Genomic DNA, 114176 nt, shown 5'->3' on the forward strand with positions numbered 1-114176 from the left:
GCCGGACAGGCGCTCGGCGAGCTGCTCGTAATCGCGCGCGTTGCGGGTCAGGCCGGGAATGCACAGCAACGGCGGGCGGTCTGCACGGCCCGGATAGTCGCGATAATGCAGCCGCAGCCCGTCGCCGGACCACCAATAGCCATCGGTATAACTGGGCAGGTTGCGCGCGGTCGCCATCGCCCCCCATATCGCCGCATGGTCGATTTCCCGCAAGCGCCCGCGTACACCCCCGATCCGGCGGTGCTGAAACTGGGCGATTCATTCTACGATCCCGTCGATGCCGCCGACTTTCCGCAGACGATCCTGCGCTTCCGCAACGATCGTGCGGCGGCGGAGGTGGGGCTGGACGTGCTCTCCGACGATCAGTGGCTGCGCCACTTCGGGCGGTTCGTGCCGCTGCCCCGGAACCTGCCCCGTCCGCTGGCGATGCGGTACCATGGCCACCAGTTCCGGGTGTATAATCCCGAGCTTGGCGACGGACGCGGGTTTACCTTTGCGCAGATGCGGCGGGCGGCGGACGGCGACCTGATGGAGCTGGGCACCAAGGGTTCGGGCCAGACGCCGTGGAGCCGGTTCGGTGACGGGCGGCTGACGCTGAAGGGTGGCGTGCGCGAGGTGCTGGCAACCGAGATGCTGCAGGCGCTGGGCGTGAACACGTCGCGCAGCTTTTCGCTGATCGAGACTGGCGAGGCGCTGCAGCGCAATGACGAGCCCTCCCCCACCCGCGCCGCCGTGCTGGTGCGGATGAGCCATGGCCAGATCCGCATCGGGACGTTCCAGCGGCTGGCCTATCATGGCGATACCGAGGGGATGCGGCGGCTGGTCGATTGGTGCCTCGCTGAATTGTTCGGGGTGACGCCGTTCGAGGACCCGGTCGCGCAATTCCTGGAGCTGGTGGTCGCGCGCACGGCGGCGCTGGCGGGCGAGTATATGGTCGCGGGGTTCGTGCATGGCGTGCTCAACACCGACAATATCAACGTGACCGGCGAGAGCTTCGACTATGGGCCGTGGCGGTTTGCGGCGAATTTCGACCCCGGCTTTACCGCCGCCTATTTCGACCATGCCGGGCTTTATGCCTTTGGTCGCCAGCCCGATGCGATCCTGTGGAATGTCGCGCAGCTGGCGGTGTCGCTGCGCATCATCAGCGAGGCGCCGCCGCTGATCGAGCGGCTGGAGAAGTTCGAGCATTATTACCGGATGTTCCATGAACTGCCGCTGCGGCGGCGGTTGGGCATCGTCGCGCCGCAGGGGGTGGATGCGGCCGAGCTGGGCTGGACGCTGAACGGGGCGATCGAAGCGGCGTTGATGGCGACCGGGCATGGCATCGACCGGTTCTACTTCGATGCCTATGGCGGCACGCTGCCCGACAGCTATGGCGCGGAGTGGGATGCGGTGCGCGCGGCGCTGTCGCCCTATGCCCCGGTTCCGGAGGGGCGCAGCCACCCCTATTTTGCGGGCGCGCCCTGTTCGATGCTGATCGATGAGGTCGAGGAAATCTGGGCTGCGATCGATCGCGACGATGATTGGGGGCCGTTCCACGCCAAGGTCGCGGCGATCCGCGCGATGGGCGAAGCGCTGGATGCGGGCGAACGTCACGGGTGAGGTGGCATCGCGCATAATAGCTGCTAGAGACTAGGCCATCTTCAGGGCCACACACAGAAAGACCAATGCCCGGAATGGAAATCATTTCGACCGAACCTGCCACCGGCGCCGTGCTGTGGCGGCGTGCAAGCGGCGATGTCGACGGAGAGGTTGCCAAGGCCCGCGCGAGCTGGGCCGAGTGGGCCGCGCGGCCGCTCGCCTACCGGATCGAGGCGCTGCGCCGCTTTGCCAATGTCGTGCGGCAAAAGAGCGATGCGTTCACCGACCTGATCGCGCGCGAGACCGGCAAGCCGTTATGGGAAGCGCGGACCGAGGTCGAGACGGTGATCGCCAAGGTCGATATCTCGATCGCCGCCTTTTCCGAGCGCACCGGACAACGGCGGATCGACGCGGCGATGAACACGCGGCTGGCGCTGCGGCACAAGCCGCATGGCGTGCTGGCGGTGCTGGGGCCGTATAACTTCCCGGCGCATCTGCCCAATGGGCATATCGTCCCGGCGCTGCTCGCGGGCAATGCGGTGGTGTTCAAGCCATCGGAGAAGACCCCGGCGACCGGCGCGTTTCTGGTCGAATGCTTCCATGCGGCAGGCGTGCCGGAGGGGTGCATCCGCCTGCTGATCGGCGGGCCGGACGAAGGCAAGGCGTTGGCCAGCCATGACGGGATCGACGGGCTGTTGTTCACGGGATCGGCGCGCACCGGCATTGCATTGAACCGCGCGTTCGCGTCCAAGCCCGAGAAGATTCTGGCGCTGGAGATGGGCGGCAACAACCCGATCCTCGTTTGGGATACCCCTGACATTTATTCCGCCGCTGTGCTGGTGGTGCAGTCGGCGTTCACCAGCGCGGGGCAGCGCTGCACCGCTGCGCGCCGCCTGATCGTCGACGAGAAATTGTTCGAGCCGCTGGTGGGTGAGGTCAACAAGCTGATCGGGCGGCTGATCATCGGTGAGCCGCATGCCGACCCGGCACCGTTCATGGGGCCGGTGATCGACAATGACACCGCCGATTTGCTGACCGAAAGCTTCCTCGAGCTGACCTTCTTGGGCGGCAAGCCGCTGCGGCATATGGAGCGGCCGATCGAGGGGCGTCCGTTCGTCACGCCGGCGATGATCGACATGACCGATGCGCGCGAAAAGCCCGATGTCGAGCTGTTCGGCCCGATCCTGCAGGTGATCCGGGTCAAGACGTTCGAAGAGGCGATCGCCGAGGCGAACAACACGCGCTACGGCCTGTCGGCGAGCCTGGTGAGCCAGAATCCCCAGCTGTACGACCAGTTCTGGGCAAACATCCGCGCCGGCATCGTCAACTGGAACAAGCCGACTAATGGCGCGAGTTCGTCGGCGCCGTTCGGCGGTATCGGCTGGTCGGGCAACCATCGCCCCAGCGCCTTCTACGCCGCGGATTATTGCGCCTATCCAGTGGTTTCGTCGGAATCGGAACAGGCGCGCGTGTCGATCGGGATCGGGTTGCGCGAGAGCTGACGCCTGTTTTTCCAGCGATGCGACGAAGCGCGGAACCGCCGGGCGATCCGTGGATTAAGCGCGCCGTGAAACCGCTCGTCCTTGCGTCGCCCGCCCCGCCCCGTGCCCAACGCCTTGCCCAGGAAGCCCGCAATTGCCTGACCATCGCGGTCGGGCACGACGATGTCGCGTTCGCGGCGGACCTGATCGACGAGGCGGTGAAGCTGGCCCAGCGCGCGCGCGAATTGTCCAAGGCATAGATTCGCTAGTCCATCCCCAAGCAACCCTCGGTTGTGGCTTGCCCGCCCGGCATCCATCTGGGTGGCATGGTTTCCCTGCTCGATCCCACCGCGCGTGGCCGCGTGATTCTGGTCGGCGCCGGCCCCGGCGATCCGGGCCTGCTGACCGTCCGCGCGGTCGAAGCGCTCAAGTCCGCCGATGTGCTGGTCCATGACGGGCTGGTCGATCCGCGCGTGCTCGATCTGGCTCCGCACGCGCACCGCATCTGCGTCGCCAAGAAGCGCTCCAAGCACACCGTGCCACAGGATGGCATCAACGCCCTGATCATCGCGCATGTGAAGACCGGTGCGATCGTCGTGCGGCTCAAGGGCGGCGACCCGTTCATCTTTGGCCGTGGCGGCGAAGAGGTCGAGGCGGTGCGCGCCGCGGGCCTGCCGGTCGAGGTCATTCCGGGCGTCAGCGCGGCGCTGGGCGGCGCGGCCGAAGCGATGCTGCCGCTGACCCATCGCGACTGGTCGAGCGCGGTCAGCTTTGTTGCGGGCCAGTGCAAGGGATTGAAGGATCAGGACTGGTCGGGTCTGGCGGGCAAGGGCCGCACGCTCGTCATCTATATGGGCGTCGCCACCTGCCCCGACATTGCCGAGAAATTGATGGGCGATGGCGTGGCGCCGGACATGCCGGTCGCGGTGCTCGAGCGCGCGACGCTGCCAGGCAGCCGCGCGATCCGGACATTGCTCGCTGACCTCGGCCCGATGGTCGAGCGTGAGCAGGTGCAAAGCCCGGCGATCATCGTCGTCGGCGAAGTGGTCGCGCTGTCGGATGCGCAGGACAAGCTCGCCAGCTGGGCGAAAGCGGCGGAGGCGCTAGCATGAAATTACTGACCGGAAACGACCTTGCCAGTGGCGATGTCACCTGGTGGACCGGCAGCGGCTGGTCGCGCCATGTCGAGGATGCGGCGGACGTGGCCGATCAGGGCGAGGCGATCGCGCAGGCCGAGGAAGGCGCGCGCCGCGTCAACGGCCCCTATGTCATTGACGCGACCGCGACGCCCGAGGGACCGCGCCCCGCGCATATCAAGGACCGCATCCGCGCGCTCGGGCCGACCGTGCGCCCGGACCTGACGCTCAAACCCGCCGATCCCAATGCCGGCAGCTGGGTGATCTGACATGTACAAATATGACGAATATGACCACTCGATCGTCGCAGCGCGCGTCGAGGAGTTTCGCGATCAGGTGAATCGCCGCCTTGCGGGACAGATTACCGAGGACCAGTTCAAGCCGCTCCGGCTGATGAACGGCCTGTATCTGCAGCTGCACGCGTACATGCTGCGCGTCGCGGTGCCCTATGGCACGATGGACAGCCGCCAGATGCGGATGCTCGCGCACATCGCGCGCAAGTACGACCGCGATTACGGCCATTTCACCACGCGCCAGAACATCCAGTATAACTGGATCAAGCTGGAGGACGCGCCCGACATTCTTGCCGAGTTGGCGACGGTCGAGATGCATGCGATCCAGACCAGCGGCAATTGCATCCGCAACATCAGCAGCGACCAATGGGCCGGCGCGGCGGCGGACGAGCTGACCGATCCGCGTCCCTGGGCCGAATTGCTGCGCCAGTGGAGTACCTTCCACCCCGAGTTCAGCTATCTGCCGCGCAAGTTCAAGATCGCGGTGATCGCGGCGGATGAGGATCGCGCGGCGATGCGGCTGCACGATATCGGCATCCAGATCGTCGAGCGCGACGGCGTGCATGGCGCGGCGGTTTATGTCGGCGGGGGCATGGGGCGCACCCCGATGATCGCGCCGCTGATCAAGGACTTCGTGCCGCTCGAAGACCTGCTGAGCTACATCGAGGCGTGCCTGCGCGTGTACAATCGCTATGGCCGGCGCGACAATATGTACAAGGCGCGGATCAAGATCCTGGTCCATGAGATCGGCGCCGGCAGCTATCGCGCGCAGGTCGAGGACGAGTTCGTCGCGGTCAAGAAGCTGGGCATCGATCCGCCCAAGGCCGAGTTCGACCGGATCGCCGCGCACTTCGCCGATCCGGCGTTCGAGAGCGGGCTGTCCGACGATCTCGATCGCAGCGATCCCGACTTTGCGGTGTGGCTCGACCAGAATGTCGCCGCGCACAAGGCGCCGGGCTATGCCATCGTCAACATCAGCCTGAAGCCGGTCGGCGGGATTCCCGGCGACGCCACATCGGCGCAGATCGACACGATGGCGGACCTGGCCGAACGCTACAGCTTCGATGAGCTGCGCGTCACCCATGCGCAGAACATCGTGCTGCCGCATGTGCGCAAGGCGGACCTCTATGCGGTTTGGCAGGCGCTGGTGGCGGCTGAGCTGGCCGACGCCAATCTCGACCTGATCAGCGACATCATCGCCTGCCCCGGTCTGGATTATTGCAGCCTCGCCAATGCGCGGTCGATTCCCGTCGCGCAGAAGATCGCGACGCGCTTTTCCGATTTGGGGCGGCAGCGCGAGCTTGGCGAATTGAAGCTGAAGATCAGCGGCTGCATCAACGCCTGCGGCCACCATCATGCCGGGCATATCGGCATCCTGGGCGTCGACAAGAAAGGCGTCGAAAACTACCAGCTCTCGCTCGGTGGATCGGGGGCGGAGGACGTGTCGCTCGGCCAGATTACCGGCCCGGGCTTCAGCGAGGATGGCATTGTCGACGCGGTCGAACGCGCGACCGATGTCTATCTGCGCGAACGTGCGGAGGGCGAACGCTTCCTCGACACCTATCGCCGCATCGGCATGGCCCCGTTCAAGGAGGCGATCTATGGTTGAGTTGCGCTATCGCGACGACGCTCCGCATGACGAGCCTGCAGTGACGCTCGATGCGTTTCTGGGTCAGTCCAACGCGACCGCGGTCCGGCTCGAATCGAGCGAAGATGCGCGCGCGTTGATCCCGCATCTCGATCGCCTGTCGCTGGTCGAAGTGAGCTTTCCCAAGTTCCGCGACGGGCGCGGCTATTCGGCGGGCCGCATCCTGCGCGAGGCGGGCTATACCGGCGAACTGCGCGCGCAGGGCGATGTGCTGGTCGATCAGATCCCGCTGATGCGCCGCTGCGGCTTTGACAGCTTTGCGCCTGAAGCGCCGGTTGACGAAGCGGTGCTCGCCGCGAGCCTCGCGCGCTATGACGCGGTGTATCAGAGTGCGGCGGACGGGGCGGTGCCCGTCTGGAAGCGGCGGCATGGGTAGCGTGACCGCCCGCAAGATCGACCGGATCGACGTGAGTGAGCCAGACTTGGGGCGGTTCGGCGAGCGCGACGCGATCCGGCTGAACAACCTGTTCCGCGGTGTATCGACGGAGGAGATGCTGCGCACGGTGCTGGCCGAGTCGATGGTCGGCGATGTCGCGCTGGTGTCCTCGTTCGGCGCCGAGAGCGCGGCGTTGCTGCATCTGGTCGCGTCGATCGATCCGGCGGTGCCGGTGCTGTTCCTCGATACCGGCAAGCATTTTCCCGAGACGCTCGCCTATCGCGATACGCTGGTCGAGCGGCTGGGGCTGACGAACCTGCGCGTGCTGACTCCCGACCCTGAACTGCTCGAGAAAAAGGACGGGAGCGGGCTGCGCTGGTCCTATGACCCCGATGGCTGCTGCGAGATCCGCAAGGTGCTACCGCTCGACGCGGCGATGGCCGGGTTCGACGCGAGCATCACCGGGCGCAAGGCGTTTCAGGCATCGACCCGCAACGCGCTGCCGCGGTTCGAGGTGGATGCGGCGGGCAAGCTGAAGGTCAATCCGCTCGCTGATTGGACCAAGGCGGATATCGAGGCGTATTTCGCGACCCACGACCTGCCTCGCCATCCGCTGGAGGCGCAGGGCTATCTGTCGATCGGCTGCGCGCCGTGCACCAGCAAGGTGAAGCCGGGCGAAGATCCACGTTCGGGTCGCTGGGTCGGCTGGGAAAAGACCGAATGCGGGATTCATACGCCGGTCGACGACGGCGACCCAGACCTCCCGGTGTTCTGACCGTTCAGGCGAACAGCGGCGCGACCAGCAGGATCATCACCAGGCTGACGCCCATCGCGATTGCGGCCTGCCCCAGCCCCGCAAAGATCGAGCGTTTGAGGTGCTCGGCGAACCAGCGCGCCTGCACGACGAAGTAGATCAGCAGCGTCGCCGCGATGATGGCGAGGCCGAGCGGCACCGCCCATGCGACGCGATGCACCGTGGTGAGCAGCGTTCCAATCCCGATCAGCAGCGCGAACGGGGCCGCCGCATAGCATTGCGCGTAGAAAGCGGGGCGGAGCGAGTCGCGGGTCAGCCGCTTGTGCTGGGCGCGGACCAGCCGCACCGCGAACATCAGCGGAAAGACGCTGAACGTGACAAGGCGCAGGATGACGAGGCTGGTGTCGTCCTTGACCAGCGCGGAGAGGCCGTGATTGCTGCGCACCAGCACGCTGTCGCCGACAAAGGCGAGCTCGATCGCGTGCGACAGCAGCAGCGAGACGAGCAGAAACAGCGGCGGCGTCAGCGTGTCGGTATATTGCTCCCCGGCGCTCTGGTGCAGTTCGCGGTCGGAATAATCCATCATCACCAGCGGCCGCCGCAGCACCCGCCACAGGGTGAGCGGATAGAAGACCAGCCACGACATCACCTCGTAAAGCAGGTCGTCCAGCGACTTGAGCAGGCTCATCAAATGCATCGCGGGCGCACCTTTCGTCAGGGCCGAAATACCGATAGCCTCAGCATGCGCCCGATTGGCGCGACTCGACAAGGTTGAAGCACTCGCCCTTCTGATTGCAGGAGAATTTCGATGCGACGCTCCACATTTTTCGCCACCGCCGCCCTGACCATGACCATCGGTCTGAGCGCCGCCGCCTATGCGCAGAACACCCCCTATGACCTGCGCGACATGGTCGGCGCGCGGGCCGGGCAGGCCGAAGGAGAGTTGCAGCGCCGCGGCTATACCTTTGTCCGCGCCGAAACCGGACGCGACCGCAAATGGGCGTTTTGGTGGAATGCCGATCGCCGGCTGTGCGTGTCGATCGCCACGGTCGATGGGCGGTACGACTCGATCGTCACTGCGCCCGCACCCGATTGTCGCCAGCAGGCAGGCGGCGGCGGGCGGCGCGACCGGCCCGGCGGCGACGATCGCCCCGGCCGCCCCGATTGGGATGACCGGCCCGGTCGCCCCGATCGGCCCGGCGCGGGCGGTCCCGGTGGCCCCGGCGGCTGGCCCGGCGGTCGTCCGATCTCGCTCGGCCTGGTCTGTTTCGGCGAGGGGCAGAAGCCCGCGCTCGCCAATCGCTGGGGCTGGCAGTGGAATTGGGACAGCGGCCGCTATGACTTTGGCAACCGCACCGAACTGACCCGGCAGCAATTCGATGCGTCGGTGATGATCCAGATCTGGGATGGCGGCGGGCGCATCCGCCTGCCCCGATCGCTGATCCCGCCGATCCATTCGGGCGGCACCAACCGCGACGGGTGGTGGGACCTGAACGATGTCTACACCGATCGCCGCACCGTCCGCGCGACCTATCGCCTCAACGGCCTGAACAAGCCGCGGGTGACGATCGACCGGATGAGCGGGCGGATCAACATCCAGGGCCTGTCGAGCTACCGCTTCCGCGGCGATTGCGACACGATCGACGGTGCGCGGCACCAGCGATTTTAATCGGCCGGGAGCCGGGCCTTACTCGTAAGGCTCGGCCACCATGTCGCCGGCATAGTCGGTGAACTTGGTGTAGCTCGGCTCGAACTTGAGCAGTGTCTTGCCGGTCGCGCCGTGGCGCTGTTTGGCGATGATCAGTTCGGCGAGGCCATAGACGCGCTCCATGTCGAGCGCCCATTTGGCGTGATCCTCGAACGTCTTGGGATCGTCGCCTTCGCGCGGGCGCTTGGGTTCGCGGGCGGCGACGTAATAATCCTCGCGGAACACGAACCACACCATGTCGGCGTCCTGCTCGATCGATCCCGATTCGCGCAGATCCGACAGCATCGGGCGCTTGTCCTCGCGGCTTTCGACCGCGCGGCTCAGCTGGGACAGGGCGATCACGGGGACGTTGATGTCCTTCGCCAGCGTCTTGAGGCCGCGGCTGATTTCCGAAATTTCCTGCACGCGGTTGCCGTCGCGGTTGTTGCCGCTGCCGGTCAGCAGCTGGAGATAGTCGATGATGACGAGGCCAAGCTCGCCATCATGCTTGGACTGGAGCCGGCGCACGCGGCTGTGCAGCGCGCTAATCGTCAGGCCGGCGGTGTCGTCGATATAGAGCGGCAGCTGTTCGAGGTCCGCCGCCGCCTGCGCCAGCTGGCCGAACTCGGCCTTGCTGATATTGCCCATGCGCAGCGATTCGGACGGAATCTTGGACTGCTCGGACAGGATGCGCAGCGCGAGCTGATCCGCCGACATTTCGAGGCTGAAGAACGCGACCTTCGCCCCGATCGATTCCTTGGCGCTGATGCCGAGGCGGATATCGTCCATCAGGCGGCGCGCGGCGTTGTAGGCGATGTTGGTGGCGAGCGAGGTCTTGCCCATGCCGGGACGGCCGGCAAGGATGATGAGATCGCTGTGGTGCAGACCACCGATCCGGCCATTGACCGAATCGAAGCCGGTGGTGACGCCCGCGACGCCGCCGCCCGCGCTTTGCGCGCGCTTGGCGTTTTCCAGCGCGACCTTGGTCGCTTCGTTAAAGGATTTGACCGTGTTGGCGGTGCCGCCGTCGGCCGCTACCTTGAACAATGCCTCTTCGGCGCGGTCGATCTGTTCGCGCGGATTGACGTCCTCGCTGGTGTCGAGCGCCTTTTCGACCATCGTGCGGCCGACCGTCACCAGCTCACGCAGCAAAGCGAGATCGTAGATCTGGCGCGCGAATTGCCGCGCACCGATCAGGCCCGCGCCCGATCCGGTGAGCTGGGCGAGATAGGCCGGGCCGCCCAGCTGGGCCATCCCCTCGTCCTTTTCGAACAAGGGCTTGAGCGTCACCGGGGTCGCCAGCATGTCCTGCTTGCGCAGCGTCTTGATCGCCTTGAAGATGCGACCGTGGACCGGCTCAAAGAAATGCTGGTCCTGCAGCACTTCGACGATGTCGTCGGCAAGGCGGTTGTCGATCATCATCGCGCCGAGCAACGCGGCCTCCGCCTCCGGATTCTGGGGCAGGCGCGGGGCGGCATCCGCCGGGGCGGGAGGAATCGAAGCGAGTGTGGCCATGTCCCCCTTTCCCATCCCCGCCGCCTTGGCTCAACCCGCAACAGCCTGTTTAACCTGTGGACGAAAGGCTGCCCTGCCCCCTAGATGCGGCGCATGGCCGACCCGCGGATCATCGATGTCACGCTGGACGAGCGCACGATTCTGTGGCGCTCGGCGGATATCGAGCAGGAGCGGCGGATCGCGATCTTCGATTTGATCGAGGAAAACAGCTTCGCGCCGCAGCGCGCCTATCCCGATGGCTATGCCGGGCCGTATCGCGTCGCGCTGTCGGTGCCGGAGGGGCGGTTGCAGCTCGACATCAAGCGCGCGGATGACAGCGCGCTGGAGACGCTGATCCTGAGCCTCGCTGCGTTCCGCCGGCCGATCCGCGATTATTTCGCGATCTGCGACAGCTATTTTCAGGCGATCCGCAGCGCGACGCCGACGCAGATCGAGACGATCGACATGGCGCGGCGGGGCATTCACGACGACGCCGCGCGGCTGTTGATGGAGCGGCTCGACGGCAAGATCGCGGTCGATCACCCGACTGCCCGGCGGCTGTTCACCCTTATTTGCGTGCTGCACATCAAGGCATGAAGGCATTTCGCATCTGGGCCGGGATTGTCCTCGCGCTGGCGCTGGTCGGCGTGTGCGCGTGGATGTGGGCGATCGCCTGGGCGCCGGCGCGCAGCGACTATGCGCAGCAGGGCATCGACGTTTCGGACGAGGCGGGGAAGATCGACTGGTTCACTGCGCGCAGCAGCAGCCTCGACTTCGCCTATGCCCGCGCGACGGTGGGCGCCGATGTGCGCGATGCGCTGTTCGCGGAGAATTGGGCAGGCATTTATGAGGCGGGCGTGCGGCGCGGGGCGCTGCATGCCTATTCGCTGTGCCAGCTGGCGAGCGATCAGGCCGGCAATTTCACCGCGACCGTGCCGCGCGACGCCGATGCGTTGCCGGTGGCGATCGAGCTCGGCTTTCGCGACGATTGCCCCGCCCGGCCCGAGCGTGACGTGGTGCTGGGCGAGGTGCGCCAGCTCGCCGCGACGATCGAGACGCATAGTGGCAAGCCGGTTATCCTGCGCGTCACCCCGGAGTTCGAGGCACACTATCAGATCAGCGGCGCGATCGACCGGCCGCTGTGGAGCACCGGCATGTTCTTTCCGCCCGCCTATTCCGCCCGCCCGTGGCGGCTGTGGCAGGCCAGCACCATCCGCCGCATCGAAGGGGCCGAGCGCCCCGTGAACTGGAACGTGATCGCCCCATGACCGAGACCGAAGCCCCCCGCCTGATCGCCGCCGCGCGTGAGGCCGCGCGCAACGCCCATGCGCCCTATTCGAACTTCGCGGTCGGCGCGGCGTTGCTGATGACCGATGGCAGCATCGTTACCGGCTGCAATTTCGAGAATGCGAGCTATGGCTTGTCGCTCTGCGCGGAGACCGTTGCGACCGCGCGCGCCAATGCCGAGGGTCGGCTGCGTGAGGTGGTTGCGGTGGGGATCATCGGGGGGATGATGACCGACGGCGTGGCGCATGGCAGCGACCCGATCCGCCCGTGCGGGCGGTGCCGGCAGGTGCTGAATGAAGCGGCGCAGCTGGGCGGGCGCGATCTGGCCGTGTATTGTGCCGGCGCCGAGGGCGAGGCGTATGAGACGCATCGGTTGAGCGATCTGTTGCCGCATGCGTTTGGGCCGGGGGATCTGGGGATCGGGTGAATGTCGATGCTAACCGCACTGATCGCGCAGGCTGCGCTAGCACTACCGATGCTGCCCCCCGTCCCGTGGGGAAGCGATGTCGCGACGACACAGGCCGCGCTGGGGGCGGACGCTCGGGTCGTCGCGCCCGATCGCGACCAGCAAGTGTGGAATCAGGACAAGCGGCTCGTCGTCCCAGCGACCGTCGAAGGCATAGCCGGCGAGTCGCAGGCGTTCTTCACCGCCAAAGGCGAGCTGTCGCTGAGCAAGTTCAGGGTGGGCGACGGGGCGAAGGACTGCCCCGCCTTGCTGACGGCGATGGAACGCGCGCTCGGGCCGGGCGTCAACGAAGAGGAACCTGAAGCGCGCGGGATTCGGCTTTCGCAAGCTGACCTGGCAGCGGCAGGACGAGGACCGCGTGGTTCTCTACATGTCTGTCCAAGTCCGCGGCAGTGACAAATCGACTTGTCACGTGATCGCGCAACCCTATGGCGATGGTGTTCCGGGCGTCCGCAAAGGGCGGAGTCTGGCCGAGCAGCGGCGCGCAAGGACCAAGCAATGATCCTCTCCGACATCTGGATTCGCGAACAGGCCCTCAACCACGGCATGATCGAGCCGTTTGTCGAGGCGCAGCGGCGGGAGGGGTGTATCTCGTACGGCCTGTCCTCCTATGGCTATGACGCGCGGGTGGCGGATGAGTTCAAGATCTTCACGAATATCGACAGCGCAGTGGTCGACCCGAAGGACTTCTCGTCGACGAGTTTCGTCGATCGCCAGACCGATTGCTGCATCATCCCGCCCAACAGCTTCGCGCTGGCGCGGACGGTCGAGTATTTCCGGGTGCCGCGCGACGTGCTGGTGATCTGCCTTGGCAAATCGACCTATGCGCGGTGCGGGATCATCGTGAATGTGACGCCGCTGGAGCCCGAATGGGAGGGGCATGTCACGCTGGAGTTTTCCAACACCACGCCGCTGCCCGCGAAGATTTATGCGAACGAGGGCGCGTGCCAGTTCCTGTTCCTCAAGGGGAACGAGCCGTGCGAGACGAGCTATGCCGACCGCGCGGGCAAATATATGGGCCAGCGCGGGGTTACGCTGCCGCGGCTTTAACGCCCGATCCGTTTGCTAATCCTCCCCCGCCTGGGGGAGGTGTCGCCAGAAGCGACGGAGGGGATGACTGTGTCGCCGCCGCTCCCGCCAATACCCCTGCGCCTCCCCGGTCACGCTCCGCGTGCCACCTCCCCCTTGCGGGGGAGGATCGAGAGCGTCTCAAGCCTTAACGGCCCGCCATCTGCTGCGAGTCGAGCTGGCGGATGCCGCGCTGTGCGACGATGTGCGAGGGGGCGATCTGGCCGTCGCTGACGTCCATCGCCACCGGCTTTTGCGCCAACACGCGATGATACAGCGCGCGCGCCTCGCTCACCCGACCGGTGCGGGCGTAGACGGCGGCGAGGTTCAGCATCACTTCGGGGCGCGTCGGGAAGATGCGCTGTTCAGCCAGCAGCTGCCGCTCAGCGAGGTCATGGTCGCCGGCCGCGATCGCGAGATGGGCGTTGGGCTGTTCGGTCGTCTGGGCCTGCACCGCCGGGGTCAGCGCCAGCGGCGCAGCGACGACAATCGAGGCGAGGAACTTACGCATCTGCACTCTCTCCTATATATTACATATCGATGACACAAACGTGTCACTAATGTTTCATGAGAGCAAATGCGTTGATTGCAATCGACCATCCGCGGGCCATCGCGTTGAAAAGACAACAAAAAAGGGCGGCCTAAGCCGCCCTTTGATGCTTCCACTGGTCGCCGGAGCGATCAGAAGTCGTTGCGATACTGCTCGTTGCCGACGAAGCCGAGCTTCGTGACCGCCGACCGCTTGATGATCGCCAGCACCTCGTCAACGCGCTCATAGCGCGCCAGCGGGTTGGGCTGGAAATGCAGTTCGGGTTCCGGCGTGATCTGAAGGCTGGCATCCAGATACTGGCGCAGCGTGACGTCGTTGACCTCACTACCGTTCCAATAGATGCGACCATCGGGTTCGATCGTAATCTTGTTCTTGGTCGGCTCCACCGGAGGCGGAGTCTGCGGTCCCTGATTCTGGGGAAGGTCGACCTTCACCGCGTGGGACTGGGGCGGGATGGTGACGATCAGCATGATGAGGAGAACGAGCATGACGTCGATCAACGGCGTCGTGTTCATTTCCATCATCGGCTCGCCATCTTCCTGGCCGGCGCTCATTGCCATGACGTGTACTCCTGAACCTTGGGCTTACTGGGCGGCGCCCATCTGCGGCTGCGAGATGAAGCCGACTTTGACGAAGCCCGCATTCTGCATCGTATAGACCACGCCGCCGATGCACTTGTACGGCGTATTGATATCGCCGCGGATGTGCACTTCGGGAATGTCGTCCGGCTTGAGATTCGCCTCGCCGATCGAATCGACCACCGCCTTGAGGTTGTCGCTCGCACGCTTGAGCAACTCGGTGCTGGTGATCGGCGTCATCTGCCAGAACACCTGACACGTACCGTTCTCGTCCGCGCGCACGGCGAGCAGCACGTTTTCCTTCTTGGTTTCGGTCGGTTCGAACTGCGTCTTGGGCAGCTCAAGCTCGACCGACTGAATCGCGACGGGAATCGCGATCAGGAAGATGATGAGCAGAACCAGCATGACGTCCACCAGAGGCGTCGTGTTGATGTCCGACATCGGTTTTTCTTCGGCGGAGTCGCCGCCTACACTCATCGCCATTGGCGCAATCCTATCTTTCGCATCCTGTCCATGGACCCATGTGGTCCGATGGCTGACCGTGCGGGGCGGCGCGCCGCCACCGCACGGTCGTCAGTCGAAGCTTCAGGCCTTGGCAGTGGTCGCGACCGGCGGCGCCTTCGGCGCAACCTTCGCACCCTTCACGGTCGGACGCACGCGGCCGTCCGAAGCCAGGTAGCCGAGCACGTCGTTCGAGAAGCCGCTGAGGTCTTCTGCGATCGACTTGTTGCGGCGCTGGAGCCAGTTGTAGGCGAGCACTGCAGGAACCGCGACGACGAGGCCGAGTGCGGTCATGATGAGCGCCTCACCGACCGGGCCGGCAACGGTACCGATCGACGCGTCGCCCGCTGCACCGATCTTGATCAGTGCGCGGAAGATGCCGACGACGGTACCGAACAGACCGATGAACGGTGCGGTCGAGCCAACGGTCGCGAGGAAGGCGAGACCGCCACCCAGCTGCGAGTTGATCGCGTCCTGCGAACGCTTGAGCGAGCCGTGCAGCCAGTCATGCGCTTCGATCGGATCGGTCAGTTCCTTGTACTGGTCCTGGGCGAGCAGCGCGTCGTCGACGATCTGGCGATAGGCCGAGTTCTTCTCGAGCTTCGCTGCGCCTTCACGCAGGCTGCCGGCCTGCCAGAAGGCGGCGCGGACGCGCTTGTACTGGTTCATCACCTTCTGCTGTTCGAACACCTTGGTGAACAGGATGTAGAGCGAGAAGAACAGCATGACGGTCAGGATGATCGCGGTACCCCAAGCGATCACGCCGCCTTCGTTCATCGCGTGCAGGATGTCGAAGTTCGCGGCGGGGGCCGGGGCGGCGGCGGCTCCGGCGAGGATGGTGGTGAACATGTGCGGTTCTTTCCCTTGAGATAAAGATAAAGATTGTGATGTCAGTAGCGAGGTGAGGCGCGCCGGGCGCGCCCACCCGTCAGTCTTCCAGCTGCCAGCGGAACCGCAGCGACTTGGTACCACCGGGGACGGGGTTACCCGCCGCGTCAAGCGCGGGCGAGTAGCGACCTCGGCGAGTCACAAGGCTGCAGGTTGCAGCGTCGAGCGCGGACGAACCCGACGAAGCGCTCACCCGGCAATTCTCGATCCGCCCCTGCGCGTTGATCGAGAACGTAATCCCGACCGACCCTTCGTCACCTGCGCGACGCGCGGCGGGAGGATAGTCGTCCGGAGTCACCCATGAGTTCGCGTTACCGCGTGCGGCCGCAGCCTTGCTGATCGCAGGCGGCGGTGGCGGCGGTGGCGGCGCGGGCGGAGCCGGCGGCGCGGGCGGCGTCGGCGGCTGGCTCGGCGGAATCACGTTCGACACGCTCACCGGCGGTGGCGGGGCAGGAACCTGAACGATCGGCTTCTGCACCACGACAGTGGTGGGTGGCGGCGGGACCGGAGAGTCCGGCGGCGGCGGCGGGGGAGGCACCTCCTCAGGCGGGGGCGGCGGTTCCTGGACGTCGAAGACTTCCATCTCCTCCGCCTTTTCCTTGATATACTTGTAGGCGAGCCCGGTCACGAACACGTACCCGAGAATGGCAAGGATGACCGAGACGACCACGATCGCCACGACCCGACTGCCTCCTACATCACGATCTGCGTAGGCCATTCAGCAACTAAACTCCTTCGTTCGCCGCGCCGTTGCCCGGCACCCTGGCATCATTATCGGCGTGGCTCTCCCGGTCGGGCAATCGTAAGACCGACCGGCGGCGGCGCGAGTCCTATCGCGGCCATTTGCGCGACGCAAACGCTTTGTCGGACGTAATAAACGTATAATCCGCACGTGGCAGAAATATTTCTGTATGCCAGCGGGACATCTGCGTAGAATGAATCACATGTTTCGTACCCGTATCGTCGCGCTTTGTGCCGCATTTTGTGCGGCTTCTCCGTCGCTCTTGCCGGAGGCCTCGGCCCAGCTGGTGGCCGAGTCCGAGGTCGTTCTCCCACCCTATGCGCAAGTCGCCGATCTGGTGATCGGCGCGCCCGCGATCGTCGATGCGCGCATCCGCAGCGCGACGCGAATCAAGGGGCCGGAGGCCGCGAACGCGCCCGCGGGGCATCTGCGATTCTATGTCGAGGCGGATGTTTTGGCGCTGATTCGCGCCGATGCGGCGATGGCGACGCGGGTCGGCTATGTCGTCGATGTGCCGCTCGACGCGCGTGGGCGGGCACCCAAGCTCGCCAAGCGCCGCGTACTGTTGTTCGCGCGCCCGGTCGCTGGTCAGGCGACGATGATCCAGCTTACGACGCGCGACGCCCAGCGCGACTGGAGCGCAGACCTGGACGCGCTGGTCCGCCGGATCGCGCGTGACGTGATTGCCCCCGATGCGCCGCCGGCGATCACCGGGCTTGGCAATGCATTCCATGTTCAGGGGTCGCTGCCGGGCGAGGGCGAGACGCAGGTGTTCGTGCAGACCGCGACCGGCGCGCCGATTTCGCTGTCGATCCTGCGGCGGCCAGGAGAGCAGCGCCGCTGGGCGGTCGCGCTGGGCGAGATCGTCGACGATGCCGCCGCCGCGCCGCAGCGCGATACGTTGCTATGGTATCGCCTTGCCTGCGGCCTGCCGCGCGCCCTGCCCGCGACCAGCCTGGCCGACGAGGATCCGGCGAATGTTGCGGCGGCGCGCGAGGATTATCGCTTCGTGCTCGACCAGTTGGGGCCGTGCAAGCGGTAGGCGCTGATTGAGCGGCGGCTCCGGCCGAGCGCTACTTGCGGTGCCGGACCAGCGTGATCCCGATGCGCTCATCCGCTTCGGCGATGGCGAGCTTCACGATCTCCACCTCGACGCGGCGGATGCGCGAATCGCCGGTCATCAGCGTCTCGACGATATGGTCGGCGACACCCTCGATCAGCGTGAAATGCACCCCCGGGGGCAGCGCGCCGCTCGCGGCGTGCTTGAGGTCGAGATAGGATTTCGACGCGTCGAGCGGCGTGTCCGGCCGGAACGGATCGCCGGGCAGCATATCGACGGTGATCGAGATGCGCAGCGGCTGGGGCAGATGCGTCTCTTCGGAATATACGCCGGTGAGGACTTGAACCTCTAGATCGCGAACCTGAAGCTGAAGAAGATCGTGCAACGCAAAGCCCCTCGGGGAAAATGATCGCGCGCCAATAGGCTGCGCCCCCACAAACGGCAATGGCCGTTCCGGCGGCGGCGGTCGGGCAGCGTCGTTATTCCGCTAGGCCGCACTGTGTTTCGGGGCTAAAGGCGCGCGCCCCCGGCGTCTGTGCTCCGGGGTCCCGGAGACATGATCCTGTTCGAGCTTGTGCCCTTGGGCGACGTCTATTCCGACGCGGTCGAACATCTGCTCGACCGAGTGTTCGGGGCTGATCGCCATGGCCGCACCGCCTATCGCCTGCGCGCGGGGGTGGACGCCGTGCCGGAGCTGAGCTTTGCTGCGGTCGAGCATGGTACGTTAGTCGGGAGCATCCAGTGCTGGCCAGTCGAACTGGCGGGCGATGATGGCAGCGTGACGCCGATGATTCTGGTCGGTCCGGTCGCAGTGTCGCCCGAGCGGCAGAATGTCGGCATCGGCCGTGCGCTGATGTGGAAAGCCATCGAAGGCGCAGGCGACGATGTGCTGATGCTGATCGGCGACCTCGATTATTACGCGCAGTTCGGCTTCGACGCCGCGCACACCGGCGCGTGGCGGCTGCCCGGCCCGTTCGAACGCGCGCGGTTGCTGTCGCGCGGCCCGGCGCCGAATCGCGCCGGAACCGTGGGTCCGCGCCGCTGACCCTTTACCCCGGCGGGCAAAAGCGCCTAACGGCACTCCAATGCCGATGACCCCGCCCCCCGACCTCGCCAGCCTGTCGCTCGCCGAGATCGCTCGGCTGGCGGATGAGCAGAAGCTGCCCCCCGTCGACAGCTGGAACCCGGCGCATTGCGGGCATAGCGATATGCGCATCGCGCGCGACGGGACGTGGTTCCATCAGGGATCGCCGATCAGCCGCCCGGCGATGGTGCGGCTGTTTGCGTCGATCCTGCGGCGCGAACCCGATGGCCGCCATGTGCTGGTCACCCCGGTCGAAAAGCTCGACATCGATGTCGAGGATGCCGCGTTCGTCGCGGTCGAGATGAAGGTCGAGGGTGTTGGACCCGACGCGCGAATCGCCTTCCGCCTCAACACCGGCGACCTGATACCCGCCGGGCCCGATCATGAATTGCGCTTCGTCGAGCGTGACGATGGCCCACACCCCTATCTTCAGGTCCGCCGGGGGCTGGAAGCGCTGGTCGCGCGGTCGGTCTATTACGAACTGGCCGCACTGGCGCTGGACAATGGCTCGGAGCCGCCGGGCGTCTGGAGCAACGGCGCGTTCTTTGCGATGGCGCCGGCGTGATGCTGGCGGAGCGGCTGCGTGCGGCGCTGGATGCCGAGCATGACGAGGCGCCCGAGCTGATCGTCGGCGATGTGCTCGACGAACCCGCGGCGGCGGATGGCGTGCCGATGCCCGCCGCGGTGCTGGTCGCCGTCACCAACCGCCCCCGCCCCGGCCTGATCCTGACCCAGCGCACCGACACGCTGCGCCGCCATGCCGGGCAGGTCGCCTTTCCCGGCGGGCGGATCGACGCTGGGGACGCCGATGCGACCGCCGCCGCGCTGCGCGAGGCGCACGAGGAAATCGGGCTGGAGCCGGACGCGGTCGAGCTGGTCGGGCTTGCCGATCGCTATCGCACCGTCACCGGGTTCGAGGTGCAGCCGATCGTCGCGGTGATCCCGCCCGATCTGGTGCTGACGCCGCAGCCGGGCGAGGTCGCAGCGATTTTCGAAGCGCCGCTCGACTATGTGCTCGACCCTGCCAACCAGCTGCAATCCAGCGTCGAATGGCAGGGCCGCGACCGGCATTTCTACGAGATTTTATGGCAGGATTTCCGGATCTGGGGCGCGACCGCAGCGATGCTGGTCAATTTGTCGCGGCGGCTCAAATGGACGCGTTGACCCTGCCCGACGCGCCGTGGCGGCACTGGCCCGGGCTTGACCGGCTGACCGGTGCGCTGGGGGCGGGCAATGCGCGCGTGGTAGGCGGCGCGGTGCGCGACACGCTGCTCGACATCGCGGTGTCCGACCTCGACATCGCCACCCCGCTCGACCCGCAGGAGGTGATGCGGCGGCTGGAGGGCGCGGGGATCAAGGTCATTCCGACCGGCCTTGCGCATGGCACAATCACGGCGGTCAGCAGCGGGACGGTGGTCGAGGTGACGACGCTGCGCCGCGACCTGACCACCGATGGCCGCCGCGCCACCGTCGCGTTTACCGACGACTGGAAGGAAGACGCGGCGCGGCGCGACTTCACGATCAATGCACTCTACGCCGATCCGGATACGGGCGAGATCTTCGATTATTTCGGCGGGCGCGCCGATCTGGCGGCGCGGCACGTCCGGTTTATCGGCGATCCATTGCGCCGCATTGCCGAGGATCATCTGCGCATCCTGCGCTTTTTCCGGTTCCTCGCGCGGTTCGGGGACAGCCCCGATGCGGAGTCACTCGACGCCTGCACTGCGCGCGCCAACGACCTGATGGCGCTGTCGCGTGAGCGGATTGCCGACGAGTTGCTCAAGCTGGTGGTGGCGAAGGACGCGGTGCGGGTGATCGCGCTGATGCTGGAGCGTGGCATTTTCCGCCCGGTGCTGCCCGAAATCGTGTCGGTCGAGCGGTTCGCGCGGGTCATGGAGCTGGAGGCGGAGGCAGGACTCGCCCTCGACCCGATCCGCCGCCTCGCCGCGTTGCTCCCCGCCGATGCAGCCATCGCCGAAGCGGTCGGCGCGCGGCTCAAACTGTCCAATGTCCAGCGCAAGCGGCTGGTCTGCGCGACCGAGGCCGATCTGCTGGGGTCGCCGCGCAGCGCCGCCTATCGGCTTGGCCGGGAGGAGGCGATCGATCGCCTGTTCCTGTTCGATGCCCCGGGCGCGGTGGACGCCGCGCGCGACCTGACCAGCTGGGACATTCCGCGCCTTCCGCTCAGTGGCGGCGCGCTGATCCAGCGCGGGCTGACCAAGGGCCCGGACGTGGCGCGCGCGCTGCGTGCCGTCGAGAGCCAGTGGATCGAAGAGGGGTTTCCCGATGCCGCGCGCCTCGGGGAAATCGCCGACGCGGTGGCGGATCAGGCGTTGCGTTCGAGCAGCAGCGAATAGGCCTGATCGATGCACAGCGGGCGTGAATAGAGGAAGCCCTGCCCGTAATTGCAGCCCAGAGCCGCGAGCGTCTGGGCCAGTTCGTTGGTCTCAATCCCCTCGGCCGTGGTCTTCATGCCGAGCGCCTGGGCGAGGCTGAGGATCGCGCGCACGATCGCCACCTTGTCGCGGTCGGCGAGCATGCCCGACACGAAGCTGCGGTCGATCTTGAGCACGTCGATCGGCAGCTTCTGAAGATAGGCGAGGTTGGAATAGCCGGTGCCGAAATCGTCCATCGCCAGCGTGGTGCCGAGTTCCTTGAGCGCCTGCATCGTCTGGGCGATGCGGTCGGGATCGGTGACCAGCGCGCTTTCGGTGAGTTCGAGCGTGATCTTGCTGCCATCGACGCCATTGGCCTCAAGCGCAGCCTGAACCATCGGCGCGATCTGGTCGCGCTGCAGCTGGATCGCCGAGAGGTTGACCGCAACCCGGATGCCGCAATCGCCGCCCGCTCTGGCATCCCATACAGCCATCGCACGGGCCGCTTCATGCATCGCCCAGCGACCGAGTGGGACGATCAGGCCGGATTCTTCGGCAACCGGGATGAACTCGACCGGCGATAATGCGATGCCGCTTTCGGTCGTCCACCGCGCCAGCGCCTCGAACGAGACGATCTTGCCTGAGGCGAGGTCACAGATCGGCTGAAAATTGAGGGTCAAAGCGCCATTATCAATCGCGCGGCGCAGTTCGGTCTCGATGCTAAATTCCTGACGCACCACATCGAATGCGCGGGTCTGATAGACCTCGATGCGACCCGATTTCTTGGCGCGCTTCATCGCGAACTGGGCGTGGCGGATCAGCTCTTCGGCGTCGCCGCGCGCGCCCTCGCCGATCGCGATGCCGATCGCGCAATCGACGCGAATCTCGAAGTCCGAAAGACGGAACGGGGTCGTCAAAGCGTTCTGGATGCGCTTGGCGACATGGAGCGCGTCTTGCAGCCCTTCATCGAGTTCAAGGCGGATCGCAAATTCGTCGCCCCCGGTGCGCGCGAGCACGTCATGGCCGCGCAGCGCGCCCTTGACCCGGCGCGCGACCGAAATCAGCAGCTCATCGCCGGCCAGGCCGCCCATGCACGCGTTGATTCGGCTGAACCGGTCGAGGTTGATGACGAGGATGGCGAATCGCTCGATCCCGACGCGGTCGATCTCGGCTTCCAGATCCTCGCCGAACCCGGCGCGGTTGGACAGGCCGGTCAGGCTGTCGGTCAGCATCTCGCGACGCAGGCTGCGCTGCGTCCGCAATTCCGACGTATGGTCGATCAGCGTGACGAGGCATTGGCCAAGATGCCGGTCCATGCTGCGCCGGGAGATGCGGACGCGGAAGAAGCGCGCGTCGACCGCGTCGCCCAATTCCCAGTCAAACTCGCTCTCGATCGCCTCCGAATCGAGGAAGGCGACGATGCGTGCCCCAAGATGGCGGATCACCGGCGACTGCTCCGCGGTCGTGCCGAGTCCCGAGAGCCGGAACGGGCGGTTGACCGATTCGAATACCAGCCCCCCGGCCCTGCGTTCGACCAGCGCGGCGGGGATCGGCAGCAGGTTGAGCAATTGCGCCGACTGCGCCGGGCCGAGGATACGCGGGTCCTGCCCCGTCACAAGGACGGGCGCGGGGACTGGCTTGTCCTTACGGCGGCGCGATAACAACATCACCAAAGCGGGTTAGGCGCATTTGGTTAAACGGACCTGAAGAGCCACCCCCTGAATCCGCCGGTTCGCCACCAAAAAGGGCGATTTAGAAGCGGTTATCGCGCGGGAAGCCCACCGGCGGCATCCGTCCGGCCGCCCCGCGCGCCGCGCACCACGGGGCAAGGTCCGATTCGGTGCGCGTCCGCCCCTGTTCACCGCCCATCCGCCAGCTGAGGCCATCGGCGAAGCGGAAGGTGACTGCATCGGACAGGCCGCCGTCGCGATAGCGCTGAAGCTGCACCCCCTGCCCGCGCGCCAGTTCGGCGAGTTCGGCGATCGGGAAGACCAGCATCTTGCGGTTGTCGCCGATCACCGCGACATAATCATCCTCACCGCCCAGCGGCCGCACCAGCTTGAGCACGGCGCCGCTGCGCGGGGTCACCACCTGCTTGCCCTTGCGGGTTTCGGCGATGACATCCTCGGTCTTGACCAGGAAGCCGCGCCCGTCGCTGGCCGCGACCAGCAGCTTTGGCGCGGTGCTGGCGGGGAGCAGCCCGACGATGCCGGTGCCCCCGTCCAGATCGATCAGCAGCCGCACCGGCTCGCCAAAGCCGCGTCCGCCCGGCAGCTTGTCGGCCGCCAGCGTGTAGAACCGGCCATTTTCAGCGGCGAGCAGCAGCTTGTCGGTCGTCTGGGCGTGGAAGGCGATGAACGGGCCGTCGCCTTCCTTGAACTTCGCGGTCTCTGCGCTGGCGAGTTCGGCATGACCCTTCATCGCGCGGATCCAGCCGCGCTGCGACAGGATCACGGTGATCGGCTCGCGCTCGATCATCGCTTCGAGCGGGATTTCCCGCGCGGGGGCCGCCTCGGCCACCACCGTCCGCCGCGCGCCGAGCGCGGTTTCGGGGCCGTAGCGGTCGCGCACCTTGGTCAGGTCGCGCTTCATCCGCGTGCGCTGGCGCGCCTCGCTCGACAACAGCGCCTGCAGCTCGGCCTGTTCCTTGGCGAGGGCATCGCGCTCCTTGCGCAGCTCCATTTCCTCGAGCTTGCGCAACGCGCGCAGCCGCATGTTGAGGATCGCCTCGGCCTGGCGGTCGGTCAGCCCGAACTCGGCCATCATCACCGGCTTGGGCTCATCCTCGGTGCGAATGATCGCGATCACCCGGTCGAGGTTGAGGAAGGCGATGATATAGCCTTCGAGCAGCTCCATCCGGTCGGCGATCTTCTGCAGCCGGTGTTCGCTGCGGCGGCGCAGGACGATGAACTGGTGATCGACCCAGGCCGACAGCGCTTGCCGCAGGCTCATCACGCGCGGGGTGCGCTGCGCGTCGAGGACGTTGAGGTTGAGCGGGACGCGCACCTCAAGGTCGGACAGGCGGAACAGGCTTTCGATCAGCGTGTCGGGATCGACCGTGCGCGCGCGCGGTTCGAGCACGATGCGGATCTCTGAATCCGATTCGTCGCGGACATCGGCGAGGATCGGCAGCTTCTTGTCGTTGATCAGGCCCGCAATCTGCTCGATCAGCTTGCCCTTCTGCACCCCGTAGGGGATCTCGGTGACGACGATCTGCCAGGTGCCGCGCCCCTGATCCTCAAGCCCCCATTTTGCGCGCACGCGGAACGATCCGCGCCCGGTGGCATAGGAATCGGCGATCGATGTCGGGCTGTCGACGACGATGCCGCCGGTCGGGAAATCGGGGCCGCGGACATGCTCCAGCACCTGCGCGTCGCTCGCGTTCGGCTGGTCGATCAGCATGATCGCCGCGTCGATCAGCTCGGCGGCGTTGTGCGGCGGAATGCTGGTCGCCATGCCGACCGCGATGCCGCTGGCGCCATTGGCGAGCAAATTGGGGAACAGGCCGGGGAACAGCTCCGGCTCATGATCCTCGCCATTATAAGTCGGGCGGAAATCGACCGAATCCTCGTCCAGCCCGTCCATCAGGTCGATCGCGACCTGGGTCAGCCGCGCTTCGGTGTAGCGATAGGCGGCGGCGTTATCGCCGTCGATATTGCCGAAATTTCCCTGCCCGTCGACCAGCGGGTAGCGCAGCGCGAAGGTTTGGGCGAGGCGGACCATCGCGTCATAGACCGACTGGTCACCATGCGGATGGTATTTGCCGATCACGTCGCCGACGACGCGCGCGCATTTCTTGTAGGCATCGTTGGGATTGAGCTTCAGCCCGCGCATCGCCCACAGCAGGCGGCGGTGCACCGGTTTCAGCCCGTCGCGCACGTCCGGCAGCGACCGCGCGGTGATCGTCGACATCGCATACACAAGGTAGCGTTCGGACAATGCGCTATCGAAGGGGGCGTCGACGATGTGGTCGAACGGGTCGCTAAGGTCGGTGGCCATCCCGATGGCGATAGCAACGCTGCCCGTCCGGGACAAATCAGAAACGCGCCGCGCGCCCGCTTCCCGTTTCGGCACAGGGCCACAGACTCGCCCTTCCGGCCATTAACCAATTCCCCTATCGTTTCGGCTGCAAAGCGCGGGGGGGGAGGCGAATGCGAGTCGTTGCTGGGTTGCTGGCGATATTGGCGCTGGCCGGGTGCGAGAGCGCGCCCAAAAAGGATTCGGACAAGATCAGCAGCGAGGCGGTGGCGGCGCTGACCGCGACAGGCGGGGCGTTCGACTATCGCTATGCGTACAAGGTGCCGGGCAACCATGTGAAGGCGGTGGTCGAATCGCACGCCGCCGGCTGCGACAAGCTTGGCCCGGCACGCTGCCGCATCCTGTCGCTGCGCTATCGCGTCGATGAGGCGAACCGGATTGCCGCGACGCTGACCTTCCGCATCGATCCTTCGGTCGCGCGCACGTTCGGGGAGGCCGCGACCAAGGTCGTCGTCGGCACCGGCGGCGCGCTGGTCGAGACCGAGATCGCCGGCGCCGATGCGACCGCGAGCGCGCGGTCCAATGCGCTGGTCGGGCGGCTGCGCGAACAACTCGCCAATGCGCGGGCGAGTGCCGACCCGATCCAGCAGGACCGCGCCCGGCGGTTGCAGACCGCGCTCGACGTCATCGGCGAATCGGAGGCCGATAGCGGGGAGACGATGGCGACCGCACCGGTGCTGATCACCTATGCGTCCGGCACCCCCGCCCCGGGGCTGAACGGATCGGCGGATGCGAGCTTCCGCGACGCGGGGGACAAGCTGGTCAATTCTGCTGCGGGGATCGCGCAGGTGCTGGCGTCGGTTGGTCCCTGGCTGTTGCTGATGGTGGTCGCGGTGCTGGTGCTGCGGCTGTTGATCCACGGCACCAGCGGCGCGCCCGCTCCGGCGCCGAATGCCAGCGACGACGCGTATCGCGAGCAGGACGAACCCGATCGCCCCAATGCGATCCAGCGCTGGTTCAACCGGGACGACAATCCGGGCTGAACCAGCCATGTCAGATTGTGGCGGAAATGCGGCGTTGTTTAATGCCCTCCAATGTGATGTATTATCATCAGCGCGCATGAAGCGCTGAATCACGGGAGGGATACCGATGCGCCGAACCTTGTCGCGATCACCGCTGTTGCTGGCATTGGCCATGCTCGCCGCCTGTGGGCAACCAACCCAGTCGGGCGCAGCCGAAGATCAAATGGTTACGCTCGACGCCGCTGAGCCAGCTGGAGCCAAGCCCGCAGCCGCAGCCGAACCCACAGCTGCGCCGATTGCAGTGACACTGCCCCGCATCGCCTATATCTACCGCGTCGGCTATCGCCTGCCGGGCGACGCGATCCCTGCGCTGCAACAGGCGCATGTCGCGCTGTGCGACCAGATGGGGGCGACGCGTTGCCAGCTCGGCGGCTTGAACCGCTCGGGTGGCGAGGCCGAATATGGCAATGGCACGCTGAAGCTTCGCGTCGAGAGCAAGAGCGCACGCGCGTTTCTCGATTCGCTGAACAAGGCAGCATCGGACAAGGGCGGCCGCCCTGTTGAGACGGCAATAGAGGCCGAGGACGTGTCCAAGCAGATGGTCGATGCCGAAGTGCGCATCCGCCAGCGCGAGCTGCTGGTCAGCCGCCTCACCGAAATCCTGCGTACCCGTCAGGGTAGCGTCGCCGATCTGGTCGCCGCCGAACGTGCCGTCGCCGAAGCGCAAGAGGAACTGGATCAGGGCAAGGCGTGGCTCGCCGAACTCAAGGGGCGCGTCGCCTTTTCGACGATCGAGGTGGGCTATAATGCGCAGGCTCCCGAAGCGGGCGGTTTTGGCGCGCAGCTGGGCGATACCTTCGCCGATTCGGGCAACCTGTTCCTGATCGGGCTACGCGGACTGCTCACCGTGCTGATCGTTCTGGCTCCATGGGGCCTGCTGTTCGCCCCCCTGATCTGGCTGGGATTGCGCTGGCGACGGCGGCGCAGGGCGGCGACCGCTCAGACCAGCGATTGATTGCACCCCGGGTCGGCTTCCGATATAGGCCCGCACCTACCGCCCCGGCGTCGCGCGACCGTGCCGCCGGGGCACCGCGTTTCTGAAGGACCCCGCATGGCACGCCGCCGCCAGATCTATGAGGGCAAGGCCAAGATCCTCTACGAAGGCCCCGAACCCGGTACGCTGATCCAGTATTTCAAGGATGACGCGACCGCGTTCAACGCCCAGAAAAAGGGCACGATCAGCGGCAAGGGTGTGCTCAACAACCGGATTTCCGAGCATATCTTCACGCTGCTCGGCGGGATCGGCATTCCCACCCACTTCATCCGCCGCCTCAACATGCGCGAGCAGTTGATCCGCCAGGTCGAGATCGTTCCGATCGAGGTCGTGGTGCGCAACGTCGTCGCCGGGTCGCTGGCCAAGAAGCTGGGGATCGAGGAAGGCACGCCGCTGCCGCGCACGATCATCGAATATTATTTCAAGGACGACGCGCTCGGCGATCCGCTGGTCACCGATGAGCATATCCTGTGCTTTGGCTGGGCCGCGCAGGAAGAGCTGCACGACATGGCCGACATGGCGGTGCGCGTGAACGACTTCCTGTCGGGCCTGTTCGCCGGGATCGGCATCCGCCTTGTCGACTTCAAGCTCGAATTCGGGCGGATCTTCGATGAGAACGGCTATGCCCGCATCATCCTGGCCGACGAGATCAGCCCCGATGGCTGCCGCCTGTGGGACATGGTCAGCGGCGAAAAGCTCGACAAGGACCGTTTCCGCCGCGACCTGGGCGGCGAAGTCGAAGCCTATCAGGAAGTCGCGCGCCGCCTCGGCCTGCTGCCCGAGGGCGCCGATTCGGCGGTGCTCGACCTCGAAACCCACCGCAAGAAGCGCGGGAAGTAAGTTTGGTGATCGGTCCCGCTGCGGCGGGGCCGGCCCCTACCCCTACCCCTTCGCCTTCAACCCCGCGATGATCCCGAAGATGAAGGAACAGATCAGCGCGATCTGAACCTGCCCGCTTGGGTCGCTCCACCCGAAATAGTCCCTGCCGAACGCGGCGAGCGCGACGAACAGGGTGATTGCCAGAAATGCCATCACGCCAGACTCCATGGCACAAGGTTCCGCCCCCGCGGCGGCGACTCGGCAACGCCGAGTGTCGCGCATCGGGGTAAATGGGCGATGAAATCTTGAACCCGCGTGGCGTTAGGCCCATAGGGCGCGGCAAATCCCCGGAGGAATTCCCATGAAGCTGCGCATCGTCGTCACCCTCAAGAACGGCGTGCTGGACCCGCAGGGCAAGGCGATCGAGCATGCACTCGGCTCGCTCGGCTTTTCGGGTGTAGGCGAAGTGCGCGTCGGCAAGCTGATCGAACTTGAGGTCGCCGACGACACCAGCGACGCGGACATCGATGCGATGTGCCAAAAGCTGCTCGCGAACACCGTGATCGAAAACTATCGGGTGGAAAAGCAGTGAAAACCGCCGTCATCGTCTTCCCCGGATCGAACTGCGACCGCGACCTGGCGGTGGCGATCGAAAGCGTGACCGGGTCCAAGCCGGCGATGGTCTGGCATGGTGAGAGCGAGCTACCCGACGGGCTTGGCCTGATCGCGCTGCCCGGCGGCTTTTCCTATGGCGATTATCTGCGCTGCGGCGCAATCGCGGCGCGTTCGCCCGTGGTGCGCGCGGTGGTCGATGCGGCGAATCGCGGCGTGCCGGTGATCGGCATCTGCAACGGGTTTCAGGTGCTGACCGAAACCGGCCTGCTGCCCGGTGCGCTGATGCGCAACTCGGGCCTGAACTTCGTGTGCCGCGACGTCGCGCTGACGGTTGAGAACAGCCAGTCGATCTTCACCAGCCGCTACGATGCGGGCGAGACGATCTCGATCCCGGTCGCGCACCATGACGGCAACTATTTCGCCGACGCCGACACGCTCGACCAGCTCGAGGGCGAGGGCCGCGTCGCGTTCCGCTATGCCAGCGACGTCAATGGCAGCGCGCGGCAGATCGCGGGCATCGTCAACGCGGGCGGCAATGTGCTGGGCATGATGCCGCACCCCGAACGCAAGATCGAAGCCGCACATGGCGGCAGCGACGGGCGCCGCCTGTTCGAAGGGCTGCTCGAAGCGGTGGCGTGAGGCGGTGAGCGGCGACGCCATCGTTTGCGCGACCTGTCCGGTCGCCGATCGCGCCGTCTGCTCCGCCTTGTCGCCCGACGATCGCGGGGAACTCGCCCGGATCGGGCATCACCGCCGCTATGCGCGCGGCGAGACCATCGTTGCGGCGGGGGATTCGGCCACGGTCTGCGCGACCCTCACGCGCGGTGCTGCGAAGATGTCGACCATCGACCGCGACGGGACCGAGCGGATCGTCGCGCTGGTTCACCCGGCGGGGATGCTGGGCCAGCTGTTTGCGCCGACCGCGACGCTGCACGTCACTGCACTGACCGACAGCGAGGCATGCCTGTTTCCCGCGTCGCATGTCGCCGCGCTGAGCGATGCGCGCCCGGCGCTCGCCCGCCGCCTGCTGGATGAAGTCAGCCGCGAACTGGACGCGAGCCGCGCGCTGATCGACCTGATCTCGAAGCGTCAGGCCAAGGGGCGCGTCGCGGCGCTGATCCTCGCCTTCGCCCGCGCGGCCAGTCCCGCGCCGTGTCACGATGCCGACAGCTTCGACCTGCCGCTGACGCGTGGGGAGATGGCGCAGCTGCTGGGCATTACGATCGAGACGGTGAGCCGCATGCTCACCGCGCTGGAGACGGCGGGACTGATCGCGCGGCAGGGCAGCCATGGTATCGTGATTCGCGACCGCGCCGCGCTGGACGACCTCGCCGCCGGATAAAAGAAAGGCGGGTGAACCCATCGGTCCACCCGCCTGAGGGAGGGTTGGTTGGTCAGACCGTGAAGCGGATCACGGCGACGATCAGGCCCCAGATCATCAGCATGGCCGGCATGATCATCACCTGGACCGTCGCGCCGCCTGCGCCGAGATGGCCCGATCCGGTCGGCAGCCCCTGTGCCACGAAATCGGCGAAACTGGGCGCCCGCCCCTCGCCCGGCGCGACCCGCGCCCACCAGGCAGGGACGACGAACGCTGCAGCGAGGAAGACGCCGAAGATCACGAAGGGGATTGCCAGCCCCTTCTCCCCGAACGCCGCCCACATGATGCCGAGATAGGCGAAGAAGCCTGCAAACACCCCGATGTGCAGCGCCGGGTGCAGGTCGAACACATGCGCACCGCGGGTGCGCGGCACCGCGACGGCGTTGGCGAAAACGGTCTGGTGAATGGGCATGTTCATCGTCGGTCTCCTTGTCGGGAGCGACGATGCGCGGGCTAAAGGCGTCCCGCTTTGCGCTTTGTCAAACTAGGCGCAGCCCGATCTCACGGGGTCCGCGATCCCGTGCCGAACAATTGAGTCGTGCGCGCGAGGATCAGGATCGCGGTCGGCCACAGCATCGTGTTCCACAGATCCTGCCAATTATAGTCGAGGCGCACCCGCCCCCCGGCCGCGAGGGTGTCGCGGATGTCCCATGCTTCGCCGGCCAGCGTGATCGCCAGCGCCACCGCCCATGGCTTCCAGCTGCGCAAGGGCCAGCGGAAGACCAGCGCGGCGGCGAAGAAGATGATCAGCCCGATATGGACGTGCAAACCGTCCCGGGCGAGCCCCGACCAGTCGACCAGCCACCCTTTGGTATTTCTGAAGACGTCGAGCACGTGGTCAGACCCGGGTGCGGAACGGGGTGAAGTCGGTGCCGTCGTCGAACACGTCCACGCCCTCGCGGCGCTTCAGGAAGCCGACCACGGCGTAGGTGACGGGGGTCAGCAACACCTCCCAGCTCACCTTCAGCACCCATTGCGTCACCAGCACCTTGAGCACCAGATCGTTGGTCCAGCCCACCGCGCCCCAGAAAGCGAGCGGGTAGAAGATCAGGCTGTCCACCCCCTGCCCGACAAAGGTCGAGCCGATCGTGCGCGCCCACAGATGCTTGCCCTTGGTCCAGATCTTCATCTTCGCCAGCACGAAGGAGTTGACGAACTCCCCCGCCCAGAATGCGACGACCGAGGCGAGCACGATGCGCGGCACCTGGCCGAATATCGCCTCATAGGCGGGCTGGTTGGTCCAGTCCGGCGCGGGCGGGAGCGCGACGACCACCCACGACATGAACGCCATGAACAGCGTCGCGACGAAGCCGGCCCAGATCACGCGGCGCGCGCGGGCATAGCCATAGACCTCGGTCAGCACGTCGCCGATGATGTAGGAGATCGGGAAGAACAGGATGCCCGCGCCGAACGGCCACCACACCTCCCAGAACGGAATCCAGATCTGCGCCACCTTGCCCGCCCCGAGCACGTTGGACAGCAACAGGATCGCGACGAACGCCGCCATCACATAGTCATAGTAACGGAAATGCCCGCCCGCGACCTGCGCCGCGTTGATCCGTGCCGGCCCTGCCCCGTCGCTCATCGCATTCCCCCGATTGCCCACGCGACTATGATCGCGGTTTGCGCGGCAAGCAATCCGCGCCTGTTTGAGGCGGCGCCGGCCCGCTCCCCCACCCGGCCACCCATAAATATTGTCATTGGGTGGCCGGGTGGGGGAGCGGGCCGGCACCGAAGCTGTTTCAGCTTGCTGAAACATGCGCTAACGGGGCCTTCACGCGCGCCCGTAGTTCAACTGGATAGAGCACGAGCCTTCTAAGCTTGGAGTTGCAGGTTCGAGTCCTGCCGGGCGCGCCAGCCATTCCGCGCAAAGCGGAAGGACCGGGAGGGGGACGCGATGCCGCATTTCGGCGACTATCAGCATGCCATCTATGGCGCGGGACTGCAGGGCGTGCTGCCGACGATCCCGGTCGATTTCGCTACCCTTGAACAGCGCGCCGAGGCGGCGATGGCGCCGTCGCTGTTGTCCTATGTCCAGGGCGGGTGCGGCGACGAGCAGACGCAGCGGGCCAATGCCGATGCGTTTCGCCATTGGGGCATCGTGCCGCGGATGATGGTCGATTGCTCGGTTCGCGACCTGTCGGTCGACCTGTTCGGGATGAAGCTCCCCTCTCCCCTCTTCATGGCCCCGGTCGGGGTTGCAGGGATGTGCACGCAGGACGGGCATGGCGACATCGCCGCCGCGCGCGCCGCCGCGATGACCGGGGTGCCGCTGACCGTCTCGACGCTGACCAACGATCCGCTGGAGGATGTCGCCGCCGCGATGGGCGGCACGCCGGGGATGTTTCAGCTCTACACGCCCAAGGACCCCGAACTCGCCGCCAGTCTGGTCAGTCGGGCCGAGGCGGCGGGCTATAAGGCGATTGTGGTGACGCTCGACACCTGGGTCACCGGGTGGCGGCCGCGCGACCTGAACACCGCCAATTTCCCGCAGCTGCGCGGGCATGTCCTGTCCAACTATTGGTCCGACCCGCGCTTTCAGCAGATGCTGGCCAAGCCCGTGGCAGAGGACCCGCGTGCAGCGGTGATGACCTGGGCCGCAACGTTCGGGCGCGTGCTGACCTGGGCCGACATGCCCTGGCTGCGCTCGCTGACCAAGCTGCCGATCATCCTCAAGGGCATCTGCCACCCCGACGATGCGCGCCGCGCGATCGATGAAGGGGCGGACGGCATTTATTGCTCAAACCATGGCGGGCGACAGGCCAATGGCGGGATCGCAGCGATCGACCTGTTGCCCGATGTGGTCGCGGCGGCGGGCGATGCGCCGGTGTTGTTCGATTCAGGGATCAGATCGGGCAGCGACGTCGCCAAGGCGCTGGCGCTGGGCGCAACCGCGGTCGGCGTGGGTCGCCCCTATTGCTACGGCCTTGCGCTCGGCGGAGCGGAGGGCGCGGCCCATGTCCTGCGATCGATCCTGGCCGAGGCTGATCTGCTGATGGCGGTCGATGGATTCCCGAGCATTGCGGCGTTGCGCGAGGCGGGGGCGAGGCGGCTATCCTGACGCCTTCAGGGATCACTCAAAACCCCGATTGACCAGCGTTGTCTGATAGCGCTACCAATCGACTCGTACACGGTCCGACAGCGGCCGGAACCTTGAGGAGAGATGCGCATGATCGCCCCATTGGCGCTGGTCGCCCTGCTTGCCGCCGCGCCGCAAGCCGCGCCCGCCCGGACCGACAAATTGCCGGTCGGCATCTGCATCAACATCGGCAACACGTTCGAGCCGCCGGCCGAATCCGCCTGGGGCGGCAAGCCGCTGGCCGATGACGATATGGCGATCATCGCCAAGGCCGGGTTCAAGACCGTCCGCCTGCCCGTCCGCTGGGACACGCATGCCGGCAAGGGGCCGGACTTCAAGATCGACGAAGCCTATATGAAGCGCGTCCGCAGCGCGGTCGAACAGGCGCGCGCGGCGGGGCTCAACGTCATCCTCAACAGCCATCATTTCGAGGCGATCCACAAGGATCCGCTGGGCAGCGCGCCGCAGCTGGCGGCGATGTGGCGGCAGATCGCGGCACGCTTTGCCGACATGCCGCGCGAGCATGTGTGGTTCGAGGTGGAGAATGAGCCGCACGAGAAGTTCGACAACAAGAACCTGATCGCGGTGATCACCCCGGCGCTGAAGGCGATCCGCGAGACCAACCCCGATCGCCCCGTCATCGTCGGCGGCGAGTTCTGGAGCGGGATCGACAGCCTCGCGACGCTGCCACTGCCCGAGGACCCGCATATCGTCCCGACCTTTCACTATTACGAGCCGTTCGACTTCACCCATCAGGGCGCGAGCTGGGTCAATCCGGCACCGCCGCTGGGCCGCACCTATGGCACCGCCGAGGATGCGCTGCGCCTGAAGCGCGATGTCGAGAAGATCCGCGCCTATATCGCGCGCACCGGCAAAACGCCGTTCATGGGTGAGACCGGGGCGCACACCACCACCAGCCTCGACCAGCGCGTCGCCTATCACCGCGCGGTCACCGCCGCGTTCGGCCCGATGGACATCGGCATGTGCACATGGGCGTACAGCAACACCTTCCCATTTTACGACAAGGAGAAGAAGCAATGGCTTCCGGGTCTGCGCGGCGCAATGGGGCTGCCGGAATGAAGCGCGTTCTGATCGCGGCGGCGGCGTTTGCCGCCCTGGCCCCCGCCGCCGGTGCGGCACAGGACCAGCCGACCGCCGAGCTGCAGGCGCTGGACGATGCCCTGCCCGGCACGCTGATCAACGATCCGTCGCGGATGGACTGGGCCTTTTACGGTGCCGAGCAGAAGACCAAGAATGTGCAGGACGCCACGATCCCCGGCGGCGGCGCGGCGGTGCGGGTCGAGGTGCCGCGCGCCGGTGCCAACATCTATGACAGCGGCGCGAACGTGCCGATCCGGCGCGGCATCGCGGTCGGGCGCGATGTGACGGTGGCCTTCTATGCCCGCACGGTGAAGTCCGAGGCGCCGGGCGGCAAGGGCAAGATCGGCGTGCGCTTCCAGCAGAATGCCGCGCCCTATGCCGGCTTTGGCGACACCGTGCTCGACGTGGGCAGCGAATGGGCGCTGTACGAAGTCACCGCGCGATCGGACAAGGCGCTGCCGACCGGACAGGCCGTGGTCGGCCTTCAGCTTGCCGGGGCGAAACAGGTGATCGAGATCGGCCAGGTCATCATCGTCGAAGGTGCGACCAGCATCCGCACGACCAAGCGCGTCGAGACCGCCGCCGCGCCCGATCCGGAGCTGCCGCCGCAGCTCAAGGACAAGGGCAAGATGCTCAACGATCCGGCCAATCGCGACTGGGGCTTTCACGGCGCGGGGCAGACGACCAAAGCGACCGTGACCAATGTCTATGGCCGCGTCGGCACCTTGTTCAGCATCGCGGCGGCCGGGACCGCGCCCTACGTCTCGGGCGCGAGCATCACGCTGAACGAGGAGATCAAGGACGGCGACGTGCTGCTAGTCGCGGTGCTCGCGCGGACCTTGTCGGCGGGCACGACGGATGGCCAGGGGCTGTTGTCGGTGCGCATCCAGAGGAACAGCGCGCCCTATGACGGCTTTCTCGACAAGCAAATTCAGGTCGGGCCGAACTGGCGGCTGTACCAGTTCCGCACCCAGGCCGGGATGGACATCGCCAAGGGCGCGGCGCAGCTCGCGATCCACACCGGCGGCGCGCAGCAGGAGATCGAGGTCGGGCCCGTCTATGTCATTCGCGAAGAAGCGGTGCTGACATCGTCGAGCAACTGACCCTTATTGCCGGGGCTGCGCGTGCGGCGGTTGCCCCGGCGCTGGGCGGTGCACTGACCGGATGGACCGTCGATGGCGCGCCGATGCTGCGCGCGGCATCGGCGGAGGCCATCACGGCGCGCGATCCGCTAGGTATGGCGAGCTTTCCGCTGGTGCCCTTTTCCAACCGGATCGCCGATGCGCGGTTCGACTGGGCGGGGGAGCGCTATGCGATCGCGCCGAACTTCGCGCCCGAGCCGCATGCGATCCACGGCATCGGCTGGACGTCGGCATGGGAGGTCCGCGAGGCGTGCGACGATCGCGTCGTCCTGACGCTCGACCATGCGGGCGATGCGCGCTGGCCTTTTGCCTTTGCGGCCGAGCAGGTGGTCGCGCTGACCCCCGACACACTGACCGTCACGCTCACCGCGCGCAATCTGGAGGCGTTCGACGTGCCGCTGGCGTGCGGGCATCACCCCTATTTTCCGGCAGCGGGCGCGCGACTGCGCTTTGCGGCGGAGCGGCGCTGGCCACCCGATGCGCGGATGCTGCCCGACGATCCGGTCGAGATTGCCGACCGGCAGGTCGATTTCGCGGTAGCCGAACGCGCGCTCGACTGCGCCTTTTCTGGCTGGGACGGGGTCGCGACGATCGCCTGGCCGGGGCGCGTGTTGCAAATCGAGTCCGAGGTCGATCATGCGGTGGTCTATACCCCGGGCGGCGCCCCGCATTTCTGTTTCGAGCCGGTCGCCCACCTGCCCAACGCGCTCAGCGTCGCGGTTGCGCCCGGTGCGAGCCATCGCGCGACGATGCGCCTGATCGCGCAACCTGTTAGCGTGCGCGCATGACCGCTCCGCCCGTCGCCAGCATCGTCATCATCGGCGGCGGTACCGCCGGATGGATGACTGCGGCCGCCGCCGCGCGCTTCCTGAACGACGGGCGCCGGACGATCACATTGATCGAATCCGACGCAATCGGCACCGTCGGCGTCGGCGAGGCGACGATCCCGCCGATCCGCGAGTTCAACCACCAGCTGGGCATCGACGAACGCGACTTTGTCCGTGAGACCGGCGCGACGATCAAGCTCGGCATCGAGTTCGTGAACTGGGGGCGCAAGGGCGACCGCTACCTGCACCCGTTCGGCGATCTGGGGCATGATTTTCAGGGCGTCGCGTTCCACCAATATTGGCTCAAGCACCGGATCGGCAGCCTTGAGGACTATTGGATGGCGGCGCAGGCGGCGCGGCGCGACCGCTTTGCCCACCCCGCCGCCGATCCGCGCACGCCGCTGGGTGGGCTGGCTTACGCCTATCATTTCGACGCCGGGCTCTACGCCGCATTCCTGCGCCGCCGGGCCGAAGCGGGAGGCGTGAAGCGCGTCGAGGGGAAGATCGCGTCGGTCGAGCGCGATGGCGAGAGCGGCCATGTCGCCGCAGTCGTGCTGGATGATGGCCGCCGCATCGCGGGCGATTTCTTCATCGACTGTTCGGGCTTTCGCAGCTTGTTGCTCGGCGATGCGCTGGGGGTCGGCTATCGCGACTGGTCGCACTGGCTGCCGTGCGACCGCGCGATGGCGGTGCCATGCGAGCGTGCCGATCCGCTGACCCCGCTCACGCGCTCCACCGCGCATGAATTTGGCTGGCAATGGCGCATCCCGCTCCAGCACCGCACCGGTAATGGCATCGTCTATGCCAGCGCGTTCGGCAGTGACGAGGCGGCGCGTGAGACGCTGCTGGCGAACCTTGACGCGCCCGCGACCGCCGAGCCGCGCGCTTTGTCCTTCACCGCCGGGGTGCGCGAGCGGCAATGGCAGGGCAACGTCGTCGCGCTGGGCCTGTCCGCCGGGTTTATCGAGCCGCTCGAATCGACCAGCATCCATTTGATCCAGACCGGCATCTCAAAGCTGATGTGGCTGTTCCCCGACAGCGGCATGGGGTCGGCGGGGCGCGACGAATATAACCGGCTGATGCACGAAGCGTACGAATATGTCCGCGATTTCATCGTGCTGCATTACAAGGCGACGCAGCGGCGCGACACCGCGCTTTGGCGGCATGTGGGCGAGATGACGGTCCCCGACAGCCTCGCCGCCAAGCTGGAGCTGTGGCGCGAGCGCGGGCGCATCCGCCGCTATGACCATGACCTGTTCGGCGTGCCGAGCTGGGTCGCGGTGCTGATCGGCCAGGGGATCATGCCCGAGGGGCACGACCCGCTGGTCGATTCGATGGACGATGCGCGGGTGACAGGCGCGATGCGGCATATCGCTGCGACCTATGCCGACGTGGCCGGGAAGCTCCCCGGCCATGCCGATCAGATCGCGGCGATGGTTAAATAGCGACACCAGCCGTTTGCCCTGAGCCTGTCGAAGGGCCTGTCCTGAGCTCGCCGAAGGGGATTCCCTCCGTGCTTCGACAAGCTCAGCACAAACGGAGTCAGGGACAGCTCACGACCTGATCCGCCGCTGTCCCCAGCGCGACGCGCGACAGGCTGTAGGTGACCGCCCCTTCGCTGCGCAGCACGAACGGTGCCTCGACCCGGCCCAGATTCGCGCCACCCTTGGCGAAGCATTTGAGCGGCACGCCATAGCTGACCCACGCGCCGAGCTTCGCGCCCTCGACCGCAGTTGCGCGCACGGCGGCATTGCCGATGCGGAAATGCAGCGGGCCGGCGGGCTTGGCGTCGACGCGCATCGTCGCGACCAGCATCACATCGCCATTGGTTTCACGCGTCAGGTCGAGCGGCGCCTGGGTCGCGACTGCGACATCGGCGGTGCCCGAAGCGATAGCGAAGCGGCGCGCGCCTTCCTGCACGACATGGTCGACCGCGCTCACCCGCACGCGCCCGCTTGCCGCCACTGCGGGAACGGTGGTGATGCGCGTCGAATCCGCCGGGTCGCCATAGACCAGCAATGACCAGGACGCTGGCGGAACGCCGCCCGCGAAATAGACATTGCCGGCATCCTCGTCGGGGACTTCGCTATCCTCCGACAGCGGCTTCCATGCCGCCGGACCGCCAGCAAGCGTCAAGCCATAGCCGAAGGGAAACAGCGTCGGGCCATCGGCACGCGCGGTGGCGGGCCAGGCGACGGGCAGCTTGCCGGTAAAGTCGTACGGCGCGCGCCGATCCTTGCGCTGGACCAGCAAGTCGGCGATTCCCGCCCCTTCCGATCCCGGCAACCACGCGACGACGAACGCGTCGGCGGCGTTGAGTTCGGGGTTCATGAACAGCGGGCGGCCAGTGACCATCACCGCGACCACGGGAATCCCCTGCGCCTTGAGCGCCTTCATCGTCTCATAGGGCTTGCGCAATTCAGGGCGCAGCTGGAGCGTTTTAAGGTCGCCCTGGAACTCGGCATAGGGCGTCTCGCCGAAGACGACGATCGCGACGTCGGGCTTCTTCGCGAACTTGCCGTCCGCGACAAGCTCCGCGCTGCCGCCAGTCGCCGTCACCGCGCTTTCCAGACCCTTCCAGATCGAGGTTGCGCCGGGGAATTGTTCGTTCTTCACCCCCGTGCCCTGCCAGGTCAGCGTCCAGCCGCCGGCCTGACGGCCGATATCGTCGGCGGCATCGCCCGCGACCAGCACATGCGCGCCCGCCTTGACCGGCAACAGCGAGCCGTTGTTCTTGAGCAGCACCAGCGATTTGCGCACCGCGTCGCGCGCCACCGCGCGGTGATCGGCATGGCCGAGCAGCGACCAGTCGCCGGCATATTTGCGCGTCGATGGCTTGCCCGCTTCGAACAGGCCCAGCCGCATCTTGACCCGCAGGATGCGCGCGACCGCGTCGTCGAGCCGCGCCATCGGCACTTCACCCGACTTCACCTGCGCCACCAGCGAATGCCAGAGCGGCTTCCAGCTATCGGGTGCCATATACATGTCGAGCCCGGCATTGACTGATTTGGGGCAGGACGCATTGGTGCAGCCTTCGACCTGACCATGCGCGTTCCAGTCGGAGACGAGGAAGCCGCCGAAGTTCATGCGCTTCTTCAGCACATCGGTCAGCAGCCCCTTGTGCCCGGTCATCTTGGTGCCGTTCCAGCTGGAGAAGCTGACCATCACCGTCGCGACCCCCTGCTCGATCGCGGGGATATAGGGCGCGCCGTGGATGTCGCGCAGCTCGGTCTCGCTGATCCGCGCATCGCCCTGATCGCGCCCCTCATGCGTGCCGCCATCGGCGAGGAAATGCTTGGTCGAGGCGAGGACATAGGGACCGGCGAGCAGGTTGGTGCCGCTGCCCGGCCCCTGCAGGCCGCGCACCATCCGCTCGACATAGGACGCGACCAGCTTGGGGTCCGACGAATAGCCTTCATAGGCGCGGCCCCAGCGGAAATCGCGCGGGACGGTGACGGTGGGGGCGAAGGTCCATTCCTGACCGGTCGCACGGATCTCCAGCGCGGTGGCCTGGGCGATCTTCTCGATCAGGTCGGGATCGCGCATCGCGCCGAGGCCGATATTGTGCGGGAACAGCGTCGCGCCGATGATGTTGCTGTGGCCATGGACCGCATCGGTGCCCCAGATGATCGGCACGCCGACGCGCCCGCCGCTCTTGTCGACCGACGCTTCGTAGAATTCATCGGCGAGTTGCAGCCACTTCGGCGCCAGCGCGAAATCGTCGCCATAGGGGCCGCTGCTGCCGCCGTTGAGGACCGAGCCGAGGTGATAGGTGCGCACATCCGCCGGGGTGACGCTGGCGATGTCGGCCTGGACGATCTGGCCGACCTTCTCCTCGACCGACATCTTGGCGATCAGCGCCGCGATCTTCGCTTCGACAGCGTTGTCCGTCTGCTGCGGCCAGGTTGGGCTTGGCCAGATCTCGGGGTTCACCGGGCTTTCCTGCGCCGCGAGCGGGGCAGCCAGGGCGGCGCCGAGCGCCAGAAGCATCAATCGTTTCATCTAGTCCTCTCCAGGATGCGGATCAGTTGGTCTTGGGATACGGCGCGGGCGCTGGGGTCGACGCGGTCGGGACGGATCCCGTGCGCGAACCACCAGCCAATCCACTCGCCGGGCGTGACGGGGTCCCAGTCGCGATAGGGCATCCGCCCGCGCGCCGCAAAGCCGCGACGCAGGGTGGCCAGATCGTCGGTCGGTGGGCCGCTCCAGCGCTCGGTCGCCCAGTCGATCATCCGCTGGTGCGCGATGGCGGTGCGGCGGTTAACCTCCGCCGCCTCACGCGCGCTCGGCTCGGCATGCGGCATGAATTCGATCGCGCGCAGGATATCGGCATGTGCCGCGGACAAAGCGTGGCCGTCGAAGCTCTCGGCGACCAGCGCCCCCTCGCCCAGCGCGATCCGCCGACCGGCGCGCGGCGCAGGGTGGCGGCCCGGCGGCAAGCCCCCTCCCCGCGCGAGTTTCCAGCCCCAGGGCGGCGCGCTCCATTCGACCGTATCGCCGGTGGTCGCGATCGTCTCGCCTTCAGCACCGCCGGGAGCGATCGGCTCGGCAACGACGCTCGGCAGATGCGCCGATGCGTCGATCCACTCTGGACCCGGCGCAGTGCAATCGAGCAGCAGCGCGCCGTCCTCTGCCTCGCCCCTCTCAATCCCTAGTGCAGCCGCCATTTCCGCAAGCAGCGCGCAATAGGCGGGCATGTCGAAGCGCACGCCGAACGGCTCCGCCCCGGGCGCGGTCAGCGTCGCCCAGTCGGGCGTCGCATCGGGCCGTTCGGCCAGGCTGCGCAACCATAGCTGGTGCAGCGCGACGCCCGCGACATGCGGGATCGCACCCGGCGCGCCGAGCCGCTCGCCGTCGAGCATGGTCCGATAGATCGCGACCGCGCCAGTGCGGCGGATGAACAGGCTCTGGTCGAGCCCGATCGCGCGGTGGAAGGCGTCGATCGCCAGCGTCGCGGCGCCGATGCGGTCGAGCAGCGAGTGGGGATGGCTGGGCTGCTCGACCAGTGTGATCCGCGCGGCTGGAAGCGCACGGCGAAAAGCGATGGCGGCGGACAGCGCGACCACGCCGCTGCCCAGCACCCCGACGCTGGCAGGGCCGCTCATGCCGCCCCCCATGCGCCCTGCGCGCGCAAGGCGGCCTCATGGTCGGGCATCGCATCGACCCGCTCACGGATGGTGCGGGCCATATCGTCGAGGGCGCGGGTGAGCGCGGCGGGTGAGGGATTGTCCGCGCGCGGATCGTGCCGCGCGGGGATCATCCCCTGCCCCAGATAGACGGCGACCCAGCTTGGTTCGAGGAACAGTCCCTCGCCATGTTGCTCGATCCGCCCCGCCTCACGCCACAGCTCCAGCTTGCCGGCCAGGCTATCGGGCAGATCCATCGTGCGGACATGGTTCCAGAAGTCCGAGTCGTCGCGCGTCGTCGCGTGATAATGCAGGATCAGGAAGTCGCGGACGCGGTCATATTCATAATCGACCGTGGCGTTGAACGCGGCGCGGTCGGCGGGGTCGATCTGGCGCTCCGGGAACAGCTCGATCAGCCGCATCACCGCCATTTGCGCGAGATGGATGCTGGTCGATTCAAGCGGTTCGAGAAAGCCGCTGGCCAAGCCGATGCTGACGACGTTGCCGACCCAGCTTTCACGCCGCCGCCCGGCGCGGAAGCGCAGGATGCGGGGGTCGGCGAGCGGTGTCCCCTCGACTGCGCCGAGGATCGCGTCGCACGCGGCATCTTCCGACAGGAAGCTGCTGGAGAACACATAGCCATTGCCGACACGATGCTGGAGCGGGATGCGCCAGCGCCAGCCGGCCGTCATCGCGGTCGCGCGCGTGTACGGCTCGATCGGCCCGTCAACCCGAGTAGCGGGCAGCGCGGCGGCGCGGTCGCAGGGCAGCCAGTGCGACCAATCCTCCCACGCCGCATCCATCGCGCCGCCGATCAGCAGCGCGCGGAAGCCCGAGCAGTCGATGAACAGGTCGCCGGCAACGCGCTCGCCGCTCTCCAGCATAAGTTCGGTGACGTCGCCGCTCTCACCGTCCCGCTCGACGCCGGTGACCCGCCCCTCGGTCCGGGTCACGCCGCGTGCTTGCGAATAGCCGCGCAGCATCGGCGCGAGTTTGGTCGCATCGAACTGATATGCCCAGCCATAGCTGGTCGACAGGAAATCACCGTCAGCCGGCGGAAGCGCGAAGCGATTGGCGCGCGCCGCAACGATCGGGAGCGAATAGTCCTCAAGGCTCCGCCGCGATCCTTCGTCCCGCGCACGCAACCAATAATGGTGGAACCCCACCCCGGCGAGATCGACGCCATAAGCGCCGAACGGGTGGACATAGCGGTCGCCCAGCTTGCCAAAGTCGCGGAAATCGATGCCGAGTTTGTAGGTCGCGTTGGTAGCACGCATCATCTCGGCTTCATCGATGCCTAGCCGCTGGAGAAAGGCGCGCAGGTGCGGGAGGGTCGCCTCTCCCACCCCGACGATGCCGATCTCTTCGGATTCGATCAGGCGCACATCGGCCACGCCGGGCAGGAACCGCGCGAGGGCGGATGCGGCCATCCACCCCGCGGTTCCGCCCCCGACGATGACGACGCGCACCGGATCGATCATGGGGCGCTCGCCGCGTGCGGGCCGACGACCAGCCCCATGAACAGCCCGGCATGAATGGTGGCGAGCCGCGAAGCGTCCACATCCTTGGCGATGCTGCGCCAGGCGGTGTCGCCAACCGGACGCCATTGCGCCTGCGCGATGCCATCATCGAAGCTGAGCTTGAGCTCAACCTGCGTCGCACCGTCACGCGGGACCAATGCGATCACCACGCCATTCTCGGGCTCATCCTTTGAAATCCGCCGACGCACCACGAGCTTGTCGCCTTCGAGCCCCGCGAACATCAAGTGGTTCTCGTTCGCCACCGCGAGCAGCCCCGCGCGCTCCGACGCGCTTTTGGGATCGAACGACACGCGCGTCGTCCAGCTCGCTTTCGCGTGGCGCATGCGTTTGCCGATATAGCTGGGCTGGGCGAGCGCACCTGCCGCAACTGGGCGCGCATCCAGCGTCAGCGCGCCATCGGCGATCCGCCACCATGGCGCACCCTTGGGCGAGCGCAGCATCAGCCAGTCCTGGGCGAGCTTTGGCGCATCGAACTCTTCGCGCCAGTCGCGCGCTTCGCCGGGCGAGGCGGGCAGATTCGGGCGCGCGACGCTGGCGGGCATCGGCGTGCGCGGTGGCAGGATCGAGGGCCAGCCATCCTTCCACGTCACCGGCAGCAGGAAGGTCTCGCGACCCAACAGCGTTTCCTGCCCGCGGAACGGACGGGTCGCGAGGAACACGGCCCACCAGCTGCCATCGTCCAGCTTGACCATATCGGCGTGACCGGTCGCCTGGACCGGGTTCGGGCGATCCTCGGGCAGGTCGCGCTGGGTCATGATCGGGTTGACCGGGCCGGGGGTGTACGGGCCGGTCAGGTTGCGCGAGCGATAGATGGTCTGGGCGTGCTGATCCGCCGTGCCGCCTTCGGCCGCCGAGAGATAATAATAGCCATCCACCTTATAGATATGCGGCCCCTCCGCCCAGATCGGCTTGGTCGCGGGATCGACGCCCTTGTCGACCAGCAAGTGGCGCGGCCCCTTCATCTTGTAGGCGGCGAGGTCGACTTCCTGCATCCACAATGCGCGATGGCCGTCATATTCGGGTTTCCCCGGCGGCGCGTCGTTGTTGATGATCCATGCCCGGCCATCCTCGAAATAGAGCGAGGGGTCGATTCCTCCGAAATCGAGCCAGTGCGGCCCGCTCCACGGCCCCGCCGGATCCTTTGCGGTCAGCACGAAATTGTCGCGGCACCCGACACAGGTGTTGAGGATGTAATAGGTGCCGTCATGATATTCGATCGTCGGCGCGAACACGCCGCGATCCAGCGCCAGCCCGCTGAAATCGAGCATGTCCGGGCGGTCGATCGCATTGCCGATCTGGCGCCAGTTCACCAGATCGCGGCTGTGATAGACCGGGATGCCGGGGAACCAGGCAAAGGTCGAGGTGACGAGGTAGAAATCCTGCCCCACCTTCACGATCGACGGGTCGGGACGGAAGCCCGGCAGCACCGGATTCGCGAACTGCCCGGCGGGAAGCTTGCGCACCTCTGACTCCGCCGAATAAGTGACGAAATCGAATCGCGCCGCGCTCTGCTGCGCAACAGCGGGCGCAGCAAGTGACAGCGCCAACAATGCGGCCAAACCCTTCATCTCGCTCCTCTCCTCCTTGTCTGCACGGGTTTCCCCGCGCGTGCACCGACGTTTTTTCCGCACGATGCTTGACACCTCCATAGGAGCATGATGTTAGCGCTATCAAGAGCAATGATGTCGGAGGGGTACAAGCGATGACGGTCTCGCTGGCTGGGATATTGCCGGACGATTGGCGGTCTGGCCGGTTCCTCGGGCGCATCGATCAGGGGGACGGTCCGGTGCCGGTCCTGATCGCCGATGGCGCGCTGTTCGACCTGACGCCGGGGACTGCCACCATCGCCGGTGCGATTGATCGCGAGCTGACCACGCCCGCACATGGCCGGCACATCGCCGACCTCGACGCGGCCGATCCGCGCCTGCCCGATGGCGCGACCCTGCTCGCCCCGATCGACCTGCAATGCATCAAGGCGGCGGGCGTCACCTTTGCGGTGTCGGCGATCGAGCGGGTGATCGAGGAGCGCGCACGCGGCGATGCGAGCCAGGCGGCGGCGATTCGCGGTCGACTGGAAGAACGCGTCGGCAGCGGCATCCGATCGGTCGTCCCCGGATCGGCCGAGGCGGCTGCGCTCAAGGCGGTGCTGATCGAAGATGGCATGTGGTCGCAATATCTGGAGGTCGCGATCGGCCCGGATGCCGAAGTCTTCACCAAGTCGCCGGTGCTGTCGGCGGTCGGGCATGACGCGCCGATCGGCGTGCGGTCGGATTCGAGCTGGAACAACCCCGAGCCTGAGATCGTGCTGGCGATTTCCAGCCGTGGCGAAACGGTCGGCGCGATGCTGGGCAACGATGTCAACCTGCGCGATTTCGAGGGGCGCTCGGCGCTGCTGCTGGGCAAGGCCAAGGACAATACCGCGTCCTGCGCACTCGGCCCGTTCATCCGCCTGTTCGACGGCGGCTTCACCATCGACGATGTGCGCAGCGCCGATGTCGCGCTGACGATCGAGGGCAGCGACGGCTTCCGCCTTGAGGGCGCGAGCCGGATGAGCGAGATCAGCCGCGACCCGCTCGACATCGCCGCGCAGGCGATGAGCGAGCATCATTATCCCGATGGCTTCGTCCTGTTCCTCGGCACGCTGTTCGCGCCGACGCAGGATCGCGATGTGCCGGGCGGCGGGTTTACCCACAAGGTCGGCGACCGCGTGACGATCGCATCGCCCCGCCTCGGCACGCTCGCCAACACGGTGACGACGTCGCGGGACGCGCCAAAATGGGAAATGGGCATCGCCGCGTTCGTGCGCGACCTTGCCCGCCGCGGGCTCGCCGAACGGATTTGAACTCTGACTTGCAGGACATGCACATCATGAAGCTGACCCACTTGATCAATGGCGAGCGCGTCGCGGTCGACACGCCACTGGAAAGCCGTAACCCGTCGAACACCGACGAGGTCATCGCGACCTTTGCTGCAGGCGATGCTGCGGTGGTCGACCAAGCGGTGCAGGCCGCCCGCGCCGCACAGCCGGGCTGGGCCGCGGCCTCGCCCGAAGTCCGCGCAGACCTGCTCGACAAGGTCGGCGCGATGATCATGGCGCGCGCCGCTGAACTCGGCGAATTGCTCGCGCGCGAAGAGGGCAAGACCCGCGCCGAGGGCATGGGCGAGGTGATGCGCGCCGCGCGCATCTTCCGCTATTTCGGCGGGGAGGCGCTGCGCCGCCACGGGCTGACGCTCGAATCGACGCGGCCGGGCCTTGATGTTGCGACCTATCGCGAGGCGGTGGGCGTGGTCGGCCTGATCACACCGTGGAACTTCCCGATCGCGATCCCGGCATGGAAGGCCGCGCCTGCGCTCGCCTTTGGTAATACCGTCGTGATGAAGCCCGCCAATGTCACCCCGGCGATGGCGAGCGCGCTCGCCGACATCATTCAGGAATGCGGCGCGCCTGCAGGTGTGTTCAACCTCGTGCTCGGTCAGGGCGGCGTTGGTCAGGCGATCGTCGATCACCCGCATGTCGATGCGATCAGCTTCACCGGGTCGCAGGGCGTCGGCGCCAAGGTCGGCATGGCCGCGATGACGCGGCAGGCGCGGGTGCAGCTGGAGATGGGCGGCAAGAACCCGCTCGTCGTGCTCGCCGACGCGGATCTCGACAAGGCGGTGGCGGTCGCGCTTGACGGCGGCTTCTTCCAGACCGGGCAGCGCTGCACCGCGTCGAGCCGGGTGATCGTCGAGGACGCGATCCACGACCGTTTCGTCGCCGCGCTCGCCGAGCGTGCGAATGCGCTGAAGGTCGGCCCTGCCCTTGCCACCGACACCCAGGTCGGCCCGGCGTCGAGCGAGAGCCAGTTCGAGCAGAATCTCCGCTATGTCCGCAAGGCGATCGAGGAAGGCGGCCGCGTCGCCAGCGGCGGACCCGATCCGCTCACGCTCGACACGCCCGGCTATTTCATGGCCCCGACGCTGATCGCCGACACCGATCCGGACATGACGATCAACCGCGAGGAAGTGTTCGGACCCGTCGTCTCGACCGTCCGCGCGAAGGATTACGAGCACGCGCTCGACATCGCCAATCAGGGCGAGTTCGGCCTGTCGTCGGGCATCGTCACCACCAGCCACAAATATGCGCGCGATTTCCGCAAGCGCATCCGCGCCGGGATGGTGATGGTCAACCTGCCCACTGCGGGCGTCGATTATCACGTGCCATTCGGCGGCACGCGCAAGTCCAGTTACGGCGCCCGCGAACAGGGCTTTGCCGCGGTTGAATTCTACACGACCGTCAAAACGGTCTATTCGGGGGATTGAGGTTGTTGCAGAAATCCACCGAGTCGGCCGCGCTGCGCGCCATCTATCCCAGCCTGCGTGACCGCCATGTGCTGGTCACAGGCGGCGCGTCGGGGATCGGCGAGGGGCTGGTCGAGGCATTCGCGGCGCAGGGCGCGCGGGTCAGCTTCGTCGATGTCCAGACCGAGGCGGGTGAGGCGTTGCGCGCACGCCTGACCCCGGGCGCGAGCCATGCGCCGCAGTTTTCGCATTGCGACCTGACCGATGTTTCGGCGCTGCAGCAGTGCCTCGCCAATATCCTTTCCGAGCAGGGGCCGGTCGACATCCTGCTCAACAATGCCGCGAGCGACGACCGCCACGGGATCGAGGAGGTCACGCCCGCCTATTGGGACGATCGGATGGCGGTCAATCTGCGCCATTTGTTCTTCGCCGCGCAGGCGGTGGTACCGGGGATGAAAGAGGCCGGGCATGGCGTCATCATCAATTTCGGGTCGATCAGCTGGCATCTCGGCCTGCCCGACCTGACGCTGTACCAGACCGCCAAGGCGGCGATCGAGGGGCTGACCCGCAGCCTTGCGCGTGAACTCGGCCCGCACGGCATTCGCGCCTGCACCATCGTTCCCGGCAATGTTCAGACGCCGCGGCAGGAAAAGTGGTACACGCCCGAGGGGGAGGCGGAGATCGTCGCCGCGCAGGCGCTGAACGGTCGCATCCAGCCCGCCGATATCGCCGCGATGGCGACCTTCCTCGCCTCTGACGATGCCCGGATGTGCACTGCGCATAATTACTGGGTGGATGCGGGATGGCGGTAACCGAAGCACGGGTCGCCGCGCGTGTCGGCGCCACGCTGGGCGAAGGTCCGGTGTGGGACGCGGCACGCGGCTGCCTGTGGTTCGTGGATATCAAGGGCAAGAAGCTCCACCGTTTCGACCCGACAACCGCCGCGCTGAGCAGCGCCGATGCGCCCGGCGAGATCGGCTGGGCGCTGCCCGCCGACAATGGCCGGTTGCTGTGCGGGCTGCAGAGCGGGCTGCACTGGTTCGATCCCGACACACGCGCCTTTACCTTCTGGCGCGTGGTCGAGCCGTCACTCCCCGGCAACCGCCTCAATGACGCGTGCACCGACGCGCAGGGTCGCGTGTGGTTCGGGTCGATGGACAATAGCGAATCCGCCGCCACCGGCTGGTTCTACCGGCTCGATGCCGGACAGATCGACCGGGTCGGGCCGGGACCGGTGAGCATCACCAACGGCCCGGCAGTGTCCCCGGCGGGCGACCGCATCTACTTCACCGACACGATCGGCCGCCGCATCTGGGTCGCGCCGCTGCATGACGACGGATCGCTCGGCGGCGCTCAGCCCTATCTGACCTTCACCGGCGATGAGGGCTATCCCGACGGGTCGATCACCGATGCTGAGGGCAATGTCTGGGTCGGCTTTTACGCCGGCCATGGCGCGCGCCGCTTCGATCCGACGGGACGTGAGATCGAATTTGTGCGCCTGCCGGTGGCCAATGTCACCAAGCTGGCGTTCGGCGGAGAGGGGCTGACCACGCTCTACGCCACCACTGCTGCCAAGGGGTTGAGCGCCGAGGAACGCGCCGCCCAGCCGCATGCCGGCGATCTGTTCGCGTTCGACGCGAGCGTCCCCGGCCACAAACTCGCCCGGGCGCACGTCGCGTGAGGCGGACGGCAGTGCTGCTCGCCGCCACGGCGCTTGCTCCCCTGCCCGCCGCCGCGCAGCTCGCCTTCGCCCCCGCCATCGGCGATGAGGGCGTGCTTCAGCGCGACAAGCCGATCGTGGTCGAGGGCGAAGCCGCTCCCGGCATGTCCCTGACCGTCACGCTCGGCGACACGATCGCGCAGGCCAAGGCCGACAAGGACGGCCATTGGCGCGCAACCTTCCCCGCGATGAAAGCGGGCGGCCCCTGGCGCCTGCATGCTGCGACCGGCGATGCCGCGATCGAAGCGAAGGGCGTGATGGTCGGCGATGTCTGGCTGTGTTCGGGCCAGTCGAACATGGAATTTCCGGTGCGCCGTGCGCTGGATTTCGACAATCAGATGAACAGCGCCGCCGATCCGATGCTGCGGCTGCTGACCGTGCCCAAGGCGACCTCGACGCGGCCACTGCGCAAATTTAGCGAGCCGGCCAGCTGGCAGGCATCAACGCGCGACACCGCACCTGAATTTTCCGCCGCCTGCTGGTATATGGCGCGCGAGCTGCGCAAGGCTGAACCGGGCGTCGCGATCGGTCTGATCGACGCGACCTGGGGCGGCACCGCGATCCGCGCCTGGCTCGATCCGGTCGCGACGCGCAACATCTATGGTGCGCAGGACGCGGCGCTGCTCGAAACCTATGACCGCGACCCGCTCGCCGCGAACACTGCATTTGCGCCGCGCTGGATCGACTGGTGGCGGACGCAGGACACGATCGAACCCTGGCGTACGCCCGATGCGGTCCAGTGGTCGCCGGTGCCCGGCGTGGGGCCGTGGGACAGCCTTGGTGAGGCACCACTTCAGGGGTTTATCGGCTGGGTGTGGTTCCGCCGCACGGTGACGCTGACGCCGGAACAGGCGCGCGGCGGCGCGACGGTGTCGCTGGGTATTATCGACGATGGCGATCAGGCGTTCGTCAATGGCAAGCCGGTCGGCAACAGCTTCGGCTGGTCCAACCCGCGCGATTACAAAGTGCCGGGCAGCTATTGGAAAGCCGGGGCCAACGAGGTCGTGGTCGCGGTGTGGAACAGCTATGGCACCGGCGGCTTCATGGGCCCGGCCGAACGCCTGAAGCTCAGCCTATCCGACGGGTCGAGCATCCCGCTGGGGGACCAGTGGCGCTACTGGATCTCGGCGGCCAAGGGCGCGCCGCCGCGTCCGCCATGGGACAATATTGCGGGCCTCGGCCTGATCGGCAATGCGATGGTCGCGCCGCTGGGCGGGATCGGGCTGCGCGGTGTGGCCTGGTATCAGGGCGAGAGCGATTCCGGGCAGACCGGCTATGACGTGCGGCTGCGCGGCCTGATCGACGGCTATCGGCGCCAGTCGGGCGATCCGGCGCTGCCGGTGCTGGTGGTGGGCCTCGCCGATTATGGCGCCCCGGCGAGCGCTCCGGTCGAAAGCGGCTGGGGCAAGCTGCGCGATGAGCAGCGGCGCGCAGTCGCGGCGACGCCGGGCACGGCGCTGGTTTCCGCGATCGACATCGGTTCGCGCACCGACATCCATCCCGGCGACAAGAACGAACTGGGCAAGCGCCTCGCCCGCGCGGCGCTGGGCAAGCCGGGGCCACAGGCGGTGTCGGCGCGGCGCGATGGCGGCGATGTGGTCGTGACGTTCAGCGGGATCGAAGGGGCGCTGGTGGGCTGGAGCGGCGCGCCGATCGGGTTCGAGCTGTGTGCGCAGAGCTGCCGCTTTGCTGCGGCGGTCGTCGAAGGCAGCAGCGTTCGCGTGAAGGGCGATGGCCAGCCGGTGACGCGGGTGCGCTATGCCTGGGCCGATACGCCGGTGGTCAATCTCTACGACGCGGCGAACATGACGCCGACGTCGTTCGAGCTGGTGGTGGAGTGAGGGGCTGATCTGTTTCCTCCATCGAGGATCAAGTCAGCGCCTGCCCGCTTTCTCCAACCGTCACCCTGAACTTGTTTCAGGGTCCACTCTTCCGCACGCGACTGAGTCGGTGGCGGCACGGTGGATGCTGAAACAAGTTCAGCATGACGGAATTTGAAGAATGTCCCTCACACTCAATGATTATGGCGCGGCAGCGTCTTCGACGTCTGGCGATACTCCAGCGCGAATTCCAGCACCGCGCCCTCGGCCAGCTGCCCGGTCTTTTCGCGCGCCAGCTGTTCCCACGGCGTGTTGCTCGCCGGAACCTCCGGCAGTCCGTCGCCTTTGCGCCGTTCGATCTCCTCAGCCTCGACCAGCATGTCGCAGCGGCGGGTGTTGAGGTCGATGCGGATCGTGTCCCCCGTGCGCAGCCACGCCAGCCCACCGCCCGCCGCGCTTTCGGGCGAGGCGTTGAGGATCGAGGGGCTATCCGACGTGCCGGACTGACGGCCATCGCCGAGCGTCGGCAGCCAGTTCACGCCGGCGCGGATCAGCGCGTCGGGCGGCTGCATGTTGACGACTTCCGCAGAACCCGGCCAGCCGAGCACGCCCGCCGAGCGCATCACGAGGATGCAGTCGGCGTCGATGTTCAGATCGGGATCGTTGATGCGGTGGTGATAGTCGTCCGAGCCGTCGAACACGATCGCCCGCGCCTCGAACACATTCTCCGCATCCGGTCGCGACAGATAGCGGCGGCGGAATTCGGGGGAGATGACCGAGGTCTTCATGATCGCGAAGTCGAACAGATTGCCGCTCAGCACCAGGAAACCGGCATTCTCCTGAAGCGGATCGGCGAACGGGCGGATCACCTCGCGGTCGTTGCTTTCGGTGCCGGCAAGATTCTCCGCGATCGTCCGTCCGGTGACGGTCAGGCAGTCGCCGTGCAGCTTCCCCGCCTGCAGCAATTCCCACATCGCCGCGGGCACGCCGCCCGCGCGGTGGAAGCGCTCGCCGAGATACTTGCCCGCCGGCTGCATGTTGACCAGCAGCGGGAGGTGGTAGCCGTGATCGTACCAGACCTCCGGCTCCAGCTCGAGGCCGGCGTGGCGTGCCATCGCGACGATGTGCGGCTGGGCGTTGGACGATCCGCCGCACACGGTGACGGTGGCGATGGCGTTGAGGAACGCTTCGCGCGTCAGGATCTGCGACGGGCGCAGGTCGGCGCGCACCATTTCGACGATGCGCTGGCCGGTGCGGTAAGCGATCTGCCCGCGCTCACGATAGGGCGCCGGGATCGCCGCGCAGCCGGTGAGCGACAGGCCGAGCGCTTCGGCGACCGCATTCATCGTCGATGCCGTGCCCATGGAATTGCAATGCCCGGCCGAAGGCGCGCTGCTGGTCGCGCGGCGCAGGAATTCCGCCTCGTCGATCTCGCCCGCAGCGAGCGCGCGGCGGCTGCGCCAGATCACGGTTCCGGAGCCGACCAGCTCGCCTTCATGCCAGCCATCAAGCATCGGCCCGCCGGACAGGACGATCGCGGGGATGTCGACCGTGGTTGCCGCCATCACCTGACTCGGCGTGGTCTTGTCGCAGCCGGTGGTCAGCACCACGCCATCGATCGGATAGCCGTTGAGCAGTTCGACCAGGCCAAGATAAGCGAGGTTGCGGTCGAGCGCCGCGGTCGGGCGGCGGCAATTTTCGAAGATGGGATGGACCGGAAATTCGATCGGGATGCCACCCGCATCGCGGATGCCGTCGCGCACGCGCTTGGCGAGGTCGAGATGGATGCGGTTGCACGGGCTTAGGTCGCTGCCCGATTGCGCGATGCCGATGATCGGCTTGCCCGACTGAAGCTCCTCGGGCGTCACGCCATAGTTCATGAACCGCTCGAGATAGAGCGCGGTCATGTCCCAGCGTTCGGGGTTGTCGAACCAGTCGCGCGACCGCAGCCGCACGGGTGTATCGTCAGGCATCAGGGCTCCGTTTGGGCGAGGCGCGGCGGGCCAGCGTCGGCGCAGAATCCGAATCGCGGCGGACCAGAGTGTAGGGCAAGGTTTTCTGCTCGACCTCGAGCGGCTCGCCGTTGCGGCGTGCCTTGAGGATGCGCACCGCCGCCGACACCGCCCAGGCGGTCATGCCGCGGATCGGCTGGCGGACCGTGGTCAGTTCGGGCCAGATCGTGCTCGCCATCGCGGTATCGTCGAAGCCGCAGACGGTGATGTCGTTGGGCACGTCGAGATGCAGCCGGTGCGCGACTGCGACGGTTGCTGCGGCCATGTCGTCGTTCGACGCGAAAATCGCGGTCGGGCGCGGATCGACCGAGATCAGCCGCTCCGAAGCCTGCATCCCCGAGCGATAGGTGAAGCGCCCCTGCGCGATCAGCTCTTCGCGCACCGGGATGCCGGCGGCTTCGAGCGCGGCCTTGTAGCCATTGAGGCGACGGCCGCTCGACACCTGTTCGGGGTTGCCGATGATGAAGCCAATGCGGTTGTGGCCAAGGTCGATGATGTGCCGCGTCATGTCATAGGCGGCCTGGAAATCGTCGATCAGGACGGCGGCGTGTGACCCGCTCGCCTTGCCCGGCCCGACCGCGATCGCGACGGCCCCGGCGTCGGTGATCAGGTCGAGCACGCTCTGATCGTCGCACAAGGGCGGGGGCAGGATGAAGCCCTTGATCCCGCCGTCGATCAGGTGATGGACCAGAGACTTGGCCTCCGCGACATTCTCGCAATTCTGGACGACGAGGTGGATGTCGGCGCGGCTCGCCTCCTCCAGCGCGCCCATCAGGAATTCGCTGAGGTAGGACGCAGACGGGTTGTCGAACATCAGCGCGATGCGCAGCTGCTCGCCCCCGGCCAGGCTGCGCGCGGCGCGATTGGGCGCGAAATTGAGCTTGGCGATCGCCGCCAGCACCTGCTCGCGTGTGTTCTCGCGGACATTGCCCTCGCCGTTGATCACCCGACTAACCGTCATCGGCGAACACTGCGCCTCCGTCGCGACATCGGCGATGGTGGGAGCGCCACCACGGCGGCGGGAAGAACGGGGCTTGGCAGATGCAGGTAGAGCCATGGTCATCGCCCATACGCCCCGTTCGCCCGTGGCAGCAAGCGCAGCGTGACCCGAAGTGGGAGCGCAATCATTCGCCCGGCGCCTCAGGGAAGCGCTGCGCCTGATACCAGCTCAGCGGATGCCGGGGCGCGGCATGGCCGGCGGGGAGCGCACGACCGGAGACGGCGGACCAATAGGCAAGGCTCGCGTCGCGCCACCATTGCGCTTCGTCCGCCTGAACCCGCAGGAAATCGGCGACCGCGCGATGGCGCTGCGTGTCGACATGCGGCGCGAGCGTCGCCCAGGTCGCGCCCATCCGTGCCACCGCCGCGACGCCACGGTCGTAACGGCGGGGCAGTTCCTCCCACAGGGTGTTCCCGTTCTTCAGCCGGTGGTCCCATGACACATGCCGGAACCACAGCAGCAGTTCCTCGTCCGCCAGCAGGCGCTTCGCGACATCGGGCGCATATTGGGCGAGTGCATTGCTGCCCGTCGGCGTGCGGTCAAACCCGATGCCGGCGCGATCGGCGCGGTGGTAATAGACCGGGTTCCACTCCGGCCGGGCGAGGTCGGACACCCATGGCGCGGGGCCGTAGTGATGGCCGGTGCCCATGACATGGGCGAGGCCGAGCGGGGTCATGTAATCGACCACCGCCGCACGGCTGGACATCATCATCGGCACGACTGCGTTCAGGAAAGCGGTATCACGGCTGAACGTCTGCGCCGCCCATTCGCGCGCGATCTGGTCGCTCGGCAGCTTTGGGTTCCACGCCAGTCGACCGAACGCGTACCAGTTGGCCTGATCGAAATGCGATCCGGTCCAGTTTCGGTCGCTGCCGGTGTTGGCGACCCCAGCGATGACCGTGACCGTCTCCGCTACGCTGCCGCCGCGCCCGGTATCGGCGCCGAGCGCTTCCTCGAACAGCGGGCCGAGAAAGGCGAGGTGCGAGGCGAAGCCGAGATATTCCTTGGTGATCTGCAGCTCCATCGCCAGCTGCGTTCTCGGCATCGCGCCGAACAGCGGGTGGAACGGTTCGCGTGGCTGGAAGTCGATCGGGCCGTTTTTGACCTGCACCACCACATTCTTCGCGAATTTGCCGTCGAGCGGCTGGAATTCGGTGAATGCCTGCTTCGCGCGGTCTTCCTTGTTCTCGGCGGCGTAGACGAAGGCGCGCCAGATCACGGTGCCGCGCTCGCCGATCGCTTCGGCCAGCATGTTCGCGCCATCGGCATGGCTGCGGCCATAATCCTGCGGGCCGGGCTGACCTTCGGAGTTTGCCTTGACCAGAAAGCCGCCGAAATCGGGGATCGCGGTGTAGATCTCATCCGCCTTCGCCTTCCACCATGCGCGCACGGCGGGGTCAAGCGGGTCGGCGGTCTTGAGGCCGCCAATATCGCGCGGCGCGGAGAAGCGGGCTGAGACGTACACGCGGATGCCCCAGGGGCGGAAGGTGTCGGCCAGCGCCTTGACCTTGGCGATGTAGCGCGGCTCCAGCATCATCGCGCGGGCGTTGACGTTGTTGATGACGACGCCGTTGATGCCGATCGAGGCATTGGCGCGCGCATAGTCGGTCATCCGCGCGTCGACATAACCGGGCAGATGCCACCAGTCGAAGATCGACCGCCCGGCATAGCCGCGCTCGACATGCCCGTCGGGATTGTCCCAATGGTTGAGCATCCGCAGCGTGTAGGCCGGCGCCTCGTCGAGGCGGATCGCGCCGATCGCCTTGCCCTGCCCCAGTTCGCGCAGCAGGGCGAAGGCGCCGTAAAGCAGCCCGGTATCGCTCGCGGCGATGATCGCCACGCCGCGCTCGGCCGGTGCGATCCGGAACGCGCCGTCGCGCATCGCGGGATCGGTGACGCGGCGGAGCAGGATCGGTGTCCCGCCACCCGCCGCGCCGTGCGGATATAGTTCGGAAAGCGCCCGTGTGAGCTCGTCGCGTGCGAGCAACGCGGTCGGCGAGTCGCTGCCGGACAGGGTGACTGAGCCCGGTGTTTGCTGCGCAGCATCGGCGACCGGCGCATGGCGCAGCCACAGGCGATATCCGTCCTCCGCGCGCGCCGCACCGCCTGTGGCGAACGACACCGCAAGCAGCAGCAGCGCACAGAGCCGCGCAGTCACCATCCTCACCCCTTTCGTCACGCGCCGGTCCGATTCCTGGCCGGTCGCGGGTTGACAAGCTGAACCGCCTCATATCATGTTAGCGCTAACAATAAAGACCGTTTTACGGTCCGATTCAGGAGAGTGAAGATGCGAAAGGCTTGGGTCGCCCTGTTGCTGGCGAGCGTATCGGCAACGCCCGCAGTGATGGCCAGCGCGCCTGCCACCCCGGCTGCTACCGCTGCGCAGGACAGCACACAGCGCCCCCCGGCGAACGCGCCCTATCGCGATGCCAAGCTGCCGCTGGAGACGCGCGTCGCGGACCTGCTCGCGCGGATGACGCTGGAGGAAAAGATCGCCCAGATCACCTCGGTCTGGGATACCAAGATCGAGATTCAGGACGCGCAGGACCGGTTCGATCCGGCCAAGGCGAAAGCCAAGCACCCGCATGGTCTGGGCCAGCTCGCCCGCCCGTCGGACCGCAAGGGTCCGGTGTCGCCGCGCGTCGCGCCGCCGCGCAGCATTGCCGACAGCATCGCCTATGTGAACGCGGTCCAGAAATGGGCGGTTGAGGACACCCGCCTCGGCATCCCGGTGCTGTTCCATGAAGAGGCGCTGCACGGCCTCGCCGCGCAGGATGCGACCAGCTACCCGCAGTCGATCGGCCTTGCCTCGACCTGGGACCCCGATCTGATCCGCGACATCAACGCCGCGATTGCCCGCGAAGTGCGCGCGCGCGGCGTGCATCTCGTCCTGTCCCCCGTCGTCGATGTCGCGCGCGACCCGCGCTGGGGACGGATCGAGGAGACGTTCGGCGAAGATCCGCACCTCGTCTCCGAAATGGGCGTCGCCGCGGTCGAGGGTTTGCAGGGCACCAACCGCGCGCGCGTGCTCGGCCCGGGCAAGGTGTTCGCGACGCTCAAGCACATGACCGGCCATGGCCAGCCCGAAAGCGGCACCAATATCGGCCCCGCGCCGATCGCCGAACGCACGCTGCGCGAAGTGTTTTTCCCGCCGTTCGAGGCGGTCGTCACCCGCACCGGGGTCGAGGCGGTGATGGCAAGCTATAACGAGATCGACGGCGTGCCGAGCCATGCCAATAAGTGGCTGCTGGGCGACGTGCTGCGTGGCGAATGGAAATTCCCCGGCGCGGTGGTCAGCGACTATTATGCGATCGAGCAGATGGTCGGCATCCACCGGATCGCCGGGTCGAACGCGGATGCCGCCAAGCGCGCGCTCGCGGCGGGCGTCGATAGCGAGCTGCCCAACGCCACCGCCTATTCGACCCTGCTCGACGCCGTGCGCAAGGGCGAGGTCAGCCAAAGCGCGATCGACACCGCCACGTCGCGCATGCTGAGCATCAAGTTCCGCGCCGGGCTGTTCGAAAACCCTTTCGCCAAGCTCGCCGACACCAGGATCAACCACAGCCCGGAATCGGTCGCGCTGGCCCGCAAGGCGGCGGCGAAGTCGTTCGTGCTGCTCAAGAATGAAGGCGCGGCGCTGCCGCTGTCGCTCGACACGCAGCAGACGATCGCGGTGATCGGTCCCAATTCCGACGTCGCGCGGCTTGGCGGCTATTATGGCATCCCGCCCGAAACCGTGACCCCGCTGCAGGGCATTCGCGCACTGGTCGGGGACAAGGCGAAGATCGTGCACGCCGAGGGCGTGAAGATCACCGAGGATGACGATTGGTGGGCGGACGAGGTCAAGCTGTCCGACCCGACCGAGAACCGCAAGCGCATCGCTCAGGCGGTCGAGACCGCGCGCAGGGCCGACACCATCCTACTGTTCATCGGCGACACCGAACAGACCAGCCGCGAGGCATGGGCCGACGCGCATCTGGGTGATCGCGCCAGCCTCGATCTCGTCGGCGAGCAGCTGGAGCTGTTCGATGCGATGAAGAAGCTGGGCAAGAAGCTCGTCGTCGTCCTCGTCAACGGTCGCCCGCCATCCTATCCCAAGATCGCCGAGCAGGCCGATGCGATCCTCGAAACCTGGTATGCCGGCGAGCAACAGGGCCATGCCATCGCCGACGCGTTGTTCGGGCGCGTCAATCCCGGCGGCAAGCTGCCGGTGACGGTCGCGCGCCATGTCGGCCAGTTGCCGATGGTCTATAATGTCAAGCCGAGCGCACAGCGCGGTTACCTGTTCGACACGACCAAGCCGCTGTATCCGTTCGGTTACGGCCTCAGCTACACCCGCTTCACCTTGTCCACGCCGCGCCTGTCGGCGACCTCGGTCAAGGCGGGGAGCAGCGTCGATGTGCTGGTCGATGTCACCAACGCCGGCGCGCGCGAAGGCGATGAGGTGGTGCAGGTCTATGTCCGCGACAAGATCGCATCGGTCACTCGCCCGATCAAGGAGCTGAAGGCATTTCGCCGCGTGACGCTCAAGCCCGGCGAGACGCGGACGGTCAAGCTGACGCTCGGCCCCGACGCCTTCCATATGTGGAATATCGACATGAAGCGGGTGATCGAACCGGGTGAGTTCGAGATCATGACCGGCGCCGATTCCGCGACACTGCAGACCGTCACGCTGGCGGTGACGCCGTGAAGCGCCGCGCCGCACTCCGCCTGCTCGCCGGTGCATCGGTAGCGGCTGGTGCCGTCGCACTGGCCCCTGCCGCGCACGCACTCGCCGCGCCGCTCTACAAGGACGCGCGCGCGCCGATACCCGCCCGCGTCGCCGACCTGCTCGGGCGGATGACGCTGGAAGAAAAGGTCGGCCAGATGATCGCCATCTGGGCGCGCAAGGAAGAGGTCATGGACGGCCTCGACTTCAATGCGAAGAAGGCGTCTGCGGCCTATCCCAATGGCGTTGGCCATGTCACCCGCCCGTCGGACAAGCGCGGCGTGCCGGGGATTACCGGCGCGGCCGGCGGCACCGCCGCGCGCTGGCGCACCCCGCGCGAGACGGTCGAATTCATCAACGCGATGCAGCGCTGGGCGCTCAATGACACGCGGCTCGGCATCCCAGTGCTGTTCCATGAGGAATCGCTGCACGGTTATATGGCGACCGATGCGACGATGTTCCCGCAGGCGATTGGCCTGGCGGGGGCGTTCGACCGTGATCTGATGCAGCGCGTCCAGTCGGTGATCGCGCGCGAGACGCGGGCGCGCGGCGTCCCCTACGTCCTCTCCCCCGTGGTCGATATCGTCCGCGATCCGCGCTGGGGGCGGATCGAGGAGACGTTCGGCGAATGCCCCTATCTGGTGGCGGAGCTGGGCGTCGCGGCGGTCGAGGGATTGCAGGGGCCGGGCAAGTTCGACCGGCTCGCAGACGGCAAGGTCTATGCGACGCTGAAGCACATGACCGGTCATGGCCAGCCCGAAAGCGGCGTCAATGTCGGCCCGGCGCAATTGTCCGAGCGCGAGTTGCGCGAATATTTCTTCCCACCATTCCGCGAGATCGTGAAGCGCACATCGATCGCTTCGGTGATGCCGAGCTACAACGAGATCGATGGCGTGCCGAGCCATGCCAACACCTGGCTGATCGGCGATGTGCTGCGCGGCGAATGGGGCTTCGACGGGCTGATTTCGAGCGATTATGGCGCGGTCAACGAGCTGGAGAGCATTCATCACGTCGCCGCCGATCTTGCCGAAACCGCGCGGCTTGCGCTGGCGGCGGGCGTGGACAGCGAGCTGCCCGATGGCATGGCGTTCCGGACGCTGGTCGATCAGGTGCGCGCGGGCAAGGTCGAGGTCAGCGCGATCGATCGCGCGGTCGCACGGATGCTGACGCTGAAGTTCCGCGCCGGCCTGTTCGAAAACCCCTATGGCGACGCCGCGCTGGCCGAACGCATCACCGGCAATGCGGAAGCGCGCGCGCTGGCACTGGAGGCGGCGCGCAAGTCGCTGTGCCTGCTGACCAATGACGGGACGCTGCCATTCGCCGAGGGCAAGGTTCGCAAGCTCGCGGTGATCGGCCCCAACCACGCCATCGCGCGGCTGGGCGGCTATTCGAGCGTGCCGAAACAGACCGTCAGCCTGATCGAAGGGCTGCGCGCGCTGATTGGTGACACGGTCGAACTGCTGACCGCGCAGGGCGTGTTCATCACGCAGAGCGAGGACCGGTCGGCAGACGAAGTGCTGCTCGCCGATCCGGCGAAGAACCGCGCGCTGATCGCGCAGGCGGTTGAGGTCGCGAAGGGCGCGGATGCGATCGTGCTGGCGATCGGCGATACCGAACAGACCAGCCGTGAAGGCTTTGCCAAGACCCATCTCGGCGACCGGACCAGCGTCGATATCGTCGGCGAACAGAATGAACTGGTCGCGGCGATGGCCGCGCTCGGCAAGCCGCTGGTGATCGCCGCGATCAACGGCCGCCCGCCGAGCTGGCCGGCGGTGGTGGGCAAGGCGAACGCGGTGCTCGAATGCTGGTATCCGGGGCAAGAGGGCGGCACAGCGATGGCCGAGGCACTGTTCGGCCGGATCAATCCGGGTGCGAAGCTGCCGGTCACCGTCATCCGCGATGCCGGGCAAGTCCCGTCTTTCTACAACCACAAGCCATCGGCCCGGCGCGGTTACCTGTTCTCCGACAAGGCGCCGCTGTTCCCGTTCGGGCATGGGCTGAGCTACACGAGCTTTGCGATCGGTGCCCCGACGCTATCCGCCGCAACGATGCACCGCGACGGCAAGGTCAGCGTGTCGGTCGAGGTGCGCAACACCGGCACGCGTGCGGGTGACGAGGTGGTGCAGCTCTATATCAGCCGCCGCACCGCGTCGGTGACTCAGCCGGTGCTGCAACTCAAGGGGTTCGAGCGGGTGACGCTCCAGCCCGGCGCCGCGCGCACTGTGCGCTTCGACCTGCCCGCCGAAACCTTCGTCTTGTGGGATGCGAACATGCGCGAGATCGTCGAGGCCGGCGAAGTCGATATCCGCGTCGGCAACAGCTCCGATTCGCTCAAGTCCGCGTTGCTGACGATCGTCTGAGCACGCGTGCCTGTCCGACGATGCATCGTGCGGACGGCCCAAAGCACAACTGGCAAATCACAAGGAGCCGAAATGAACCCGACCCGACGTCAGACGCTCGCCGGCATTGCCGCGCTTCCGCTTGTCGCCGCGACTTCAGCTGGCGCGAGCCTTCCGCCGCAAGGAATCGACGCCGCCGCCAAAAGCAAGGGCCGGCGGTTCGGCACTGCCGTCGCCTGGGCACCGCCAGGCGCGGATGCGGGGTCGTTCAATAACCCGGCCTATGCCGCAGTCACCGAGCGCGAGTGCGGCCTGATCGTTCCCGAGAACGAGATGAAGTGGCAGTCGATCCGGCCGTCCGCGACCGAATATCGGTTCGACCGGCTCGACGCGATGGTCGCCTGGGCGCGGACAAAGAACGTCGACGTGCGCGGTCACACGTTGCTGTGGCATCGCCCGAAATGGTTTCCGAACTGGCTGAACGACCATGACTTTGGCGCTGCACCCAAGGCGGCGGCGGAGAAACTGCTGACCGATCACGTCCAGACCGTGATGCGCCGCTACAAGGACACGATCCGTAGCTGGGACGTGGTCAATGAGGCGGTCGATCCCGAGACCTCTGGGCTGGTCGAAACCTCGCTGTCCAAGGCGATGGGTGGCGTCGAACCGGTGCTCGACCTCGCCTTCCACACCGCGCGCGCGGAAATGCCGAACGCTGAACTGGTCTATAACGACTATATGAGCTGGGAACCCGGCAACGAGAAGCACCGCGCCGGGGTGCTCAAGCTGCTCGAGGGCTTCCGCAAGCGCGGCGTGCCGGTCGATGCGCTGGGCATCCAGAGCCATATCGAGATGTTTACGCTGGATCCGGCGACCGGCCTCGGCCCACGTCAGGAGACGGAGTGGCGCAAGTTCGTCGATGAGGCGGTCGGCATGGGCTATCGCCTCGTCATCACCGAGCTCGACGTCAAGGACAACGCCCTGCCCGGCGATCCGGCGCAGCGTGACGCAGGCGTCGTCGCCTATCTGCGCGCCTATATGGAGCTGATGCTGTCCTATCCGCAGCTGCGCGACGTGCTCGCCTGGGGAATGGTCGACAAGTATAGCTGGCTGCAAGGCTTCGCCCCGCGCAAGGACGGACTGCCGCAGCGCTGCTGCCCCTATGACAGCAGCTTCCGCGCCAAGCCGATGCGGCACGAACTGGCGCGGCTGTTCGCCGAGGCGAAGCCGATCGCCTGATCGAACGGGCCGACCCGCCGCGTTTCCGCGGCGGGTCGGCGGGTCCCAGGTCCTTCCAAAACAAATCGCTGCGCAGCCATCGTGCTGCGCAGCATTTTTTGTGCCGCTCCGCTTACGGACACGTCTCCACCCCACAAAAAAAATGCCGCCGCCCTGGGAGGGGCGGCGGCGGGGAGGTTGGGAAGATTGCCCCTTAGAAGTTGAAGCGGATCATGCCGGTGACGCGGCGGTCGTTCACATACCAACCGCGCGGGACCAGTCGGATATCGCCATTCTGGTCGGTCACCGCCGCACTCGTCTTGGTGATCGAGTTGGTGAGGTTGACGCCCTGAATACCGAGCTTCAGCTGATCGGTGATCGAGATCGTGATCGACGCATCGAGCTGGCCGTAATCCTCCTGGAAGATCGGATCGAACGGCGTGATCACGTCGCGCAGCGTCAGCAGATATTGCGAACGCCAGCTATACGATGCACGCGCCGACACCGGCCCGATATCGATGAACGGGGTGATGTTGAACTGATGCTCCGACAGACCCTGGAGCGGGAAATTCGTGCCGGAAATCGTCGGCTGGCGACCAGCGGCCACATCCGGATCGGTTTCCGACAGCGTGCTCTGCGGCACGCCCTCGCTCGCGACATAGGTGTAGTTGGCTTGCAGGCCGAGCCCCTTGAGCGGTCCGGGCAGGAAGTCGAACACCTGTTGATAGGCGATTTCGAAACCCTTGATCTTACCCGTCGCCTGTGAGTTTTCCGGCGTCGTCACGACCGCCTCGAACGTCTGGCCATTGTTGCTGAAGGTACGGCGCACGGTGCTGTTGGTCAGCACCTTGTGCAGTTCCTTGTAGAACAGCGATGCAGTGAGCTGACCGACCCGCGAGAAATACCATTCGGCGGTGATGTCGAAGCTATCGGCCTCGGTTGGGACGAGTTCGGGGTTGCCCGCGTTGAAGGTACCCTGAATTGCGACCTGCCCCGGAGCGATGACCCCGTCCGAGCCGAACGCACCAGTTCCTGGCGCGACAGGAGTGACGACGACCGGAATCTGCGCGCCATTCGAACCGACGAGCGGCCGTGCGGTTACACCGACTGGGAAGTAGTTACGCACCAGGCCGAGCGAGGGCGGCGCGACGCCCTTCGAATAGGCTGCACGGAACTGAAGTCCGCCACCCACCTCAAGTTTCACGTTGAGGCTCGGCAACCAATAGTCATAGTCGAGGTCGAAATTGTTCGCGACGATCGCACCATTCAAATAGCTGCTGATTTGCGTCAGCTGTGCGGGCGAGAGTGCGCAACGCGGATCCACCGATGTTCCGGTGCCGGCAACCACGTTGTTGATCGACGTCTGGCAGGCCGTGGGGTCAGGTGGGAAATCGGGCGAGAACGGGAATTCGACAAAGCCTTGCGACTTGCGGTTGGTGGTGGTGTAGCGCACCCCGACATTGCCGCTGAGGTTCATGCCGTTGCCGAACTCGTTGCCGAAGCGCAGCATCACGTACGCGGCCTTGTTGATCTCCTGCTGCGGATTGATTTCACCCGGCGTAAACGGCGTCCCCGCAATCGCGTTGGGGCGATCCGCCAGCGAGCGCCAGCCGCCATTGATCACGCGCCCGCCTGCACCCGTGGTCGTGGGTTCCCACTCGCGGTTGATGCGGTTCGCATAATCGATATAGGCGAGATAACCCGAAGGGGTGGTCGTATTCGCGCTGTAGAACGGACGGCACTGGCCGTTCAGCGGATTGCTGACCGAACCACGGAAGAAGTCGGTGAAGCAGAACTGCTGATAGCCCTGAAGCGGGGCGCCGCCGCTGCCGCCCTGGACATTGTCGACCGGATCGTCGAGCCAGACCGGACCGCCATTGCCCCACTGCTCGCTCAAACGACCCCAGTTATAAGTCGAGAAGCGGGCAACCTGATCACGATCGGCGTAACGACCACCGACGCGGACGGACTTGAAGAAGCTGTCCTCCGGGAACGACAGCTCGGCATCGAGGCGGAAGGCGTCGGAGTTACCCGTGCTCGCCTCGATATGGTCCATCGCCGAGCGGTAGAAGGTGTTGGCCGGCGAGGCGAAGCTGTTGTTCGTACCCGTATAATAGGCCGGATAGTCAGCCGCGCCGCCCGGCGTGCCGGTGCAGGGCAGCGTCGGGCAGCTTTGCGGCCCGCGGAAGTCCACCGTTGGCAGATTGCTTCCGTTCAGCCGGATTCCGACGTCCTGATAGGAGGACGTCCACAGGCCGTTGTCCATGATGTCGACGAACGAGTCGACATGCTGATAATCCATGCTGACGCTGAGGTTGTCGGTGACCTGATAGCGGAAGTTGAACGCATAATCGTCGGTCACCGCGCGTTCGTCATGATCGCGACGGATGTTGTTCGACTGCAACCCGAATGCCGGGGTACGAATGTTGCCTGCGGTATTCTGGTCGTCGCGCCAGCCGGTCGGGCCGGTGATCACGCCGCTTTCGAACAGGCCCGAGGAGTCGAACGCGATCGACGTGCCGTCACGGGCGCGCGAGTCCCCGTTGGATTCGACGTTATCGGTTGCGATTTCGATCGTGTGCTCGGTCCAGGCCTGGCGCGCGTCGGAGCGCAGGAACTGGAACGTCGCCTCGGCGCGGCGGTCGTTGCTGCGCCACTGGGCGGCGGCGGCATAGCCGAAGCGCCGACGCTCGAATTCCTGCGTACCGATCACCGCGCCGCGCGGGAACAGGCCGCTGCCGCGCTGTGTGGCCGTGCCGAACGGAACCACATCGGTGCGGGTACCGTCGGAATAGATCGGACGCACGCGGAAGCTCGAAACCTGGAAGCGATCCGCGCGCGAGAACAGCTGCGAATAGGAGACGCTGCCCAGCAGGCCGATTTCACCGATCCCGGTGTCCCAGGTGTTGCTGACCACCAGCGCGGCGGTCGGCGACGCTTTCTCGACAAAGTCGGAGTAGTTGAGCTCGAGTGACCCCGCCATCACGAAGCCCTTCTTGTCGAAGGGCAGGCGCGTGCGCAGATTGACGACGCCGGCGATGCCGCCTTCGACGCGATCGGCCGACGGGCTCTTGAACACGTCAACGCCGCCGAGCAGTTCGGAAGGAACGTCGGCGAAGCTCAACGCGCGACCGTTATTAGCGGTGAACGCCTCACGCCCGTTGAACTCCGAACGGACATAGGTGAGGCCGCGCACGACGACGCCCGAGCCTTCGACCGAGAAGTGGTCGGGATCGACGCCGGCGGCGAAGCGGTTGATCGAGATGCCCGGAATACGCTGAAGCGTTTCGGTCACCGAACGGTCGGGGAGTGCGCCGATATCCTCGGCGGTCACCGAGTCGACGATCGTGTCGGACGTGCGCTTGCGCGTCTGAGCGCTTTGCAGCGACTCACGGAAGCCCGTAACGACAACGGTATCCGGATCGGTCGCTTCCTCAGCCGCCGGCGCATCCTGTGCCAGTGCGACATTCGGCATGGCCAGCGCTGTCATCAGCGCAGCCGTCGAAACTCCGAGTCCCCATGCAGCGCGACCTTCGGCGCGCACACGCTTCCGCCAATTCGACATCCATCCCCTCCTCGTTCGAGAGCCTTGGCGGCTCTTCTGCCCAGTTGCGCCAATAAGGTAGCGCTAACATTTCTTTTGCTTAAGCCAATGCGCAGCTTTCGGCAAGAGATGTTGTGCGCTACCAGAAAGAAAATGACGCGTATGTTGCAGCGATGCTGCACAACGATTTGGGGAGGAAAAAGCGTGGCGGAACGGATCCGATCGATCGTGATCGTGGGCGGCGGCACTGCCGGATGGATGACGGCGGCGGCGATGGCCCGCATTCTCGGCCCCGATTATGCGACGATCACATTGGTCGAGTCGGACGCGATCGGGACGGTCGGCGTCGGCGAGGCGACGATCCCCCAGATCGGCACGTTCAACCGGCTGCTCGGCATCGACGAGAATGACTTTGTCCGCCGGACCAAGGGCAGCTTCAAGCTGGGGATCGAGTTTGTCGACTGGGGCGGGCTTGGGCGCCGCTATTTCCATCCGTTCGGCAAATATGGGATCGATATGGAGGGCGTGTCCTTCCACGCCTATTGGCAGCGGCTGGCGCAGGAGCCGCAGTTCGCCAATGTCGACGCCTTTTCGCTGATGGCGAGCGCAGGCCGCGCCAATCGCTTCATGCCGCCCGTCGATGCGGGCAATTCGCCGCTGTCGGGCATCGCCTATGCCTATCATTTCGATGCAGGCCTCTATGCGCTGTATCTGCGCGAGCTGGCCGAGGGGATGGGCGTCAAGCGGGTCGAAGGCCGTATCGTCGATGTCGAACGCGACGGCGAGAGCGGCCATATCGCCGCAGTTGCGCTCGAGTCGGGTGAGCGCGTGGCGGGTGAGCTGTTCATCGACTGCTCGGGCTTTGGCGGGCTGTTGATCGGCAAGACGCTCGGCGTGCCTTATGTCGACTGGTCGGCGCATCTGCCGTGCAACCGTGCGGTCGCCGTGCCGTGCGCATCGGTGCCGGGCGGCCTCACCCCCTTTACCCGCTCGACCGCGCGCAGTGCCGGGTGGCAATGGCGCATTCCACTGCAGCATCGCACCGGCAACGGCATGGTCTATTGCAGCGACTATATCAGCGACGACGAGGCGGCGGCGACGTTGCTCGGCAATCTCGATGGGGAGGCGCTGGCCGATCCGCGCTTCATCCGCTTTACGACCGGGCATCGCGCGCGCTTCTGGGAAGGCAATTGCGTGTCGATCGGACTGTCGGCGGGGTTCATGGAGCCGCTTGAATCGACCAGTATCTGGATGATCCAGACCGGCATCGCGCGCCTGCTGTCCAACTTCCCGGACTCGACCTTCGCCGAGGCCGAGCGCGCGCGCTACAACCGGCTGATGATCGAGGAGAGCGAGTTGATCCGCGACTTCCTGATCCTGCATTATTGCGTCACCGACCGCACCGATTCAGCGTTCTGGAACCATTGCCGCACGATGCCGATTCCGGAGCGGCTGGCGGAGAAGATGCGCGTGTTCGAGAGCTCGGGCCGCTGCTTCCGCGAGCATGAAGAGCTGTTCAACGACACCAGCTGGTTCGCGGTGATGGTAGGTCAGGGGATGCGCTGGTCGCGCTACGACCCGGTCGCGGAGCTGCTGACGCTGGCCGAGACGCGCGACCGGCTCGCGCACATCGCCAGCGCGGTCGCCAAGTCGGTCGACTATATGCCCGACCATGCCGAGTATATCCGGCAGAACTGCGCCGCCTGAGTAAAAAAGGGGCGGGGGTTGCCCCCCGCCCCAGCCCCTTTTGTGGAAGGTTTGTTCAGCCTTCCATCTCTTCCAGCTCGCGACCCGCCGTCTCCTTGATGAAGGCGCGGACGAGGAAGAAGCTGATCGCGGCGCAGACCGCATAGAAGCTGTAGGTCACGGTCAGCCCCAGCCCGGTCGCCATGATCGGGAAGGTCTGAGCGATCAGATAGTTCGATCCCCATTGCGCGAAGCCGGCGACGGCAAGCGCCGATCCGCGGATCTGGTTGGGGAACATCTCACCCAGCATCACCCACATCACCGGGCCCCAGCTGACGTTGAAGAAGATCACGTAGATGTTGGCGGCGATCACCGCGAGCATCCCCATCTGCGGCGACAGCACCAGTTGGCCTTCCGCATCGAGCGAGCCCTGACTGAACGCGAACACCATCGTGAACAGCGTTGCCGCCATGCCGAGCGAACCGGCCATCAGCAGCGGCTTGCGCCCGATCTTGTCGACCAGCAGCACGGTGACGAAGCACGCCAGGATCGACACGACGCCCGATCCGATGTTGATCAGCAGCGCATCATTTTCGGTAAAGCCGGCGAGCTGCCACAGCGTTGCGCCGTAATAGAAGATCACGTTGATGCCGACGAGCTGCTGGAACACCGCCAGCAACAGGCCCGCCCAGACGATGCCGCGCACCCCACCCTTTTTCGGGTCGATCAGGTCGGACAAGCGCGGGCGGTGATCGGCGGAGAAGCTGTTGCGGATTTCGACCAGCTTGGTCGCGGCGGTGTCGGCGCCGAACAGGCTGGTCAGCACCTGCATCGCCTCTTCATCGCGGCCCTTGGACACCAGGTAGCGCGGGCTTTCCGGGATAAACAGCAGCGCCACCAGGAACACCGCTGCGGGTGCGGCCTGCATCAGATACATCCAGCGCCATGCTTCGAGGCCAAGCCAGAAGCCGCTGGTCGAGCTGCCCGCGCTTTGCGCCAGATAGTAGTTGACCACGAACGCGGCGGTCAGGCCGGTGATGATCATGATCTGCTGCACCGTCGTCATGCGCCCGCGGATGTTGGCAGGGGCGACTTCGGAGATATAGGCGGGGGACAGCACGCTAGCCGCGCCGACCGCCATGCCGCCCATGATGCGCGCGATGACAAACACCGGCTGCGATGGAGCAAAGCCCTGAATCAGCGCGCCGATCAGGAAGAGAACCGCCGACAGCATCATCACATTGCGCCGACCGATCATGTCGGCGAGCCGCCCGGCAAGGAATGCGCCGATGGTGCAGCCGATCAGCAGCGAGCCCACCGTAAAGCCGAGCCCGGCATCATCGAGCAGGTAGGCGCTCTTGAGCCCCTCTTGCGTGCCGTTCACCGCCCCGCTGTCATAACCGAACAACAGGCCGCCGATGGTGGCCACCGCCACGATCGCGGTGATCAGGCCCATATTGGCCTGCGCCGCTGTGGTCTTTGTCAAAGCGCTTCTCCCTCTCCTGACGCGCGGTGGGTCCGCGCTTATGTTAGCGCTACCTACGCACTAAAGTACGTCGCGCGCAAGATGCCGCGATACGCCAGTCGTCAGGAAATGCTGCGCGGAATCACGCGGCGGTTCAACCGTGCCAGTCGAACCAGTCGCCATAGGGGTGGCAGGTGGCAAGCACGCGCCGCGCCCCATCGGGCCAGCAGGTCAGCGCCAGCTCGACGCGCTCGCGCCCCGGCGTCCATTCGAGGCTGAGCCACGCCAGCGGGCAGGCATCGGTGGCGCGGGCACCGGCAGCATGGATCGCATCGACCACTGCGGCCCGGGCAGCGCCGCCGAGATACTGGATCACCATCGAATGAAACACGACGCGGCACACGCCCTCGGCCTGTGGCGCGGCGAGCTGCTCGGGCAGCCACAGCGTTGCGTCGGCGCGGGTCAGTGCCGGCGGGTGCGCGCGCGCCAGCCGCAGCGCAGCCTTGAGCCGCTCGATCCGCCGCGGCTGATCGGCCCAGACGAACGACAACAGCCGCTCGCGTGCGCGCCGGTCATTGGCGTCGAGCGGGTTGAGATCGACCCCGCGCGCCTGGATGACGTCGATCGGCGCGACCACCGGGATCATCCCGCGCCATTCCGGCGCGATCCGCACCGGCGCCTCGGGATCCCCCGCCACCACCTCGCCCAGCTCATAGCGATAGCGAGCAAGGTTTAGGTTGAGCCCGCAGCTCGACCCGAGCTCCAGCAGTTCGACCGGCATGTCGATGCGCGCGCGCAGTGCCATCAGCGCTGCTGCGAATCCTGCGGCACGTGCGACTTCGTTAGTCTGGGTCGGCGCATGCATCCAGCGCACGATGAAGCTGTCATGCGTGGCAAGCGCCGCACCGATCGCGCGGTCGAAATCGTCATGCTCACGCTGGTAGAGCGCGGTCAGGTCGGCGACATCGCCACGCCGTGCCAGCGCGTGCAGGGCGGCGTTGAACCGCATCGCCAGCGCGGCCGCCGACGGATCGTCGGGCCAGCCGTCAATCAGTGCAGCAGTCAGTGGCGCACGGTGCAGCTGGCGGTCCCCCGCCTCCAGCACCGAAGCGACGAACTCGGACCCGAGCGCGCGGATGACCCGAGACTGGCGCCGCAGCTCCCCCTGCGAACCGACGCGCGTCATCATGTTCATGCGACTTCCCCCAACCGCGCGGACGCGGCTTTACTCAATACTGAAGACGGGCCGCGGACGTCGCCACGGCCCGCTTCGATCACGCCGCGTCCCACACATCCGCACCCATCGTCTGGGCGAGGCGATTGTGCATCGCATGGACCGGGCTGCGCCCGCCGTCCGCGCCGACGGTGAACTGGCCGGCCTGATCGGCGAGATGCGTCACTTCGTTCGCCAGTTCACGCGCTGCGTTCGAGCTCTGCTCGACCATCGCACTGGTCTGACGGGTGGTCTGGTCCATCATGCCGATCGCGGAGCTGACCTCGGTAATCGCAAACGACTGGGCGTGGTTATCCTGCGCGATCTTGTCGAGCAGCGAGTGGACCTCGTTCACATCGGTCGAGATATCGACCAGTGCGCTGTCGACCTTTTGCACCATCTGGACGGCGGCGACGATGTCAGTCTGCGTTGCGGTGAGCTGGTCACGCGCACGCCCGGCCTCTTCCTCGGCACGCATCGCGAGCGCGGAGACGAGATCGGCGACGACGGCAAAGCCCCGTCCCGCTTCGCCCGCACGGCCCGCCTCAACCGCGGCGTTCATGGCAAGGACGCGCGTCTGGAACGCGATCTTGTCGAGCCCCTCGATCACGCTGTCGATGCCCTTGGCGCTTTCGGCGACCCGGCCCATTGCGCCCACCGCACTTTCGGCGACAGCACGACCATTGGCGACGGTGCCGATCGCGCCGTTCGCGCGCTCGACCGTCTGGCCCGCCGCTGCAGCGGTGGTCTTGAGCCGCTGGTCCATCTGGACGATCGCGGCGGACGTTTCCTCTAGGCTCGCGGCATTCGCCTCGGTCCGGCGCGCCAGATCCTCGGAAGCTTCGGCGATCCGGCCCGATCCGGAATGGATCGACGTGGTCGCCTCCATCACCGACGCGATCAACCCGCGCAGGCTGGCAACGGCAGCGTTGAAATTGGCCTTCACCGCCGCGTAGTCCGCCGGGAAATCGGCGTCGATCGTGGCGGTCAGATTGCCGCCGGCGAGATCGGACAGCTGTGCCGAGACGATCTCGACCACCATCTTCTGCTCCGCCTCGGCCTTCGCCGCCGCGGCATCGGTCGCCTGCTTGGCGATCGCGGCGTCACGGAAGACGAGCACGGCGCGCGCCATGTCGCCCAGTTCGTCGGAACGGTCAGTGCCGTCGACATCGACGTTATTGCGACCCGATGCGAGCGTGCTCATCGTCCCGGTGAGCGCCGAGATCGGCGTCGCAATCGCGCGGCTGAGCAGCCAGGCAAGGGCGATAGCGAGCGTGATCAACGCAATCCCGCCGACGATCAGCACCGTCGTCGCGGTGTCCATCGCCGATTCCTGCGTTGCCGAGCCCTCCTCGATCGCCGCCATTTCGGCGTCGCGCACGTCGCGCAGCGGCAGCACCGCGGCGCTGACCAGCACCGCCTTGCCCGCGCCCTGCACTTCGGCCTGGGCGCCGGCAAGATCGCCGCCATCGACGCGCTTGATCAGCCGGTCGCCCCATTTGGTGCGCCAGTCGAGCGTTTCCTTGCGCGAGGTCTGAACCGCTTCGATCAGCTTGGGATCGGTCAGCTCCGCCTCAAGCTCTGCGGACGCCTTGTCATAGTCGACGCGCCCTTCCTCATAGGATTTGAGGTAGGTCTTGTCGCCGGTGACGAGATAGCCGCGCATCTGGCTGTTCTGCCGCAGCAACGCGGTTTCGAGCGCCAGCGCCTTGGCATAACGGCTCTGCGCCGCCGTATTGGCGTCGGTGACCGACCGGATCATCGAGATGTTCGAGAAGAACACCGCCATCATCGCCGCTGCCGACGCACAGATGATCAGGAAGGACAGCCCCAGCTTTCGTGGGATTTTCAGCGATTTCAGCATATTCATAGGACCATCCGAACTCCGCGGAACCCAAAGGGGTCGGCACGCGCGCGGCGCACCGACCCCAACCCATTAGAAGTCGAAACGCAGCGACGTGGACACGGTACGACCGTTGATCGCGCGACCCCAGCCGAGGCCATTGGCCGGAACGGCGTTCTGGGCGATGTCGTAGAAGCCGATCGTGTCGAACAGGTTGTTGACGTTCAGCATCAGCTGGACCCGATCGATCGGACGATACTGAAGGAACGCGTTGACCACGGTGAAGCCCGGCATCTTCAGCCCGTTGGTGTCCTGGGCATAGCTGCTGGTGGTGCCCACGACGTTGAACCCGACCGTCGCCAGTTCGGAGTCATATTGCGGGGTCAGCTGGAAGATGAAGTCAGGCTGGTGACGCGGCGTGTTGCCGTTGATCGTCGGAACCCGGCTGTCCGAGCGGATTTCCGCACTGGTGTAGGTCAGGCCACCGGTGACGCTGAACGGACCGGTGCGATAGCTTGCCTCGACCTCGGCGCCATAGGCCCGATATTCGCGCAGGATTTCAAGGCCGGTACCGCCCTGAATGTTGCGATCGGTCGTGTCGGCGAGGAAGCCGGTGACGTTGAGCGTGGCATTCGCCGCGCGATACTTGAAGCCGCCTTCCAGCTGGGTGACGGTGTCATAGGCTGCACCCGGCTCGACCAGGCTGCCATCGACCGAACTGACCGACGGAGTGAACAGGATCTTGTCGGCACCGGCGCGGGCACCCTTGCTGTAGCGGGCGAAGACCGCGAGCGGCTCGGAAATGCGCCAGTTGATGCCGGTCGAATAGCTCACATAGTCATAGTCGTAATTGACCGGAGCCGGCCGCGACAGCGGCAGCGCACCGGTGCGCGCTTCGGCGGCGGAAATCACGCCATCATTGTTGAAGTCAAAGGGGTTGGTGCCGACACGGCCGCCGCCCAAATCGCTGCCGAACAGGCGCCCGCGCACCTTGCCGATGTCATAGCGCACGCTGCCGCCGATCGCGACCGGACCGACATGGAAGTTGAGCGAGCCATAGGGTGCCGTGACATTGTAATCGACGTCAAAGGCGCGACGATATTGTCCCGGGATCCCGCCGACGTTGAGGTCGAACGCGACATAGCCGTCCTGGGTGATCGGCGTGCCCGACGCGTCGCGCGCGTTCAGCAGCGACGACTGACCACCACCCAGCGCATCCTGGTAGGTGTTGGTGTAGAGCCAGGTCGTGTCGATCGTCTGGAGCGACTTGTACACGCCCGCAGTCGTGGTCAGCTTGCCGCCACCGACATTCCACACGCGGGTCGCGCGCAGGTCGTTGCTGACATTGTCGAGCGAGTTGGCGTTGACCCGGATCAGCAGCATGTTGCCGACGACGCCGTTGCCGTTGAGGTTGGCCGGGTTGGCGATCACCTGACCGGCATTGGGGCCGTTGGCATAGCTCAGCGTGCCGCCAGCGCCACCCGCCGTAGCGGGAAGGGCAGCGCCCGAGAACAGCGAGAAGATCTGGTTGCGCAGCGTGCTGCCCGAGATCGCCGAGTAGCGGAAGCGCTCGGTAATCGTCCAGCCGCCCAGATCGAACTGCGATTCCAGGCCGATCGACTTGACCTTGGCGTGCATGCCCTCGCTGGTGCTGTAGGCGGTGGGGTTGTTGTTGCCATCACGCGTCACCAGGCCGGTGATGTTGCTCGACAGCATCGAATCGCGGCGCACGTCGAAATTGGCGAACGACGCATATTCGGGGTTGTCGTTAGTGCCGGTGATCTGGACCGGAACGGTCACATATTGCGGCGAGCGGTCGTCGAGCCACTTGCCGTGCAGGCGCACATAGCCGCCGGCGAAGTCCTTGGTGACGTTGAACTTGAGCTGGCCGCCCTTGTACGCGGTGAAGCCGACGTCGCGCGGACCTTCGCCGACGCGATAGAAGCCGCCGATATGCATGCGCAGCGTATCGCTGAGCTTCATGCCATAGTCGAAATCGAGGCGATTGGAATCGTAGCCGATGCCGGTGGTGAACGCGACTGCGCCGCCTTCGGTATCACCGGTCCTGGAGATCAGGTTGATTACGCCGCCGGGCGAATTCGACACGAAGGTCGATGCCGAGCCGCCACGGATCGCCTCGACCTGCCCGATGTTGAAATCGTAGCGGATGAAGATGTCCGACGCGACGTTGAAGATGTCGCTGAATTCAAGGACGGGCAGACCGTCTTCCTGAATCTGCATATACTTCGACCCGCCCGAAGCGAGCGGAAGGCCGCGGATCGTGTAGTTGGAATTGCCCTCGCCAGTCGAGCTTTCGGTGCGGATGCCCGGGATGTTGCGCAACACTTCCGACAGGCTACGCGCGCCAAGCTTCTCGATCTCGCCTGCCTTGAGCACGCTGGTCGAGGTCGCGCTGTCGAGCGGGTCGCGGCCCTTGGCGACGCCGGTCGTGAAGACCTCGCGCTCAACTTCCTTCTGCGCAGCCGGTTCGGCGGCGGTTGGCGCGGTGTCCGCCTCTACGGTGACGGTCTTTGCTGCGGCGGCCGGTGCGATCAGCGCCAGCGGTGCCGCTGCGAAGAGAAGAAGATGCTTATTCATGCGTAGCTTGCCCACCCTTGAAGATTTTACCCGGATCGCGTCCGGGCGTTTTTCCATGTGTGCGCACCGCCGCAGGAATACGGTGGAGCGTCGCAGCTATGATAGGAGACGGCAGAAGGGCTGGGCGGCGGCGCGCATGAATCTTTGCAGTCGTGCCGGCGCAGCGCGTACGAACAAGATGGTGAACGCCGGACGTATCGCGGCGTTGGATTGTCTTCAGGTGAGTCGCTGAAATGAGGAATCGCCGGCTTTTGTCCGGGAGACCTTCACGACTTAATCAACGCTTGCGGCGCTCAGACGCACGAAAGCCCCGCGCGGAGGGCACGCGGGGCTTATCGACAGACGTCCGTAAGCGGGATCAGGCGGTCGCGCCGACCTCAGCCTCGTTCCAGCGCAGCGCCTTGAGCACCGTATCGACGATGTGTGGTGCGTTGAGCCCCGCCTCGTCATATTGCAGTTCGGGCTTGTCCTGATCCTGGAAGCGATCGGGCAGGCGCATCGTGCGCAGCTTCAGCCCCGCATCGATCAGCCCCTCGTCGCTCGCCATCGTCAGCACATGCGCGCCGAGGCCGCCGACCGCATTCTCCTCGATCGTCACCGCCACTTCATGCGTGGTGAGCAGGCGGCGGATCATCGCCTCGTCCAGCGGCTTGGCAAAGCGCAGGTCGGCGACCGTGGTCGACAGTCCCTTGGCCTCGAGCGCTTCGGCGGCCTTGAGTGCTTCGGCGAGGCGGGTGCCGAGCGAGAGGATGGCGACCTTCTTGCCCTCACGCACGATCCGGCCCTTGCCGATCTCCAGCACCTGCGGCTCGGCGGGCATCTCGACGCCGACGCCATTGCCGCGCGGGTAGCGCAGCGCGATCGGCCCCGAATCATGTTCGACGGCGGTGCGCGTCATATGCGCCAGCTCCGCCTCATCGGCGGGGGCCATCACCACGAAATTGGGCAGCGAGGCGAGATAGGTGACATCGAAGCTGCCGGCATGGGTGCAGCCATCGGCACCCACCAGCCCCGCGCGGTCGATCGCGAACCGCACCGGCAGGTTCTGGATCGCGACGTCGTGGACGACCTGATCGTAAGCGCGCTGGAGGAAGGTCGAGTAGATCGCACAGAACGGGCGCATCCCCTGTGCCGCAAGGCCCGCGGCGAAGGTCACGGCATGCTGTTCGGCGATGCCGACGTCAAAGCTGCGCTCAGGATGCGCCTTGGCGAACTTATCCACCCCGGTGCCACCGGGCATCGCCGCCGTGATCGCGCAGATGCGTGGATCGGTCTCGGCGAGCTTCGCCAGCGTTTCGCCGAACACATTCTGATAGGCGGGCGGTCCCGGGGGCGCCTTGGCCTGGGTGCCGGTGATGACGTCGAACTTCTGGACGCCGTGATATTTGTCCGCCGCCGCCTCGGCCGGGCCATAGCCCTTGCCCTTTTGCGTCACGACGTGGATCAGCACCGGGCCTTCCTTGGCGTCGCGGACATTCTCGAGCACGGGGATCAGGTGGTCGAGATTATGGCCGTCGATCGGGCCGACATAATAAAAGCCCAGTTCCTCAAACAAGGTGCCGCCGGTCGCCATGCCGCGGGCATATTCCTCGGCCTTCGATGCAGCGCTGGTCAGACGGCGCGAAATCTTGCCGGTGATTTTCTTGGCGAGGTTGCGCAGCCCGAGATATTCCGAGCTGGAGACGACGCGGGCGAGATAGGCCGACAGCCCACCGACGGGCGGCGCGATCGACATGTCATTGTCGTTGAGGATGACGATCAGGCGATTGCCGGCCTGTTCGGCGTTATTCATCGCCTCATAGGCCATGCCCGCGCTCATCGCGCCGTCGCCGATCACCGCGATGCCCTTGCCCGGCGTCCCCGCCAACTTGTTCGCCATCGCAAAACCGAGCGCGGCAGAGATCGAGGTGGAGCTGTGCGCTGCGCCGAACGGGTCATATTCGCTCTCGGCGCGCTTGGTGAACCCCGACAGCCCGCCGCCCATGCGCAGCGTGCGGATGCGGTCGCGGCGCCCGGTCAGGATCTTGTGCGGATAACATTGGTGGCCAACGTCCCACACCAGCCGGTCGTCGGGTGTGTTGAATACGTAGTGAATCGCGACCGTCAGTTCGACTACGCCGAGGCCAGAGCCGAGATGGCCCCCGGTCGTGCCGACCGCACTGATCGTTTCGGCGCGCAGCTCATCGGCGAGCTGGCGCAATTGCGACGGCTTGAGCTTGCGCAGGTCGTGGGGCGTGTCGACCGTGTCGAGCAGCGGCGTCGTGGGAAGTTCAGACATTCGACCGCATTTACTCCAGCGCGTTGAACCTGTCCAACGCCTGACACCGCTGGCCATGAAAGGTCATGAGCAAAAGCTGAGCGATGGGTGAAAAATGGCGGTGACGCAGCGTCAATCGCGGCCGAGTGCCTCGACTGCGGCCACCGCCGCATCGAAGCGTGCGTCCCAGTCACCACGAATCGCGATCCAGCGCACCCCGGACTCGTCGAGCACATCGCGGCACAGGCGTGCGAACTGCCCCCGACTCGCGTCGGTTCCATAAATACGCGTGCCGTCGTCGATCCACGCGACATCGGGTTCGAGCAGGAGGTAGAGGTCGGCGCGCGGGTGCTGCATCAGCGCATTGGGTGCGTCGCCCAGCATCATCCGCGCCCAAGCCGCCGTCATCAGTGCATCCGTGTCAGCGAACAGGTAGCGCGTCGCCCAATGCTTCCACGCCGCGATCGTCGCGCTCTGCGCCGCGCCGATCAACGTCAGGTCTGCGGCGTCCATGTCGACGCCATGCACTTCGGCCTGCGCGCGGCCATATTCGGGGACCCAGACGCTGTCGAAATGCCGCGCCAGCCGCTCGGCCAGCACCGACTTGCCGGTGCTTTCGACGCCGTGCAGCACGACGGTGCGCGTGTAATGCGCGCGCACCGGGCCGGGCAGGAAGGCGGCATGCGCCCAAGGGTCGGCGCGCACTGCACTGCCCGACAGGCCGCCAATTCCATGCGGGTCAGCCGCCATGATCCGTCCGCCCAGCGGCACGAACAGCCCGCCGACCTCTTCGGCAAGGCGCTTGCCATAATCCTCACCCGCGAATAGCAGGTCGATCGGATCGGGATGCGCCGTGCGCACGATTTCGCGCCAGATCGGCCAGAAATCGGGGCTCTCGTCCGGAGCCTGCGGCACCGGCGCGCCGTGGCCGATCACATCGCAATCTGGAAGCAGCTCGCGCATCCATGCCAGCCGCAATTCGCCGGGAATGGGGTCGTCGGGTAGCCAGCACACCAGCACCGTCAGCCGATCGACCATCGCCCGCGCCGCGCGCGCGAGCGTCAAATGCCCGGCATGCGGCGGCATGAACTTGCCGAGCAGGAAGCCGCGAGTCACCGCGCCACGTCCATCTTCGCGCGCCAGGCGAACAGGCCCCACACTGCCATGCCGAGGAAGATCGCGTAGAGGATTGCGGTTGGATACAGCCCGCGGCTCCAGAACAGCCCGACCCCGACGATATCGACCGCGATCCACAACAGCCAGCTTTCGACGCGGCGCTGCGACTGCAGGATTTGCGCCGCGACGCTCATCCCCGCCACTGCGGCATCGGCATAGGGTGCGGCGGCATCGGTAAAGCGCGCCATCGCCGCGCCCCATGCGATGCTCGCCAGCGCGGTGCCGGCGATCCAGCCGACGCGCGCAGGATAGTCGAGCCGGGTCACGGCGATGCCATCATCCACCCGATCGCTGCGGCTCCAGTTCCACCAGCCATAGAGTTGGATGACGAGGAAGAAGATTTGGAGCAGCGCGTCGCTGTACAGCTTCGCGTCGGCGAACACGAAGAAGTAGAGCGCGACCATCGCGATGCCGAACGGGTAGTTCCACAGGCTGCGCCGCGCCACCAGCGCGACATTGATCAGCCCCAGCGCCGCCGCGGCAAGCTCGACCGGGTTCAACTTGGTGGCTTCAGTCGCAGTCGGCGCATTTGCCGCGCACCTCGATCACCGGGCGCACGGGTGAGAAGCCCGCACCTTTCGCGGCTGAACGGACGGTGCGGGTGATCGTATCATCATCGAGATGCGTGGTATTGCCGCACGAATCGCACACCAGGAAGATGCAGTCGTGCAGACAGTCGGGATGCGCGTTGGCGACATAGGCGTTGGCGCTTTCGACCCGCCGCGCGAGGTTCGACGTCACGAACAGGTCGAGAATGCGATAAACGCTGTTCGCCGCGACCCGCCGCCCTTCCCGCTTCGACACCGCCTCGGCAATGTCATAGGCGGATGCGGGTTTGTCGAACCCGGCCAGCACCTCGAAAATCGATGCGCGCATCGTCGTCCATTGCTCGCCCGCCTTTTCCAGAGTGGCCTGGGCGGCGACGGTCAGGTCGGAGCCATGATGTTCGTGATGATCGTGCGCGTGCATGGGTGAAATGTAGGCGCGCGAACGCTTCGCAGCAAGCGCGCGCTCAGTACGTAGCGCGGCGGTTGAGATCGTGGCCGAGGGCGAGGATCGCAACGCCGATCACCGTCCACACGATCTCCGGCCCGCCATGCTCCAGCGTCAGCGCGCCCGCCATGATGCCAAGGCCGAATGCACCGACCGCGGCCGGCATCATATAGCCATGCTTCATGATGCCACGGCCCAGCGCGACGATCCCGAACAGGATCGCGGCGACCAGCCCGACTTCGTGAATCAGCGGATGCATCAGCGACCCCGCCGCCGACGCGAGCGCCAGCAGCACCGTCGTCGCGAGACAATGCGCCAGACACAAGCTCGACAGCCCGATCGCGAAGCGATCGAAGCGCGTGTCGATCTGTTCCCAGAATCGGGGGGCGATAGCCGGCTGCATGACCCAGCATATAGATCGCCGCCAGAAAAGTTACAACATCACATGCACCGGGGGACAGGTGCCCCGTCTGGCATTTGTGGTTACGGGCGGGTACATGGATTCCGTGTCCGAATTCCGCCATCCCATCCGCCCGCGCGCCATCGCCAATTGGCTGACGGTCGTCGCCATCATGATCGTCCTGATCGTCGTCGTCGGGGGCATCACGCGCCTGACCGAATCGGGGCTGTCGATCACCGAATGGAAGGTCGTTTCAGGCATCCTTCCGCCGCTTTCCGAAGCGGCGTGGCTGGCCGAGTTCGACAAGTATAAACAGATCCCGGAATATCAGCAGATCAATCAGGGGATGAGCCTGGCTGCGTTCAAGTTCATCTATTTCTGGGAGTATATCCATCGCCTGCTGGCGCGCGTGATCGGCTTTGCCTTTGCCGCACCGCTGCTGTGGTTCGCGTGGAAGCGCGCGATTCCCAAGGGCTATGGCCTGCGCCTGACCGGCCTGCTGGTGCTGGGCGGGCTGCAGGGCGTGATCGGCTGGTGGATGGTCAGTTCGGGTCTGGCCGAGCGCACCGACGTCAGCCACTTCCGGCTTGCCGCGCACCTGTTGCTGGCGCTGTTCATTCTGGCCACGCTGACCTGGACGATCCTCGATTTGCGTCAGTTGGCGCGCGATCCCGGCTATCGGCCGGCGCGACTCACCGGTTTCGGCTCCATCGTCGCGCTGATCCTGTTCGTGCAGATGCTCTATGGCGCGTTCACTGCGGGGCTGAATGCCGGTCTGGTGACGAATGAGTGGCCGATGATGAACGGTAAGTTCTTCCCGTCCGAGGTGCTGGCGGTGCGGTCGCTGCTCGATGCGGCGGTGAATGATCCCGCGATGATCCACTGGATTCATCGCTGGTGGGCATGGGTCGCGGTCGTCGCGCTAATCCTGCTTGCCCGCCGCGCCCGCGCAGCAGGAAGCCGCGAAGCGTCAGTGGCGATCCACAGCGCCTTCGGCGTCCAGATCCTGCTCGGCATCGCCACCGTGATGACCGGGGTCGATATCACGCTGGGCGTACTCCACCAGTTTGTCGGGGCGCTGCTGGTGATCGCCACCGCTTGGGGCCTGCATGTCACCGGGCGACGCCTGCGCGGCTATCGCGCATGAGCGACATCGCGCTGGTCTACGCGACCTTCGCCGATGAAGGCGAGGCCGAGCGGATCGGACAGGCGATGGTCGAGGCGCGGCTCACCGCCTGCGTCAACCTGTTGGGGCCGTGCCGCTCAATCTATCGCTGGAAGGGCGCGGTCGAGCGCGGTGACGAGTATCGCGCCTTGTTCAAGACCACACCGGAGCTGGCCCGCGAACTTGCCGATGCCATCGCCGCAGCGCACAGCTACGACCTGCCGGTGATCGAAATCTGGCCGGTGGCCCCGGGCGACGCGGTTCTGGATTGGGTCCGGGCCGAAACGCGGTGATCGCGGTCGCGCTGCTGATCGCGACGCAGGCCGCGCCCGTGTTCGCGCCGCCGCTCGACCGGCCGCTGACGATGACGACCGAAACGGTGCGGACCGAAGGGACGACGACGCGCCGCTTCATTGCGCATCGGACCGTCAGGTTCTCGGCGGCACCGGACGGCTATCGCGTGACGGTGACGCTGGATGCGGCCGCGCCGGGCGAAGAGGACAGCGACCCGGCCGGGCTGTTGCGCGCCGGCTTTGAACGGCTGGCGGGGCGCACCGTGGTGCTCCAGCTCGACCGCGCCGGCGCCGTAGTCGGCATTGACGACCTCCCCGCGACCTGGCGCGCAGTCACCGACGGGATGGCGGCGCTGGCCCCGACCGGCACCGATCCGGCGACCCGGAAGCGCGCCGCGCGCGTCCGCGCGATCGTCGCAACGCTCGCGACGCAACCCGAAGCGGCACAGCGCCGAATGATCGGCTCACTGGTCACCCCCCTGATCGCCCCCGAGCTGGTCGCCGAGGCGGCGACCCCCTCCCCGCCCCGCGCGGTGCGGGTTCCCGCCACGTCGGTCTATGGCAAGGCCGAGCTGGACGGGCTGCGCGCGGTGCGGTCTCGCCCCGACGGCATCGAGATATCGGTCAGCGCGACCGGCCCGGTCGCAGTGGGCACGGCCAGCGCGACCATCACGCTCGAAACCCTGCGCCGCATCGATCCCGCAACCGGACTCGTCGTCGAAAGTCGCGAGCAGGTCGAGACCCTCGCCTCCGATGGCAGCTTGCACTCCGAACGGCTGACGGTAACTCGGCTAACGCGCTAGTTTGATTCAGCTGCGCTGAATTGCGGCACCGGCCCGCTCCCCCACCCGGCCACCCATTGAAGGTACTTTGTGGGTGGCCGGGTGGGGGAGCGGGCCGGTACCGCAGCGATCCGGTTCACCCGGATCGACCAATAAGGTATTCCAATACCCGTCAGCAATCCCGCCATTTGCTTGACTTTTGACTCTCATTTCGTCAATTGGCCGCCGTTCGCGCCGTCCTGCGCCAGTTTGGCAAGGGGCGGCGTCATTCATTTAAACCCAAGAGGTCTGGCCCCATGAAGGCGCTCATGAAGACCACCAAGTCGGTAAAGCCGGCCGAGGTGGAGAAGAAGTGGCATATCGTTGATGCCGAGAATCTGGTCGTCGGTCGCGCTGCGGTCGTCATCGCCAACGTCCTGCGCGGCAAGCACAAGACGAGCTTCACCCCGCATGTCGATTGCGGTGACAATGTCATCGTGATCAACGCGGACAAGGTGCGCTTCACCGGCAAGAAGCTGGCGGACAAGGTCTATTACAAGCACACCGGCTATGCTGGCGGCATCAAGGAAGTCACCGCGCAGAAGGTGCTCGAGGGTCGTTTCCCCGAGCGCGTTCTGGAAAAGGCGGTCGAGCGCATGATCCCGCGCGGCCCGCTGGGCCGTCAGCAGATGCGCAACCTGCGCATCTACAAGGGCGCCGAGCATCCGCATGAGGCGCAGAACCCCGAGGTCCTCGACATCGCCGGCATGAGCCGCAAGAACAAGGTGGGCGCATAATGTCCGACAATCGCCAGTCCCTTTCCGATCTGGGTGCGATCGCCGACGGCGCGCCTGTTGCCGAAACCACTGAAGCCGGCGTTGCGACCCCCGTGGTTTCGACCATGCCGCTGCGTCAGCAGGAAATCGACAAGCTCGGCCGCGCCTATGCGACCGGCCGTCGTAAGGACGCCGTTGCCCGCGTGTGGCTGAAGCCCGGTTCGGGCAAGATCACCATCAACGGCCGCGATCAGGAAATCTATTTCGCGCGTCCGACGCTGCGTCTCGTCATCAACCAGCCGTTCGGCGTTGCCGAGCGTGACGGCCAGTATGACGTGATCTGCACCGTCAAGGGCGGCGGGCTTTCGGGCCAGGCCGGCGCGGTCAAGCACGGCATCGCCCAGGCGCTGACCAAGTATGAGCCGACGCTGCGCGCGCCGGTCAAGGCGGCCGGGTTCCTGACCCGCGATCCGCGCGCCGTCGAGCGCAAGAAGTACGGCAAGGCGAAGGCCCGCCGCAGCTTCCAGTTCTCGAAGCGCTGATCGACCGACAGGTTCGATCTTCGATATGCGAAAGGGCGGTCCGCACGGGCCGCCCTTTTTCGTTGGGCGAGGTGTTGCCCGGACGCATCGCAGAACGACGAACATGCGACGCCACGCACGTGTGGCCTTGACGCGCGCCAAAAGCCGCATAGCCTTCCTTCATGACCGCGGGCCCCGGTGAGGCTCGCGATATATTTTGGGGGAAATCATGAACTTTGCTCGCACCACGCGCGCCAATCTGTTGCTGTCGGCCGCCGGATTCGGCCTGTGCGCGATTGCCGCGCCAGCGCTCGCCAATGACGGGACGACGGCGGGGCCGCGCATCGATTCGGCCGGCGCCTCGCTCGACGCACATGGCAGCCGCCCCGACGCGGCGATCGACATCGCCCACGCGCCGGGCGCAGCACTGACGCAATCTGGCTATGTTTCGCCGGATGAGGCGGAAGACACGCCGCAGATCACGATCAACAACGGCTTCACCCCGGTACAGGCCTATGACCCGGTCAATGTTACCGGCATTGGCCAGATCATCACGGACTCTGGCGGCGGCTTCATCGGCACCTGCACCGGGACGCTGATCAATCCGCGCACCATCATCTTCGCCGCACACTGCGTAAACACGCGTGCGGCAACGGCCTATGGTGCGAACTCGGGCGGCGTCGGCGTCGGCGTCGGGTTTGAGACCAACACCCGCGCTAATGCCGCGGGCCAGACCGATGAACTTGTTCGCTGGCTGCTTGGTGGGACCGGCGGCGCTGGCCGCTTCCAGAGCAACACGGCCCAGCATTTTTACAACATCAACCAGGTTTTCTACGACCCCCGGTCGCTGAATGCCGCGTCTTGCACGTCGGCGACGTCCTGCTTCCTTGAGGCGGATGTCGCGACCGCGGTGCTCGACACTCCCGCCGCGGGCGTCCCGACCTGGGCGCTGCTCTTCTCGCCGCTGCCCACCCCCGGCGCGATCGATCCCGCAACCGGCACCGGCTACCATGTCAACATCGGCGGCTATGGCAGCTTCGGCACCGGCACCACCGGTGCGTCGAGCAGCGGCAACTTTCGGCGCCGCGCTGCTGAGAACATGCTGGGCGCGCTTGTTTCGCTCAACACCCGTAACGAATTCCTGTTCGGCACGGCCGGCTCGCCGTCACGTCCGCAGCAGCTGTACTTCCTCGACTTCGACGATCCGGCACGCGGCACCGCGACGGCAAACACCCGCGACTTCAACGGCTTTCGCGACAATGCGCTGCCGCGTGAAGGCCTCACCGGCCCGGGCGATTCGGGTGGCCCGCTGATCCTGGACCGGACCTTTTCGAAGCAGGTGGTGATCGGCGTCCTGTCGGGCGGGTCGACCTTCTTCGGCGGCCAGCCCGGCGGCAGCTACGGCACGCAGAGCTTCTACCAGCCGCTGTTCCTCTATTGGGACTGGATCGTCGCCAATAACCCCTATCGCTACGTCACTGCGGTCGCGGGCAACCGCAATTGGGAGGATGGCGCAGCCTGGGTGACCGAACTCGATCCCAATTATCAGATCATCACGGGCGGCCAGCTGGTCAACGGCCTGCCAACGCATCTGGGTGGCGCCAATTCGGGCAATGCGCAGGAGTTCGGTGAGCTGTGCTTCGAGTCGCCGAACACCTCACCCAACCCGTCGTCGGAATGCTATAATCTGGCGACCGGCGTGTTCACCTCGAACCTGCCGACCGGCGCGACCGAAAGTGGCGCGCCTGAGATCGCAAACGTAACCGGAAGCTACGGGCTCGTCGCCGGGCTCGATCAGGCGCAGGCAACGCCAGGCTACACCGACACCGCCGCCCCGGCGCCTACGCTCGCCAACGGTTTGCCCGGCGCGACCGGCTTCACGCCCAACAATGTCGACGGCGTTCGCACCACCGGCCAGATTGGTCGCTATTATGACGTGACGCTGCGCAACACCGGGGTCGTGACGCTCAACTCGGCAGTGACGATCGACCGCTTCAGCATCATGGGTGCGACCTCGCAGCTGACCATCGCCAGCGGCGCATCGCTCACCAGCCTGATGGAGATCCGCCAGAATACCGGCACGATCGTCAACAACGGCACGCTGGCGTCGTCGGGTGACTATCTCCTCCTGTCGGGCCTGCTGACCGGGTCGGGTCAGGTCAACGCCCCGTTCACGACCAGCGTGCTGGGCAGCTTCGCGCCGGGCACGATCGGGACCACCGGCACGCTGACCTTCAATGGCGGGCTCGTCTTGTCGTCAGGCTCGGGCTACCTCGTCGACCTTGGTGCCAGCGGCACCTCTGACCGGATCGTCGTGGCGGGCGCAGCCAATCAGGCCAATCTGGGCGGCAACCTCCAGATCAGCTATTCGGCGGCAACGCTCCGCGCGGGCAACAGCTACACCATCCTGACCGCCGCAGGCGGCGTCGTCGGCACGTTCAACACCCCGGCGTCGATCAGCGCGATCCTGCGCCCGACGCTGACCTATTCGACCAACTCGGTCGTGCTGAACATCGCCGCCGGCACCTATACCAGCGTCGTTCCAGCATCGAACGTCATCGGATCGACCTGGGCGCGCCTGCTCGATCAGAACCGCAGCCAGCAGGCGAGGTTTGACGGCCTGTACGGCCCGCTCGACCTGCAGAACGCATCGACGATCATCAGCACACTCGGCAGCTGGGCGCCGGCATCGGAGACGACCGCGCAGACGCTCGGCATCGCCACCACCGACGCCAACTCGACCTTCATCCGCAACCGCCTCAATGGCCTCGACCCCGCCAATCTCGGTGGCTCGCTGGCGCATTATGGCCGTCCGGTGCAGGTCGCAGCGCTCAACCTGATGCCGGCAATGGGCGCAGCCCCGGTGCGCAGCGATGCCGCCACGCCGATGATTCAGGAAGGCGCACTGCCCGAAACGATGAGCGGCTTCATCTCGGGCGGCTATCTCAACGGCGATGGCGCAGCGATGTCCGGCATGGGCGGTCGCGATAGCTATAATGGCTGGTATGTCGGCGCAGGTCTGGAAGCCTCGCTCGGCGACACCAGCCTGATCGGCTTCGCCTTCACCTATACCGACACCGACGGCACGGCATCGTTCGGCGGCCAGAGCGCAACGGGCGAGGCGTTCCAGGGGACGCTCTACGCCAAGAAGAGCTTTGGCAGCGTCACGCTCGACGGTCAGGTCACCGCTGGCGCGCTGGGGGTCAAGACCCAGCGGACCGCAGGCTTCCTCGGCACCAACTACACCGTGCGTTCCAGCGACAGCGCGATGATCGTCGGGACCGAACTGGGCCTCGGCTTCGACCTGGGCAATGACGCGATCGAGATCGCTCCGCGCATCGCCGGGCGGACCACCTGGATCGATTTCGGCAGCGCGCAGGAATTGGGTGGGCCAATGGCGCTGGACATCGACCGCAACGACTATGAAAGCTACCAGGGCCGCGCCGGGCTGACCGTCGCGGGCAAGTCGGATGGCCTGCGTCCGTTCGTCACCGCCACCTATGTCCATGAGTTCGGCGATCGTCCGGCCACCGTGGGCGCCAATCTGGTCGGCGGCACCGGTGCCAATGTGGCGTTCGCGCTCAACGGTCAGGACAAGGACTGGGGCGAAGTGTCGGGCGGCCTGACCTTCCGCACCGGCGCGGTGGATCTGTCGGTCTCGGCCGACTCGACCTTCCTGCGCTCGGACCTGTCGGCACAGACCTATCGCGGATCGATCACCTTCCGCTTCTGATCGCCAGCCGAACGTCTTGATGAAAGGCCGCTCCCTCGGGGGCGGCCTTTTTCATTCCATCTCGCGGATTTGCGTCTCCAGTTTGGCGTCCACCACGCGCAGCTCGTTGAACGACGGGCGCGTGTCGCGCACCCGTTCCGACAGGGTTCCGGCACCGATCAGCCGCACCGGGCCGGTAGCGGTCGGGTGGGTGATGTCGAACGCGTCATGGACATGGCCGGTCAGCACGCCATGCGCGCCCGCCGCTGCCAGCGCCTCCAGCGCCGCACGCCCGCCGCGCGTGTTCGATGTACTGCGCGTCCCCGCCTCGACCAGCGGATGGTGGCAGGCAATCAGCACGATATGCCCGTCGGGCGCATCGGCGACCTGAGTGAGCGTCCGGTTGATGGCTCGCCCGCTGACATAGCCCTTCGACCAGTTCAGCCGCAGTTGCGCGCGCGCCGTCGTCTTGAGCGGCACGATCGACACACCGCGCAGTTCAAGCGGGCGCTCGATCATCCGCTCCAGCGCCTGAAACCGCCGATAGGGCGTCACGAAGCGCGCCCAGGGATTGAAATAGGGCAGGTCGTGATTCCCGACCTCGACCGTGATCGGGCGTCCGAGCGCTTCGAGCCACGCCTGCGCCGCGGCAAACTCATGCTGGCGCGCGCGCATCGTCAGGTCGCCGGTGACGATCACCGCATCGGGCTGCTCCTCGGCGACACGATCGGCAAACCAGTCGAGTGCAGCGCGGTCTTCGGCGCCGAAATGAATGTCGCTGACATGGAAGAGGCGCGTCATCCCTTCACCTCCCGCGTTGCGAGGAACACGGGCGCAGTGGTCCCGCTGCCCACGATGGTCCCCGGCTCGAGCGTCACCGGCTCACCGTCGAACAATGCGAGCACCGGGCGGCTGCTGAACGGCGCGATCTGCTGCGCCCGTCGCTGTGTCACCGCGCGCGCAGCGACCCAGTCGCCGGTGAGCCACGACCAGCCGAGCTCGGCAATCGCGCCCCAGTCGCGCGCATCGATCGCATCGACGCGCAGCCCGGTATCGGTCGGCGCGACGAAGATCGCCTGATAGCGCGCGTCCATGCCCGGCACTCCGCGAACCCTGAGCCCCCGGCCAAAGGTGCGCCGCCACGCGTTACGTACCGCACCGACCATCCGCGCCAGCCGCCCCGCGCGCGCAGCCTCGCGCGCCCTGCCCCAATGCGCCGCCGGACCAAGGATCAGGCCGACAAAGGCGCGGTGCGGCCCCGCCTCGACATAGGGCATCGCCACCCGGCGCGCCTCGCGATGGGCGGCATGGACGATCGCCGCTGGGTCCGCATCGCCGTGCAGCGCCTTGGCCAGCATGTTCATCGTGCCCCCAGGCAGGATCAGGAATGCGCCATCCCACCCCGCCAGCGCGCACAGCGCCGCATTGATCGTCCCGTCGCCTGCGAACAGCACCACGGTATCGACATCGGCCGCGTCGAGCGCGGCAGGATCGGGGATGGCGTCGTTGGGAAAGCGGGTGCGGCCCGCCAGCGTGAGGCCGCGCTCGTCGAACACCGCCTCCAGCGCATCGCACTTCTCCTGCGTGGCCGAGCCGGATTGCGGATTGGTGATGAACCACAGACGTTCCATGCCGCGCCAACGCATGACGGGCGGATTGTTTCGCGTCGTACACAAAAAAGGGGCCGCATATGCGGCCCCTTCCGGTAGTGGAACGATCGGATCAGCCCTGCTGATCGGCGTCCGCTCCGTCATTGTCGCTCTGCTCGTCCGGTGCGCGGTCGCCCTGCGGGTCCTGCTGCTCGCGCGGCTGCTGGTTCTGCTGCCGATCGACATTCTGGTTGCCCTGCTGGTTCTGCTGGCCGCCTGGGGTCTGGTCCTGCTGACGCTCGTTCATGTCACTCTCCTGGAATCGCCCACTCGTGGAAGCTCAACCGATGAGGAGCGCAAAACGGTCCTCGGCTCGTCGCATTGCCGGGCCCGAGTCAGAATCAAAAAAGGCCCGCCAACTCAATGAGCTGGCGGGCCTATAATGGTGGGCGTGGCAAGGATTGAACTTGCGACCCCTGCGATGTCAACACAGTGCTCTACCACTGAGCTACACGCCCACTCGCCTTGCGGCGAATCTCGGGAAGCGGCGCTTTAGCGGGGGTCGTCTCCCCTTGCAAGCACCTGATTTCAATTAGAGCTCGGCACCTGCTCCATCTCGAACAATCGGTCAACCTCCAGCACCAGATCGCGGAGGTGAAATGGCTTGGACAGCACGCGTGCCTGCGGCACCTGCTTGCCTGCCTTCAGCGTGACGGCGGCGAATCCGGTGATGAACATGATGCGCATGTCGGGCGCGATCTCGGCGGCGCGTTGCGCCAGCTCGATCCCGTCCATCTCCGGCATCACGATATCGCTGAGCAGCAGATCGAACCGTTCGGTCTCGATCAACGGGAGCGCGGCGGTACCGCGGTCAACCGCGGTGACGGCATAGCCGGACTTTTCGAGCGCACGCGCGAGATATTCGCGCATCACCTGATCGTCCTCGGCCAACAAGATCCTGATCATTCACCCCTCGCCCGCGGCCGATGCCTGCGCCTGCCCGTCGCGATACTATGCGCGAAGCCCTTAAGAAATTCCAGCCATGCGGCCCCGTTGATGTCGGGGCTGGGCAAGCGGGGCGTTGCGATGGCGCGCATCGGGGCATAGGTTCGATTTGTGAGCGTGCCACCGCCCTTTGACCGCCACGGGCCAGAGCTTCCGGCCTCGCCCATTGTGCTGTCTGTCCCGCACGCCGGGCGCGATTATCCGCTACCGCTACGCGCGGCGCTCCGCGTACCGCTGCACAGCCTGCTCCCGCTCGAGGATCGCCACGCCGATACGCTGGCGCTGGCGGCGCGGGGCAGCGAAACCATGCTGGTCGCCACCCGACCGCGCGCCTGGATCGACCTCAACCGCGCCGAGCATGAGCGCGACCACCGGATCGACGAAGGTGCCGAGCCGGTGCCCGAGGCGGCACAGTCGCTCAAGTTGCGCAGCGGTCTCGGCCTTATCCCCCGCCGTGCAGGGGGTGCCGAGCTGTGGCGTCGCCGCTTCGCTGCAGAGGAGGTGCGGGCACGGATCGAACAGGACCATCGCCCCTATCACGCCGCCGTGGCCGATGCGCTGGCAGCGGCACGCGCGCGGTTCGGTGTCGCGGTGCTGATCGACGTCCACTCGATGCCCCCGCTCGGCGTCGGCGCGGCGCGCCTGGTCATCGGCGACCGCTTCGGCCGGTCGAGTGCCGCCCGCTTCGTCGCGCGGATCGAGGGGGTCGCGCATGCCGCGCGGGTGCGTAGCGCGCTCAACACGCCCTATGCCGGCGGCCATGTGCTTAAGCGCCACGCCGATCCGGCGGGCAATATCCACGCGATCCAGCTGGAGTTCGACCGCAGCCTTTATCTCGACCGCCGCCGCGATCAGCCAGGACCGGGTCTGGAGGAAACGGCACGACTGCTGCGCGCGATCATCGATGCGGTCGCCGATGAGGCGCTGCCCCTCGCCGACGCCGCGCAGTAGGCCCCGGATCCGCTTCACGCATAAAAAAACCGCCCGGTGTTACCACCGGGCGGCCTAGGTTCAGGGAGGAGACACGCCCGAGGGCGTGCCGCGCGGGTCCGCGAAAGGGGGGACACGAAACCGCGCTACAAACTTTATAGTTACGCTTGACCGTGGCTTCAAGGCCACAGTTCAAAATGCGACGAGTGGAGGGATGGGACGAGGTCAAACCCGTCATTTCCAGCCGAGATCGGCGGGAAGCACCTCCGGAGCCGGCTGAGCGGCTCCGGAGGGAATAGGTCAGACGGCCGGAGCGATCTGCGGCGCGACGGCGCCGATCGCCATCTGGCGACCGAAAATCTCGCGGACCAGGCCGAGCGAGAAGAGGTGGGCGTAGATCAGCGGCAGCATGCCGTTCTGCTGAATCTTGCGCAGCTGGTCGCCGCGCAGCTCGTTGAGCTTTGCCTCATCGACCATGCGGAAGCCGCGATAGATATACGGCTGAGCAGCGCCATCCGGCTGGATCGCGACTTCGCCATCCATCAGCAGGCCCATGTCGTTCAGTTCCTTGAGGAACGCGCCGGTCTTCTGACCCGCGATCTCGAATTCCTCGTTGAACTTCAGGATCTGCTGGACCAGCTCGGTCGGCTTGCCGTCCTCGAACAGGGCATCGCCCTCATCGAACGCGCCGATCGAATCGGTGCTCGGGTCGAAGCACAGCGACAGCTCTTCCGAATCCGGACGCAGCCGGGCGAGCAGGAAGGGATAGCGGCGGATATAGGCCGGGATGTACATCGGCTCGGTCCCGCGCGGCTTGCCGTCGGTGTCGAAGAAGACGTTTACGCCTTCGTTCAGGCCCATCAGCGCCAACGGCACCGGCTCCTCACCCGCCGAAAAGACGATCGGCATATGACGCTGAACCAGCGGGAATTCCTCGACGGTCAGCGGCACGGCGTGCTGCTTGCCCAGGAACGGCGCAGTGGTGGCCGGACGAATACGGAAATTGCCATGCATCTCGCTCGAGAGCGGGAGAAGGTCGTTATAGAAAACGGGAAGACCCTGTGCTTGCGGCGCGCTGGCCATGAAATTCTCCTGGATTTAGGTGTGCGCGGTCTATTGGTCGGCGCGCGCGGGTGCAAGCGTAACCAGTTTCCCTGGATTGAACAGATTGTCCGGATCGAATGCGCGCTTGATTGCGGCGAGTGCGTGCATGCGCGCGGGCGAGGACAGCCGCGCCAGTTCGTCGCGCTTCATCTGGCCAATTCCATGCTCGGCCGAGATCGATCCGCCGGCAGCGATCACCAGATCATGGACGAAGGGGCTGATTCGCGCCGAATTCTCCGCGACCCAGCCGCGATCGGCACCTTCGGGTGCGCGCACATGGAAATGGACGTTGCCGTCACCCAGATGCCCGAACGCCCCTGCGCTGGTACCGGGAAACGCGGCCTCGACCGCCGCCGCGCCGTCGATCATGAAGTCGGGCATCGCCGCGACCGGGACCGAAATGTCGTGCTGAAGCGCGGGGCCGCTTGCGCGCTCCGCCTCCGAAATCGAATCACGCAGCTTCCACAGCGCCTCAGCCTGCGCCTCACTCGCCGCAATCGCCGCGTCGCAAATCAGGCCGCGTTCCAAACCCGCCGCGAGCAGGCGCTCGAGGATTTGTGCCGGCGCCTCCGCCCCGGCGTCGCTTGCCACCGATTCGATCAGCACATGCCAGGGATGCGGCCCCGCCAGCGGATCGCGCGTGCCGGGGATGTGCTCGAGCACCAGCGCCAGCGAATGCGCGGGCACGATCTCGAAGCTCTCGATCGAATCGGTCGCCGCCTCGCACAGCCGCAGCAGCTCAAGTGCGGCATGCGGCGTTTCGACCCCAACCCAACCGACCGCGCGTGCCGCCACGGCGGGGACCAGCTTCAGCGTCGCGGCGGTGATCACGCCCAGCGTCCCCTCCGCCCCGACCAGCAGCTGGTTGAGGTCATAGCCGCGATTGTCCTTCTTGAGCGGGGCGAGCCCGTCATGGACGGTGCCATCGGGCAGCACCGCTTCGATCCCCAGCACCAATGCGCGCATCGTCCCGAAGCGCAGCACCTGCGTCCCGCCGGCATTGGTCGACACCAGTCCGCCGATCGTCGCGCTGCCCTTGGCCCCCAAGGTCAGCGGAAAGCGCCGCCCCTGCGCCAGCGCGGCATCGTGCAGATCGGACAGGATCACCCCGGCCTCCGCCACCGCCAGCCCTGCATCGGTATCGACCCGGCGAATCGCGTTCATCCGCCGCAGCGACAGGATCGCGGCAGTGCCATCGGCAGGCGGAGTCGCACCGCCGACCATCGATGTATTGCCCCCCTGTGGCACCAGCGGCACGCCATGCGCAGCGGCGAGCGTGACGATCGCGGCGACATCCTGCGTCGATCGCGGCTGGAGCAGCAGTGCCGATGCGCCATGATAGCGTCCGCGCCAGTCGGTCAGCCACGGCGCAATCGCATCCGAATCGGTCACCACCGCGTCCGCACCGATTCGCTGCGCCACGGCAGCGGAGAGAGCGGACAGGGCGGCGGTGGGATCGGGCGCAGTCATGGCGGCGCGCTACCATGACGGGACGGCGCGGGGCAATTCATCCACTGTTCAACAGGGGCGCGTATAGGGCATCATGACATGGTGAAGCTGTTGATCGCGTCCCTCTCTGCTGCGCTGCTGCTGCCCCTTGGAGCCTCGGGGCAGGGCAAGCTACAGCCGTCGGCAGGCGCGTCCTCCCGCCTCGCGCAGGTGCGGATTCAGCAGCATATCGTGATCCGCGTGCCCCGCCCCGACCCGGTGCGCCGCATGGCCGCCCCGCCCCCTGCCCCGCTGCCCCCGATCGCCTGGGTCGAAAAGCGCACCGACGATTGCGTCAGCGCCGACGCGCTGTCGGGTGCGGCGATCATCCGGTCGGACAGCGTCGATCTGGTCCTGTCGGGTGGCCGGCGCGTGCGGGCCAAGTTGGGCAGCGAATGTCCCGCGCTCGATTTCTATGCCGGCTTCTATGTAAAGCCCAACAAGGACGGAAAAGTCTGTGCCAAGCGCGACGTGTTCCGCTCGCGGGCGGGTGGCGAATGCCGGATCCGGTCGTTCCGCGCGCTGACCCCGGAACGCTGATCAGCCTTTACCTTGACTTTTTGCGCGCTTTCCCGGAGAGCGCCTGAGTTTACTTTGAGGGGCGAGCCCCCGTTTTTCCGGACATCTGAATGAGCTTTGCCGATCTCGGCCTCTCTGACGAATTGCTGAAGGCCGTTACTGAGGCCGGCTATTCCGAACCCACCCCTATTCAGCGCCAGGCGATCCCGTCGGTGCTGATGATGCGCGACCTGATCGGCATTGCCCAGACCGGGACGGGCAAGACGGCCAGCTTCGTGCTCCCGATGATCGATGTGCTGGCCGAAGGGCGCAGCCGCGCGCGGATGCCGCGCAGCCTGATCCTTGAGCCGACCCGCGAACTCGCCGCGCAGGTGGCCGAGAATTTCGAGAAATACGGCACCTATCACAAGCTCAGCATGGCGCTGCTGATCGGTGGCGTTCAGATGGGCGATCAGGTCAAGGCGCTGGAAAAGGGCGTCGACGTGCTCATCGCCACGCCCGGCCGCTTGATGGACCTGTTTGGTCGCGGCAAGATCATGCTGAACGATTGCAACCTGCTGGTGATCGACGAGGCAGACCGGATGCTCGACATGGGGTTCATCCCCGATATCGAGGAAATCTGCACCAAGCTGCCCGCGAACCGTCAGACGCTGCTGTTCTCGGCAACGATGCCGCCGCCGATCAAGAAGCTGGCCGACAAGTTCCTGTCGAACCCCAAGACGATCGAAGTCGCGCGGCCCGCCAGCACCAATCTGAACATCACCCAGCGGCTCGTGCCCGTCAGCAACAGCGCCGCCGCCAAGCGCGAGGCAGTGCGCCGTCTGCTCGAGCGTGAAGATGTGCGCACCGCGATCATCTTCTGCAACCGCAAGACGACGGTGCGTGAGCTCAACAAGAGCCTCAAGCAACACGGCTATCGCTCGGCGGAGATCCATGGCGACATGGACCAGTCATCGCGCATCGCCGAGCTCGACCGGTTCAAGGCCGGCGACGTCAACATCCTCGTCGCATCCGACGTCGCGGCACGCGGGCTGGACATCAAGGGCGTGAGCCACGTGTTCAACTTCGACGCGCCCTGGCACCCGGACGATTATGTCCACCGCATCGGCCGCACCGGTCGCGCGGGAGCGACCGGCACCGCATACACGCTGGTGACCAGCGCGGACGCCGAAGCGATCGAGAATATCGAAAAGCTGCAGGGGCAGAAGATCGAGCGGATCGGCGAACTCCCGGCGGCTGAGCCTGAAGAGGCGAAGAAGCCGCGCGGCCGCAAGGCCAAGCCGGCGAAGGACGCTCCGGTCGAGGCTCCGCCCCGCGAAGCCAAGCCGCGCGTCGAGCAGCCCCGCGAAGAAAAGCCCCGTGAGGATCGCCCGCGCGAGGCACGGCCCCGCGACGAGCGCCCGCGTGACGACCGTCCCCGTGATGACCGTCCCCGCGACGCGCGCCGCGACGAACGCCCCCGCCGCGACCGCCGCTATGAGGGGCGCGACGATGGTCCGGACGGCAAGGACGATGGCGGCTGGAATGGGCCGATCCCCGACTTCCTGAATTTCACGATTCCCGCGTGACCGGGTCTGAGGACGAGGATGATTTCCTCGCCTTCACCCCGGTCCCCGGCGTTGCCAGTCCGTGCATCGGCGTCTGCCGCATGCGCGACGACGACGTCTGCGAAGGCTGTCTGCGCACGCTCGACGAGATTGCGGAATGGTCGATCGCCAGCGATAATCGCCGCCGCGCGATCCTGGATGCCCTCGCAGCAAGGAGCTGACGGGCAGCGCGCAGCATGGAGGGATGATGACTCGACAGCTATGGCGGCTTGCCGCAGCGACCATCGCGCTAACGCTGGCCGCAAGCGGCGCTGCACAGGAACCGACCCGCAGCTGGCGTAAAGCGGCCTGGACGATGCACACGCTCGAGCCCGCGCCCAAGGAGACGCGCCGCGTCAAATGGGGCGAGCCGGTGTTCCTTCAGCCCGTCGCTCTCGCCGAAGCTGCGATCATCACTGACGACACGAGCATCGAACTGGCCGGGATGCCGCTGGCGAAAGCGCCGGTGACGCTGCGTCTGGCCAAGGGCGCGCGCTTGTATCGCGTTGCGACCGCCGAAGCCGACCACCGCGTCTATTGCGGCGGCGACAGCGGCTACAAGGCCGCGAACGCCATGATCAAACTCGAATCCCGCCTGTGCTTGGTCGATGAGAGTGGCGACGGCGTGTTCGATCAATTGATGCTGGGCACGCTGAGCCGTCCGCCATCTGGCTCTGGCCCGTTCGGCGGTGTCGCCTTCGAACTCGTGCGCCTCATGTTCACCGGCGATGCAGGGTTCCAGCCGATGGTGCTGAGCGCTGATCCCCGGCACCGCGTCGCGGTTCGCTTTACGACAACCCGCCCCGACACGCGGCTGTTCTCCGTCGGTCCCGTGCTGATGCGTGAGAAGCAGGGCGTTGCCGCCGGGCTTATGCTCATGGGCGAGGAGGGCAAGGGCCGGGTTACTACATTGTTCGACCCGGCGATCGATGGCCCCGCGACGGATCGCTACCCCAAGATGCTGGCCAAGGAACCACAGTTCAAACATCTGCGTCCGATCCAGCTTGATCGCCTGCCCTCAACGATCGACCTGGGCGGCGCGGCGCTGATCGTCCGGGCCATCGACGCGGACGGTGCGGAGGTGGAGATCGTCAGGGACTATGGCGACGCACCCGTGCCGGTGGCGCTGGCGGGATTGATCCTGCAGGATGCCCAACAGCCTTAAGCGCTGCATTTGCGACATCGCCACCCGTACGGCGTCCCCGCCCTCTATAGGGCGGTATGCGCCTCGCGACGATTACCAACTGGGCCTATGGGGCCACGCTTGTCCTGACGCTTAGCTCGGGCGTGACGATGTTGCTGGCATCCGATGCCCATGAGCGGGAGCGCGCCGCCGTCGCGGACCGCCATGCACTGCAACGGGCAACGACCGATCTGGGCAAGAACATGTTCCTGTCGGCCGATCATGCGCGCCAGTTCGTCGTTACCGGCGACCCGGTCTATCGCATCCTGCATTACCGCACCGGGAAGGCGCTGAGCGATGTCGAGGCAGGGATCGCGCCGCTTGCGAAGGCGGGCGCCCTGCCCAACGAGCTGCGCACGCTGCGCGAGGCGATTCGCTGGTCGCAAACGATGGGCGACCAGCAGCGCGCGGCGATTCTCGCCTATCGCCGGGGCGATCGGGAAACCGCGCAGCGCATTCTGTTCGGCGAGGCACATCAACGCGAGCTCGACCGGGCCAAGACCTTGCTTGAGCGGTTCGAGATGCAGATCGAGACCCGCACCGCCAACCAGATCGAAACCGCGACCCGCTTCGCGCGGCTATGGCGCACCGTGTCCGAAATCGTGCTCGCGACCACGGCATTGCTGTTTCTTGCCGTGCTCTATTTCATCTTCAAGCGGCGCGTGCTGCGCCCGGTGGTGCGGTTGAGCGATGTCGTCACCCGCCTCGCCGCGCAGGACTTCTCGGCCGTCCCGCCACAGATCGACCAGATCGACGAGATCGGGGACATGGCGCAGGCGATCCACATTTTCCGCGCCAATGGCTTGGAGCGCCTGCGGCTCGAGGCCGAGCGCGATCGCGATCTGGCGGTACGCGACACGCTGGCGCGCATGACCCAGCGGATGCAGGGGTGCGACGATCTCGACGGCCTGATCGGCGTTGCCCTTCGCTTCGCGCCGGAAATCGCACCAGATTTCGCCGGTCGGCTTTACCTGATGGACATAGCTGCGGGCGAGCTTCGTGCGGCGTGCGAGTGGCTTGCCCCGGTCGGATCGCGCGACGGCTTTCCGGCGTCAGCCTGCTGGGCGCTGCGGCGCGGACAGCCGCACCGCCCCGCCGGCGGCGCGATCGACGTGCCGTGCCTGCATCTGGCCGGTGATCAGGAGCCGACCCGCGACACGCTGTGCCTGCCGCTGACAGCGCATGGGGAGATACTGGGCCTGCTGTACCTTGAGCCGCGCCAGGGCGAACCCGCCGCCGCCGTCGCGATGCCCGCACCCTATCTGTACATGCTCGCGGAGAATATCGGCCTCGCCCTCGCCAATCTGCGGCTGCGTGAGGCGCTGCGCGCGATGGCGATGGTGGACGCGCTGACCGGGCTGTCCAACCGCCGCCAGCTCGAGGAGCGGCTGGCAGGTCTGCTTTCGACCTCAGGCCCGAACAGGGCGCCGCTGAGCTGCCTGATGATCGACGTCGATCACTTCAAGCGGTTCAACGACACGTATGGCCATGATGCGGGCGACGCCGTGCTTCGCGCGGTCGGCAAAGTGCTGGCTGACGGCACGCGCGGCGTGGGTGACGCGTTCCGCTATGGCGGCGAGGAATTCACCATCCTGCTCCCGGTCGACGCCGAGCACGCCGCCGAGCGCGCGGAGCGGATCCGCGCACGCGTTGCCGAGCTGGAAGTTCGCCATGATGGCAACATGGTTGGCCCGGTAACGATCTCGATCGGGCTGGCGGCAGCGCCCGAGCATGTCGCAGCCGACCAGTTGATCGCGACCGCCGATGCGGCGCTGTTGCGTGCCAAACAGCAGGGCCGCAACCGCGTGGAGATCGCAAAACCGCGTCACCGTCACGCCGCCTGAGCGCTCCGGAAGGTCATTTCACCGGGGAAACAATGACTTGTTGCGGATCGGCAGTTTCGCCACAAGGTTCGGCAATGACCAGCCCCCTGCCTGCCCGGAGCCTGTTGCGCACCGCGACCGCGCCCGAGCATGAACGGGTCGATGCTGCATTTGGCGGGTTCGATCTGGCTGATCGGGATGGCTATCGCGCGTTTCTGCGCGCGCAGGCACTGCCGCTGATTACCGTCGAAGCCGCGATCGATACGTTCGATCCGATTGCGGTGCTGCCGGACTGGCCCGAGCGGCGACGTGCAGGGCTGATCGTGCAGGATCTCACCGATCTGGAAGCCACGCCCCCCGCGCCCGAGCCGTTTGCACTGACCGACTCAGCCGCCGCGCTGGGCGCGATCTACGTCCTCGAAGGGTCGCGGCTCGGCGGGGCATTACTGGCGCGAAACGTTCCCATGGACCTTCCCGCCCGGTTCATTCGTTGCCCCGCTGCGCCGAAGCGCTGGCGCGGCTTGATCGAGGTTCTGGACCAGACCCTTGTGACGCAACCACAGCGTGACGCGGCGATCAGCGCTGCCCGTGCCGTGTTCGACCTGTTCTGGCGAAGCGCGCGCCAGCATGGAAGGATGCCCGTCGTTGAATGATCCGCACCCCGTCGATCTCACCAATTGTGATCGCGAGCCCATCCACATCCTCGGCGCGATCCAACCGATCGGTTTCCTGATCGCACTGACCGCCGACTGGATCGTCGCGCGCGGGTCGGCCAACCTGCCCGAATATCTGGATTTCTATCCCGAGCAGATCGTCGGCCATCCGCTCGCCGAGTTTCTGCCCGCCCCGGTGATCCACGACCTGCGCAACCGCACCGCGCTGCTGCGCGGCCCGGATTCGGTCGAGCGGCTGTTCGATACCGAACTTACCCCCGGTGCGGGCAATTTCGATCTGGCGATCCACCTGTCGGGTGGGCAGATCGTGATCGAGGGCCAGCGATCAACAGGCGAAGTCGGCGACGTCACCGGCATGGTGCGGTCGATGATCGCGCGGCTCGACCAGTGCGGCGACATGCTGTCCTTTTACCGCGAAGGCGCGCGTCAGGTGCGGGCGCTCACCGGCTATGACCGCGTCATGGTCTATCGCTTTGCTACCGACGGATCTGGCGAGGTGGTCGCGGAGGCATCCAAGCCGGGCATCGGCAGCTTCCTTGGCCTGCACTATCCGGCCAGCGACATTCCGGCGCAGGCTCGCGTCCTCTACACCCGCTCGCTGTTGCGGGTGATCGCCGATGTGAATGCGACCCCCGTCCCGATCGTCCCCGCGCTGGATGAAAAGGGCGAGCCGCTCGATCTGTCATTGTCGCTGCTGCGCTCGGTGTCGCCGATCCATATCGAATATCTGCGCAACATGGGCGTGGATGCGTCGATGTCGATCTCGATCATCGTCGATGGCAAGCTGTGGGGCCTGTTCGCCTGCCACCATTACGCCCCGCGCTACCCCAGCTTCGAGCGGCGCTCAATCTCCGAGCTGTTTGCGCAGATGTTCTCGATGCGGCTGGAAAGCCGTGAACGGCAGCAGACGGTGGAATTCGAGCGGCGCGCCCGCGACATTTCCGACCAACTGCTCGGCGCGGTCGCGTCGGATGAAACCCTGCTGCGCGATCCCGACTGGCTCGCCGATATCCTGACCAACGCGATCCCCGCCGATGGCGTGGGCGTGTGGCTCAATGGCAGCTACGCCTTTTCCGGGGTCACCCCACCGACCGACGATTTCCGCCGGATCGTGCGCGCGCTCAACGCGACCGCAGCGGGCAAGGTGTTCGCGACGGACAATATCGGGTCGCTGATCATCGATGCCGAGCCGTTCGCCGGCAGCGCCGCCGGGTTGCTTGCCATCCCGATCTCGCGCTCGCCGCGCGACTATGTCGTGCTGTTCCGCACCGAACTGATCCGCTCGATCCGCTGGGCGGGCGATCCGCACAAGCCGGTCGCGTACGGCCCGAACGGCCCGCGCCTGAGCCCGCGCGAGAGCTTCAATGAGTGGAAGGAGCTGGTCCGCGGCCGCTCACGCCCGTTCACCGCATCCGAACTGCGCGTCGCCGAGACGCTGCGCGCGACCTTGATCGAGGTGGTGCTGCGCCTTGCCGACGAGGCCTCGGCCGAGCGCCAGCGCGCCGGCGCACGGCAGGAAGTCCTGATCGCCGAGCTCAACCATCGCGTCCGCAACATCCTCGGCCTGATCCGCGGCCTGATCCGTCAGGCCCAGCCCGAGGAAGCGGCTGTCCGCGATTTCGTGAAGGTGGTCGATGGCCGCATCCACGCCCTCGCGCGTGCACACAACCAGATTACCGAGGATCACTGGGGGCCAGCCTGGCTCCAGGCGCTGATCGACGCCGAATCCGCCGCCTTTGTCGAAGAGGGCGACCGCATCCTGAGCGAGGGCGAGCCGGTGATGCTCAACCCGCAGGCCTATTCCACCATGGCGCTGGTGCTGCACGAACTCGTCACCAATTCGAGCAAATATGGCAGCCTTTCAGTCGCCGGCGGCACCGTGAAGCTCAGCTGGGAGTGCAATGCGCGCGGCGACCTGTTGCTGCATTGGCGCGATATCGACGGCCCGCCGGTCAAGCCGCCGTCGCGCAAGGGCTTTGGCACGACGATCATCGAACGGTCGGTGCCCTATGACCTCGGCGGCGAAGCGCTGGCCCGCTATGTCGAGACCGGGTTCGAGGCCGATTTCTGCATTCCCGCGCGCCACGTGTCCAAGCCGCGCGAGGGCGGTGCGCCGCTGATCCGCTACCCGCGCGCGGCGCATGGGCAGCGCGAGGAGCCGCCTGCAGACCTGCTCAATGGCCAGCGGCTACTGCTGGTCGAGGACAGCCTGATCATCGCGCTCGATGCCGAGGATATTGCGACACGGCTTGGCGCCATGGACGTGACGACCGCAGCATCGGTCGATGCCGCGCTCGACCTGATCGCGGCCCAGCCGCCGACGGTGGCGATCCTCGACATCAATCTGGGGAGCACGACCAGCTTCCCGATCGCCGACGCGCTGTTCGAACGGCGCATCCCGTTCATGTTCGCGACCGGCTATGGCGAACAGGCGCAGTTCCCCGATCAGCATCGCGGCCGCCCGGTGGTGCAGAAACCCTATACGATGGAGAATGTCGCCCGCGCGCTGGCGGATATGCTGGGTTAGCCCAGCACCCGGCCCGCCACCGCATCGAGCCTTGCCAGCACTTCCGGATCGCGTGCTGACGGCGCGGTGATCAGCGCGGTGTCGAGGCAGGTGTCGATCGGCGACGCGTCCCGCTCCGGCGGCAGAGCGCGCAGCAGGTTCAGCACCATCGCGCGTGCCTTGGTGGCATTGGCTCCGAGCTGCGCGATCACCTGCGCGACATCGACTGCAGCCTCTTCCTCGCGCCAGCAATCATAGTCGGTGACCATCGCCACCATCGCGAAGGGCAGTTCCGCCTCCCGCGCCAGTTTCGCCTCGGGCATCGCGGTCATGCCGATCACGTCGCAGCCCCAGCTGCGATAGAGATGGCTTTCGGCGCGGGTCGAGAATTGCGGACCCTCCATCACCAGACAGGTGCCGCGGCGATGAACGGTGGCCCCCGCCGCCTCCGCCGCGTCCCCGGCGAGTGACGAAAGGCGCGGGCACACCGGATCGGCCATCGAGACATGCGCGACCATGCCGCTGCCGAAAAAGCTCGACGGGCGCCCCTTGGTGCGGTCGATAAACTGATCGACGATCGTGAACGTCCCCGGCGCGCGCTCTTCCTGCAAGCCACCCACCGACGACACCGACAGCACATCGGTAACGCCCAGCCGCTTGAGGCAATCGATATTGGCGCGCGCGTTCAGCTCCGATGGGCTGATGCGGTGTCCGCGCCCGTGGCGGGGCAGGAACGACACGCGCACATGCCCCAGCCGCCCGGTGAAGATCGCGTCGGACGGCTCGCCCCAGGGCGAGTCCACCTCGACCCATTGGCCATCTTCAATTCCCGCGACATCGTACAGACCCGATCCGCCGATGATCCCGATATGCCAACCGCTCATGCCAGCCCCTGTTTGCTCACTTTCGGCCGCGCATAGGCGAAGTAAATGACAACCCCGAGCACGTTCCAATACAGGAAATAGAGCTGGGTCGTGGCCGGGAGGCTGAAGAACAGATAGATGCAACCGAACACCGCGATCGCGCCGACCAGCCACCACAACGGCGTGCGGAACATACGTGGCGCATCGGGCGCGCGGCGGCGCAGCACCATCATGCAGATCGCGACTGCGGCGAACGCGACCAACGTCCCGGCATTGGCCAGCGCCGCAATCTCCTCGATCGGCAGCAGCCCGGCGATCACGCTGACGATCATCGCGGTGAAGATCGTGATCCGCACCGGCGCCCCGCGCGACGAGACCTTGGCAAGCGCGATCGGCAGCATTCCGTCACGCGCCATGGTGAAGAAGATGCGGCTCTGTCCGAACAGAAAACCCAGCAGCACGGTCGGCAGCGCGATCACCGCCGAGATGGCAAGGAAGGTCGCAAAGCGCGGCTGGCCCAGTTCACGCAGGATCAGCGCCAGCGGCTCGGGGCTGTCGGCGAACTGAGTGTAGGACAGCGCACCGACCGCCGCGACCGCCACGAGCATGTAGATTGCGACACAGGCGACCATCGACCCGACAATGCCGATGGCGAGATCGCGGCCCGGATTCTTGGTCTCCTCCGCCGCGGTCGAGATCGCGTCGAAGCCGTAAAAGGCGAAGAAGATGATCGCCGCGGCGGCCATCACCCCGCGCTCGACGCCATCCGCCGACACGCTCTTGGCAAAGCCGAACGGCGCGAATGGCTCGAAATTCGCGCCGTTGAAATATGGCAACGCGACCGCAACGAACACAGCGAGCGCAACGATCTTCACGATGACGAGGCCCGCGTTGAGCGTCGCACTTTCCCGCGTGCCGAGACACAACAGCCCCGCGACGATCGCGATGATGACGATGGCCGGGATATTGACGATGCCGCCCGCATGCGGCCCCTGCATCAGGTCCATCGGCACGCCGGCCCAGGATTGCAGCAACGGCGCGGCATAGCCCGACCAGCCGACCGCGACCGCGCTGACCACCAGCGAATATTCGAGGATCAGCGACCAGCCGACCACCCAGGCGATGATCTCACCCAGTACGGCATAGCTGTAGCTATAGGCGCTGCCCGATGCCGGCATCATCGTCGACATCTCGGCATAGGCGAGCGCGGCGGCGGCGCAGATCGCGCCGGCGATGACGAAGGACAGGATCACCGCCGGCCCGGCCTTGCCCGCGCCGACGCCGATCAGCGTCAGGATGCCGGTGCCGACGATCGCACCGATGCCGAGCGCAATCAGATGCGGCCAGGACAGGGTCGCCGCCAGCCGATGCTCCGGGGCGTGTTCATCCGCGCCCTTCACGCTCTTTGTACGAAACAAACCGTCGGCCATGCGATCCCCCCTGTCTATGCAAGAGGGGTGCGACGGACGCGCGCGCAGGTCAACGGTTCATGCCCACGACATGCGATCAGGCGCATCGTTGCGGACGCAGACTGGAGGGTTCGACCGATGCAGCGCCGCCTGCTCCTGACCACGCTCGGTGCCACCGCAGCCGCCCCGGCGCTGGCGCAGCAAACGCTGGCCAAGGAGCCCAACCCGCAGATCGACTATGGCGGTTTCGAACGACTGACTGGCGATGTCCGCCAGTTGCGCGCCCGGCGCCTTTTGCCCTTTGCGCGATTCAAGCAACTGGCCGCATCGGACGACACGCTGCTGCTCGACGCACGCTCGGAAACGGCATTTCGGGAAGGGCATATCAAGGGCGCGGTCAATTTACCGCTGCCCGATTTCAACGCGGAATCGCTGCACGCCGCGATCGGCGCGCCGGGGCGGATGATCCTGATCTACTGCAACAACAATTTCTCGAACCGCCGCCGCCCGGTCCCGATCAAAGCCGCCCCGCTCGCGCTGAACATCCAGACGTTCATAAACCTGGTCGGCTATGGCTATGCGAACGTCTGGGAATTGGCCGACGTGATCGACTTCAACGATCCGGCGGTGGAGTGGGTGCGCGCCTGATCGCACAACACCCTCCGTTTGCCCTGAGCTTGTCGAAGGGCCGACTGCCACAGCTGTGGCTAAGGGTGCTTCGACAACCCCGGATCAAGTCCGGGGACAAACGGAGCGGGTTTAACGCCACAAATCTACACCGGACACTGCGCCCCGCTGTCGATCCACGCCTTGGTCAGCGCGCCAAATTCGGCCTGCGTCCCTGGCGCGGGCGTACGCCCCGGCCCCGGGTTCCAGCCCCAGCCGACCAGCGTGTCGCTCGCATTATGTTCGTGGATCTGCGCCAGCGTCTTGCCGCCATTGCGCTTGCGGTCCTTCAACTGCTCGCAAATCTCGCGGAGCGACTTGCCCTCCCATGCCATCGATTTGGGCGCGAGGTGCCACAGCGGATGGCCCGGAATGCTGCCCTTGCCATCGGCGAACGCGACATTGCGCGGGCCGTGGCAGGTAGAACACTCCATGCCGGCAATTCCCATGCCCTCCGGCCCGCGCTCGACCGGGGGCATGTGGAAGCGCATGTCGTCGCCCTGCAACGGGCTGTCGGTGCGCGGGTGACAGTTGATACAGCGCGGATGCGTCAGCACCTTGCCCATCTCGGTAAAGAGTGCCGCGGAGCGCGCCGCCGGGTCGGCGATCGTCGCAAAGGCCGCAACCGGCTTCAGCCCGGCGGGGGCAGCAGGCTCGCTCGATGCCACCACGGCAGCGGGCAGCGCGACAGCGGCAAGGCCGAGCGCGATCAGGCCGTAACGTTGCACGCTCATGCATTGTCTCCATGCGCGAAGGGCAGGCGGCGTACCGCCTTGCCGGTCAGCTTGCGCCAGGCATTGGCGACGGCCGGCGCGATCGGCGGCAGGCCCGGTTCGCCGACGCCACTCGGTCGTTCGGTCGACGGGATGATCGCCACCTCGACATCCGGCATTTCGCTGATCCGCAGCGAGCGATAGCTGTCGAAATTGGTCTGCTGCACCACACCGCCCTCACCCAGGGTCAGTTCGGCATAGAGCGCATGGCCGAGGCCATAGCCGATGCCGCCCTCCATCTGCGCGCGGATGATGTCGGGGTTGACCGCGATGCCGCAATCGACCGCGCACCATACTTTGTGCACCTTGGGCAGTCCGTCCGGCCCCTTTGACACTTCCGCGACCTGCGCCACGAAGCTGTCGAAGCTCTCATGCACCGCAATGCCCTTGGCCCGGCCCTTCTTCGCCGGCTTGCCAAACGCCGCCATCTCCGCGACCCTCGCCAGCACCGCCTTGGCGCGGTCGTGCTTGAGCAGCTCCATCCGCCCGGCCACCAGATCCTTGCCGCCCAGTTCGAGCAATTCGTCGATCATCGTTTCCTTGACGAAGGCGGTGTGGGTGTGGCCGACCGATCGCCACCACAGCACCGGCACACCGCCCTTCATCAGATGCTGGCCCAGCCGGAAATCGCCGATCTTGTACTGGTTGGCGTCGTTCGCGCCCTCGATCATGTTACCGTCGATGCCGTCGCGGATGCCCATCGGCTCGAACGGGGTATCCTTCATGATCGACTTGGCAGCGCAGACCTGATCCCAGCCGCTGATCGCGCCGCTGGCATCGACGCCCGCGCGCACGCGATGGACCGTCATCGGGCGGTAGAAGCCACCGGTCAGGTCGTTCTCACGGCTCGCCACCACCTTCACCGGCGCGGCAAAGCCATAAGCGCGGGCGCATGCCGCCGCTTCGGTCCCGTCGAACATTACCGGGGTCGCGCGGCGGCCAAAGCTGCCCCCGGCGAAATGCTGGACCAGCGCACTCTTGTCGAACGGCACGCCGGCAACGCCGCACATCGCGCCCATCTCGCCGACCTGGAACTGGCTCCCGGCATGGACCGAAATGCCCTCGCCCTTCTTCTCGATGACATAGTCCATCGTTTCCATCGGCGCATGGGCGAGGAACGGGAAGTAATAGGTCGCATCAATCGTCTTGGCCGCGCGGGCGAGCGCCGCAGCGGCATCGCCAGCCGCCTCGACCTGTCGCCCCGGCGTGCGCGCGGCCGCGCTATATTCGGCGAGCATCTGGTCCGAAGAGCGCGTTTCGGCCTTCGCCATATCCCAGTCGACCTCGAGCGCCGCCGCACCGCGCTGCGCGGTCCAGGTGTCGCGGGCATAGACCGCAACCCCGCTCGGGATCGGCTTGACGTCGAGCACGCCGGGGATCGCGCGCGCGGCGCCATCCTCGACTTTCTTGACGGTCGCGCCGAATGCGGGCGGGCGGCGCACAGCGGCATGGACCATGCCGGGCAGGCGGACATCCTGCGTGAATACCGCCGACCCGTCGGTCTTGGCCTTGCTGTCGACCTTCGACACATGCTTGCCGATATAGACATAGCGGTCCGGGGTCTTGGGCACCGGCTTTTGCGGGACGGGCAGCTTTGCCGCGTCCTCCACAAGCTCGCCGAAACTCGCCTTGCGCTTGCCAGCGCTGACCACGCCCTGCGAGACGGTGATCGCGCTTGCCTCGACGCCCCAGCGCTTCGCCGCCGCCTCGACCAGCATCGCGCGCGCAGCCGCGCCCGCCATGCGCATCTGGTCCCAGCTTTCGCGCATCGCGGTCGATCCGCCAACGCCCATCGTCCCGAAGGTAAGGTTCTTGTAAAGCGGGTCATTGGCCGGTGCGAAGGCCACGCTTACCTGATCCCAGGCGGCGTCCAGCTCATCGGCGATGATCGTCGCCACGCCGGTCGCCGGTCCCTGTCCGAACTCGACATGCTTGGCGATGATCACGACAGAATTGTCAGCGTGAATCCGGACAAACGCGTTGGGCAGCAATACGGGGCGAACAGATCGCGCCCGCGCTTCTTTGACCGGCAGCGTGAAGCCGATGGTGAGCGCGGCGCTCCCCGTGAGGAAAGCGCGGCGGTTGGGAACGGCGTTCATGCCCGCGCTCCCTTCACGCCCGCAGCGTCCTTGATCGCCTGACGGATGCGGACATAGGTGGCGCAGCGGCAGAGATTGCCCGCCATCGCCGCGTCGATGTCCTTGTCGGTCGGCTTGGGCTTGGCGGTGAGCAGGCCGATCGCCGACATCACCTGTCCCGACTGGCAAAAGCCGCATTGCGGCACGTCAATCTGGACCCAGGCGGCCTTGACCGCATCGGCGACCTTGCCGCTCGCCCCCTCGATGGTCGTCACGCTCTTGCCCGCGACCATGCCGACCGGGGTCACGCAGGACCGCCGGTTCTTGCCGTCGAGATGCACGGTGCACGCCCCGCATTGCGCGACGCCGCAGCCATATTTGGTACCCGTCAGCCCGAGATGGTCGCGCAGGACCCACAGCAGCGGCGTTTCGGGATCGCCGTCGAAGACTTCGGGTTTACCGTTCAATTGGAAGGTGGTGGCCATCGTTGCGCCTCCTGTCTGACGCGCACGCTAGGCCACCACCAGCCGTTCGCGAAGTGAAATTATTTCACTCGCGATCCATTATCTCGCGACAAAGCGCACCGCCGCGCCGCCGCCCGGTCCCATCCACAGCGACAGCGTGTCGCCGGCCTTCACCCGCTTCTTCTCGATCACGATCGCATGGCGCTTGTCGGTGCGATAATCCGCCCCCTCGCCGTCGCGATAGATCTGTGCCTCATAGCTCTTGCCGGGGTCGAGGAAGTCGAGCTTCAGCGTCGTCGTCCGCGCGGTGCCGTCGGTCACTGCGCCAAGGAACCACTCGCCGGTCCCCTTCGCCTTACGCACCACGGTGACGAACTCACCCACCTCGCCGTTCAGCACGCGCGTGTCGGTCCAGTCGACCGCGACATCCTTGATGAACTGGAACGCGCCCGGATGCTTCGCGTAATTCTCGGGCAGGTCGGCGGCCATCTGGATGGGCGAGTAGAGCACGATGTATTGCGCCAGCTGCTTGGAGAGCGTCGACATGAACGGCGTGCCGCCCTTGCCCGTGAGGCTCAGCACGCCGGGGGTGAAGTCGAACGGTCCCGCCAGCATCCGGGTGAAGAACAGGTTCGCCTCATGCTCGGGCGGGTTCTTGGGCTCGCCCCAGGCGTTGTATTCCTGCCCGCGCGCGCCCTCACGGCTGACCCAATTGGGATAGGTGCGGCGGAGCCCCGTATCCTTGATCGGCTCGTGCGGGTTGACCGCGACCTTATACTTGGCTGCGGTCCGGACGATGTTGAGATGGTGGCGCGACATGTACTGGCCGTCATGCCATTCCTGCGTCATCCGGCCATCGGCCCAGACGCGATCGATCTGCCCGGCATCGGTAACATAGCCGGTCTTTACCACCTCGATCCCGTTCGCGGCGGCATAGCGATAGGCGTCGTCGGACTGCGCCTCATACTGCCCCGCACCGCCGCCGGTTTCGTGGTGGCCGACAATGTGCACGCCCTTTTTCTTCGCATAGGCCGCCAGCGCGGCCATATCGAACTGTGCCACCGGCTTGTCGAAGTCCCAGCCATCGCCATTGTCGAACCAGTTGCCGTCCCAGCCGACATTCCAGCCCTCGACCAGTACGCCGCGGAACCCGTTCTGCGCCGCGAAATCGATGTACCGCTTCACATTCTCGGTCTTCGCACCCAGCCGCGCGCCGGTGCCCCAAGTCGCGGCGTCGAGGTGCATTTCCCACCAAACCCCGACATATTTGCTGGGCTTGAACCAGCTGACATCGCCCAGCTTGTTGGGTTCGTTGAGGTTCAGCTCAAGCTGCGACATGTACAGCTTCGCCGCGCTGTCGGCGACGCGCAGCGTGCGCCACGGCGTAGTGAACGCGCCATCGCGGATTACCGCCGCCCCCTGCGACGACGGCGACAGCGCGGCGCGGAAGCGCGTACCCTCGACCCGGCGCAGCCACATCGCGGCATAGTCGACCAGTGCCGCCTCATGGAACGCGACATGCGTGCCGTCGGCCAGCTTCATCGTCACCGGGGTATGCGCCTGCGTCATGCTGCTGACCGGCGTCTTGTTGTAAGGATATTCGTAGCGATTCCACTCGCCCGCCGGGGTCCACCACGCGGTGCCATCGCTCGCCAGCGAAAATTCGGTCAGCTCCTCGATGATCCGGGTTGGCTTGCCATCGGCAGGTGCGGGCAGTTCGTAGCGAAAGCCGAAGCCGTCATCGAACACGCGGAACACGACATCCATCACCCGGCCAAGCGCGGTCGTTTCCTTCAGACGCACGCGCAGCTGGGTATGGCGGTCGCGGACGCTCTGCCACTCGCCCCAGGGCTGTGCCCAGGTCGAATCCGCGCTGGTCACGCTCTGGCTCAGAATCGCAAAGCCGCGCTCCAGCTTGGGCGCGTCACCGAGCATGAAGCCCATGCGTGAGGGCTGAATCAGCGGCTTTCCGTTGCGGGTTACGCTGTAATAGGGGCGGCCGTCGCCGTCGGTGGTGACGGTGACGCGGATGCTGCCATCGGGCGAGGCTGCGGTCGCGCCGCCCGCCTTTGCCGTCGTCGCCTGTGCGACATCCTGCGCCAGCGCAGGGCTCGCCAGCGCGAGCAACGGCAGCGTCAACGCTGTCAGGGCCAAGGTTCCACGCATCTTACTCTCCTGTCGGCGACGCCCGTTCGCGTCAGTCTAACTGTTCGAGGACCATGCCCGAATAGGCGGGCAGGTCGCCCGGAGCCGCGCCGTTGACGGCGGCGATCACCCGGAACCGGTCCGATGGCGCGGGATGCCACGCGCGCGCGACATTGCCCAGATTGAAAGCGCAGGTCAGCCGCTGCCCGGCGATGCTGCGGGTAAAGACCAGCAGCGCATCGTCCGTCGCCGTTACCGCCATCGCCCCCTCACGCAGCGCCGGATTGGCCGCGCGCGTCGCGATCAACCCACGCGTGAGGTTGAGCAGCGATCCGTTTTCGGTGGTCTGACGATCCACGGCCATCGCGGCATGGTCCGCCCCGAGCGGCAACCATGGCTCGCCCGCACCGAAACCCAGATTCTCCGCCTCCGCCTGCCACGGCATCGGGGTCCGCACCCCGTCGCGGCTGAGCGTGAGCGGCCAGTTGGCGATTGCCTCCGGGTCCTGCAATTTGTCGAACGGGATCTCGACCTGGGTCAGCCCCAGTTCCTCCCCCTGGAACAGGATCGCATTGCCACGCAGGCATAGCAGCAACAGCATCTTCATCGCCGCAAATGCGTCGCGATGCTCCGCCTCCACCCAGCGCGACACCGCGCGTGGCGCATCGTGATTCTCGAACGCCCAGCTCGGCCAGCCGGTGCCGGGCGCGTCCGGCCAGGTTTCCACCGCCTTCTTCACCAGTGCCGGGGTCAGTTGCGGCGCATAAAGAAAGTCGAAGCCATAGGCGCTGTTGAGCCGCGTGCTGCCGCGCGTGAAGGCATGCATCTCCGCCTCCGGCGTCGGGCCGCCCACTTCGGCCACGGTGAACGCGCCGCCATGCGCGTCGGTCAGCGCGCGGTGCCGCTCGAGGAAGCGAACGATGTCGGGGTGGCTCTGGTTATAGACATGGCTCTGGAAGTCGAACGGGCGCGTGCGCGGGCGCCCGTCATCCGGCGCGGGCGGATTGTCGCGCAACTGCGGGTCGTGCATCGCGAAGTTGATCGCATCGACGCGGAAGCCATCAACCCCGCGCTCCAGCCAGAATAGCGCGGCCGCCAGCGCCGCATCCTGTACCGCCGGGTTGTGCAGATTGAGGTCAGGCTGTTCGCTCAGGAAATTGTGCAGATAATATTGCCCGCGCCGCGCGTCCCAGGTCCAGGCCGGACCGCCGAACACCGACTGCCAATTGGTCGGCGGCGATCCGTCCGCCTTGGCATCGGCCCAGACATACCAGTCACCGCGCGGATTTTCGCGGCTCGCCCGGCTTTCCTTGAACCATACATGCTGGTCGGAGGTGTGCGAATAGACCTGATCGATGATCACCTTCAGCCCAAGCGCATGCGCGCGGGCGATCAGCGCGTCGAAATCGGCCAGCGTCCCGAAGATCGGATCGACGTCGCAATAATCCGCAATGTCATAGCCGAAATCGCGCATCGGCGAGGTGAAGAAGGGCGACAGCCAGATCGCATCGACGCCGAGGCCCGCGACATGGTCGAGCCGCGCGGTGATGCCGGGCAGGTCGCCGATACCGTCGCCGTTGGAATCGGCGAAGCTGCGCGGGTAGATCTGATAGATGACCGCGCCGCGCCACCAGTCCTGCTGCGGTTCGACGGCAATGGCGGGAGCAGCCTGAGTCACTTGGCACCTCCCGTTGCGGCGCAGGCGACATAGCCGAATGCGGGCAGAGTCACGGTCAGGCTACCGGGCGCAGCGGCACTGGCCGCACAGCTTCCCACGATCGACGTGAAGTGCGTCGATCCGACACCGATCTCGACCTGCCGGGTGATCGGCTTGTCGCTGGTGTTGAACGCGACGACCACTTCGGCGTCCGTGCTGGGATCGAACCGCGACACCGCGAACAAGCCCGGCGTCTCGTCATAGTTGCGCGTCACTTGCCGCCCGCGGCTCAACGCCGGGGTCGCCTTGCGCGCCGCCGACAGCTTGGCGATATCGACATAGAGCGGATGGGCCATGTCGAAATTGGAGTCCGCCGTGGTCCGGGTCGTGCCGATCAGTGTGTTGTCGTTATAGACCGCGACCTTGCTCGGGAACATGTCCTCGCGCGCGTCCTGATCGTTGCCGTCGCCAATGAACCCCTGTTCATCGCCCGAATAGACCGTCGGCACCCCGCGCAGCAGCATCAGCATCGCATGGCCGAGCTTCACCCGCGCCAGCAGCTCGGGATCGTCCGCTTTCGGGAACGCCTTACGCACATCGGTCGAGAAGCGGCCATGATCGTGGTTGGAGATGAAGGTCGGCAGCTGCAGCGCAGTCACCGCCCCGCCCTCGTACAGCGCGTCGCGGTCGAACAAAGCGGCGAGCGTATCGGTGCCCTTGCTCCCCGCGACCGTCGCCTGCACCGCCGCGCGGAAGCCGAAGTCGAGCACGCTTGGCAGCTGGTGGACGCGGGTGTGCAACGCCAGGTCGCCGGCATCGCCCTCATTCGCCACTTCGCCGAAGATGTGGAAATTGGGAATACCCTTGGCCGCCGCCCGCGCCTGCATCGCCGGGACGAACGCCTGCCAGAATTCCGGGTTCACGTGCCGCGCGGTATCGATACGGAAGCCGTCGATCCCGAACTGGTCGATCCACCCGCCATAGATATCGATGAACCCCTGAACCACGCGCGGATTCTCGGTCATCAGATCGTCCAGCCCGACGAAATCGCCCATGGTCGAGCTTTCGTTGCGGAAGGTCGTATTGCCGCGATTATGGTAGTAAATCGGGTCGTTGAGCCACGCCGGCACCTTCACCGACTTCTCGGCTTCAGGCACGAATGGCGTGTAGGCGTAGTTCGGATCAGTCAGCTTGGCGAAATTCTCCGCCGTGCCGATGCCATCACCGGCAAAGCCCGGATTGATGGCCGTGCCTGTAACGCCGCCCTTGCGCTGGTAAGGATAGTCGGCGCGGCTGCGATAGGCGCAGGCGCTGACCGGACATTCGCGATACTGGATCACGTCCGCCGTGTGGTTGGTGATGATGTCGAGATAGACCTTGATCCCGCGCGCATGCGCCGCGTCGACGAACGCCTTCATCTCCGCTTTCGTGCCGAAATGCGGGTCGACCTGGGTGAAGTCGGTGATCCAATAGCCGTGATAGCCGGCACTTTCCTGCCCCGGCCCGCCCTGAACGGGCTTGTTCTTGTAGATCGGCCCCAGCCAGATCGCGGTCGCACCGAGCCCCTGAATATAGTCGAGCCGCGCGATCAGCCCCTTGAGGTCGCCGCCGTGGAAGAAGCCCTTGTGCGTCGGGTCGAAGCCATGGCTCAACCGATCGCCCTTGAGGCCGCCGCGATCATTGGTCGGATCGCCATTCTCGAACCGATCGGGCAGCATGAAATACAGCACTTCCTGCGCCGCTGTCCGCTCGCGCAGCGATGGCTGCGGCGCGGGCGTCTGGGCCAGCGCGGGGCTGGCAAGCGCGGTGGCGAGGATCAGCGGCAACAGCTTCATACGCGGGTCACTTCCTGGGGCTGGGTTTGCTGGGTCGCGACGAAGCGCGCGACGAATTCATCATGGTCGGGCATCCGCGCGGCATCGCGGGCAAAGGCGGTGGCGACGGTCGACAGGAACTGGTCGAGCTGGGCATCGTCGAGCTGATCGGCGAGCGGGTGCCAGCGCTCCGGCACGATCCCCTGCCCCACCATCACCTGCAGCCAGCCGGGGACATCGAACAGCTCGTCATGCTCGCGCACGATGCGGCCGTCGGTCCGGAACATCGCGATGCGATTGGCGAGCGGCTCGGGCAACTCCATCGTCCGCAACGCGTCCCAGAACGGCTCGCCGGTGCGCCCATTGGCGGTGTAGTGCAGGATCACGAAATCGCGGATCCGCTCGATCTCGACATCCGCCATCCGGTTGAACGCATCGCGGTCAGCGCTCGCCACCGGGCCGCTCGGCAGGAAGTCGAGCAGGCGGTTGATGCCGGTCTGGATCAGGTGAATCGAGGTCGACTCCAACGGCTCGATAAAGCCCGACGACAGCCCGATTGCTACGACATTGCGGTTCCAGAATTGCTTCCGCTTGCCGGTGGTGAAGCGCAGCATGCGCGGCTTGGCCAGCGCCTCCCCGTCCAGGTTGGCCATCAGCGTCGCGGTCGCCTCATCCTCGCTGATGTGGCGCGAGCAAAAGACATAGCCGTTGCCGGTGCGATGCTGCAGCGGGATGCGCCACTGCCACCCGGCCGTGCGCGCGGTGGAGCGAGTATAGGGGGTGAGCGGACGCACGCCGGCGCACGGCACCGCGACCGCGCGGTCGCACGACAGCCAGTGGCTCCAGTCCTCATAGCCGGTCGCCAGAGCCCCTTCGATCAGCAGCCCGCGAAAGCCGGTGCAATCGACGAACAGCGCGCCGTCGATCCGCTCACCGCCGGTCAGGGTAAGCGCGGCGACATCGCCGGTTTCACCATCGCGCTCGACCGTGCCGATCCGCCCCTCGACCCGCACCACGCCCCGCGCCTCGGCATAGCGGCGCAGGAACGCAGCATAGAGCCCGGCGTCGAAATGATAGGCATAGGGCATCGGCGGCAGCGCGCTGTCGGCTGCCCGCTGCACATGCGCGAAACGATTGCCATAGGCCGCGACGGCGTTGAGCACATAGTCGCCCAGCGGCGCGGCCGTGCCCGCCGCGCGCCCGCGCAGCCAGTAATGGTGGAAGGGCAACAGCCCCAGCCCGCGCCCGACTAGCCCGAATGCGTGCATGTAGCGGTCGTCAAACCCACCCCATCCGGCAAATTCGATGCCGAGCTTGTAGGTGCCCTGGGTCTCGCGCAGGAACTGCGCCTCGTCGATCCCCAGCGCGTGGTTGAAGGTGCGGATCATCGGGATGGTGGCTTCACCCACACCGACGGTGCCGATCTCTTCGGATTCGACCAGCGTGATCCGCCAGCCCTTGCCGCAGAAGCGCGCCAGCGCCGCTGCGGTCATCCATCCGGCGGTCCCACCGCCCGCAATGACGATGCTGCGCAACATTTCAGACATCGTATCGCCTTTCCCCCCGGCGGACGCGCCGCCGGGGGATACACGGATCAGAACTTGAAGGTGAAGCCCGCCTGGAACCGGCGACCGAAGCGCTGGTGGTTCATCACCTCGAGGGGGC

102 protein-coding genes and 2 tRNA genes (2 of these 104 cut by a window edge) are annotated in these 114176 nt (G+C 66.3%); 55 read left to right on the plus strand and 49 right to left on the minus strand.

Translation table 11 applies throughout. The features are described 5' to 3' along the window. On the minus strand, positions 1-177 hold the 5' portion of the coding sequence (locus K9B35_RS17435; RefSeq protein WP_412103480.1) for an alpha/beta fold hydrolase. Its footprint begins 699 nt before the window's first position; 177 of the gene's 876 nt are visible here — the first part of the coding sequence; it begins with the start codon at positions 175-177; its stop codon lies beyond the left edge, outside the window. Between the two features lie 18 nt (positions 178-195). On the opposite strand from K9B35_RS17435, the gene K9B35_RS17440 reads away from it, so the two are divergent. From K9B35_RS17440 to K9B35_RS17475, 8 genes are all read left to right on the plus strand, one after another. After that, the gene (locus K9B35_RS17440; protein WP_224923273.1) at positions 196-1602 is read left to right on the plus strand and encodes a protein adenylyltransferase SelO family protein; all 1407 of its coding nucleotides are present in this window, start codon (positions 196-198) and stop codon (positions 1600-1602) included. Between the two features lie 65 nt (positions 1603-1667). After that, positions 1668-3083, plus strand: coding sequence for a succinylglutamate-semialdehyde dehydrogenase (astD, locus tag K9B35_RS17445; RefSeq protein ID WP_224923274.1), 1416 nt, complete (start codon positions 1668-1670; stop codon positions 3081-3083). Between the two features lie 65 nt (positions 3084-3148). Next, positions 3149-3322: a hypothetical protein gene (locus K9B35_RS17450; protein ID WP_224923275.1), complete on the plus strand. Its 174-nt coding sequence runs from the start codon at positions 3149-3151 to the stop codon at positions 3320-3322. 66 nt (positions 3323-3388) lie between these two features. Further along, the gene (cobA, locus tag K9B35_RS17455; protein WP_224923276.1) at positions 3389-4174 is read left to right on the plus strand and encodes a uroporphyrinogen-III C-methyltransferase; all 786 of its coding nucleotides are present in this window, start codon (positions 3389-3391) and stop codon (positions 4172-4174) included. Beyond that, positions 4171-4467 (plus strand): DUF2849 domain-containing protein, encoded by a 297-nt coding sequence (locus K9B35_RS17460; RefSeq protein WP_224923277.1) that lies wholly within the window; start codon positions 4171-4173, stop codon positions 4465-4467. The genes cobA and K9B35_RS17460 overlap by 4 nt, the downstream gene beginning before the upstream one ends. Position 4468: 1 nt before the next feature. After that, the gene (locus tag K9B35_RS17465; RefSeq protein WP_224923278.1) at positions 4469-6100 is read left to right on the plus strand and encodes a nitrite/sulfite reductase; all 1632 of its coding nucleotides are present in this window, start codon (positions 4469-4471) and stop codon (positions 6098-6100) included. Next, positions 6093-6515: a DUF934 domain-containing protein gene (locus tag K9B35_RS17470; protein ID WP_224923279.1), complete on the plus strand. Its 423-nt coding sequence runs from the start codon at positions 6093-6095 to the stop codon at positions 6513-6515. Before K9B35_RS17465 ends, K9B35_RS17470 begins: the two co-directional genes overlap by 8 nt. Beyond that, entirely contained in the window at positions 6508-7290 is a 783-nt protein-coding gene (locus K9B35_RS17475; protein WP_224923280.1) for a phosphoadenylyl-sulfate reductase, read from the plus strand. Before K9B35_RS17470 ends, K9B35_RS17475 begins: the two co-directional genes overlap by 8 nt. A 4-nt stretch (positions 7291-7294) precedes the next feature. Here the strand turns inward: K9B35_RS17475 and K9B35_RS17480 are convergent, their stop codons facing one another. Next, positions 7295-7966, minus strand: coding sequence for a hypothetical protein (locus K9B35_RS17480; protein ID WP_224923281.1), 672 nt, complete (start codon positions 7964-7966; stop codon positions 7295-7297). 111 nt (positions 7967-8077) lie between these two features. Between K9B35_RS17480 and K9B35_RS17485 the strand changes: the two genes are divergently transcribed. Continuing rightward, the gene (locus K9B35_RS17485) at positions 8078-8938 is read left to right on the plus strand and encodes a hypothetical protein (RefSeq protein ID WP_224923282.1); all 861 of its coding nucleotides are present in this window, start codon (positions 8078-8080) and stop codon (positions 8936-8938) included. Between the two features lie 18 nt (positions 8939-8956). On the opposite strand, the gene K9B35_RS17490 is transcribed toward K9B35_RS17485, so the two are convergent. Further along, positions 8957-10471, minus strand: a complete 1515-nt coding sequence (locus tag K9B35_RS17490; protein ID WP_224923283.1) for a replicative DNA helicase — start codon at positions 10469-10471, stop codon at positions 8957-8959. Between the two features lie 93 nt (positions 10472-10564). Between K9B35_RS17490 and K9B35_RS17495 the strand changes: the two genes are divergently transcribed. The 5 genes from K9B35_RS17495 (at position 10565) to dcd (ending at position 13253) form a co-directional block, all read left to right on the plus strand. Continuing rightward, the gene (locus K9B35_RS17495; protein ID WP_224923284.1) at positions 10565-11047 is read left to right on the plus strand and encodes a UPF0262 family protein; all 483 of its coding nucleotides are present in this window, start codon (positions 10565-10567) and stop codon (positions 11045-11047) included. Beyond that, entirely contained in the window at positions 11044-11718 is a 675-nt protein-coding gene (locus K9B35_RS17500) for a GH25 family lysozyme (RefSeq protein WP_224923285.1), read from the plus strand. Before K9B35_RS17495 ends, K9B35_RS17500 begins: the two co-directional genes overlap by 4 nt. Continuing rightward, positions 11715-12164 carry a cytidine deaminase gene (locus K9B35_RS17505; RefSeq protein ID WP_224923286.1) on the plus strand — a complete coding sequence of 150 codons (450 nt, stop codon included), beginning with the start codon at positions 11715-11717 and terminating at the stop codon, positions 12162-12164. Before K9B35_RS17500 ends, K9B35_RS17505 begins: the two co-directional genes overlap by 4 nt. Then, positions 12165-12599, plus strand: coding sequence for a hypothetical protein (locus K9B35_RS17510; RefSeq protein ID WP_224923287.1), 435 nt, complete (start codon positions 12165-12167; stop codon positions 12597-12599). It abuts the gene before it with no gap. A 102-nt stretch (positions 12600-12701) separates the two neighbouring features. Further along, positions 12702-13253 (plus strand): dCTP deaminase, encoded by a 552-nt coding sequence (gene dcd / locus K9B35_RS17515; protein ID WP_224923288.1) that lies wholly within the window; start codon positions 12702-12704, stop codon positions 13251-13253. A gap of 166 nt (positions 13254-13419) precedes the next feature. Here the strand turns inward: dcd and K9B35_RS17520 are convergent, their stop codons facing one another. From K9B35_RS17520 to K9B35_RS17540, 5 genes are all read right to left on the minus strand, one after another. Beyond that, complete coding sequence (locus K9B35_RS17520) at positions 13420-13782, minus strand: tetratricopeptide repeat protein (protein ID WP_224923289.1); 363 nt, start codon at positions 13780-13782, stop codon at positions 13420-13422. Positions 13783-13952: 170 nt separating this feature from the next. Then, positions 13953-14381 (minus strand): ExbD/TolR family protein, encoded by a 429-nt coding sequence (locus K9B35_RS17525; protein WP_224923290.1) that lies wholly within the window; start codon positions 14379-14381, stop codon positions 13953-13955. A 24-nt stretch (positions 14382-14405) separates the two neighbouring features. Further along, the gene (locus K9B35_RS17530; protein WP_224923291.1) at positions 14406-14882 is read right to left on the minus strand and encodes an ExbD/TolR family protein; all 477 of its coding nucleotides are present in this window, start codon (positions 14880-14882) and stop codon (positions 14406-14408) included. Positions 14883-14984: 102 nt separating this feature from the next. After that, positions 14985-15749 (minus strand): MotA/TolQ/ExbB proton channel family protein, encoded by a 765-nt coding sequence (locus tag K9B35_RS17535; RefSeq protein WP_224923292.1) that lies wholly within the window; start codon positions 15747-15749, stop codon positions 14985-14987. Positions 15750-15828: 79 nt separating this feature from the next. Further along, entirely contained in the window at positions 15829-16506 is a 678-nt protein-coding gene (locus tag K9B35_RS17540; RefSeq protein WP_224923293.1) for an energy transducer TonB, read from the minus strand. Between the two features lie 310 nt (positions 16507-16816). Between K9B35_RS17540 and K9B35_RS17545 the strand changes: the two genes are divergently transcribed. Next, entirely contained in the window at positions 16817-17572 is a 756-nt protein-coding gene (locus tag K9B35_RS17545) for a hypothetical protein (protein ID WP_224923294.1), read from the plus strand. Positions 17573-17603: 31 nt separating this feature from the next. On the opposite strand, the gene K9B35_RS17550 is transcribed toward K9B35_RS17545, so the two are convergent. After that, positions 17604-17975, minus strand: coding sequence for a dihydroneopterin aldolase (locus K9B35_RS17550; protein WP_224923295.1), 372 nt, complete (start codon positions 17973-17975; stop codon positions 17604-17606). A gap of 177 nt (positions 17976-18152) precedes the next feature. Between K9B35_RS17550 and K9B35_RS17555 the strand changes: the two genes are divergently transcribed. From K9B35_RS17555 to K9B35_RS17570, 4 genes are read left to right on the plus strand one after another with little or no spacing between them, the layout of a single operon-like run. Then, the gene (locus K9B35_RS17555) at positions 18153-18635 is read left to right on the plus strand and encodes a GNAT family N-acetyltransferase (RefSeq protein WP_412103484.1); all 483 of its coding nucleotides are present in this window, start codon (positions 18153-18155) and stop codon (positions 18633-18635) included. 40 nt (positions 18636-18675) lie between these two features. Next, positions 18676-19239: a DUF1285 domain-containing protein gene (locus K9B35_RS17560; protein ID WP_224923297.1), complete on the plus strand. Its 564-nt coding sequence runs from the start codon at positions 18676-18678 to the stop codon at positions 19237-19239. Then, positions 19236-19838 (plus strand): CoA pyrophosphatase, encoded by a 603-nt coding sequence (locus K9B35_RS17565; RefSeq protein ID WP_224923298.1) that lies wholly within the window; start codon positions 19236-19238, stop codon positions 19836-19838. Before K9B35_RS17560 ends, K9B35_RS17565 begins: the two co-directional genes overlap by 4 nt. Further along, positions 19826-21031: a CCA tRNA nucleotidyltransferase gene (locus K9B35_RS17570; protein WP_224923299.1), complete on the plus strand. Its 1206-nt coding sequence runs from the start codon at positions 19826-19828 to the stop codon at positions 21029-21031. Before K9B35_RS17565 ends, K9B35_RS17570 begins: the two co-directional genes overlap by 13 nt. Here K9B35_RS17570 and K9B35_RS17575 read toward each other — a convergent pair. Continuing rightward, the gene (locus tag K9B35_RS17575; RefSeq protein WP_224923377.1) at positions 21001-22716 is read right to left on the minus strand and encodes a putative bifunctional diguanylate cyclase/phosphodiesterase; all 1716 of its coding nucleotides are present in this window, start codon (positions 22714-22716) and stop codon (positions 21001-21003) included. The genes K9B35_RS17570 and K9B35_RS17575 overlap by 31 nt on opposite strands. Positions 22717-22801: 85 nt before the next feature. Beyond that, on the minus strand, positions 22802-25048 hold the full coding sequence (parC, locus tag K9B35_RS17580) for a DNA topoisomerase IV subunit A (RefSeq protein WP_224923300.1): 2247 nt from the start codon (positions 25046-25048) through the stop codon (positions 22802-22804). Between the two features lie 152 nt (positions 25049-25200). On the opposite strand from parC, the gene K9B35_RS17585 reads away from it, so the two are divergent. The 3 genes from K9B35_RS17585 (at position 25201) to purC (ending at position 27943) form a co-directional block, all read left to right on the plus strand. Then, on the plus strand, positions 25201-26070 hold the full coding sequence (locus tag K9B35_RS17585) for a hypothetical protein (RefSeq protein ID WP_224923301.1): 870 nt from the start codon (positions 25201-25203) through the stop codon (positions 26068-26070). Positions 26071-26176: 106 nt separating this feature from the next. Beyond that, positions 26177-27064: a DUF4349 domain-containing protein gene (locus tag K9B35_RS17590; protein ID WP_224923302.1), complete on the plus strand. Its 888-nt coding sequence runs from the start codon at positions 26177-26179 to the stop codon at positions 27062-27064. 96 nt (positions 27065-27160) lie between these two features. Then, a complete protein-coding gene (purC, locus tag K9B35_RS17595; protein WP_224923303.1) occupies positions 27161-27943 on the plus strand; it encodes a phosphoribosylaminoimidazolesuccinocarboxamide synthase in 783 nt (260 codons plus the stop codon). A 42-nt stretch (positions 27944-27985) separates the two neighbouring features. On the opposite strand, the gene K9B35_RS17600 is transcribed toward purC, so the two are convergent. Then, positions 27986-28135, minus strand: coding sequence for a hypothetical protein (locus K9B35_RS17600; protein WP_186456746.1), 150 nt, complete (start codon positions 28133-28135; stop codon positions 27986-27988). Between the two features lie 148 nt (positions 28136-28283). On the opposite strand from K9B35_RS17600, the gene purS reads away from it, so the two are divergent. Genes purS through K9B35_RS17615 form a run of 3 tightly spaced genes read left to right on the plus strand, consistent with a single transcriptional unit; the run spans position 28284 to position 29879 of the window. Further along, a complete protein-coding gene (gene purS / locus K9B35_RS17605; protein ID WP_224923304.1) occupies positions 28284-28514 on the plus strand; it encodes a phosphoribosylformylglycinamidine synthase subunit PurS in 231 nt (76 codons plus the stop codon). After that, a complete protein-coding gene (purQ, locus tag K9B35_RS17610; RefSeq protein WP_224923305.1) occupies positions 28511-29176 on the plus strand; it encodes a phosphoribosylformylglycinamidine synthase subunit PurQ in 666 nt (221 codons plus the stop codon). Before purS ends, purQ begins: the two co-directional genes overlap by 4 nt. Next, the gene (locus tag K9B35_RS17615) at positions 29121-29879 is read left to right on the plus strand and encodes a Crp/Fnr family transcriptional regulator (protein WP_224923306.1); all 759 of its coding nucleotides are present in this window, start codon (positions 29121-29123) and stop codon (positions 29877-29879) included. Before purQ ends, K9B35_RS17615 begins: the two co-directional genes overlap by 56 nt. Positions 29880-29931: 52 nt before the next feature. Here the strand turns inward: K9B35_RS17615 and K9B35_RS17620 are convergent, their stop codons facing one another. The 3 genes from K9B35_RS17620 to K9B35_RS17630 form a co-directional block, all read right to left on the minus strand. Beyond that, positions 29932-30336, minus strand: a complete 405-nt coding sequence (locus K9B35_RS17620) for a hypothetical protein (protein WP_224923307.1) — start codon at positions 30334-30336, stop codon at positions 29932-29934. Between the two features lie 83 nt (positions 30337-30419). Next, the gene (locus K9B35_RS17625; RefSeq protein ID WP_224923308.1) at positions 30420-30752 is read right to left on the minus strand and encodes a peroxisomal membrane protein PEX16; all 333 of its coding nucleotides are present in this window, start codon (positions 30750-30752) and stop codon (positions 30420-30422) included. 4 nt (positions 30753-30756) lie between these two features. Then, positions 30757-31503 carry a queuosine precursor transporter gene (locus tag K9B35_RS17630; RefSeq protein WP_224923309.1) on the minus strand — a complete coding sequence of 249 codons (747 nt, stop codon included), beginning with the start codon at positions 31501-31503 and terminating at the stop codon, positions 30757-30759. Between the two features lie 195 nt (positions 31504-31698). On the opposite strand from K9B35_RS17630, the gene K9B35_RS17635 reads away from it, so the two are divergent. The 6 genes from K9B35_RS17635 (at position 31699) to K9B35_RS17660 (ending at position 37512) form a co-directional block, all read left to right on the plus strand. Then, a tRNA-Arg gene (locus K9B35_RS17635) sits at positions 31699-31775 on the plus strand. Positions 31776-31815: 40 nt separating this feature from the next. Further along, positions 31816-32979: an alpha-hydroxy-acid oxidizing protein gene (locus tag K9B35_RS17640; RefSeq protein ID WP_224923310.1), complete on the plus strand. Its 1164-nt coding sequence runs from the start codon at positions 31816-31818 to the stop codon at positions 32977-32979. Positions 32980-33087: 108 nt separating this feature from the next. Further along, positions 33088-34077: a glycoside hydrolase family 5 protein gene (locus K9B35_RS17645; protein ID WP_224923311.1), complete on the plus strand. Its 990-nt coding sequence runs from the start codon at positions 33088-33090 to the stop codon at positions 34075-34077. Beyond that, positions 34074-35201 (plus strand): hypothetical protein, encoded by a 1128-nt coding sequence (locus tag K9B35_RS17650; RefSeq protein ID WP_224923312.1) that lies wholly within the window; start codon positions 34074-34076, stop codon positions 35199-35201. Before K9B35_RS17645 ends, K9B35_RS17650 begins: the two co-directional genes overlap by 4 nt. A 53-nt stretch (positions 35202-35254) precedes the next feature. Then, positions 35255-36028 (plus strand): aldose 1-epimerase, encoded by a 774-nt coding sequence (locus tag K9B35_RS17655; protein WP_263622723.1) that lies wholly within the window; start codon positions 35255-35257, stop codon positions 36026-36028. Then, positions 36025-37512 carry a tryptophan halogenase family protein gene (locus K9B35_RS17660; protein WP_224923313.1) on the plus strand — a complete coding sequence of 496 codons (1488 nt, stop codon included), beginning with the start codon at positions 36025-36027 and terminating at the stop codon, positions 37510-37512. Before K9B35_RS17655 ends, K9B35_RS17660 begins: the two co-directional genes overlap by 4 nt. A gap of 97 nt (positions 37513-37609) precedes the next feature. On the opposite strand, the gene K9B35_RS17665 is transcribed toward K9B35_RS17660, so the two are convergent. From K9B35_RS17665 to K9B35_RS17680, 4 genes are read right to left on the minus strand one after another with little or no spacing between them, the layout of a single operon-like run. Beyond that, the gene (locus tag K9B35_RS17665) at positions 37610-40069 is read right to left on the minus strand and encodes a glycoside hydrolase family 3 protein (RefSeq protein WP_224923314.1); all 2460 of its coding nucleotides are present in this window, start codon (positions 40067-40069) and stop codon (positions 37610-37612) included. After that, positions 40066-41172 carry a tryptophan 7-halogenase gene (locus tag K9B35_RS17670; RefSeq protein ID WP_224923315.1) on the minus strand — a complete coding sequence of 369 codons (1107 nt, stop codon included), beginning with the start codon at positions 41170-41172 and terminating at the stop codon, positions 40066-40068. Before K9B35_RS17670 ends, K9B35_RS17665 begins: the two co-directional genes overlap by 4 nt. Next, positions 41169-42674, minus strand: coding sequence for a tryptophan halogenase family protein (locus K9B35_RS17675; RefSeq protein ID WP_224923316.1), 1506 nt, complete (start codon positions 42672-42674; stop codon positions 41169-41171). Before K9B35_RS17675 ends, K9B35_RS17670 begins: the two co-directional genes overlap by 4 nt. Further along, a complete protein-coding gene (locus K9B35_RS17680; RefSeq protein WP_224923317.1) occupies positions 42671-44302 on the minus strand; it encodes a glycoside hydrolase family 43 protein in 1632 nt (543 codons plus the stop codon). Before K9B35_RS17680 ends, K9B35_RS17675 begins: the two co-directional genes overlap by 4 nt. A 134-nt stretch (positions 44303-44436) precedes the next feature. Between K9B35_RS17680 and K9B35_RS17685 the strand changes: the two genes are divergently transcribed. Genes K9B35_RS17685 through K9B35_RS17705 form a run of 5 tightly spaced genes read left to right on the plus strand, consistent with a single transcriptional unit; the run spans position 44437 to position 50576 of the window. Further along, entirely contained in the window at positions 44437-45576 is a 1140-nt protein-coding gene (locus K9B35_RS17685) for a fumarylacetoacetate hydrolase family protein (protein ID WP_224923318.1), read from the plus strand. Positions 45577-45602: 26 nt separating this feature from the next. Continuing rightward, positions 45603-47036, plus strand: a complete 1434-nt coding sequence (locus K9B35_RS17690; RefSeq protein ID WP_224923319.1) for an aldehyde dehydrogenase family protein — start codon at positions 45603-45605, stop codon at positions 47034-47036. Between the two features lie 5 nt (positions 47037-47041). After that, a complete protein-coding gene (locus K9B35_RS17695; RefSeq protein ID WP_224923320.1) occupies positions 47042-47827 on the plus strand; it encodes an SDR family NAD(P)-dependent oxidoreductase in 786 nt (261 codons plus the stop codon). Then, a complete protein-coding gene (locus K9B35_RS17700) occupies positions 47818-48696 on the plus strand; it encodes an SMP-30/gluconolactonase/LRE family protein (RefSeq protein WP_224923321.1) in 879 nt (292 codons plus the stop codon). Before K9B35_RS17695 ends, K9B35_RS17700 begins: the two co-directional genes overlap by 10 nt. Beyond that, a complete protein-coding gene (locus tag K9B35_RS17705) occupies positions 48693-50576 on the plus strand; it encodes a sialate O-acetylesterase (RefSeq protein WP_224923322.1) in 1884 nt (627 codons plus the stop codon). Before K9B35_RS17700 ends, K9B35_RS17705 begins: the two co-directional genes overlap by 4 nt. A 173-nt stretch (positions 50577-50749) precedes the next feature. Here K9B35_RS17705 and K9B35_RS17710 read toward each other — a convergent pair whose 3' ends face one another. The 3 genes from K9B35_RS17710 to K9B35_RS17720 all read right to left on the minus strand — a co-directional run bounded on the left by K9B35_RS17710 (position 50750) and on the right by K9B35_RS17720 (position 55728). After that, a complete protein-coding gene (locus K9B35_RS17710) occupies positions 50750-52528 on the minus strand; it encodes an IlvD/Edd family dehydratase (protein WP_224923323.1) in 1779 nt (592 codons plus the stop codon). Continuing rightward, positions 52521-53624 carry a LacI family DNA-binding transcriptional regulator gene (locus K9B35_RS17715; protein WP_224923324.1) on the minus strand — a complete coding sequence of 368 codons (1104 nt, stop codon included), beginning with the start codon at positions 53622-53624 and terminating at the stop codon, positions 52521-52523. Before K9B35_RS17715 ends, K9B35_RS17710 begins: the two co-directional genes overlap by 8 nt. Positions 53625-53691: 67 nt before the next feature. After that, a complete protein-coding gene (locus K9B35_RS17720; protein ID WP_412103485.1) occupies positions 53692-55728 on the minus strand; it encodes an alpha-glucuronidase in 2037 nt (678 codons plus the stop codon). Positions 55729-55854: 126 nt separating this feature from the next. On the opposite strand from K9B35_RS17720, the gene K9B35_RS17725 reads away from it, so the two are divergent. The 3 genes from K9B35_RS17725 (at position 55855) to K9B35_RS17735 (ending at position 61853) form a co-directional block, all read left to right on the plus strand. Continuing rightward, positions 55855-58257: a glycoside hydrolase family 3 N-terminal domain-containing protein gene (locus K9B35_RS17725; RefSeq protein WP_224923326.1), complete on the plus strand. Its 2403-nt coding sequence runs from the start codon at positions 55855-55857 to the stop codon at positions 58255-58257. Beyond that, positions 58254-60635: a glycoside hydrolase family 3 N-terminal domain-containing protein gene (locus K9B35_RS17730; protein ID WP_224923327.1), complete on the plus strand. Its 2382-nt coding sequence runs from the start codon at positions 58254-58256 to the stop codon at positions 60633-60635. The genes K9B35_RS17725 and K9B35_RS17730 overlap by 4 nt, the downstream gene beginning before the upstream one ends. 72 nt (positions 60636-60707) lie before the next feature. Then, positions 60708-61853 carry an endo-1,4-beta-xylanase gene (locus K9B35_RS17735; RefSeq protein WP_224923328.1) on the plus strand — a complete coding sequence of 382 codons (1146 nt, stop codon included), beginning with the start codon at positions 60708-60710 and terminating at the stop codon, positions 61851-61853. A gap of 193 nt (positions 61854-62046) precedes the next feature. Here the strand turns inward: K9B35_RS17735 and K9B35_RS17740 are convergent, their stop codons facing one another. Continuing rightward, positions 62047-65322: a TonB-dependent receptor gene (locus K9B35_RS17740; protein ID WP_224923329.1), complete on the minus strand. Its 3276-nt coding sequence runs from the start codon at positions 65320-65322 to the stop codon at positions 62047-62049. Between the two features lie 258 nt (positions 65323-65580). Between K9B35_RS17740 and K9B35_RS17745 the strand changes: the two genes are divergently transcribed. Next, positions 65581-67083, plus strand: coding sequence for a tryptophan halogenase family protein (locus K9B35_RS17745; RefSeq protein WP_224923330.1), 1503 nt, complete (start codon positions 65581-65583; stop codon positions 67081-67083). Between the two features lie 55 nt (positions 67084-67138). On the opposite strand, the gene K9B35_RS17750 is transcribed toward K9B35_RS17745, so the two are convergent. The 9 genes from K9B35_RS17750 to K9B35_RS17790 form a co-directional block, all read right to left on the minus strand. After that, complete coding sequence (locus K9B35_RS17750) at positions 67139-68548, minus strand: sugar porter family MFS transporter (protein ID WP_224923331.1); 1410 nt, start codon at positions 68546-68548, stop codon at positions 67139-67141. A gap of 133 nt (positions 68549-68681) precedes the next feature. Further along, the gene (locus K9B35_RS17755; protein WP_224923332.1) at positions 68682-69722 is read right to left on the minus strand and encodes a DUF2332 domain-containing protein; all 1041 of its coding nucleotides are present in this window, start codon (positions 69720-69722) and stop codon (positions 68682-68684) included. A 79-nt stretch (positions 69723-69801) separates the two neighbouring features. Then, positions 69802-71610: a methyl-accepting chemotaxis protein gene (locus K9B35_RS17760; protein WP_412103481.1), complete on the minus strand. Its 1809-nt coding sequence runs from the start codon at positions 71608-71610 to the stop codon at positions 69802-69804. A 66-nt stretch (positions 71611-71676) separates the two neighbouring features. Beyond that, positions 71677-74181: a TonB-dependent receptor domain-containing protein gene (locus K9B35_RS17765; RefSeq protein WP_224923333.1), complete on the minus strand. Its 2505-nt coding sequence runs from the start codon at positions 74179-74181 to the stop codon at positions 71677-71679. Between the two features lie 358 nt (positions 74182-74539). After that, positions 74540-76459, minus strand: coding sequence for a 1-deoxy-D-xylulose-5-phosphate synthase (gene dxs, locus K9B35_RS17770; RefSeq protein WP_224923334.1), 1920 nt, complete (start codon positions 76457-76459; stop codon positions 74540-74542). Positions 76460-76570: 111 nt separating this feature from the next. Continuing rightward, entirely contained in the window at positions 76571-77554 is a 984-nt protein-coding gene (locus tag K9B35_RS17775) for an AAA family ATPase (RefSeq protein ID WP_224923335.1), read from the minus strand. After that, positions 77551-78114 carry a nicotinamide riboside transporter PnuC gene (pnuC, locus tag K9B35_RS17780; protein ID WP_224923336.1) on the minus strand — a complete coding sequence of 188 codons (564 nt, stop codon included), beginning with the start codon at positions 78112-78114 and terminating at the stop codon, positions 77551-77553. The genes K9B35_RS17775 and pnuC overlap by 4 nt, the downstream gene beginning before the upstream one ends. A gap of 10 nt (positions 78115-78124) precedes the next feature. Continuing rightward, complete coding sequence (locus tag K9B35_RS17785; protein WP_224923337.1) at positions 78125-78583, minus strand: Fur family transcriptional regulator; 459 nt, start codon at positions 78581-78583, stop codon at positions 78125-78127. A 43-nt stretch (positions 78584-78626) separates the two neighbouring features. Further along, a complete protein-coding gene (locus K9B35_RS17790; RefSeq protein ID WP_224923338.1) occupies positions 78627-79010 on the minus strand; it encodes a MerC domain-containing protein in 384 nt (127 codons plus the stop codon). A 94-nt stretch (positions 79011-79104) separates the two neighbouring features. Here K9B35_RS17790 and K9B35_RS17795 point away from each other — a divergent pair, with 94 nt between their 5' ends. The 6 genes from K9B35_RS17795 (at position 79105) to K9B35_RS17820 (ending at position 86256) form a co-directional block, all read left to right on the plus strand. Beyond that, on the plus strand, positions 79105-80154 hold the full coding sequence (locus K9B35_RS17795) for a COX15/CtaA family protein (protein WP_412103482.1): 1050 nt from the start codon (positions 79105-79107) through the stop codon (positions 80152-80154). Continuing rightward, the gene (gene cutA, locus K9B35_RS17800; RefSeq protein WP_224923340.1) at positions 80151-80465 is read left to right on the plus strand and encodes a divalent-cation tolerance protein CutA; all 315 of its coding nucleotides are present in this window, start codon (positions 80151-80153) and stop codon (positions 80463-80465) included. The genes K9B35_RS17795 and cutA overlap by 4 nt, the downstream gene beginning before the upstream one ends. Beyond that, entirely contained in the window at positions 80462-81268 is an 807-nt protein-coding gene (locus K9B35_RS17805) for a hypothetical protein (RefSeq protein WP_224923341.1), read from the plus strand. The genes cutA and K9B35_RS17805 overlap by 4 nt, the downstream gene beginning before the upstream one ends. A 275-nt stretch (positions 81269-81543) precedes the next feature. Further along, the gene (rplM, locus tag K9B35_RS17810) at positions 81544-82023 is read left to right on the plus strand and encodes a 50S ribosomal protein L13 (RefSeq protein ID WP_224923342.1); all 480 of its coding nucleotides are present in this window, start codon (positions 81544-81546) and stop codon (positions 82021-82023) included. Then, on the plus strand, positions 82023-82544 hold the full coding sequence (gene rpsI / locus K9B35_RS17815) for a 30S ribosomal protein S9 (RefSeq protein ID WP_224923343.1): 522 nt from the start codon (positions 82023-82025) through the stop codon (positions 82542-82544). Before rplM ends, rpsI begins: the two co-directional genes overlap by 1 nt. Positions 82545-82752: 208 nt before the next feature. After that, positions 82753-86256: an autotransporter domain-containing protein gene (locus K9B35_RS17820; protein WP_224923344.1), complete on the plus strand. Its 3504-nt coding sequence runs from the start codon at positions 82753-82755 to the stop codon at positions 86254-86256. 51 nt (positions 86257-86307) lie between these two features. On the opposite strand, the gene K9B35_RS17825 is transcribed toward K9B35_RS17820, so the two are convergent. The 5 genes from K9B35_RS17825 to cpdR form a co-directional block, all read right to left on the minus strand. After that, complete coding sequence (locus K9B35_RS17825; RefSeq protein WP_224923345.1) at positions 86308-87036, minus strand: metallophosphoesterase family protein; 729 nt, start codon at positions 87034-87036, stop codon at positions 86308-86310. Further along, positions 87033-87866 (minus strand): diacylglycerol/lipid kinase family protein, encoded by an 834-nt coding sequence (locus K9B35_RS17830; protein ID WP_224923346.1) that lies wholly within the window; start codon positions 87864-87866, stop codon positions 87033-87035. The genes K9B35_RS17825 and K9B35_RS17830 overlap by 4 nt, the downstream gene beginning before the upstream one ends. Before the next feature lie 91 nt (positions 87867-87957). Then, on the minus strand, positions 87958-88131 hold the full coding sequence (locus K9B35_RS17835; protein WP_224923347.1) for a hypothetical protein: 174 nt from the start codon (positions 88129-88131) through the stop codon (positions 87958-87960). 136 nt (positions 88132-88267) lie between these two features. Beyond that, positions 88268-88342 (minus strand) — tRNA-Val (locus tag K9B35_RS17840). A 70-nt stretch (positions 88343-88412) separates the two neighbouring features. After that, positions 88413-88790: a cell cycle two-component system response regulator CpdR gene (gene cpdR / locus K9B35_RS17845; protein WP_224923348.1), complete on the minus strand. Its 378-nt coding sequence runs from the start codon at positions 88788-88790 to the stop codon at positions 88413-88415. A 150-nt stretch (positions 88791-88940) separates the two neighbouring features. Here cpdR and K9B35_RS17850 point away from each other — a divergent pair, with 150 nt between their 5' ends. Next, on the plus strand, positions 88941-89780 hold the full coding sequence (locus K9B35_RS17850; RefSeq protein WP_224923349.1) for an N-formylglutamate amidohydrolase: 840 nt from the start codon (positions 88941-88943) through the stop codon (positions 89778-89780). A gap of 279 nt (positions 89781-90059) precedes the next feature. Here K9B35_RS17850 and K9B35_RS17855 read toward each other — a convergent pair whose 3' ends face one another. Together K9B35_RS17855 and K9B35_RS17860 are read right to left on the minus strand one after the other, a co-directional pair. After that, positions 90060-90842 (minus strand): SapC family protein, encoded by a 783-nt coding sequence (locus K9B35_RS17855; RefSeq protein ID WP_224923350.1) that lies wholly within the window; start codon positions 90840-90842, stop codon positions 90060-90062. A 30-nt stretch (positions 90843-90872) separates the two neighbouring features. Further along, a complete protein-coding gene (locus tag K9B35_RS17860; protein WP_224923351.1) occupies positions 90873-92333 on the minus strand; it encodes an FAD-binding oxidoreductase in 1461 nt (486 codons plus the stop codon). A gap of 78 nt (positions 92334-92411) precedes the next feature. Here K9B35_RS17860 and K9B35_RS17865 point away from each other — a divergent pair, with 78 nt between their 5' ends. The 7 genes from K9B35_RS17865 (at position 92412) to K9B35_RS17900 (ending at position 100663) form a co-directional block, all read left to right on the plus strand. Continuing rightward, complete coding sequence (locus tag K9B35_RS17865; RefSeq protein ID WP_224923352.1) at positions 92412-92891, plus strand: hypothetical protein; 480 nt, start codon at positions 92412-92414, stop codon at positions 92889-92891. A gap of 89 nt (positions 92892-92980) precedes the next feature. Then, positions 92981-94438, plus strand: a complete 1458-nt coding sequence (locus K9B35_RS17870; RefSeq protein ID WP_224923353.1) for a DEAD/DEAH box helicase — start codon at positions 92981-92983, stop codon at positions 94436-94438. Next, a complete protein-coding gene (locus K9B35_RS17875; RefSeq protein ID WP_224923354.1) occupies positions 94435-94638 on the plus strand; it encodes a DUF1289 domain-containing protein in 204 nt (67 codons plus the stop codon). Before K9B35_RS17870 ends, K9B35_RS17875 begins: the two co-directional genes overlap by 4 nt. 26 nt (positions 94639-94664) lie before the next feature. Further along, entirely contained in the window at positions 94665-95621 is a 957-nt protein-coding gene (locus K9B35_RS17880) for a hypothetical protein (protein WP_224923355.1), read from the plus strand. Positions 95622-95677: 56 nt separating this feature from the next. Then, positions 95678-97483, plus strand: a complete 1806-nt coding sequence (locus K9B35_RS20315) for a diguanylate cyclase (protein WP_318245985.1) — start codon at positions 95678-95680, stop codon at positions 97481-97483. Between the two features lie 74 nt (positions 97484-97557). Further along, positions 97558-98115 (plus strand): biliverdin-producing heme oxygenase, encoded by a 558-nt coding sequence (locus K9B35_RS17895; protein ID WP_224923356.1) that lies wholly within the window; start codon positions 97558-97560, stop codon positions 98113-98115. Next, entirely contained in the window at positions 98090-100663 is a 2574-nt protein-coding gene (locus tag K9B35_RS17900) for an HWE histidine kinase domain-containing protein (protein ID WP_224923357.1), read from the plus strand. Before K9B35_RS17895 ends, K9B35_RS17900 begins: the two co-directional genes overlap by 26 nt. Here the strand turns inward: K9B35_RS17900 and K9B35_RS17905 are convergent. Together K9B35_RS17905 and K9B35_RS17910 are read right to left on the minus strand one after the other, a co-directional pair. Continuing rightward, positions 100660-101526, minus strand: coding sequence for an S-methyl-5'-thioadenosine phosphorylase (locus tag K9B35_RS17905; protein ID WP_224923358.1), 867 nt, complete (start codon positions 101524-101526; stop codon positions 100660-100662). The genes K9B35_RS17900 and K9B35_RS17905 overlap by 4 nt on opposite strands. Beyond that, positions 101523-102935 carry an amino acid permease gene (locus K9B35_RS17910; RefSeq protein ID WP_224923359.1) on the minus strand — a complete coding sequence of 471 codons (1413 nt, stop codon included), beginning with the start codon at positions 102933-102935 and terminating at the stop codon, positions 101523-101525. Before K9B35_RS17910 ends, K9B35_RS17905 begins: the two co-directional genes overlap by 4 nt. Positions 102936-103052: 117 nt before the next feature. On the opposite strand from K9B35_RS17910, the gene K9B35_RS17915 reads away from it, so the two are divergent. Next, complete coding sequence (locus K9B35_RS17915; protein WP_224923360.1) at positions 103053-103562, plus strand: rhodanese-like domain-containing protein; 510 nt, start codon at positions 103053-103055, stop codon at positions 103560-103562. Positions 103563-103687: 125 nt separating this feature from the next. Here K9B35_RS17915 and K9B35_RS17920 read toward each other — a convergent pair whose 3' ends face one another. The 8 genes from K9B35_RS17920 to K9B35_RS17955 form a co-directional block, all read right to left on the minus strand. Further along, positions 103688-104314, minus strand: a complete 627-nt coding sequence (locus tag K9B35_RS17920; protein WP_224923361.1) for an Isoquinoline 1-oxidoreductase subunit — start codon at positions 104312-104314, stop codon at positions 103688-103690. After that, a complete protein-coding gene (locus tag K9B35_RS17925) occupies positions 104311-106452 on the minus strand; it encodes a xanthine dehydrogenase family protein molybdopterin-binding subunit (RefSeq protein ID WP_224923362.1) in 2142 nt (713 codons plus the stop codon). Before K9B35_RS17925 ends, K9B35_RS17920 begins: the two co-directional genes overlap by 4 nt. Continuing rightward, complete coding sequence (locus K9B35_RS17930) at positions 106449-106916, minus strand: (2Fe-2S)-binding protein (RefSeq protein WP_224923363.1); 468 nt, start codon at positions 106914-106916, stop codon at positions 106449-106451. Before K9B35_RS17930 ends, K9B35_RS17925 begins: the two co-directional genes overlap by 4 nt. 78 nt (positions 106917-106994) lie before the next feature. Further along, positions 106995-109061, minus strand: a complete 2067-nt coding sequence (locus K9B35_RS17935) for a glycoside hydrolase family 97 protein (protein ID WP_224923364.1) — start codon at positions 109059-109061, stop codon at positions 106995-106997. A gap of 31 nt (positions 109062-109092) precedes the next feature. Then, positions 109093-110718 (minus strand): alpha-amylase family glycosyl hydrolase, encoded by a 1626-nt coding sequence (locus K9B35_RS17940; RefSeq protein WP_224923365.1) that lies wholly within the window; start codon positions 110716-110718, stop codon positions 109093-109095. Next, on the minus strand, positions 110715-112532 hold the full coding sequence (locus tag K9B35_RS17945) for an alpha-amylase family glycosyl hydrolase (protein WP_224923366.1): 1818 nt from the start codon (positions 112530-112532) through the stop codon (positions 110715-110717). The genes K9B35_RS17940 and K9B35_RS17945 overlap by 4 nt, the downstream gene beginning before the upstream one ends. Further along, positions 112529-114058: a tryptophan halogenase family protein gene (locus tag K9B35_RS17950; RefSeq protein ID WP_224923367.1), complete on the minus strand. Its 1530-nt coding sequence runs from the start codon at positions 114056-114058 to the stop codon at positions 112529-112531. Before K9B35_RS17950 ends, K9B35_RS17945 begins: the two co-directional genes overlap by 4 nt. 47 nt (positions 114059-114105) lie before the next feature. Then, positions 114106-114176, minus strand: the end of a protein-coding gene (locus K9B35_RS17955) for a TonB-dependent receptor (protein WP_224923368.1). The gene runs 2641 nt beyond the window's last position; the window shows 71 of its 2712 coding nt (coding positions 2642-2712); its start codon lies beyond the right edge, outside the window — the gene reads right to left on this strand; it ends in the stop codon at positions 114106-114108.

It is taken from the genome of Sphingomonas sp. R647, assembly GCF_020177055.1.
GTDB lineage: Bacteria > Pseudomonadota > Alphaproteobacteria > Sphingomonadales > Sphingomonadaceae > Sphingomonas.

What these genes read in the sequence shown, in the direction of transcription:
- cobA (WP_224923276.1), top strand. Translation starts at nt 3,389, where the DNA reads ATGGTTTCCCTGCTCGATCCCACCGCGCGTGGCCGCGTGATTCTGGTC.
- K9B35_RS17785 (WP_224923337.1), bottom strand. Translation starts at nt 78,583, where the DNA reads ATGCACGCGCACGATCATCACGAACATCATGGCTCCGACCTGACCGTC.
- K9B35_RS17900 (WP_224923357.1), top strand. Translation starts at nt 98,090, where the DNA reads ATGGAAGGATGCCCGTCGTTGAATGATCCGCACCCCGTCGATCTCACC.
- K9B35_RS17895 (WP_224923356.1), top strand. Translation starts at nt 97,558, where the DNA reads ATGACCAGCCCCCTGCCTGCCCGGAGCCTGTTGCGCACCGCGACCGCG.
- astD (WP_224923274.1), top strand. Translation starts at nt 1,668, where the DNA reads ATGCCCGGAATGGAAATCATTTCGACCGAACCTGCCACCGGCGCCGTG.
- K9B35_RS17740 (WP_224923329.1), bottom strand. Translation starts at nt 65,322, where the DNA reads ATGACAGCGCTGGCCATGCCGAATGTCGCACTGGCACAGGATGCGCCG.
- K9B35_RS17720 (WP_412103485.1), bottom strand. Translation starts at nt 55,728, where the DNA reads ATGGTGACTGCGCGGCTCTGTGCGCTGCTGCTGCTTGCGGTGTCGTTC.
- K9B35_RS17505 (WP_224923286.1), top strand. Translation starts at nt 11,715, where the DNA reads ATGACCGAGACCGAAGCCCCCCGCCTGATCGCCGCCGCGCGTGAGGCC.
- K9B35_RS17755 (WP_224923332.1), bottom strand. Translation starts at nt 69,722, where the DNA reads ATGAACATGATGACGCGCGTCGGTTCGCAGGGGGAGCTGCGGCGCCAG.
- K9B35_RS17830 (WP_224923346.1), bottom strand. Translation starts at nt 87,866, where the DNA reads ATGGAACGTCTGTGGTTCATCACCAATCCGCAATCCGGCTCGGCCACG.
- K9B35_RS17820 (WP_224923344.1), top strand. Translation starts at nt 82,753, where the DNA reads ATGAACTTTGCTCGCACCACGCGCGCCAATCTGTTGCTGTCGGCCGCC.
- K9B35_RS17760 (WP_412103481.1), bottom strand. Translation starts at nt 71,610, where the DNA reads ATGAATATGCTGAAATCGCTGAAAATCCCACGAAAGCTGGGGCTGTCC.
- K9B35_RS17490 (WP_224923283.1), bottom strand. Translation starts at nt 10,471, where the DNA reads ATGGCCACACTCGCTTCGATTCCTCCCGCCCCGGCGGATGCCGCCCCG.
- parC (WP_224923300.1), bottom strand. Translation starts at nt 25,048, where the DNA reads ATGGCCACCGACCTTAGCGACCCGTTCGACCACATCGTCGACGCCCCC.
- K9B35_RS17715 (WP_224923324.1), bottom strand. Translation starts at nt 53,624, where the DNA reads ATGGCTCTACCTGCATCTGCCAAGCCCCGTTCTTCCCGCCGCCGTGGT.
- dcd (WP_224923288.1), top strand. Translation starts at nt 12,702, where the DNA reads ATGATCCTCTCCGACATCTGGATTCGCGAACAGGCCCTCAACCACGGC.
- K9B35_RS17675 (WP_224923316.1), bottom strand. Translation starts at nt 42,674, where the DNA reads ATGATCGATCCGGTGCGCGTCGTCATCGTCGGGGGCGGAACCGCGGGG.
- K9B35_RS17500 (WP_224923285.1), top strand. Translation starts at nt 11,044, where the DNA reads ATGAAGGCATTTCGCATCTGGGCCGGGATTGTCCTCGCGCTGGCGCTG.
- K9B35_RS17680 (WP_224923317.1), bottom strand. Translation starts at nt 44,302, where the DNA reads ATGAAGGGTTTGGCCGCATTGTTGGCGCTGTCACTTGCTGCGCCCGCT.
- K9B35_RS17865 (WP_224923352.1), top strand. Translation starts at nt 92,412, where the DNA reads ATGGTGAAGCTGTTGATCGCGTCCCTCTCTGCTGCGCTGCTGCTGCCC.
- K9B35_RS17700 (WP_224923321.1), top strand. Translation starts at nt 47,818, where the DNA reads ATGGCGGTAACCGAAGCACGGGTCGCCGCGCGTGTCGGCGCCACGCTG.
- K9B35_RS17460 (WP_224923277.1), top strand. Translation starts at nt 4,171, where the DNA reads ATGAAATTACTGACCGGAAACGACCTTGCCAGTGGCGATGTCACCTGG.
- K9B35_RS17640 (WP_224923310.1), top strand. Translation starts at nt 31,816, where the DNA reads ATGCCGCATTTCGGCGACTATCAGCATGCCATCTATGGCGCGGGACTG.
- K9B35_RS17525 (WP_224923290.1), bottom strand. Translation starts at nt 14,381, where the DNA reads ATGGCAATGAGCGCCGGCCAGGAAGATGGCGAGCCGATGATGGAAATG.
- K9B35_RS17860 (WP_224923351.1), bottom strand. Translation starts at nt 92,333, where the DNA reads ATGACTGCGCCCGATCCCACCGCCGCCCTGTCCGCTCTCTCCGCTGCC.
- K9B35_RS17735 (WP_224923328.1), top strand. Translation starts at nt 60,708, where the DNA reads ATGAACCCGACCCGACGTCAGACGCTCGCCGGCATTGCCGCGCTTCCG.
- K9B35_RS17725 (WP_224923326.1), top strand. Translation starts at nt 55,855, where the DNA reads ATGCGAAAGGCTTGGGTCGCCCTGTTGCTGGCGAGCGTATCGGCAACG.
- K9B35_RS17880 (WP_224923355.1), top strand. Translation starts at nt 94,665, where the DNA reads ATGACTCGACAGCTATGGCGGCTTGCCGCAGCGACCATCGCGCTAACG.
- K9B35_RS17915 (WP_224923360.1), top strand. Translation starts at nt 103,053, where the DNA reads ATGCAGCGCCGCCTGCTCCTGACCACGCTCGGTGCCACCGCAGCCGCC.
- K9B35_RS17510 (WP_224923287.1), top strand. Translation starts at nt 12,165, where the DNA reads ATGTCGATGCTAACCGCACTGATCGCGCAGGCTGCGCTAGCACTACCG.
- K9B35_RS17825 (WP_224923345.1), bottom strand. Translation starts at nt 87,036, where the DNA reads ATGACGCGCCTCTTCCATGTCAGCGACATTCATTTCGGCGCCGAAGAC.
- K9B35_RS17945 (WP_224923366.1), bottom strand. Translation starts at nt 112,532, where the DNA reads ATGAAGCTGTTGCCGCTGATCCTCGCCACCGCGCTTGCCAGCCCCGCG.
- dxs (WP_224923334.1), bottom strand. Translation starts at nt 76,459, where the DNA reads ATGTCTGAACTTCCCACGACGCCGCTGCTCGACACGGTCGACACGCCC.
- K9B35_RS17920 (WP_224923361.1), bottom strand. Translation starts at nt 104,314, where the DNA reads ATGAGCGTGCAACGTTACGGCCTGATCGCGCTCGGCCTTGCCGCTGTC.
- K9B35_RS17905 (WP_224923358.1), bottom strand. Translation starts at nt 101,526, where the DNA reads ATGAGCGGTTGGCATATCGGGATCATCGGCGGATCGGGTCTGTACGAT.
- K9B35_RS17690 (WP_224923319.1), top strand. Translation starts at nt 45,603, where the DNA reads ATGAAGCTGACCCACTTGATCAATGGCGAGCGCGTCGCGGTCGACACG.
- K9B35_RS17795 (WP_412103482.1), top strand. Translation starts at nt 79,105, where the DNA reads ATGGATTCCGTGTCCGAATTCCGCCATCCCATCCGCCCGCGCGCCATC.
- K9B35_RS17585 (WP_224923301.1), top strand. Translation starts at nt 25,201, where the DNA reads ATGCGAGTCGTTGCTGGGTTGCTGGCGATATTGGCGCTGGCCGGGTGC.
- K9B35_RS17470 (WP_224923279.1), top strand. Translation starts at nt 6,093, where the DNA reads ATGGTTGAGTTGCGCTATCGCGACGACGCTCCGCATGACGAGCCTGCA.
- K9B35_RS17950 (WP_224923367.1), bottom strand. Translation starts at nt 114,058, where the DNA reads ATGTCTGAAATGTTGCGCAGCATCGTCATTGCGGGCGGTGGGACCGCC.
- K9B35_RS17630 (WP_224923309.1), bottom strand. Translation starts at nt 31,503, where the DNA reads ATGAGCGACGGGGCAGGGCCGGCACGGATCAACGCGGCGCAGGTCGCG.
- K9B35_RS20315 (WP_318245985.1), top strand. Translation starts at nt 95,678, where the DNA reads ATGCGCCTCGCGACGATTACCAACTGGGCCTATGGGGCCACGCTTGTC.
- rpsI (WP_224923343.1), top strand. Translation starts at nt 82,023, where the DNA reads ATGTCCGACAATCGCCAGTCCCTTTCCGATCTGGGTGCGATCGCCGAC.
- K9B35_RS17670 (WP_224923315.1), bottom strand. Translation starts at nt 41,172, where the DNA reads ATGAGCGGCCCTGCCAGCGTCGGGGTGCTGGGCAGCGGCGTGGTCGCG.
- K9B35_RS17480 (WP_224923281.1), bottom strand. Translation starts at nt 7,966, where the DNA reads ATGCATTTGATGAGCCTGCTCAAGTCGCTGGACGACCTGCTTTACGAG.
- K9B35_RS17935 (WP_224923364.1), bottom strand. Translation starts at nt 109,061, where the DNA reads ATGCGTGGAACCTTGGCCCTGACAGCGTTGACGCTGCCGTTGCTCGCG.
- K9B35_RS17910 (WP_224923359.1), bottom strand. Translation starts at nt 102,935, where the DNA reads ATGGCCGACGGTTTGTTTCGTACAAAGAGCGTGAAGGGCGCGGATGAA.
- K9B35_RS17560 (WP_224923297.1), top strand. Translation starts at nt 18,676, where the DNA reads ATGCCGATGACCCCGCCCCCCGACCTCGCCAGCCTGTCGCTCGCCGAG.
- K9B35_RS17600 (WP_186456746.1), bottom strand. Translation starts at nt 28,135, where the DNA reads ATGGCATTTCTGGCAATCACCCTGTTCGTCGCGCTCGCCGCGTTCGGC.
- K9B35_RS17615 (WP_224923306.1), top strand. Translation starts at nt 29,121, where the DNA reads ATGGCGGCAGCGACGGGCGCCGCCTGTTCGAAGGGCTGCTCGAAGCGG.
- K9B35_RS17650 (WP_224923312.1), top strand. Translation starts at nt 34,074, where the DNA reads ATGAAGCGCGTTCTGATCGCGGCGGCGGCGTTTGCCGCCCTGGCCCCC.
- K9B35_RS17520 (WP_224923289.1), bottom strand. Translation starts at nt 13,782, where the DNA reads ATGCGTAAGTTCCTCGCCTCGATTGTCGTCGCTGCGCCGCTGGCGCTG.
- K9B35_RS17620 (WP_224923307.1), bottom strand. Translation starts at nt 30,336, where the DNA reads ATGAACATGCCCATTCACCAGACCGTTTTCGCCAACGCCGTCGCGGTG.
- K9B35_RS17570 (WP_224923299.1), top strand. Translation starts at nt 19,826, where the DNA reads ATGGACGCGTTGACCCTGCCCGACGCGCCGTGGCGGCACTGGCCCGGG.
- K9B35_RS17440 (WP_224923273.1), top strand. Translation starts at nt 196, where the DNA reads ATGGTCGATTTCCCGCAAGCGCCCGCGTACACCCCCGATCCGGCGGTG.
- K9B35_RS17930 (WP_224923363.1), bottom strand. Translation starts at nt 106,916, where the DNA reads ATGGCCACCACCTTCCAATTGAACGGTAAACCCGAAGTCTTCGACGGC.
- K9B35_RS17485 (WP_224923282.1), top strand. Translation starts at nt 8,078, where the DNA reads ATGCGACGCTCCACATTTTTCGCCACCGCCGCCCTGACCATGACCATC.
- K9B35_RS17530 (WP_224923291.1), bottom strand. Translation starts at nt 14,882, where the DNA reads ATGGCGATGAGTGTAGGCGGCGACTCCGCCGAAGAAAAACCGATGTCG.
- K9B35_RS17765 (WP_224923333.1), bottom strand. Translation starts at nt 74,181, where the DNA reads ATGAATAAGCATCTTCTTCTCTTCGCAGCGGCACCGCTGGCGCTGATC.
- cpdR (WP_224923348.1), bottom strand. Translation starts at nt 88,790, where the DNA reads ATGATCAGGATCTTGTTGGCCGAGGACGATCAGGTGATGCGCGAATAT.
- K9B35_RS17710 (WP_224923323.1), bottom strand. Translation starts at nt 52,528, where the DNA reads ATGCCTGACGATACACCCGTGCGGCTGCGGTCGCGCGACTGGTTCGAC.
- K9B35_RS17870 (WP_224923353.1), top strand. Translation starts at nt 92,981, where the DNA reads ATGAGCTTTGCCGATCTCGGCCTCTCTGACGAATTGCTGAAGGCCGTT.
- K9B35_RS17665 (WP_224923314.1), bottom strand. Translation starts at nt 40,069, where the DNA reads ATGAAACGATTGATGCTTCTGGCGCTCGGCGCCGCCCTGGCTGCCCCG.
- purS (WP_224923304.1), top strand. Translation starts at nt 28,284, where the DNA reads ATGAAGCTGCGCATCGTCGTCACCCTCAAGAACGGCGTGCTGGACCCG.
- K9B35_RS17835 (WP_224923347.1), bottom strand. Translation starts at nt 88,131, where the DNA reads ATGAACGAGCGTCAGCAGGACCAGACCCCAGGCGGCCAGCAGAACCAG.
- K9B35_RS17790 (WP_224923338.1), bottom strand. Translation starts at nt 79,010, where the DNA reads ATGCAGCCGGCTATCGCCCCCCGATTCTGGGAACAGATCGACACGCGC.
- rplM (WP_224923342.1), top strand. Translation starts at nt 81,544, where the DNA reads ATGAAGGCGCTCATGAAGACCACCAAGTCGGTAAAGCCGGCCGAGGTG.
- K9B35_RS17590 (WP_224923302.1), top strand. Translation starts at nt 26,177, where the DNA reads ATGCGCCGAACCTTGTCGCGATCACCGCTGTTGCTGGCATTGGCCATG.
- K9B35_RS17575 (WP_224923377.1), bottom strand. Translation starts at nt 22,716, where the DNA reads ATGTTGTTATCGCGCCGCCGTAAGGACAAGCCAGTCCCCGCGCCCGTC.
- cutA (WP_224923340.1), top strand. Translation starts at nt 80,151, where the DNA reads ATGAGCGACATCGCGCTGGTCTACGCGACCTTCGCCGATGAAGGCGAG.
- K9B35_RS17925 (WP_224923362.1), bottom strand. Translation starts at nt 106,452, where the DNA reads ATGAACGCCGTTCCCAACCGCCGCGCTTTCCTCACGGGGAGCGCCGCG.
- K9B35_RS17495 (WP_224923284.1), top strand. Translation starts at nt 10,565, where the DNA reads ATGGCCGACCCGCGGATCATCGATGTCACGCTGGACGAGCGCACGATT.
- K9B35_RS17855 (WP_224923350.1), bottom strand. Translation starts at nt 90,842, where the DNA reads ATGGCCAGCGCGCCGCAAGCACAGGGTCTTCCCGTTTTCTATAACGAC.
- purC (WP_224923303.1), top strand. Translation starts at nt 27,161, where the DNA reads ATGGCACGCCGCCGCCAGATCTATGAGGGCAAGGCCAAGATCCTCTAC.
- K9B35_RS17535 (WP_224923292.1), bottom strand. Translation starts at nt 15,749, where the DNA reads ATGTTCACCACCATCCTCGCCGGAGCCGCCGCCGCCCCGGCCCCCGCC.
- K9B35_RS17475 (WP_224923280.1), top strand. Translation starts at nt 6,508, where the DNA reads ATGGGTAGCGTGACCGCCCGCAAGATCGACCGGATCGACGTGAGTGAG.
- K9B35_RS17685 (WP_224923318.1), top strand. Translation starts at nt 44,437, where the DNA reads ATGACGGTCTCGCTGGCTGGGATATTGCCGGACGATTGGCGGTCTGGC.
- K9B35_RS17645 (WP_224923311.1), top strand. Translation starts at nt 33,088, where the DNA reads ATGATCGCCCCATTGGCGCTGGTCGCCCTGCTTGCCGCCGCGCCGCAA.
- K9B35_RS17465 (WP_224923278.1), top strand. Translation starts at nt 4,469, where the DNA reads ATGTACAAATATGACGAATATGACCACTCGATCGTCGCAGCGCGCGTC.
- K9B35_RS17540 (WP_224923293.1), bottom strand. Translation starts at nt 16,506, where the DNA reads ATGGCCTACGCAGATCGTGATGTAGGAGGCAGTCGGGTCGTGGCGATC.
- K9B35_RS17660 (WP_224923313.1), top strand. Translation starts at nt 36,025, where the DNA reads ATGACCGCTCCGCCCGTCGCCAGCATCGTCATCATCGGCGGCGGTACC.